This is a genomic window from Flavobacterium cauense R2A-7 (assembly GCF_000498475.1).
In the GTDB taxonomy this organism is placed as follows: Bacteria; Bacteroidota; Bacteroidia; order Flavobacteriales; family Flavobacteriaceae; genus Flavobacterium; species Flavobacterium cauense.
On the sequence record NZ_AVBI01000018.1, the window covers coordinates 57,672 to 138,815 of the forward strand.

Annotated in this window: 73 protein-coding genes, 2 tRNA genes and 1 pseudogene (1 of these 76 cut by a window edge); 46 read left to right on the forward strand and 30 right to left on the reverse strand. The window is 39.7% G+C overall.

The features are described from left to right. Positions 1–313 carry the 3' portion of a lipoprotein signal peptidase gene (locus tag FCR2A7T_RS09620; protein ID WP_023571093.1) on the forward strand. Its footprint begins 281 nt before the window's first position, so only the last 313 of its 594 coding nucleotides appear in the window; its start codon lies off the left edge, out of view; its stop codon occupies positions 311–313. A 50-nt stretch (positions 314–363) separates the two neighbouring features. Here the strand turns inward: FCR2A7T_RS09620 and FCR2A7T_RS09625 are convergent, their stop codons facing one another. The 4 genes from FCR2A7T_RS09625 to FCR2A7T_RS09640 all read right to left on the reverse strand — a co-directional run bounded on the left by FCR2A7T_RS09625 (position 364) and on the right by FCR2A7T_RS09640 (position 3,432). Further along, positions 364–558 carry a hypothetical protein gene (locus FCR2A7T_RS09625; protein ID WP_023571094.1) on the reverse strand — a complete coding sequence of 65 codons (195 nt, stop codon included), beginning with the start codon at positions 556–558 and terminating at the stop codon, positions 364–366. 32 nt (positions 559–590) lie between these two features. Beyond that, positions 591–1,163 carry a 5-formyltetrahydrofolate cyclo-ligase gene (locus FCR2A7T_RS09630; RefSeq protein ID WP_035118122.1) on the reverse strand — a complete coding sequence of 191 codons (573 nt, stop codon included), beginning with the start codon at positions 1,161–1,163 and terminating at the stop codon, positions 591–593. Then, positions 1,132–2,394, reverse strand: a complete 1,263-nt coding sequence (locus tag FCR2A7T_RS09635; RefSeq protein WP_023571096.1) for a pyridoxal phosphate-dependent decarboxylase family protein — start codon at positions 2,392–2,394, stop codon at positions 1,132–1,134. Before FCR2A7T_RS09635 ends, FCR2A7T_RS09630 begins: the two co-directional genes overlap by 32 nt. 66 nt (positions 2,395–2,460) lie before the next feature. Next, entirely contained in the window at positions 2,461–3,432 is a 972-nt protein-coding gene (locus FCR2A7T_RS09640; protein ID WP_023571097.1) for a succinylglutamate desuccinylase/aspartoacylase family protein, read from the reverse strand. Between the two features lie 119 nt (positions 3,433–3,551). Between FCR2A7T_RS09640 and uvrC the strand changes: the two genes are divergently transcribed. The 9 genes from uvrC to pgi all read left to right on the forward strand — a co-directional run bounded on the left by uvrC (position 3,552) and on the right by pgi (position 16,777). After that, positions 3,552–5,357 (forward strand): excinuclease ABC subunit UvrC, encoded by a 1,806-nt coding sequence (gene uvrC / locus FCR2A7T_RS09645; protein WP_023571098.1) that lies wholly within the window; start codon positions 3,552–3,554, stop codon positions 5,355–5,357. 1 nt (position 5,358) lies between these two features. Beyond that, entirely contained in the window at positions 5,359–7,566 is a 2,208-nt protein-coding gene (locus FCR2A7T_RS09650; protein ID WP_023571099.1) for a patatin-like phospholipase family protein, read from the forward strand. Between the two features lie 110 nt (positions 7,567–7,676). Beyond that, positions 7,677–9,128, forward strand: a complete 1,452-nt coding sequence (locus tag FCR2A7T_RS09655; protein WP_023571100.1) for an APC family permease — start codon at positions 7,677–7,679, stop codon at positions 9,126–9,128. 266 nt (positions 9,129–9,394) lie between these two features. Further along, entirely contained in the window at positions 9,395–10,552 is a 1,158-nt protein-coding gene (locus FCR2A7T_RS09660; protein WP_023571101.1) for a homogentisate 1,2-dioxygenase, read from the forward strand. Positions 10,553–10,724: 172 nt separating this feature from the next. Next, positions 10,725–11,888, forward strand: a complete 1,164-nt coding sequence (gene hppD / locus FCR2A7T_RS09665; protein ID WP_023571103.1) for a 4-hydroxyphenylpyruvate dioxygenase — start codon at positions 10,725–10,727, stop codon at positions 11,886–11,888. 298 nt (positions 11,889–12,186) lie between these two features. After that, positions 12,187–12,975 (forward strand): DUF3108 domain-containing protein, encoded by a 789-nt coding sequence (locus FCR2A7T_RS09670; protein ID WP_035118125.1) that lies wholly within the window; start codon positions 12,187–12,189, stop codon positions 12,973–12,975. Next, positions 12,975–13,901, forward strand: a complete 927-nt coding sequence (locus FCR2A7T_RS09675; protein ID WP_023571104.1) for a tryptophan 2,3-dioxygenase family protein — start codon at positions 12,975–12,977, stop codon at positions 13,899–13,901. Before FCR2A7T_RS09670 ends, FCR2A7T_RS09675 begins: the two co-directional genes overlap by 1 nt. Before the next feature lie 27 nt (positions 13,902–13,928). Continuing rightward, positions 13,929–15,164: a peptidoglycan DD-metalloendopeptidase family protein gene (locus FCR2A7T_RS09680; RefSeq protein ID WP_023571105.1), complete on the forward strand. Its 1,236-nt coding sequence runs from the start codon at positions 13,929–13,931 to the stop codon at positions 15,162–15,164. Next, on the forward strand, positions 15,164–16,777 hold the full coding sequence (pgi, locus tag FCR2A7T_RS09685; protein ID WP_035118134.1) for a glucose-6-phosphate isomerase: 1,614 nt from the start codon (positions 15,164–15,166) through the stop codon (positions 16,775–16,777). The genes FCR2A7T_RS09680 and pgi overlap by 1 nt, the downstream gene beginning before the upstream one ends. Before the next feature lie 151 nt (positions 16,778–16,928). On the opposite strand, the gene mfd is transcribed toward pgi, so the two are convergent. Together mfd and FCR2A7T_RS09695 are read right to left on the reverse strand one after the other, a co-directional pair. Then, positions 16,929–20,195 (reverse strand): transcription-repair coupling factor, encoded by a 3,267-nt coding sequence (gene mfd, locus FCR2A7T_RS09690; RefSeq protein ID WP_240471524.1) that lies wholly within the window; start codon positions 20,193–20,195, stop codon positions 16,929–16,931. A 114-nt stretch (positions 20,196–20,309) separates the two neighbouring features. Beyond that, a complete protein-coding gene (locus tag FCR2A7T_RS09695) occupies positions 20,310–20,906 on the reverse strand; it encodes a hypothetical protein (protein WP_023571108.1) in 597 nt (198 codons plus the stop codon). A gap of 166 nt (positions 20,907–21,072) precedes the next feature. Between FCR2A7T_RS09695 and FCR2A7T_RS09700 the strand changes: the two genes are divergently transcribed. Beyond that, complete coding sequence (locus FCR2A7T_RS09700) at positions 21,073–22,017, forward strand: L-threonine 3-dehydrogenase (protein WP_023571109.1); 945 nt, start codon at positions 21,073–21,075, stop codon at positions 22,015–22,017. 60 nt (positions 22,018–22,077) lie between these two features. Here FCR2A7T_RS09700 and FCR2A7T_RS09705 read toward each other — a convergent pair whose 3' ends face one another. From FCR2A7T_RS09705 to FCR2A7T_RS09740, 8 genes are all read right to left on the reverse strand, one after another. After that, positions 22,078–22,662, reverse strand: a complete 585-nt coding sequence (locus FCR2A7T_RS09705; RefSeq protein ID WP_023571110.1) for a hypothetical protein — start codon at positions 22,660–22,662, stop codon at positions 22,078–22,080. A gap of 18 nt (positions 22,663–22,680) precedes the next feature. After that, a complete protein-coding gene (locus FCR2A7T_RS09710; RefSeq protein WP_023571111.1) occupies positions 22,681–23,118 on the reverse strand; it encodes a hypothetical protein in 438 nt (145 codons plus the stop codon). A gap of 123 nt (positions 23,119–23,241) precedes the next feature. Beyond that, on the reverse strand, positions 23,242–23,745 hold the full coding sequence (locus FCR2A7T_RS09715) for a nuclear transport factor 2 family protein (protein WP_023571112.1): 504 nt from the start codon (positions 23,743–23,745) through the stop codon (positions 23,242–23,244). Positions 23,746–23,765: 20 nt separating this feature from the next. Then, positions 23,766–25,052: an NAD-dependent succinate-semialdehyde dehydrogenase gene (locus FCR2A7T_RS09720; RefSeq protein ID WP_023571113.1), complete on the reverse strand. Its 1,287-nt coding sequence runs from the start codon at positions 25,050–25,052 to the stop codon at positions 23,766–23,768. 120 nt (positions 25,053–25,172) lie between these two features. Further along, positions 25,173–25,364 carry a hypothetical protein gene (locus tag FCR2A7T_RS09725; RefSeq protein ID WP_035118138.1) on the reverse strand — a complete coding sequence of 64 codons (192 nt, stop codon included), beginning with the start codon at positions 25,362–25,364 and terminating at the stop codon, positions 25,173–25,175. Further along, positions 25,357–25,569 (reverse strand): YgaP family membrane protein, encoded by a 213-nt coding sequence (locus FCR2A7T_RS09730; RefSeq protein ID WP_023571114.1) that lies wholly within the window; start codon positions 25,567–25,569, stop codon positions 25,357–25,359. Before FCR2A7T_RS09730 ends, FCR2A7T_RS09725 begins: the two co-directional genes overlap by 8 nt. A gap of 48 nt (positions 25,570–25,617) precedes the next feature. Next, entirely contained in the window at positions 25,618–25,914 is a 297-nt protein-coding gene (gene trxA, locus FCR2A7T_RS09735; protein ID WP_023571115.1) for a thioredoxin, read from the reverse strand. Positions 25,915–25,916: 2 nt separating this feature from the next. Continuing rightward, positions 25,917–26,111, reverse strand: a complete 195-nt coding sequence (locus FCR2A7T_RS09740) for a hypothetical protein (protein ID WP_023571116.1) — start codon at positions 26,109–26,111, stop codon at positions 25,917–25,919. Between the two features lie 728 nt (positions 26,112–26,839). On the opposite strand from FCR2A7T_RS09740, the gene FCR2A7T_RS09745 reads away from it, so the two are divergent. Together FCR2A7T_RS09745 and FCR2A7T_RS09750 are read left to right on the forward strand one after the other, a co-directional pair. Further along, positions 26,840–27,487, forward strand: coding sequence for a hypothetical protein (locus tag FCR2A7T_RS09745; RefSeq protein ID WP_023571117.1), 648 nt, complete (start codon positions 26,840–26,842; stop codon positions 27,485–27,487). After that, on the forward strand, positions 27,477–27,749 hold the full coding sequence (locus FCR2A7T_RS09750; protein ID WP_035118140.1) for a hypothetical protein: 273 nt from the start codon (positions 27,477–27,479) through the stop codon (positions 27,747–27,749). The genes FCR2A7T_RS09745 and FCR2A7T_RS09750 overlap by 11 nt, the downstream gene beginning before the upstream one ends. Positions 27,750–27,759: 10 nt before the next feature. Here the strand turns inward: FCR2A7T_RS09750 and FCR2A7T_RS09755 are convergent, their stop codons facing one another. Both FCR2A7T_RS09755 and FCR2A7T_RS09760 read right to left on the reverse strand, forming a co-directional pair. Next, positions 27,760–28,347, reverse strand: coding sequence for a hypothetical protein (locus tag FCR2A7T_RS09755; protein WP_023571119.1), 588 nt, complete (start codon positions 28,345–28,347; stop codon positions 27,760–27,762). Between the two features lie 15 nt (positions 28,348–28,362). Further along, the gene (locus FCR2A7T_RS09760) at positions 28,363–28,830 is read right to left on the reverse strand and encodes a hypothetical protein (RefSeq protein WP_023571120.1); all 468 of its coding nucleotides are present in this window, start codon (positions 28,828–28,830) and stop codon (positions 28,363–28,365) included. Between the two features lie 103 nt (positions 28,831–28,933). On the opposite strand from FCR2A7T_RS09760, the gene FCR2A7T_RS09765 reads away from it, so the two are divergent. The 10 genes and pseudogenes from FCR2A7T_RS09765 to FCR2A7T_RS15025 all read left to right on the forward strand — a co-directional run bounded on the left by FCR2A7T_RS09765 (position 28,934) and on the right by FCR2A7T_RS15025 (position 38,137). After that, positions 28,934–29,188 (forward strand): helix-turn-helix domain-containing protein, encoded by a 255-nt coding sequence (locus FCR2A7T_RS09765; RefSeq protein ID WP_023571121.1) that lies wholly within the window; start codon positions 28,934–28,936, stop codon positions 29,186–29,188. 19 nt (positions 29,189–29,207) lie between these two features. Beyond that, a complete protein-coding gene (locus FCR2A7T_RS09770) occupies positions 29,208–29,531 on the forward strand; it encodes a hypothetical protein (RefSeq protein ID WP_035118143.1) in 324 nt (107 codons plus the stop codon). Between the two features lie 71 nt (positions 29,532–29,602). Next, positions 29,603–31,771: a TonB-dependent receptor gene (locus tag FCR2A7T_RS09775; RefSeq protein ID WP_023571122.1), complete on the forward strand. Its 2,169-nt coding sequence runs from the start codon at positions 29,603–29,605 to the stop codon at positions 31,769–31,771. A 4-nt stretch (positions 31,772–31,775) separates the two neighbouring features. Further along, positions 31,776–32,576, forward strand: coding sequence for a cation transporter (locus FCR2A7T_RS09780; RefSeq protein WP_035118183.1), 801 nt, complete (start codon positions 31,776–31,778; stop codon positions 32,574–32,576). Then, positions 32,566–32,904, forward strand: a pseudogene (locus tag FCR2A7T_RS15305) (MerC domain-containing protein); the annotation flags it as partial. The gene FCR2A7T_RS09780 and the pseudogene FCR2A7T_RS15305, both read left to right, overlap by 11 nt. 51 nt (positions 32,905–32,955) lie before the next feature. After that, complete coding sequence (locus FCR2A7T_RS15310) at positions 32,956–33,174, forward strand: GDCCVxC domain-containing (seleno)protein (protein ID WP_035118184.1); 219 nt, start codon at positions 32,956–32,958, stop codon at positions 33,172–33,174. 460 nt (positions 33,175–33,634) lie between these two features. Further along, entirely contained in the window at positions 33,635–35,086 is a 1,452-nt protein-coding gene (locus FCR2A7T_RS09790; protein WP_023571125.1) for a hypothetical protein, read from the forward strand. A gap of 128 nt (positions 35,087–35,214) precedes the next feature. After that, on the forward strand, positions 35,215–35,823 hold the full coding sequence (locus tag FCR2A7T_RS09795; RefSeq protein ID WP_023571126.1) for a recombinase family protein: 609 nt from the start codon (positions 35,215–35,217) through the stop codon (positions 35,821–35,823). A gap of 442 nt (positions 35,824–36,265) precedes the next feature. Then, the gene (locus FCR2A7T_RS09800; protein ID WP_035118145.1) at positions 36,266–36,589 is read left to right on the forward strand and encodes a recombinase family protein; all 324 of its coding nucleotides are present in this window, start codon (positions 36,266–36,268) and stop codon (positions 36,587–36,589) included. A 6-nt stretch (positions 36,590–36,595) separates the two neighbouring features. Then, on the forward strand, positions 36,596–38,137 hold the full coding sequence (locus FCR2A7T_RS15025) for a recombinase family protein (RefSeq protein ID WP_081709385.1): 1,542 nt from the start codon (positions 36,596–36,598) through the stop codon (positions 38,135–38,137). On the opposite strand, the gene FCR2A7T_RS09810 is transcribed toward FCR2A7T_RS15025, so the two are convergent. The 4 genes from FCR2A7T_RS09810 to FCR2A7T_RS09825 form a co-directional block, all read right to left on the reverse strand. Continuing rightward, a tRNA-Asn gene (locus tag FCR2A7T_RS09810) sits at positions 38,103–38,176 on the reverse strand. The genes FCR2A7T_RS15025 and FCR2A7T_RS09810 overlap by 35 nt on opposite strands. Before the next feature lie 71 nt (positions 38,177–38,247). Next, positions 38,248–38,321 (reverse strand) — tRNA-Asn (locus FCR2A7T_RS09815). Positions 38,322–38,393: 72 nt separating this feature from the next. Continuing rightward, positions 38,394–39,986: a site-2 protease family protein gene (locus FCR2A7T_RS14805; RefSeq protein WP_023571129.1), complete on the reverse strand. Its 1,593-nt coding sequence runs from the start codon at positions 39,984–39,986 to the stop codon at positions 38,394–38,396. A 76-nt stretch (positions 39,987–40,062) separates the two neighbouring features. Continuing rightward, positions 40,063–41,988: a M1 family aminopeptidase gene (locus tag FCR2A7T_RS09825; RefSeq protein WP_023571130.1), complete on the reverse strand. Its 1,926-nt coding sequence runs from the start codon at positions 41,986–41,988 to the stop codon at positions 40,063–40,065. 168 nt (positions 41,989–42,156) lie between these two features. Between FCR2A7T_RS09825 and serS the strand changes: the two genes are divergently transcribed. Together serS and FCR2A7T_RS09835 are read left to right on the forward strand one after the other, a co-directional pair. Further along, entirely contained in the window at positions 42,157–43,428 is a 1,272-nt protein-coding gene (serS, locus tag FCR2A7T_RS09830; RefSeq protein WP_023571131.1) for a serine--tRNA ligase, read from the forward strand. A gap of 99 nt (positions 43,429–43,527) precedes the next feature. Beyond that, on the forward strand, positions 43,528–44,013 hold the full coding sequence (locus FCR2A7T_RS09835) for a hypothetical protein (protein ID WP_023571132.1): 486 nt from the start codon (positions 43,528–43,530) through the stop codon (positions 44,011–44,013). Between the two features lie 49 nt (positions 44,014–44,062). On the opposite strand, the gene radA is transcribed toward FCR2A7T_RS09835, so the two are convergent. The 5 genes from radA to panC are packed head-to-tail and all read right to left on the reverse strand — an operon-like array spanning position 44,063 to position 48,902. After that, positions 44,063–45,424, reverse strand: coding sequence for a DNA repair protein RadA (radA, locus tag FCR2A7T_RS09840; RefSeq protein WP_035118150.1), 1,362 nt, complete (start codon positions 45,422–45,424; stop codon positions 44,063–44,065). Further along, the gene (locus FCR2A7T_RS09845) at positions 45,424–46,677 is read right to left on the reverse strand and encodes an alpha/beta hydrolase (RefSeq protein WP_023571134.1); all 1,254 of its coding nucleotides are present in this window, start codon (positions 46,675–46,677) and stop codon (positions 45,424–45,426) included. The genes radA and FCR2A7T_RS09845 overlap by 1 nt, the downstream gene beginning before the upstream one ends. Positions 46,678–46,723: 46 nt before the next feature. Beyond that, positions 46,724–47,686, reverse strand: coding sequence for a lysylphosphatidylglycerol synthase transmembrane domain-containing protein (locus FCR2A7T_RS09850; RefSeq protein WP_023571135.1), 963 nt, complete (start codon positions 47,684–47,686; stop codon positions 46,724–46,726). Positions 47,687–47,688: 2 nt separating this feature from the next. Beyond that, on the reverse strand, positions 47,689–48,039 hold the full coding sequence (gene panD, locus FCR2A7T_RS09855; protein WP_023571136.1) for an aspartate 1-decarboxylase: 351 nt from the start codon (positions 48,037–48,039) through the stop codon (positions 47,689–47,691). Positions 48,040–48,053: 14 nt separating this feature from the next. Continuing rightward, positions 48,054–48,902, reverse strand: coding sequence for a pantoate--beta-alanine ligase (gene panC, locus FCR2A7T_RS09860; protein ID WP_023571137.1), 849 nt, complete (start codon positions 48,900–48,902; stop codon positions 48,054–48,056). A 108-nt stretch (positions 48,903–49,010) separates the two neighbouring features. Between panC and FCR2A7T_RS09865 the strand changes: the two genes are divergently transcribed. From FCR2A7T_RS09865 to mgtE, 9 genes are all read left to right on the forward strand, one after another. Beyond that, positions 49,011–49,817: a glycogen/starch synthase gene (locus FCR2A7T_RS09865; RefSeq protein WP_023571138.1), complete on the forward strand. Its 807-nt coding sequence runs from the start codon at positions 49,011–49,013 to the stop codon at positions 49,815–49,817. Between the two features lie 18 nt (positions 49,818–49,835). Further along, positions 49,836–51,512, forward strand: a complete 1,677-nt coding sequence (locus FCR2A7T_RS09870; protein ID WP_023571139.1) for a DUF4270 domain-containing protein — start codon at positions 49,836–49,838, stop codon at positions 51,510–51,512. A gap of 3 nt (positions 51,513–51,515) precedes the next feature. Then, positions 51,516–53,363, forward strand: coding sequence for a glutamine--fructose-6-phosphate transaminase (isomerizing) (gene glmS / locus FCR2A7T_RS09875; protein WP_023571140.1), 1,848 nt, complete (start codon positions 51,516–51,518; stop codon positions 53,361–53,363). Between the two features lie 151 nt (positions 53,364–53,514). Continuing rightward, positions 53,515–55,026: a F0F1 ATP synthase subunit beta gene (gene atpD / locus FCR2A7T_RS09880; RefSeq protein ID WP_023571141.1), complete on the forward strand. Its 1,512-nt coding sequence runs from the start codon at positions 53,515–53,517 to the stop codon at positions 55,024–55,026. A 62-nt stretch (positions 55,027–55,088) separates the two neighbouring features. Then, complete coding sequence (locus FCR2A7T_RS09885) at positions 55,089–55,370, forward strand: F0F1 ATP synthase subunit epsilon (protein WP_023571142.1); 282 nt, start codon at positions 55,089–55,091, stop codon at positions 55,368–55,370. A 146-nt stretch (positions 55,371–55,516) separates the two neighbouring features. Continuing rightward, positions 55,517–57,295: a tetratricopeptide repeat protein gene (locus FCR2A7T_RS09890; protein WP_023571143.1), complete on the forward strand. Its 1,779-nt coding sequence runs from the start codon at positions 55,517–55,519 to the stop codon at positions 57,293–57,295. A gap of 83 nt (positions 57,296–57,378) precedes the next feature. Beyond that, entirely contained in the window at positions 57,379–57,690 is a 312-nt protein-coding gene (locus tag FCR2A7T_RS09895) for a DUF4286 family protein (RefSeq protein WP_023571144.1), read from the forward strand. A gap of 119 nt (positions 57,691–57,809) precedes the next feature. Beyond that, positions 57,810–58,589 carry a 16S rRNA (adenine(1518)-N(6)/adenine(1519)-N(6))-dimethyltransferase RsmA gene (rsmA, locus tag FCR2A7T_RS09900; RefSeq protein ID WP_023571145.1) on the forward strand — a complete coding sequence of 260 codons (780 nt, stop codon included), beginning with the start codon at positions 57,810–57,812 and terminating at the stop codon, positions 58,587–58,589. Next, on the forward strand, positions 58,579–59,931 hold the full coding sequence (gene mgtE, locus FCR2A7T_RS09905) for a magnesium transporter (RefSeq protein WP_035118153.1): 1,353 nt from the start codon (positions 58,579–58,581) through the stop codon (positions 59,929–59,931). Before rsmA ends, mgtE begins: the two co-directional genes overlap by 11 nt. Here mgtE and FCR2A7T_RS09910 read toward each other — a convergent pair. After that, positions 59,928–60,857: a magnesium transporter CorA family protein gene (locus tag FCR2A7T_RS09910; protein WP_023571147.1), complete on the reverse strand. Its 930-nt coding sequence runs from the start codon at positions 60,855–60,857 to the stop codon at positions 59,928–59,930. The two genes, mgtE and FCR2A7T_RS09910, sit on opposite strands and share 4 nt — an antisense overlap. A 236-nt stretch (positions 60,858–61,093) precedes the next feature. Here FCR2A7T_RS09910 and FCR2A7T_RS09915 point away from each other — a divergent pair, with 236 nt between their 5' ends. From FCR2A7T_RS09915 to FCR2A7T_RS09945, 7 genes are all read left to right on the forward strand, one after another. Continuing rightward, positions 61,094–62,044 carry a 2-hydroxyacid dehydrogenase gene (locus FCR2A7T_RS09915; RefSeq protein WP_023571148.1) on the forward strand — a complete coding sequence of 317 codons (951 nt, stop codon included), beginning with the start codon at positions 61,094–61,096 and terminating at the stop codon, positions 62,042–62,044. A 202-nt stretch (positions 62,045–62,246) separates the two neighbouring features. After that, positions 62,247–62,786 (forward strand): DUF2975 domain-containing protein, encoded by a 540-nt coding sequence (locus FCR2A7T_RS09920; RefSeq protein ID WP_023571149.1) that lies wholly within the window; start codon positions 62,247–62,249, stop codon positions 62,784–62,786. A 3-nt stretch (positions 62,787–62,789) separates the two neighbouring features. Next, the gene (locus FCR2A7T_RS09925) at positions 62,790–63,026 is read left to right on the forward strand and encodes a helix-turn-helix domain-containing protein (RefSeq protein ID WP_035118157.1); all 237 of its coding nucleotides are present in this window, start codon (positions 62,790–62,792) and stop codon (positions 63,024–63,026) included. Positions 63,027–63,087: 61 nt separating this feature from the next. Continuing rightward, complete coding sequence (locus tag FCR2A7T_RS09930; protein WP_035118159.1) at positions 63,088–63,585, forward strand: PH domain-containing protein; 498 nt, start codon at positions 63,088–63,090, stop codon at positions 63,583–63,585. Positions 63,586–63,765: 180 nt separating this feature from the next. Continuing rightward, entirely contained in the window at positions 63,766–64,167 is a 402-nt protein-coding gene (locus FCR2A7T_RS09935; RefSeq protein ID WP_035119079.1) for a hypothetical protein, read from the forward strand. A 1-nt stretch (position 64,168) separates the two neighbouring features. Further along, entirely contained in the window at positions 64,169–64,567 is a 399-nt protein-coding gene (locus FCR2A7T_RS09940) for a VOC family protein (RefSeq protein ID WP_023571154.1), read from the forward strand. Positions 64,568–64,596: 29 nt separating this feature from the next. After that, complete coding sequence (locus FCR2A7T_RS09945; protein ID WP_023571155.1) at positions 64,597–64,881, forward strand: TM2 domain-containing protein; 285 nt, start codon at positions 64,597–64,599, stop codon at positions 64,879–64,881. Between the two features lie 77 nt (positions 64,882–64,958). Here the strand turns inward: FCR2A7T_RS09945 and FCR2A7T_RS09950 are convergent, their stop codons facing one another. The 3 genes from FCR2A7T_RS09950 to FCR2A7T_RS09960 all read right to left on the reverse strand — a co-directional run bounded on the left by FCR2A7T_RS09950 (position 64,959) and on the right by FCR2A7T_RS09960 (position 74,086). Further along, on the reverse strand, positions 64,959–67,745 hold the full coding sequence (locus FCR2A7T_RS09950; protein ID WP_023571156.1) for a zinc-dependent metalloprotease: 2,787 nt from the start codon (positions 67,743–67,745) through the stop codon (positions 64,959–64,961). A 117-nt stretch (positions 67,746–67,862) separates the two neighbouring features. Beyond that, positions 67,863–70,646, reverse strand: coding sequence for a zinc-dependent metalloprotease (locus tag FCR2A7T_RS09955; RefSeq protein WP_035118163.1), 2,784 nt, complete (start codon positions 70,644–70,646; stop codon positions 67,863–67,865). Positions 70,647–70,762: 116 nt separating this feature from the next. Then, a complete protein-coding gene (locus FCR2A7T_RS09960; protein ID WP_052115193.1) occupies positions 70,763–74,086 on the reverse strand; it encodes a zinc-dependent metalloprotease in 3,324 nt (1,107 codons plus the stop codon). Between the two features lie 170 nt (positions 74,087–74,256). Here FCR2A7T_RS09960 and FCR2A7T_RS09965 point away from each other — a divergent pair, with 170 nt between their 5' ends. The 3 genes from FCR2A7T_RS09965 to FCR2A7T_RS09975 all read left to right on the forward strand — a co-directional run bounded on the left by FCR2A7T_RS09965 (position 74,257) and on the right by FCR2A7T_RS09975 (position 77,117). Next, positions 74,257–75,186 carry a bifunctional riboflavin kinase/FAD synthetase gene (locus FCR2A7T_RS09965; protein WP_035118194.1) on the forward strand — a complete coding sequence of 310 codons (930 nt, stop codon included), beginning with the start codon at positions 74,257–74,259 and terminating at the stop codon, positions 75,184–75,186. A gap of 4 nt (positions 75,187–75,190) precedes the next feature. Further along, positions 75,191–76,495 carry an HTTM domain-containing protein gene (locus FCR2A7T_RS09970; RefSeq protein WP_023571160.1) on the forward strand — a complete coding sequence of 435 codons (1,305 nt, stop codon included), beginning with the start codon at positions 75,191–75,193 and terminating at the stop codon, positions 76,493–76,495. A gap of 169 nt (positions 76,496–76,664) precedes the next feature. Continuing rightward, entirely contained in the window at positions 76,665–77,117 is a 453-nt protein-coding gene (locus FCR2A7T_RS09975; RefSeq protein WP_023571161.1) for a hypothetical protein, read from the forward strand. Here the strand turns inward: FCR2A7T_RS09975 and FCR2A7T_RS09980 are convergent. Further along, positions 77,114–77,872 (reverse strand): UDP-2,3-diacylglucosamine diphosphatase, encoded by a 759-nt coding sequence (locus tag FCR2A7T_RS09980; protein WP_023571162.1) that lies wholly within the window; start codon positions 77,870–77,872, stop codon positions 77,114–77,116. The two genes, FCR2A7T_RS09975 and FCR2A7T_RS09980, sit on opposite strands and share 4 nt — an antisense overlap. 621 nt (positions 77,873–78,493) lie before the next feature. On the opposite strand from FCR2A7T_RS09980, the gene FCR2A7T_RS09985 reads away from it, so the two are divergent. Both FCR2A7T_RS09985 and FCR2A7T_RS15130 read left to right on the forward strand, forming a co-directional pair. Beyond that, the gene (locus FCR2A7T_RS09985) at positions 78,494–78,769 is read left to right on the forward strand and encodes a hypothetical protein (protein WP_165551951.1); all 276 of its coding nucleotides are present in this window, start codon (positions 78,494–78,496) and stop codon (positions 78,767–78,769) included. A gap of 12 nt (positions 78,770–78,781) precedes the next feature. Continuing rightward, on the forward strand, positions 78,782–81,144 hold a 2,363-nt coding region (locus FCR2A7T_RS15130), incomplete at its 3' end, for a PKD domain-containing protein (protein WP_131494802.1).

An 81,144-nucleotide genomic window follows, 5' to 3' on the forward strand; every position in this document is an offset into this window, starting at 1 on the left:
TGCCGTGGCTTTAATCTTGGCCGGAGCGGTGGGAAATATTATTGATTCGGTGTTTTACGGACGGATTTTTAACGACAGTTATACGCAGGTAGCAACACTTTTTAGTGATGAGCCTTATGGGAAATGGTTCCACGGAAAGGTAGTGGATATGTTTTATTTCCCTATTTGGGAAGGGAACCTGCCGTCTTGGATGCCCATTTGGGGCGGAAACCATTTTACCTTCTTCAACGCTATTTTTAACGTTGCCGACGTAGCGATTTCAACCGGGGTAGGGATTTTGATTGTATTCAATAAAAAGGCTTTTGCAAAATAAGACTCTGAAGTAAAAACAAATAAAAAAAGACCACTTTATGTGGTCTTTTTTTATTTGTTATGTCCCGGAGCATGACGTCTGGCATTGCGGTCTCCGTGTATTTTTTTAGCTTGTCCCGGCGGAATGCGTTTGGCTTTTACAACCTTAGTATGGTGAACGTGTTTTACGGTACAATTGCTAAATCCAACTGTGATACCAATTGCAAAAAGCCCATAAACAATTCTTTTCGTAAGAACATTTTTCATAAATAAGTAGGTTTTCGTTTTTACGAATATACTTATTTAATATTGAATTCAAAAATGCCGTACGGAGTTACGCAGAAATCCAATTGTACATCTGTGTCGAGTACATCGGTTATGGCGTCTTCCGGATCAAAGTAGGAAAGTCCAACTTTAATCACATCCGTTTTGCATTGCGAAAGAAAAGCATCGTAAAAACCTTTTCCGTAACCCACGCGGTGTCCCGATTTATCATACGCCAAAAGTGGTACAAAAATCACATCAATTTTACTCGCGGGCACTTCTATGCCGTCAACTGGTTCGGGGATGCCGTAGTCATTGTTCATGATTCGGGTGCTGTCGGTCAAAAGGAAATGCGTCATTTTCCGGGTTTCAAAATCCGATTTCGAAATCAGGATTTCTTTGTCACGTCCGGCGAGAATCTGCAAAAGGAATTCGGTATTGATTTCTTTTTGTGCTTCTATCGGCAGGAATAAATGAAAATAGCGTTTGTCCCAAATCGGTAACGACAGGCAATTGTTGGCAATGGTCAGACTCAGGTCCTGAATTTCTTCAAAACGCAGTGCCTTTCTTTCTTTTTTATACTTGAGGCGCAGTTCGTTTTTCAGCATGAAGCGTACTTTTTAAATCGGCTATAAAAGTACTCAAATGATCTACTTCCACATGATCCATAATCACAATTTTATACCATTCGTTGGTTTCGTCGTGTTTTTGCGGGACCAAATCGTATTTCGCTTCCAATACGTGCGGAATGTATTTTGCTTCAACGGTTACGATATTCATGTTCGGGTCGCGGAAGTATTTAATGTTCATGGCATCGAATTGTTCGCACAACCAATCGGTACGCATTTGCAGTACGCGTATTTTTTCGCACCAGCCAAAGGGTCCATAAGTAAACAAAATCATCCAAACGGCCACGGCATTGGCGCCGCTTCTGCTGCCGCACAGGGTCAAATCCATGCCTTCCACATATTCGGCTTCTTTGGTAAGTACGTTTTCGATTAAGCCTTTACGACAGATGAAAACACCGGTTCCGTATGGCGCCTGCAACATCTTGTGGGCATCGATGGTAATGGAACTGATTTTCGGATTTTCGAAGTTAATCACCGAATCTTTGTTGCTGAACGGATACACAAAGCCACCATACGCTGCATCAATATGGAGCTGGTACTCTAATTGGTGTTTTTCCAAAAGGGAAATGTAATCGTCCGGATTGTCGATGGCGCCAAACATGGTTGTACCCATATTGGAAACCACAATAAAATATTTTTTTCCGTTGGTTTTCGCCGAAACAAGCAGGTTTTCCAGTGCCGCATTGTCCAATTCACGGGTGTCGAAGTGTACGGGTACCGAATAACGGTCCAACAGCAACAGGTTGGCGGCTTTCGGAATGGAATAATGGGTGTCTTCCGAAGCGATTATGGCAATTTCATCGGGTTTTGCCTGAAAATGATTCATGAAATAGTTACGGTACATCCAAATCGCCTGAATATTGGCTTCGGTACCGCCGGGTGCGATATACCCGTCATACGAATCGGCTTCAGCTTTAAAAATATCCACGGCCAAAACTTTAAGCACTTCGCGTTCCATTTCCTGGGTGCCGCTAAAGGCTTTTTCGGAAGAGCCGATGGTGTGGCAACCAATATGATTAGGATTGGCTACATAGGTTTGCAGGGTAGGCGCATCTTTTAAAAAAGGCGCGTCGCTGTTAAAGACTTTATTGTCGAGCTTAGAAGCCGGATAGCCCAAGGAGGCATCGTGCGCAAAATTCACATTTTCTTCCAGCGCTTTCTCAATGCGTTGCTGACGTTCTTTCTGGGTTAGTTTTTTCCAAGTTATCATATACCATCAAATTTGACTCAAAGCTAAGGGCTTCAAAACAAATAAAATATGATAATTGTTAGGTTTTTATTTTTCCAGTTCAGTCGAAATATGATAAATCGCATCACCCTGATACACAATCGGTGCTTCGTTCACGTTGATAACGTAACCGGAATTCGGCGCTTTCATTTTGTGTTCGATTTTCCCGTACGGATCGGATATGGTGGCCAAAAGCTGTCCTTTGTTGACATAACTTCCGATTTTGGTGTACCCGTGAAACATTCCCGAATAGCGGGCACGAATCCAAGCCGATTTTTCAATGTAAATGCTTTTTTCTTCGGGATGACTGGCTTTTTTTCGACTATTCAACATACCGAAATGTTCCAACACCCGTTTGGCGCCTTCGATGCCCTGTTGCGTAATGTCTTCGTTAATGTCGATGGATTTTCCGCCTTCAAACAACAGCATTTTCACACCCAGTTTGTCGCACGAATTCCGGAACGAACCGGAAATATTGTTGGAATACAAAGTGAATGGTGCGTGAAATATCTCTGCCAAATCCCGCAATTCCTGATTGTTGGGGGCGATTCGGATCTGAGCGGCATTAAAACGGGCCGCACCCCCAGCATGGAAGTCGATGGCATAATCCACGTGCGGAATAATTTCTTTCAGCAGATAATAGGCAAAACGACTGGCCAGCGAACCGGTTTTGCTTCCGGGAAAAACTCGGTTTAAATCGCGTCCATCGGGGAATTCGCGGGTCTGATTCACAAAACCGAAAACGTTAATAATTGGAATGCAGATAATCGTACCGGTTTTGGGTTTGTTGATTTTCTGAACGATAAGCTGTCGCACAATTTCCGTTCCGTTGATTTCATCGCCATGCAATCCCGCCGATAACAAAACGGTTGGACCGGGAAGTTTGGCGCGTTCCACAATGATGGGAATTTTGAGTTTGGTCATGGTGTGGAGTTTTGCAATTTCCATGTTGATGGTTTTGCTTTCTCCAGGCAGAATGTCTTCTTTCAGTATTCGTAAAACGTTATTTCGGTAGTTCATAGCAGGTTAAAACGCTAAAATAATAATAATTATGAGTTATGAGTTATAAATTATGCGAGGACTTCATTTGCGTGACAGGAATTTGTAACTTTGAAACTAGCTAAGAACAACTTCTCAACATGTCGCTTTCCGCTTTAGAACTCCAAATCCAAACCCTGCCCGATAGTCCGGGGGTGTATCAGTATTATGATAAAGAAGGAAAGATTCTTTACGTAGGAAAAGCCAAAAATCTCAAGAAAAGAGTCGCGTCGTATTTCAATAAAGTACACGATAACGCCAAGACGAACGTGTTGGTCAAAAAAATCGTTTCCATCAAACACATTGTTGTTCCTACCGAAACCGATGCGTTGCTACTGGAAAACAACCTGATAAAAAAACTGCAACCGCGCTATAATGTGTTGTTGCGCGATGATAAAACCTACCCTTGGATTTGCATCAAAAACGAACGGTTCCCGCGCATTTTTTCCACCCGGAAAATGATTAAAGACGGTTCGGAATATTTTGGGCCGTATACGAGTTTCAAGACCGTGCATACGATTTTGGATCTGATTAAAGAACTGTATCCGTTGCGCACCTGTAACTACGATTTAAGCAAGGCGAATATCGACAGCGGAAAATTTAAAGTGTGTCTGGAATACCATATCGGGAATTGTAAAGGACCTTGTGAAGGTTTCGAAACGATTACGAACTACGAAAAACAAGTGCAGGCGATTCGCGAAATTCTCAAAGGAAATTTTAAAGAGAGTTTAAAGGATTTCAAAAAGCTGATGGGTGAACTGGCGATGGAGATGAAGTTTGAAGAGGCCCAGAAAATCAAAGAAAAAATTGAAGTTTTAGAGAATTACCAGTCGCGTTCGACGATTTTAAATCCGAAGATTTCCAACATCGATGTCTTTTCAATCGTGTCAGATGAAAGTATGGCGTATGTGAATTTTCTTCAGATTTCGCACGGTGCGATTGTACGTTCGCATACGATGGAGCTCAAAAAGAAACTCGAAGAAACCGACGAAGAATTACTAGAGTTGGCGGTGGTGGAATTGCGTGAGCGTTTTCATCTGAATTCCAAAGAAATCATTTTACCTTTCGAACTCGATTTCGGCGAAAAAATAAAAGTGACCGTCCCTAAATTGGGGGATAAAAAACAGATACTCGACTTATCCGAACGCAACGCCAAATTTTACCGCATGGATCAGCTGAAACAGATCAAAATTGTGGATCCCGACCGTCATACGAACCGAATCATGGCACAAATGCAGAAAGATTTACGCCTTTCGGTAGAACCAAGACATATTGAGTGTTTTGATAACTCGAACATTCAGGGAACCAATCCGGTGTCGGCCTGTGTAGTGTTTAAAGACGGGAAACCGAGCAAGAAAGACTATCGTCATTTCAATATCAAAACCGTAGAAGGCCCGAACGACTTCGCTTCGATGGAAGAAGTGGTGTACCGCAGATACAAACGCTTGCTGGACGAAAATCAGCCGTTACCTCAGTTGATTATTATTGACGGGGGAAAAGGGCAGTTGTCATCAGCCTTAAAAAGTTTAGACGATTTAGGCCTGCGCGGAAAAGTAGCCATCATCGGAATCGCGAAACGACTGGAAGAATTGTTTTATCCGGGCGATTCGGTGCCGTTGTATCTGGATAAGAAATCGGAAACCCTGAAAATAATTCAGCAGTTGCGGAACGAAGCACACCGTTTCGGAATTACGTTTCACAGAGACAAACGCAGCAAGGCGGCGATTCAGACTTCGATTGAAACCATACCGGGCATCGGGGAAAAAACCATGATTGCATTAATAAAACATTTCAAATCCGTTAAAAGATTGTCAAAAGCGACCGAAAAAGAAATTTCTGACGTGGTAGGGCTTTCAAAAGCCAAAAAAATTGTCGAATTTTACAGTGAATCCAATCCAAAAACATAAAATGAAAAAACTTTTCCTGCTGATTTTAGTATGTAGCGTAGTTTTTTCCGCCTTTGCACAAGACCAAAAACGACCAAAAATCGGTGTGGTGTTGAGCGGTGGCGGTGCTAAAGGATTGGCGCATATCGGAGTATTAAAAGTGTTGGACGAGGCCGGAGTGAAGGTGGATTATATTGGCGGAACCAGTATGGGAGCCATTATCGGCGGGTTGTATGCTTCGGGTTATACGGCCAAACAATTGGATTCTATTTTCAGGGTGGTCGATGCCGATGCATTACTACAGGACTACATTCCGAGAACTTCTAAAAGTTTTTTCGAAAAACGAAACGACGAAGTATATGCTTTAACACTACCGTTCAATAAGTTTAAATTGGGGGTTCCTACGGCACTTTCTAAAGGAATGTACAATTACAATTTACTCAGCCGATTGACCAATCACGTGCGTCTGGTTCGTGATTTTGACAAACTTCCCATTCCGTTTGTGTGTATTGCAACCGATATTGAAAACGGCGAGAAAGTGGTGCTTAAAAGTGGTATTTTGCCCAAAGCAGTTTTAGCCAGTGGTGCCTTCCCGTCGCTTTATACGCCGGTAGAAATTGACGGGCGTTTGCTTATTGATGGTGGAGTAACGGATAATTATCCTATTGAAGAGGTAAAAAAAATGGGGGCCGACATTATTATCGGTGTAGATGTGCAGGAAGGGTTAAAAGACAGAAATAATTTGGGAGGCGCTTCGGGGGTTTTGGTGCAGATTACCAATTTCAACATGATTGAAAAAATGGAAGCCAAACGAAAAGCTACCGATATTTATATCAAACCCGACATCAAAGGATACTCGGTTATATCGTTTGATCTTGGTCAGGAAATCATTAAAAAGGGGGAAGAGGCTGCGTTCTCGGTATATGAGAAAATCGCTCAATTGGGTTCAACGGAAAAACCGGTTCGAAAGCACATACCGATGACGCAACTTTCAGATACGATTGATATCGATGATTTTAAAGTGAACGCGCTTAACAATTACACCCGCGCTTATGTATTAGGAAAGCTTCGATTCAAAAACAATTATAAAATTACATTTCAGAAACTAAGCGACGGTATCAGTAACCTAAGTTCTACACAGAATTTCAGCGCTATTTCATATTCGTTTGTAAAAAACGGACAGAGAGAAGGGCTTGTAATGGAATTGAAAGAAAACCCGGTGAAGCGCTACCTCAAGTTTGGGGTGCATTATGACGGATTGTATAAAAGTGCCGCATTGATTAATGTTACCCAAAAGAAAGTCTTTTTTAAAAATGACAATATTTCTTTGGATGTTATTTTGGGGGATAACTTCCGATACAATCTGAATTATTATTACGATAATGGGTTTTATTGGAGTTTTGGTGTCAATTCCCGCTACAATCAGTTCAACAGAAATATCGCTACCGATTTTAACAACGGTTTCGCTTTAGAAACGCTGGGGACCAATTCAATCAATATCAATTTTTCAGATTTTACCCAGCAGATTTTTGCCCAAACGGTTTTTGCCCAAAAGTTTCTTGTGGGGGGTGGAACCGAATGGAAGCATCTTAAAATTGAATCGGAAACCCTTGGTGATAGCGGTTCGGTTTTGGAAAACAGTAGTTATGCTTCTTTATACGGATACCTGAAGTTTGATTCGCAGGATAAGAATTATTTCGCCAAGAAGGGTTGGCATTTTTTCGGTGATTTTAAATCATTTGTCTATTCTTCCGATTATACCAATACTTTCGAACCTTTTTCTATTGCCAAAGCGGATATCGAGTTGGTACAGACTGTTTTTAAACGAATTGCGGTTAAAATTCAGTCGGAAGGCGGATTTGCCATCGGAGAACGTACCATTCCTTTTCATGACTTTGTATTGGGGGGTTACGGCTACAGCATGATTAATAATTTCCGCCATTTTTACGGGTATGATTTTTTAAGTATTTCCGGCGATAGTTATGTGAAAGGGGAAGTAGCGATGGATTACGAATTTTATAAAAAGAACCATTTTAATATCAGTGCCAATTTTGCCAACGTAGGCAATGCTATTTTTGAAGACGACCGTTGGATTTCGCGTCCGAAATACTCTGGTTATGCCTTGGGTTACGGTTTGGAAACGTTCGTAGGCCCGATAGAGCTGAAGCATACCTGGTCACCGGAAACCCGTAATCATTTTACCTGGATTAGCGTCGGATTCTGGTTTTAATGCCTCTAAAAACGTATAACTAAGGTTTTTATGTGTTAATTTACCTTTTTTTGTAGCAATGTTTCAAAAAAACTCTATTTTTGGGACTCAAAATTTTAACGAATTGTTTTATGTCTATATGGAGAGTTAAACCGGTTTCTGCTTTTGAAGCCGACATGAAAAAAAGTGAACTTAAGAAGGTTTTAGGGAAATGGAGCCTTACCGCAATTGGTATTGGAGCTATTATCGGAGGTGGAATTTTTGTTCTTACCGGAACCGGAGCTTATTATCACGCCGGACCAGCTTTGGCCATTTCGTTTATAATCGCGGGTATTGCCTGTGTGTTTGCAGCGCTGTGTTATTCTGAGTTTGCTTCTATTTTACCGGTTGAAGGTTCTGCTTATGCGTATGCTTACGGTACGATTGGTGAAGTTTTCGCCTGGATTATCGGATGGGGGCTGATTTTGGAATACGCCATGGGGTCCATGACCGTCGCCGTTTCCTGGTCAGGATATTTTAATAAACTCCTCAAAATGTTTGGAATAAAACTCCCCGAATGGCTTACTGCCGACCCGGGAAGTTACACCGGAGAAGGGTTTTCAATGAATTTACCGGCTTTTTTGATCGTTTTGTTGGTAATCTCTATTCTGATAAAAGGAACACAAAGTGCTGCGAAAGCGAATAACTTTATCGTAATTCTTAAAGTATCGGCTGTAATCTTTGTCATTATTGCGGGTGCTTTCTTTATCAATATCGACAACTGGACGCCGTTTATTCCGGATGCTACACAAATTGTGGAAAAGGAAACAACACACAATGCATACGGTGTGGGAGGGATTATTTCCGGAGCTGCGGCTATTTTCTTTGCTTATGTAGGTTTCGATGCGGTTTCCACACAGGCTGGTGAAGCGGTTAACCCGAAAAAAGATGTGCCATTCGCTATCATTACTTCGTTATTGGTTTGTACGATTCTTTATATTTTGGTTTCCTTAGTACTTACCGGTATGATGAGTTACCAGGATTTTAACCCGCTGGGGAAATATCCGGAAGCAATTAAAGCTCCTGTGGCCTATGCGTTTGATATTGCCGGACAAAGTTGGGCCGGATACATCATCACCATTGCAGCTACTGTTGGTTTGATTTCGGTATTAATGGTTATGATTATGGGACAATCTCGTATTTTCTTGGGGATGTCTAAAGACGGTTTGATTCCGCCGGTGTTTTCAAAAATCAATCCAACTACCGGAACTCCAAAAACCAATTTGATGATTTTGGGTACTGTAATTGCTACCGTAGCGGCATTCACTCCGATTAATAAATTAGCCGACATGACCAGTTTCGGAACGCTTTTCGCTTTTACGATGGTTTGTGTTGCTGTGTGGATTTTAAGAGTAAAACAACCTAATTTGGTGCGTACTTTCAAAGTGCCTGCCTTGCCGGTAATCGCTGTTTGCGGAATCCTTATCAATACTTATTTAATGATCAATCTGAGTAAAGAAGCGCAATTGCTTTCATTAGGCTGGTTGGTAGTTGGGGTATTTGTGTATTTCCTTTACGGTAAAAGAAAATCCAAACTGAATTAAATCTGTCAGATTGGTAAATAATCTTTTAAAAAGAGTATGATACTATAACAAAATCCCAAAAAGAACTTCTTTTTGGGATTTTTTATTTGCTGCATTTTCAATAAAATTTCCGATATTTGTAGTGTTATGAACAAATCCTGGATCGGTTTATTAGCGCACTTGAAGTTCCTCATCAAGAGAAATCCTGAATGAGCCATTTTCTTTTTGATTAATTGATAAAGTTCCTTGAACGGACTTTTGCACCATAACTTTAAACAAAAAAGAACATGCCATTTTATCATAAATTAGGAAAAATTCCGCATAAAAGACACATACAATTCCGTAAAGAAAACGGCGACTTGTATTACGAGCAATTGTTCGGGACCGTTGGTTTTGACGGAATGTATACCAACTCCTACCACGAACACCGTCCTACACAAGTAAAAGAAATCAGAAACCAATACAGTGTAGCGCCCAAAATTGCCAAAACCAATAACATTCAGTCCTACCGTTTACGAGGTTTTGAAGTAGCACCTCAGGATGATTTTCTGGAAAGCCGAAAAATCGTATTGACGAATTCCGATTGTCACATCGTATTGGCCGCACCAAGAAAATCCACGACCGATTATTTTTATAAAAATACCGATTCCGATGAGGTGATCTTCATCCACCGCGGTACCGGAAAATTAAGAACCATGTTGGGAAATCTTGATTTCAAATACGGAGATTATTTGGTGGTGCCACGAGGTATGATTTATAAAATTGATTTTGACACTGAAGACAACCGTTTGTTCATTGTCGAATCCCACGCGCCAGTATATACCCCAAAACAATACCGCAACTGGTTCGGACAACTTTTAGAGCATTCGCCTTTCTGTGAGCGCGATATCCGTCGTCCGGAAGAACTGGAAACCTACGACGAAAAAGGCGAATTCATCATCAAAGTAAAAAAGAAAGATGAAATTTTCGATCTGGTATACGCTACACATCCTTTCGACGTAGTAGGTTATGACGGCTACAATTATCCGTATGCGTTTTCCATTCACGATTTCGAACCGATTACCGGAAGAATTCACCTTCCGCCACCGATTCACCAAACCTTTGAAACGTCGGCCTTTGTGATTTGTTCGTTTGTACCGCGTTTGTATGATTACCACCCGCAATCCATTCCGGCACCTTACAACCACAGTAATATCGATGCCGATGAGGTATTGTACTATGTAGATGGTGATTTCATGAGCCGTAACGATATCGAAGCCGGTCACATTTCCTTACACCCTGCCGGAATTCCACACGGTCCGCACCCGGGCGCTGCCGAAAGAAGTATTGGTAAAAAAGATACACAGGAATTGGCCGTAATGGTCGATACGTTCAAGCCGCTAATGGTAACGGAAGAGGCTATGAATATCGCCGATGACAAATATTACCTGTCCTGGTTAGAGTAACATAAAAATAATTTGAAGCAATTCCCGCTATCCGCTCTATCTTTTTCCGGTGACTTCGAGAGCCTCAGCCACCGAAAAAAGGATGCCGCTGCTATCGGGGCTAGATAAAACAAAAAACACAACTCTGGTAACGTAAAGCAATTCTTTGGTTACCGACAAAAAATAAAACAATATGGCACAAGAAATAAAATCAGTAGAATACGGATTAGAAAAAATATTTGAAGGCGCACAGGATTTCCTTCCGCTTTTAGGAACCGATTACGTGGAGTTTTACGTTGGAAACGCAAAGCAAGCAGCGCATTTTTACAAAACGGCTTTCGGTTTTCAGTCTTTAGCTTATGCTGGTCTGGAAACAGGAGTAAAAGACCGCGCGTCTTATGTGTTGAAACAAGACAAGATCCGCTTGGTTTTAACCACGGCCTTGAACAGTGATTCGCCAATTGGAGAGCATGTTAAAAAACACGGAGACGGTGTTAAGGTAATAGCTCTTTGGGTTGAAGATGCTCGTTCTGCATTCGAAGAAACCACAAAACGTGGCGCAAAGCCTTATTTTGAACCAGTGGTTGAGAAAGATGATAATGGTGAAGTAGTGCGTGCAGGTATCTACGGTGCTTATGGTGAAACCGTATTTGTTTTTGTGGAGCGTAAAAATTATAACGGAATCTTTTTACCTGGTTACAGTGAATGGAAATCTGATTATAATCCGGAACCTGTTGGATTAAAATACATAGACCATATGGTTGGGAATACGGGTTGGAACAGAATGAATGAAGCTGTAAAATGGTTTGAAGACGTAATGGGATTTGTGAATTTCCTTTCCTTTGATGATAAACAAATTACTACAGAGTATTCTGCTTTGATGTCTAAGGTTATGTCTAACGGAAACGGAAGGATTAAATTCCCAATTAATGAGCCTGCTAACGGAAAAAAACGTTCTCAAATTGAAGAATATTTGGATTTCTATGAGGATGAAGGAGTGCAACACATTGCTGTAGCAACTGACGATATCCTTACAACGGTTGCCGAAATGCGCGCTCGCGGAATTGAGTTTTTAAGTACACCGCCACAAGCGTATTACGACGCCATCCCGGAACGTTTGAAAGATCACATGTCTAAATTTAAAGAAGATATCAACGAACTTCAGAAATTGGGCATCATGATAGATGCTGACGAAGAAGGCTACTTGTTGCAGATTTTTACCAAGCCGGTAGAAGACCGTCCGACACTTTTCTTCGAAATTATTCAGCGAATGGGGGCTCGTGGCTTCGGTGCGGGTAACTTTAAAGCGCTTTTTGAGTCGATTGAAAGAGAGCAACAATTGCGAGGAACGTTGTAAAAATTAGATTTTAATTATTGATAATTCAAAAAATAAGCCGTTAAAAACACAAAATTTGCTAAAAATGTGTTAAAGTTGATTTTTTGATTGCAATTTGATAATAAAACCAACTACATTTGCACTCGCAAAAATGAGGAAGTCATAACCCCTCATTGGAGCAAGTAAATTTTCATAATTTATAGTTTTTTGGTTGGTTAATAGCATAAAAACTCAGTCATTTGTTTGACTGAGTTTTTTTGTTTAGTACTTTTGGAATGAAAATTGTAATAATGGTTATAAATTCGATAAATTTAAACCAATGAAAAAATTTATAACACTGCTTTCGCTTTCCTTTTTACTGCTTTTTGCCGTTTCCTTTACGGTTGTTGATCAGGAAGATGCCTTCACCACGGGCGAATTTTTCAAATTCCGAATCCATTACGGACTTGTTAATGCGGGTTACGCTACATTGGAAGTAAAAGAGGCGGTTCGCAACAATAAAAAAGTACATCACGTTGTCGGGAAAGGCTACACCGTAGGGATGACTAAGTTTTTCTTCAAGGTTCAGGACGATTATCAGAGTATTTTCGACAAACAAACCGGTCAGCCGTACCAATATCTTCGAAAAATTGATGAAGGCGGTTATACCAAAAATCAGGAAGGTTTTTTTAATCAGACAAAAAATACCGTTCTTGTTAAAGACTATAAAAATAATACCGAAAAAACGTTTTCAGTAACCGAAAATGTTCAGGATATTGTATCTTCGTTTTATTATTTAAGGAACCATCCCAAAATAGACAAACTGGCTGTTGGTGAGTCCATTCTTATTGATATGTTTTTTGATGACGAGGTGTTTAAGTTCAAACTTAAATATCTTGGAAAAGAAGATATTGATACCAAATTCGGGGTAATTCCAACCCTGGTTTTCAGGCCTTATGTACAATCCGGACGTGTTTTTAAGGAACAGGAAAGTTTGACCGTTTGGATTTCCGATGATGATAATAAAATGCCCATACGTATAAAAGCCAGTCTGGCTGTCGGATCGCTGAAAGCCGACCTGGACGGTTTCAAAGGATTAAAGAACTCTTTTAAAGTTAAAGTGAAATAATGGAAATTACTCCTGAGATTAAAGATAGAATCAATCAGATTGATGAAAAATTTCAAGCCATCAATCAGAAAACAGAAACGCATTTAGAAGGCCTTTTGTGGTCAAAACCCATCACTTATTGGGATTATATTCAAACCGATGCTCTTTTAAACCTGCAAATTCAACGCACCACATTGCCCGATGAAATGGTGTTCATCATGTACCATCAGGTGAATGAGTTGTTGTTCAAAATGATTCTTTGGGAAATCCAACAGGTGTCGCACTGCGATAAACTTACCACCGAATTTTTCGCGGAACGGTTAATGCGTATCAGTCGTTATTTTGATATGCTTACCACCTCGTTCGATATTATGGGTGATGGTATGGAAGTGGAGCAGTACTTGAAATTCCGAAATACGTTAACACCGGCAAGCGGATTCCAAAGTGCACAATACCGTATGATTGAATTCGCCTCAACAGATTTAATCAACCTTATCGATCACCGTTTCAGAGCGACTATCGATAGAAATACACCTTACGAACACGCTTTCAATCACCTGTATTGGCAAGCCGCCGGAAAAGACTATCAAACGGGCGAGAAATCGTATTTGCTGCAGGAGTTCGAAAGAAAATATAAAAAAGAATTTTTAAGTCTGATGGAGGAGTACAACACCATCAATTTGTGGTGCAAATTCAAACAACTACCGGAAGCCGACCAACAAAATGCCGATTTGATTGCCGCCATGCGTCATTACGACAAAACGGTAAACATCACCTGGGTAATGGGCCATTACAACGCTGCGGTAAAATACATTGAGAGCGTTCCCGGAAACCACGAAGCGACCGGAGGAAGTGATTGGAAAAAATACATGCTGCCGAAATACCAGAGACGAATATTCTTTCCCGAACTTTGGAGTAAAGAAGAATTGGAAAAATGGGGAGAATAAAACAATAACCAACCAAAACCAACAAAATTGAGATACGTCACAATCATATTATTATCACTAATATTATTTGCTTGTAACAATAAAGAGGAAAAGGGAAGTGCCAAAAAAACCGCGGTTAAAAAAGAGAAAATTGTTGTCGAATTCGGGTTTCGATTAAATGATTTCAAAGTCGTTCACGATACCATCCAATCCGGAGACAGTTTCGGAAAAATATTAAGCGAACAAGGTTTTGATGCCGCCAAAGTGCACGAAATCAATGAAAAAGTGAAAGATTCTTTTGATGTTCGCAATATTCGAATCGGGAAGCCCTTTACCTTACTTCAAAATAAAGCAGCACCTAACGATTTAAAAGTGTTCATTTATCAACCCGATAAAATGAGCTATTATGTTGTGGATTTACGGGATTCCATTCCGGTGGTGTATAAAAAAGAACGACCAGTTGTTATAAAGCGAAGAACGATTGCTGCTGCCATTGATGGTTCGGTTTCCAGTACGTTAAGCCGTGAAGGGGTTTCGTCGGCACTGGCTCCGGAATTATCCAAAATCTACGCCTGGTCTATTGACTTCTTTAAGATTCAGAAAGGCGATAAATTTGCTATGATTATCAACGAAAAATACCTTGAAGGCGGTGAATATTTAGGCGTGGAAAGTGTGGAAGCTTCTTATTTTGAATACAAAGGCAAAAAGATTTACGCATTTCCGTTTAAACAGGACCCAAATTCCAAAAGAGTCGACTATTACGATGAAGAAGGGAAAGTGCTGAAAAACATGTTCCTGAAAGCGCCTCTGAAATTTGTAAATATCACGTCACGATTTACCCGCAGCCGTTTCCACCCGGTACAGTTAAAATGGAAAGCTCATAATGGTACGGATTACGCTGCACCCACCGGAACACCAATTATGACGACCGCTTCGGGAACCGTAGAACAAACAGGATATACAGGAGGGAACGGGAATTTCGTTAAGGTGAAACACAATGGAACCTATTCCACCCAGTACCTTCACATGTCGAAAATTTTGGTGCGTCGTGGGCAACACGTGCAACAGGGGCAAATTATTGGTAAGGTAGGAAGCACTGGTTTGGCTACCGGTCCGCATGTTTGTTACCGCTTCTGGAAAAACGGAATTCAGGTGGATCCGTTGCGCCAGAAATTGCCGAATTCGGAGCCGATGAATCCAAAATACAGAGCGCGTTTTATGGCAGAAATTGCACCGTTGAAAAAAGAATTGGACAGTGTTTCATTAGCTAATTTCGGAGAATAATGACGTTAGAAAATATAAATCCTACAGGAACTGTTGCCTGGCAAAAGCTGCGCGCCCATTTCGAAACCATCGCGCATACTCCAATGCAGAAACTGTTTACTGAAGATGGCGATAGAACCCGTAAATTTCATATACAGTGGAACGATTTTCTGTTGGATTATTCCAAAAACAGAATCACATCCGAAACAGTACAACTGCTTTTGGCATTGGCCGAAGAAGCACATCTTAAAGAAGCTATTCAGAACTATTTTTCTGGCGATAAAATTAATGTAACCGAAAACCGGGCGGTTCTTCATACGGCTTTGCGTTCTTCGGAAAAAAATATTTTGGTTGACGGGGCAAACATCCTAACCGAAGTTGAAGCCGTTCAATTAAAAATAAAATCCTTTGCCGAAGCGATTATTTCCGGAAACCGAAAAGGCTTTACGGGAAAAACGTTTACTGATGTGGTAAACATCGGTATTGGCGGTTCGGATTTGGGTCCGGATATGGCGGTAGAAGCCTTACAGTTTTATAAAAACCATTTGAATCTTCACTTTGTTTCCAATATTGATGGCGATCATGTGGCGGAAACCATCAAAAAATTAAACCCGGAAACAACACTATTTGTTGTGGTTTCCAAAACTTTTACCACGCAGGAAACGCTTTCTAACGCAATTACCCTCAAAAATTGGTTTTTGCAATCCGGTAAGGCGGAAGATGTGGCGAAACATTTTGTGGCCGTGTCCACGAATCTCGAAAAAGTAACCGAGTTTGGCATTACTTCCGAAAACACCTTCCCGATGTGGGACTGGGTGGGCGGTCGTTTTTCGATGTGGAGTGCCGTTGGTTTGTCTATAGCGTTGGCAGTAGGATACGATAATTTCAAAGCATTATTGGATGGTGCTGAGGAAATGGATCAGCATTTCAAAAACGAACCTTTCGAAAAAAATATCCCGATACTTTTAGCGTTGCTGAGTATTTGGTACAATAATTTCTTCGGATGTGAAACCGAAGCGGTAATCCCGTATTCACAATATCTTAAAAAACTGGCGCCGTATTTACAACAGGCGGTTATGGAAAGTAACGGAAAATGTGTCGACCGAAACGGAAATCCGGTAAAGTATCAAACCGGAAACATCCTTTGGGGTGAACCGGGTAGCAATGCGCAACACGCCTTTTTTCAATTAATCCATCAGGGCACCAAACTGATTCCGTGTGATTTTATTGGGTTTAAGGAATGTCTTCACGGCAATAAAGAACATCATGATAAACTGATGTCCAACTTCTTCGCTCAAACGGAAGCCTTGCTGATGGGCAAAACAGATTCGGAATTAACGGCTGAAGGCTCTAAAAATGCATTTTTAATGCCTTTTAAGACGTTTGAAGGCAATAAACCCACAAATACTTTACTGATTAAAAAACTGACGCCTAAAACGCTTGGTTCTTTAATTGCGATGTATGAACACAAAATTTTTGTACAAGGTGTGATTTGGAATATCTTCAGCTACGACCAATTCGGGGTGGAATACGGCAAACAGTTGGCGACCACAATCCTCGAGGAAATCCAAACCGGTACGGCAAAACCGCACGACAGTTCCACAACATTTTTGCTGCAAGAATTTTTAAAATAACATTGGCTGTAAGGTCTTAACAAATTGGTAAACATTTCCTGATGTTTACAATAAAATACTGCACCATTTTTGTGGTGACAAAGCTTTTAAGTAAGCATGTGTGTTATTTATTCAAAAACCTCCTTATCGTAAGACGAGGAGGTTTTCTGTTTTAAATTATTTCAATCAATTCCAGAGCACGCTTAATCGATTTTACATTTTCAAAAGTCAGCAGCAAACGCAATCCGTTTTTGGTTTCCTTCTCTTTCATTTTGCAGAGATTGCCGTTTTGCTGTACAAACTGCAATACTTTCATAAATTTCGCCGATTGGTAGAAATCCGATTGTTGATCGGAAACAAAATAACCAACCATTTTGCCTTGTTTCAATACCAGTTTTTCAATACCGATGTGGGTCGCTTTCCATTTGATGCGGATGCTGTTCAAAAGCGCCACGGCTTGTCTTGGCAGCGGTCCGAAACGATCAATCAGGTGTTGTTCGTATTGTTGTAAAGCTTCTTCGGTTTTAATCAGACTCAGTTCGTTGTACAGGTTCAGTCGTTCCGAAATGTTATTGATGTATTCGTCCGGGAACAACAATTCGAAATCCGTGTCAATCTGAATGTCTTTGACGTATTCCTTGGTTTCAATGTCGTTTTCTTCCGGATACAACTCCTTGAATTCGTTTTCTTTCAGTTCCTCAATAGCCTCGTTCATGATTTTCTGATAGGTGTCAAAACCGATGTCGTTGATAAAACCACTTTGTTCGCCACCTAATAAATCACCGGCGCCACGAATTTCCAAATCTTTCATCGCAATGTTGAAACCACTGCCCAATTCACTGAACTGTTCCAAGGCCTGAATGCGTTTGCGCGCTTCTTCGGTCATCGCTGAATAGGGCGGACAGATGAAATAGCAGAATGCTTTTTTATTACTACGTCCCACACGCCCGCGCATCTGATGCAAATCGGATAAGCCGAAATTATTAGCATTGTTGATGAAAATCGTATTGGCATTCGGCACATCCAAACCACTTTCGATGATGGTGGTCGCTACCAAAACGTCAAATTCGCCGTCCATGAAAGCCAACATCAGTTCTTCCAGTTTTTTACCGTCCATCTGACCATGACCTACGCCGACTTTAGCTCCGGGTACGAGACGCTGAATCATGCCCGCAATTTCCTTGATGTTTTCAATGCGGTTGTTGATGAAGTACACTTGTCCGCCGCGTTCAATCTCATAGGAAATGGCATCGCGAATGACTTCTTCGTTAAATCCGACCACTTGCGTTTCTATCGGATAACGGTTCGGGGGCGGCGTGGTAATTACCGATAAATCGCGTGCTGCCATTAACGAAAACTGTAAGGTTCTCGGAATCGGTGTTGCGGTTAAAGTCAGTGTATCAACGTTATGCGCGATGGTTTTCAGTTTGTCTTTTACGTTGACGCCGAATTTTTGTTCTTCATCCACAATCAACAAACCTAAATTTTTGAAAACCACATTTTTATTTACTAATTGATGGGTGCCAATCAAAATATCGAGTTTCCCTTCTTCAAGTTGTTTCAGGGTTTCCGCTTTTTGTTTCGCCGATCGGAAACGGTTAATATAACCTACGTTTACCGGCATGTCTTTCAAACGCTCGCGGAAGGTTTTGTAATGCTGAAACGCCAAAATGGTAGTCGGCACCAAAACGGCAACCTGTTTTCCGTTGTCAACCGCTTTGAAGGCGGCGCGAATAGCGACTTCCGTTTTTCCGAAACCTACGTCACCACATACTAAACGATCCATCGGACGGTCGTTTTCCATGTCGGTTTTCACTTCCTGCGTGGCTTTCGATTGGTCCGGCGTGTCTTCGTAGATGAACGACGATTCTAGTTCTGCCTGTAAGTAACTGTCGGGTGCAAACGCAAATCCTTTGTCTAAACGGCGCTTGGCGTATAGCTGAATTAAGTTAAAAGCAATGTGTTTAACCCTTGCTTTGGTTTTTTGTTTTAAGGTTTTCCAGGCGCTGGAACCTAATTTGTAAATCTTAGGTGGCGCGCCGTCTTTTCCGTTGTATTTGGAGATTTTATGCAGCGAGTGAATGCTTACATACACGATATCATTATCGGCATAGACCAATTTAATGGCTTCCTGTGTTTTACCTTCGACCTGAATTTTCTGTAAACCGCCAAATTTTCCAATCCCGTGATCGATGTGCGTCACATAATCGCCTACCGAAAGCGTGTTGAGTTCTTTCAGGGTAATGGTTTGCTTTTTCGAATACCCGTTTTTCAGGTTGAACTTGTGGTAACGTTCAAAAATCTGATGGTCTGTATAGCAGGCAATCTGATTTTCTTCGTCGATGAAACCTTGAAACAGCGGAAAAACAATGGTTTTGTATTGTTTGCGGATGTTTTCGTGATTCGCTTCGTCCAGACTTTCAAAAATATCATGAAAACGTTTTGCCTGTCCGTCATTGGAACAAAATAAATAGTTTTTGATGCCGTTAAAATGGTTGTCGTTCAGGTTGTTCAGCAGCAAATCAAACTGTTTGTTGAATGACGGTTGCGGCTGGATGTGAAATTCGAAGGTTTTTTCGGCGCGGAAAATCGGATGCTTGGACGCCAATTCGACCAAAGTAAAATCCAATGCTTTTTTTACAAAGGCTTGTTGGTTCAGAAACATCGCTTCCGGCGCGGCGTGCTGAATGTCTTTGGATAGTTTTTCAAAGGCTTCTGTGGCTTTTCCGAACAATTTGTCCAATTGCGACAATAGCAAATCGGTATTCTGAAGAAACAACACCGTTTGCGGATTAATATAGTCTAAGAAACTCTCGCGGTTTTCTTTGAGAAATTTATTTTCGACATTCGGAATGATACTGATTTTCTTCTGTTTTTCGATGGAAAGCTGGGTTTCCACATCAAAACTTCGGATGGTGTCAACTTCATTACCAAAAAATTCGATGCGGTACGGATTGTCATTGGAAAACGAAAAGACGTCGATAATTCCGCCACGCACGGAAAATTCACCCGGCTCGGAAACGAAATCCACGCGTTTAAAGTTGTATTCAAATAGTACTTCGTTAATGAAATCAATCGAAATGGAATCGCCTACTGCCACTTTCAGCGTGTTTTTGTCCAATTCTTTTCGGGTCACCACTTTTTCGAAAAGCGCATCGGGATAGGTAACAATAATAGCCGGTTTTTTGCGCGAATTGATGCGGTTGAGCACTTCGGCACGCAGTAAAATGTTGGCGTTGTCGGTTTCTTCAATCTGGTACGGACGACGGTAGGAACCCGGGTAAAACAATACATCCTGATCGTTAATCAGGTTTTCCAAATCGTTCAGGTAATACGCGGCTTCTTCCTTGTCCTGAAAAATCAGTAAAAATGGAAGTTCGTTTTTTCGGAAAAGGGCTTCGATAACAAACGACAAGGTCGAGCCGATTAATCCTTTCATTTGGATTTTCGATTCGCGTTTTTGCAATTGTTCCGCTATCTGATTGACTTTCGCCGATTTATGATAGGTGTTTTGAATATCGGTTTTCAAGATGGTGTACTGCGTTGCGGTGAATTATTCCTTTATTTGCGGCGCTTCCTGAAGTTCCCGTCGGGCATGACGCGCGGTGTCCAGTGCCTGAAGCATAATCGCTTCGCCTTCCTCTTTCGGAATTTCGCTTTTTACGATAATTTCATTCATCTGATTCTGTATGGAAATAACTTCTGTAGCTATATCCTGAATAATCGGGATGACTTTTTTGGTCGGAATGTATTCCAGTGAAATATAAGTGTCCAGCGATTTCAATTTGGTATTCAATGTCGAAATACGGCTTTTTACGGCAGGTTTGTCAAACATTGCCGGAATGCCGATGCTCAAGGAATCGGCTTTTGTGCTTAAGTTTTTGGCTTTCAGGCGGAAGGCATTCAGAGAACTTTTCGGTTTCTGCTGCAATTCCTGATTAAAAACGCGCCATCGCTGCCAATTGCTAATCTTAGCCTGTACTTTTGGGGCTACCGGCGGAATATTGAACTTCCAGTTTTGGTTGATAATGGCAAATACCGAATCGTTATGTTTGTTTGCTTTGTCACTGTCGGCCATTCGTTCGTCCTTGTCGTTACAGGAAAAAAGAAGAACGGACAGTAAAAGCAGCAGCGATGACTTGATGTTCATAGTTCGAGTTTAGAAAGCAAATTTACAAATGTTATTGTAAACTCCTTTTTTTGATAGGATTATGTTAACTAAAATTCTGTTTTTTGTGAATTGTGAATTTTCGGAATGAAAAGCGATTCGTAATTTTTGTCAAAACAGTATCTTTGTAAGCAACAAACGAACACAAATGAGCACGAAAATCTTAATCATTGGCGCTTGCGGACAGATTGGTACCGAACTCACGGCCAAGCTACGCGCCACTTACGGAGTGGATAATGTTGTCGCATCCGATATCCGAAAACTGGAAAATGACGTGGTGAAAAACGGAATTTTCGAAGTGGTGAATGCGTTGGATTACAATCAGATAGAACACCTTATTGAAAAATATCAAATTACCGACGTGTATCTGATGGCGGCATTGCTTTCGGCAACGGCGGAGAAAAACCCGGCATTCGCTTGGGATCTGAATATGAATTCGCTGTTTCACGTGCTTAATTTGGCGAAAGCAGGAAAAATTCAAAAGATTTTCTGGCCTTCGAGTATTGCGGTTTTCGGGCCTACAACGCCAAGAGACAATACCCCACAATATACGGTTATGGAACCTTCAACCGTGTACGGAATTTCAAAACAATCCGGAGAACGTTGGTGTGAATATTACAACAAGCAATATGGCGTAGATGTGCGAAGTATCCGTTATCCGGGACTGATTTCCTGGACGTCGCCTCCGGGTGGCGGTACTACGGATTATGCGGTGGATATTTATTATAAAGCGTTGGAAGATAAAAAATTCACGTGTTTTCTTTCCGAAAATACCGGTTTACCGATGATGTATATGGACGATGCTATTAAAGCAACCATCAGCATCATGCAGGCCCCGGCAGAGAAGATTAAAATCCGTTCGTCATACAATTTATCGGCGGTGAGTTTTACGCCGAAAGAGATAGCGGAATCGATTAAGAAACACATTCCGGAATTTACCATCGATTATGCACCCGATTTCCGTCAGGCGATTGCCGACAGCTGGCCGGCGAGTATCGACGATTCGTATGCAAGAACCGATTGGGGCTGGCAACACGATTTCGACATGGAACGCATGACCTCGGTAATGCTGGAAAATTTAGCCAAAAAATAAAGAAAATAAAAGAAACGCTACCTGTTCGGGTAGCGTTCTGCATTATAAACCAAACACAAATTATTGCACAATCGGAGCTCTCAACGACTCCAAAACCGCAACAACATCATTAATAATGGCTGTGTCAGTCACGCCGTTCAGTGCGGCTGCCGCGCCTACGTAGCCTATGAATTTGTCATAATTAGCATCCGTGGCAGTGGTTCCCATTCTTGGATTGGTAGCGGGATTGTGTGCATCCACCATGTTTAATCCTGTATAGGTGTTGGTAGCGCCCCCGCCGGTATTGGCCGAGAAGAAATCGGTTAAGTTGTCACTCAGTACAGCCACATTGGTGGTGTTTCCACCGGATACTTCCGCAACGATAGGTGCGAAATGAGCACCGAGATTCCCATCTGCCCCGGCAACGATATCCGCGACAATTAAAGTGATGGTGCTGTCTACCACTGAACGGTAACTCAAACGTCCTTGTTCGATCATCTGCCCCGGATTGTTAGGGTCGGCCACCATTGTCGTTCCGCCCAATTTCTGGTACAAGGTTCTTTCTGTGGGTGTCATTGCGGTGTCATCATTGTCATTACACGAGGTGAAACATACCGCTGTTCCGGAGAACAATACTAAAAGCGCGATTTTTGTTAGCTTTTTCATAAGAGTAGAGTTTATAGATTAATTAAAAATTCGTTGAATACCTCTGGAAAATTTATAGCTGAAACTGTTGGTGTTCATAACCGGGCATACTTTTTTTGACGCTGTTTCATTGGAAACCGTAAAACGTTCGGCTTTGTAATTGCCTTTCGCGATTAAGAGGTTGTAGATGTTTTCGGAGTTGTTAATGCGATTGTCATGGAAGTACACCAATACGCCGGTTTCCCTGTTCAGACGGTCGGTTTTTACCCCTGGAATCGATTTCAAATGACGGTGGATTTCTTTGGCTTTTAGCGAGTCGATAGGTTGTTTAAAGTCAATGCGGCTGATTTGCAGTGTGGCATTGTCGATTTGTACCGGTTTTGCGTTAGCGACATGGATTACCAGTACGATAAAAAGGATTGCGATAGTTCCCAGGACGCTTCCCGTAATCCATTTGACTGTTTTATTGATTTTCATATCCTGTTGTTTTTTGTGTTCGTTTAGTTATGTACGAGAAAAAAACAAGGTTGGTTTTGCCAGATTGAAAAAAAAAATACAGCGATAAAAAAAACCTGCTCGAAGGAACAGGTTTTGGGAGTGTTATTTTTTGAGTTTCTGAATCAGTGCCTCTTCGATAGGGGTTTTGATTTTAACGACTTCGTTAATGTTGTCGTTCGGAACTGTTGCTGAAAGTACGTAATGCTTGATCTTCCACACGCCTTTTTCCTTCACCATTACACCGGAGCCCTGACAGATTTTCATCCAGGTGTCCAATAGTTCGTTGAACCAAGCTACTTTGCCGGAAGCATCAAAATAGATGTTGCGGTTTAAGGGTTTGAAATTCCATGCAGCGCCTTTATCAAAATACGGCTTGGCGAAGTCCTGAAATTGTTTTTTGTTCCAGTTTTCGGTAGCATCTGTTCCGATGAAGATGGATTCGTCCGACATGGCGCCGAAATAGTTGTTGAAATTTCCTTCGGCAGCGGCTTTATGCCAATTGTCCAATACTGTAGTGATGGCTTTTTTGTCGGATTGGTGTTTTTGTGCCGAGATTTTGCCGGAAATCAGCGTTAAAGTTGTAAGCAGTAAAAATAGTTTTCTCATACGAATTGAATTCTGTTAAATTATTTATTGATGACGACGGTTTTGATATTGACAAATTCCTTGATGCCTTCTTCCGACAATTCGCGTCCGTATCCGGATTTCTTGATGCCGCCAAAGGGAAGTCGCGGATCGGATTTGATCATTTCATTAATGAATACGGCACCTTCGTGAAATTCATTGATGCGGTTTTTGATGTAGTGGATGTCTTCCGTGAAGATGGAAACGCCCAAGCCAAAATCGGATTGGTTGCTAATTTCGATGGCATCATTCAACGTGTCAAACGCCACTAAAGCCGCCACTGGGCCGAACGTTTCCTCTTTGAAAACCGGCATTTCGGAAGTAACGTTAATCAATATCGTGGGTTCGTAGAAAGCACCTTTTCGTTTGCCGCCTAAAATAACATTAGCGCCCATGGAAATGGATTGGTTGATTTGTTTTTCCAGTTCTTCGGCTAAATCGAGACGGGCGAGGGGTCCGATTTGCGTTTCGGTATTCATCGGGTCACCCGCGATGAGTTGGCTTACGGCCTGTTTGTATTTTTCGGTAAAAGTGTCAAAAATAGAATGCTGAATTAGAAACCGTTTGGCGGCGATACAGCTTTGTCCTGCATTTTGCATGCGTGCGTTAACAGCCACAGCCACAGCTTTGTCAATATTAGCGTCTTCACAAACGATAAAGGCATTGCTGCCGCCGAGTTCCAGTAAAGATTTTTTCAGGTGTTTTCCAGCTTGAGCGGCTACGGCACTTCCGGCGGCTTCACTTCCGGTGAGGGAAACAGCCTTGATTTCAGGATGGGCAATCACTTCGGCTACTTTGTCACTGGTTATGTGTAGGTTTTGATATATGCCGATAGGAAAGTCACTTTCGATAAACAACGCTTCGATACTTTCTGCCGATTGCGTTACATTACTCGCATGTTTGACTAATACGACATTTCCGGCAAGGATGGACGGAATTGTAAAACGAAATACTTGCCAAAACGGAAAATTCCAAGGCATGACTCCCAAAAGAACACCTAAAGGTTCGTAGGTTACGTAACTTTCGTAGGCTTCGGTTTTAATGGGTTTGGGTTGCAGTAAGGTTACGGCATTTTCGCAATAGTAGTCGCAAAGAACTCCGCATTTGTCGACTTCAGCAAGGGATTGTGTGATGGGTTTACCCATTTCCTGAGTGATGAGCGTTGCATAATGAATCCGGTGCTCATGAAGTACTTTTTTAAGGTTTTGCACATGGGCAATGCGTTCATTGATGGGTTTGGCTTTCCAATACCCAAAGGCTTCCTGAGCAGTATTTATTTTTGTTTGCATGACTGTGCCGTTGTGAAAGGTAAAGTTACGGTTTTTGTGTGGAAAATGCTGCAGGATTGTTTTTTGATAGTGTGAACCCCTGCATTGAGCAAAGGATATAGTGTTCGATTTGTAAAAGTGTTATTTTTTCTTCTTTGTATCAAACATTGAAAACAGGAGCCCACCCATAACGCTTCCGTAGAGCGTACTGTTTACGGGACTCGAAGTAATGGCACACGAGCCTTCACATCCAAAATACAGGAAATAAAAATACCCTCCCGCTGCGCCTAAGACGCCTCCGGCTAACCAAAACAATAAGGTTTTTTTATTCATTTTTTGGTTTCTCGTTAGTATTGATGCCCAGAGCGGTGTATAAAGGACAAAAGTTGATAAAGCTCGTAAGCAGAAGAATTATGCCTGCACCCAAGGCGATATAACCTAAGGTTCCTGTTAAGGTTTCAGTGGCAACCAATACTGCTAAAACAATCGCGATTCCGATACGGATAAATCTGTCGCGTTTTCCCATGTTTGCTTTCATAATTATTGTTGTTTAATGGTTTTGTTTTGATTCTTCTGCTAAGAGTGGTTAGCTATATTGTTTTATAACGCTAATCAAATCGCTTTTCGAAAGTAGGCCCGACTGTCGCCACAATTGTTTTCCGTTTTTAAACAGGAGCAGGGTTGGGACGCCGCGCACCTGAAATTGTGCCGCAACGGCCGGATTTTTATCGACATCAATTTTTAGTATCGAGATGCTGTCGCCCAATTCGTCTTTGACTTGCTTGAGGATTGGGGAGAGTGTCTGACAGGGTCCGCACCAGGTAGCGAAAAAATCCACCAGTACGGGTTGGTCTTTGTTTATTATTTCTGAAAAATTACTCATGATTATTTATTTCTTTTTTGGGGTACTGCACAGCCTCTTGGGCCACATCCGAAATTAAAGATGGCCTGTACGAGGAAAAAAGCCGCAAAAGCCATGAAAAACCATTCGCGGGTGCGAATAGCTTCGTATCCTAAAAGCAGGGCTAATGCCAATCGAAAATAGCGCATGAAATGCCAGTTTTTAAAAAATGAGTTCATTGTAAGTTTTTAATTATTCACGTAAAGTTACGAAATATGATTGCAAGAAGTGTAACCGATGTTACTTTGGGTGTAATGATGCGAATAAGAAAGTGAAAAGATGATAGAAAAGAAGAAAATGTGATGGGGTTTGTCCTGCGGTTGTGCTGTTGAAATGTTTCTAAATAAAAAAAGAGCAACACTTTCGTATTGCTCTTTCTGCTCCCGAAAGTATTGAATTCTCGAACCTATTTAAGCGTGATTTAGAGAGACTTTATCATTTCTATGTTGACTTTGTTGATGCGTAATTTTTAAGCCTTGAAATGGTGAGAATCCGTATTAAAACTATGCTTTAAGCTTTGTTTAGGTGTTGTTTTGTGTAAGTGGTTCTCACCTCAACATTACAGACTATCCACCTCCTCTCCCTACTGCTAAAAATTATAAAGTCTTTATTTATAGGAGTTTTGACTAACATTACCCTGGTCTTCAATGGAGATTTTTAAGTATGTCAGTAGGCTAAACTCAAATTCCTAAATAAATCTTGGTTATAAAAATCCGAGATAATTTATAGGTGTCTCATTTTGAAACACTAAGAAACAGTAGAGATTGAAAAATATTTTGATGAAACTATCCCAAAATGCTACACTTTTCAAAAAAGTATAGTATTTAATTATAAAGGTGCTTGATTAATCCTCTTGTATGGACTTCTTGTATCTACAGAATAACAAAAAGATAAATAGTAATGGAAAATGAATTATTATGATGAAAAAGAATTTACAACAAAAACAAAAATCAGTAGAAGTAAATTATACAGATTTTACAAAAAAAATGAAGAATTAAAAACAGAAACTAAGCTACAGGGTAAAAGACTTTATCCAGAAAATCACTTAAAATATTTCAGTAGTGAAATTATGTTTGATGAGAATAAGTTGCTACAATTAGAAAATCAATCAATGAGGAATCTTATTGATTGTTTAGTAGATAAAGACAGTTTGCAATACAGATTATGGCAAATGGAGTGGGATTTCTTTTTTACAGTAGCGTATAAGACCGATAGAAACAAAAAATCTTGTTTTAGGCAAATTAATGCAGTTTTCGAGGAAATACTTTGTAAGTATGGAGATAAAACAGAAATACGATTGTTTTTTACTACTGAACCATTTACTAATAGAGTTGGTTTTCATAATCATTTCGTATTGTATGTAGGTGATGTAAAGCTACATCAAGAAATTGTTGTGCTGATTCAGAATTATTTTAGCTATGATAAGACTGATGTTAAGAAATACGATAGATATAAAGCAGGCTTGTTTTATGCTTCGAAAGAGGGTTTAGTAAACGAAGACTGGGACATCTTAGGAAATAATTTAGGAAAAGAAAAGTTTAACAATGAAAATTAAAGTAACGAAAGAGCAATTCTATCTTTTATTAGTCAATTTCAATATTTTAGGAGATAAAGAGCTTGCTATACAAATGAATGGAACAACATTTAATAAAATAGTTGAGAGTAAAAAGAGTGGTGGTAATTTATACAAGGTAAAAATATGGGTGGGTGCTATCCCCTCTGAAATTATTGTTTCAGCGGGGAATAGTGCTACCGCTATTTTATTAGCAAAAAAGATGTTTCCTAATGCACGGGTTACTTCAATAAATAAAATGTGATGTGGTACTTTTAATCTCCAGACGGAACAATTATTGTTAATTTCTCTTTGATTACCAATTTTCCATATTGCTCAATTTCAATTTCGATTTGAAAAGGATAATCTGGAATCTGTATTGGTGTTAGCTTCATTTTTACTTGAGTTCTGTTATAATTTTTGGAAGTCCAATCCTGTATATAAGCATCAAAATACACAAATTCACCATTTGTAGAAACTTTCATATTACCAAAATAGGTATCAGCACCAGCTTGAGCATGAACCTTGAGATAACCATCTTCATTTAGACGTGATATTCTTGGGTATTGTGCTCCATTTGGAGAGCTAAACTCATAATCGCTTAATACTTTTATTATATCGCTTCCAAATAATTTTCTACTGCAAGCTGTATAATTGCCTCCTGTATAATTTGTTTCATTAAAACCGAATGGAGTTCCCTCTAAAGATTTGTAATCTTCATCGGTTGTTAGTTGCTCTTCTTCTGTTTTCTGCTTAGAGGATGTGATGTTTGGAGTTTCTGTGGCGACATCATTTTTTTCTTTTAGATTGTTGCATGAAACAAATAGCGTTAAGCAACTTATAATTGTAATAATTTTTTTCATTTTTGTAATTGTAAATTATTCATTTCTATAGACCAAAGCTCCTTCCTCAGGTGGTGAGGTAATAGTGCCTTCTTCACATGATACCCAAAATGTATAAGTACAATCAGGACAATCTTTACTTAGACTTGAAAGCACAACTAATCCTTTAGCATCTTCAATTTTGTAGGACTTCCATTTTAAGTCCCTTGTACCTGAATAACTGCCTCCGTCTGATGTAAATGATACATATGCTTCTCTATAACTAAAGGTTTTTCCGATTAGATATTGCAATACGTCTTCATCTGTTTTAAAGCAATTTTCAGAAGTAGTGACATCGGTGTTTTCTTCATGGTTTTTTTCTGAATCAGGATTTGGCCCCTGCTTTACTTCAGCGGCAATGGTGTCTTTTGAGTTTGATACTGGCTCAGAACTTATTTCATTTTTAGCTTTTGAGCATGAAATGATTAGTAGCATACACAATGCTGATTTTGCTATTTTTTTCATAGAATTTAATAACGATTTAGGCTTCAAATATATAAAAATTCTATTTTATAGTGTACTTTATTAAGGAGTACCGTAAAAAATACATTATAAAGAGATTTGAGGTATGAAAAATTCAGCCGAAAATCCAAAAGAACCAGAGTATGAAGTTATCGCTTCACGCTTAAAAGAACTTAGAAAACAGAAAGGGTATTCTAACTATGAACACATTGCTTTTGAATTGGGAATGAGCAGGAGTGCGTATTGGCGGTTGGAAACAGGAGTAAACTTTGAAATGAAAACTTTGATAAAAATCTGTAAACTTCTCAACGTTACTTTAGAAGAATTTTTTAAAGGTATTGATGTTCCAACTACAAAATAGTTTTTAGTAAATTTACCACATGAAAGTAATGGTTAGCATATTATCATTTATTGTTGTGGTCCTTTCTATAGTGCCATGCTATGCTTATCATGGAGATACTAAAAATAAAATTGAAACTCAGCATGAGGAAAACTCTGGAAAATGTGATGACGATTGCGATGGTAATTGTTCTCCGTTTTATTCATGTGGTACATGTACAGGTTTTATTTCTGAAGTGATAGTATCGTTTAAAATTCATAAAGTTCTTGTACATGAAGATACTTCAATGCAACCTTACTCCTACAAGAATCCTATTTATTCTGCCTTTTTTTGTAGTATCTGGCAACCGCCAAAAATAGTTTAATGTTTTTTAGTTATTTACACTAATGGTTAGCCATTAGCATAAAATTATACATAAACATTAAGCAATTAATCATGCAAAAATATTTTTTTATAATCATGGCAATGTTTGTTGTCGAGGGTGCTCAAGCACAAAACAGTTTTAAGGCAATTGTCAAAAACAATGACACTAAAGAGCCAATAATAGGTGTATCAGTGGTTGTTGAAGGCTCAAACAATATTTCGGTGTCTGATGACAACGGTCTGATATTAATTACCAACATTCCAGATGGTGAACATACAATCACTTTTTCTTCGATTGGTTACAAAAAGAAAACTGAAGTATTCACTTTTCCAATCGCTAACGAAGACACTTTAGAGATTTTTTTAGAATCTGAAGCAGAAGAAATAGAGGAAATAACTATTACCTCAACGAGAAGTACCAGAACAATAAAGGACATTCCTACAAGGGTTGAGTTTATTGCTGGTGAAGAATTGGAAGAAAAAGGAAATATGAAACCTGGGGATATTAGAATGCTACTCAACGAAAGTACGGGTATTCAAACACAACAAACCTCAGCAATATCAGCCAATTCATCTATTCGCATACAGGGACTTGACGGGAGATATACACAAATCCTAAAAGATGGGTTTCCTTTATATTCAGGTGCTTCAAGTGGATTAGGTCTTTTACAAACCCCGCCACTGGATTTAAAACAAGTTGAAATTATCAAAGGTTCTGCTTCAACATTGTACGGTGGTGGTGCAATTGCTGGATTAGTAAACCTGATTTCAAAAACCCCGTCAGAAGAAAGGGAATTACGTTTCCACATCAACGGAACATCAGCATTAGGGCTTGACGTTAACGGATTCTATTCACAAAAATTTGATAAAGTTGGTCTAACACTGTTTGCTTCACACAATAGAAATGCACCTTATGACCCAGCAGATATTAAATTAACAGCTATACCTAAATTTGAGAGATTCAATATTAATCCGAAGCTATTTGTATATTTCAACAGCAAAACCAAGCTTGATTTTGGGCTAAATACTGCATTTGAAAATCGTATTGGTGGAAACATTGATTACATTAAAAACAATGTCAACACAGGGGCTTATTTTGAAAAAAATGATACTCGTAGGATTAGCACCCAACTAACTTTTACGCATCAGTTGAATGAGAATGAGCGTTTGACTTTTCGCAATAGTTTAAATAATTTCAATCGTGTAATTTCCATTCCAAATTATGAGTTTGACGGTGTACAGAACAGTACGTTTTCAGAATTCACATATTCTCGCAATGGGGAAACTTCAGATTGGGTTACGGGAGCAAATCTTTGGTCGGATAACTTTACTGAAAGACAAATCACTACATTTCCTCTACGTGATTACAATCAAATTACCTTCGGTGTATTTGTTCAAAACTCCTTAAAGGCTAAAGAATGGTTACACATTGAAACTGGTTTAAGAGGAGATTATATTGCTGATTATGGTTTTGCATTATTGCCGAAAGCATCGGTATTGTTTAAGGTTTCGGAAAAATTATCGTCACGAATTGGTGGTGGACTTGGTTATAAAACGCCAACGATATTCACAGACGAAAGTGAAAGAATTCAATATCAAAATGTTCTGCCAATTGACAATAATTTTAACAGTCTAGAAAAAAGCTACGGAACTAACTTTGATGTTAATTACAAAACTAATATTACAGATGAAATTTCGTTTAGCATCAATCAAATGTTTTTCTATACCTATATTAATAACCCACTAATACTAACACCGCTTTCAAACGGAACATTCCAATTTGTTAATATTGATGGGCATATTGACACGAAAGGTACTGAAACGAATATTAAATTAGGTTATGAGGACTTCAAATTATTTGTTGGATATACTTATACAGATGCTCAGATTGACCAGAACGGTATCAAATCCCAAAACCCACTTACAGCAAAACACCGTCTTAATAATGTTTTGATGTACGAGGTTGAAGATAAATGGAAAGTTGGATTGGAAGCTTATTATTATAGCCCGCAAAAATTAAGTGATGGTTCTACAGGAAAAAATTATTGGATTTGCGGTGTGATGATTGAAAAACTGTGGGAGCATTTTTCAATTTATACCAACTTTGAGAATCTTACCGATACAAGACAAACAAGGTTTGGTAGCATCTATACTGGAACGATTGACAATCCTGTTTTCAAGGACATTTACGCTCCACTAGACGGGTTTGTTATCAATGCGGGAATTAAGATTAAATTGTAACGATATGAATAAGAGTATTTACAAAATAGCAAAGATGGATTGTCCCAGTGAGGAACAATTGATACGGCTTAAACTAAATGGTATCGAACAAATACAACAGCTTAATTTCGATATTCCAAATAGAAAACTGGAAGTGTTTCATTCGGGTGATACGAACTTGATAACAGATAAAATTAACAGTTTAAATCTTGATAGTAGTTTAGAGAAAACCGAAATCACCTCTGAGAGTATTAAACAATCGGACGACACACAACAAAGAAAGCTTCTTTGGCAAGTGTTAGGAATCAATGCTTTTTTCTTTGCGTTAGAAATGGTTACAGGATTTGTTTCCAACTCAATGGGACTTGTTGCAGACAGTTTAGACATGTTAGCTGATAGCATCGTTTACGCTCTTGCTTTGTTTGCTGTTGGTGGTGCAATGGCAAGAAAAAACAACATTGCAAAAATGAGCGGGTATTTTCAATTACTGTTGGCAATATTGGGTTTTATTGAAGTACTAAGAAGATTTTTAGGCTTTACCGAAGTACCAGCGTTTCAAACCATGATAATAATTTCGTTGCTTGCGCTTGTTGGAAATGTTATATGTTTGTATCTGTTACAGAAATCCAAAAGTAAAGAAGCTCATATGCAGGCAAGCATGATTTTCACCTCGAACGATGTAGTTGTAAACATTGGAGTGATTGTTGCTGGTATGTTAGTTTATTTCACCAATTCAAAAATTCCTGATTTGGTTATTGGTGTTTTGGTTTTCGCTGTTGTAGGCAAAGGTGCTTTAAGAATTTTAAAATTATCAAATGAAAAATAATTTAACTAACAATATTGACAAACTTGGAACAGTCGGGCTGTTTCTGACAGCTATTTTTTCGCCTTGTTGTTTTCCCCTTTTTGCATTTGGGGCTTCAGCTCTTGGGTTGGGAAGTTTTGAGTTATTTGGAGGTTGGACAATGTGGATTTTCCAAGCAATGGTTTTGGTTTCAATCATTGGGCTTTTTGTTTCTTACCGCAAGCACCGATGCACTTATCCTTTATTGGTTGGAATCCCAAGTGCACTTTTAATATTTTACGGTTATTATTTTGCTAACGATGGCACCTATTTCATTTATGCTGGAATGTTTGGGTTGTTTATAAGTACGGCTATAAATTACTATCGAAACAAACTTCACGGAAATTGTGACACCTGCACAATTTATAACGGTAAAAAAGTTGAATTGGAATCAACTATTACTTGCCCGAAATGTGGTCATAAAAAAACGGAAATGATGCCTACCAATGCGTGTGAGTTTTTCTATGAATGTGAAAATTGTAAAACGAGATTACGACCATTAGAAGGTGATTGCTGTGTGTATTGCAGTTATGGAACTGTAAAATGTCCACCAATTCAAGCTGGTGAGAATTGTTGTTGATTAGTATAAAACAATAAAACCTCTGACGATCGTCAGAGGTTTTATTGTTTTTATTTCATTTGTAACCACCCACCTTAAGAACGAGATTGAAAGTAGTATAGAAAATATTGCACATTTGTAGGGGTCCATAAAACTAAAACAAATGAAATTAAAGTATTTATGACTTGAATAATCAGAATGATAGTGCGTATATGACGTCCCATTTGAAATGATTGAAGATTTTAAGAGCTACAAACGGCAAATAAGTAAAAAGGGTTAAACCTTTAGTAAAAATCTGTAAACTTCTAAACATTACTTTGGAAGATTTTTTTAAAAGGATTGATGTACCAACAAAAAAACAATTATAGGAAAGTGATAGTGTGAGTAAAGTCTCCTGATAGTGAAGAAGTTGTGTATAATTAAATCAAAATCATCCTTATAGCCACACAGTTATATTTTAAATTTGCTTAAAACAGAAGCAATGATTCGAGTATATTTAGATTGGAATGTGTTTAGCAGACTGGAACATAATGATGAGGCCTATAAAAGACTTACTGAGATATTGTCAGATGAATCAAAATATATCTTGCCTTATTCTCCCGCACATCTTAAGGACTTATATCGAAGCTACAAGAAAGTAGGCATGGAAGGAATTGAAGGGCATCTCGAGAAAATTCAAAAATATTCCAAGTCGCTATTCATTGTCTATACAATCAAACACGTTTTGGAATTCCAATTTCTGGATTCAAAGGAATCAATGAAGCAACATGCCGAAGCATATGATGAGCACGAAGATTTTGATTTTAATGTTGATAAAATGATGGAAGCATTAGAGCCATTCTCATCGATGTTAGATTCTTTGTTTAAAATTCAATTGCCAAATTTCACTGCGAAGCAAACAGATGATGAAAAAGTTAATAAGGAAATTGCAAATACAAGAAGTTCTGAACTTGTGAAACGTCTTATGGGGACTGAAGAAACAATTTCCATGAAGGACATGATGCAGAACCTTATGACAATGTCAAGTACACTGTACGAAGATGATAGCTATTCAGAATGGCGTGAGGGATTTCAACAGGATATAAAGGTTAGTGGCAGAATCAAAGATAAGCGATTCAATCCTATGGAAACACTGGACGAAAATGCACAAAAATTACAGAAAAAGGACTTTATGGAACTTTTTGAAAGTATGCTTATCGGAGAAGATAAAAAGAGTTTCTTTAATAAAATAATTGCGCTTGTCAGACAATTGGACTTTCATGGATTTTATCCTGACAAGATTGAAAAAGGTCACCATTTAGACAATGTTGAGACAGACTATGAACATATCGCCTATGCTACAAGTTGTGATATTTTCATTGTAAATGACAATAAAACTAAAGCAAAGGCTGCTCTTGCCTACGAGCTTCTAAAATTGAATGTGCGAGTAGTTACTCCAAAAGAATATGTGGAGTTTATTGAGAAAAATTCAGCAGAAATTGAAAATGGACAGCATTTGGTTGACTATCTATTTTGGATTCCAACCACAGAGCCTACTTTAGAAATCAATGGTAGGAATGCTCATTATATTCCATCATTTGTTTTAAATTATTTTAACATGGCCTCTTATCCGATTGATAATCCAAAATCGATTATCTTACAAAAGATGGATACTCCGAACCGTGTCGGAATCTTTGTGAAAGAAATTGAAGCTATTAAAGAAAAACTCATTTCATTTTATGGAACTCAACTTAAGGAATTCGGTAATGTCGGTGAAGACACATACCTCATAGCTTGGCTAACAGACGAACTGGTCTTAATCAAACTTCAACTTTCTGAGGGTAATTTCACCCTCGAAGTATCTCAATGCAAGAAAATGACAAGGTATGAAAAATTCATTGCAAGCGGAAAATCTATAATTGGTAAAGTATCTCAAATAATGAGATTCAGATGAGATTGTATAAAATTAACCCATGCTTGAAAATAGCACACTTATTTTGACTAATAACCTGGTTTTCAGGCGTATAATTTTGCCAGTCTAAAAATATACACTACATTTGTCATGTAATCAAAATATAAGCCATGGCAAAAGTAAAATACGTTAGAGTTTCTACAACAGAACAAAACACAGGTCGTCAAGAAACAAACTCCAAAGAATTTTCAAAAGTTTATATTGATAAGGTTTCGGGTTCTGTTAAGTTTTCGGAACGTAAAGAAGCAAGTAAACTGATTTCAGATATTGAAAGCGGGATTATTAAAGAAATACACATAAATTCCATAGATAGATTAGGGAGGTCAATTATTGACATTTTGACAATGATTGAGTTTTTCAATGAAAAATCAGTAAAAGTTTTTGTTGAAAATATTGGAATGTATTCGCTTATTGATGGAAAACCTAACCCAAGTTTCAAAATGATTGTATCGGTACTTGGCAACGTTGCGGAAATGGAGCGTAATAATATGCTAGAGCGACAAAAGCAGGGAATCGAGTTGGCAAAAGCTAAAGGAACGTATAAAGGGCGTTTATACGGAACAAGAATGAATGACGATGAAGTTCTAGTTAAATATAAAGCTGTTGTTAAAGAACTCAAAAATGGCGAATCACTCCGAAGAGCTGCTAAAATAGGAAGTTGTTCGCTTGGGACAGCTCAGAAAATACAAAGAATATTACAGGAAAAAGAAGTGGCATAAAACCACTTTTTTTCTTTTTTCACTGATAGCCAGTATTTTGTGAAAGTAAAAACTTGCAACTTGTTTCTTTAATTAGTATCTTTGCTTATATTGGATTAATTACTGGATGTAATAATCTTTTTTACTTCAACTGAAGTAATTTCTTTCAAGAGGAAAGGTACTCCTCACATATCAAAATCACATAATTAAAAAATTACCGAGTAAACCTGGGCTGGAATTTCTATGCCTAAATTTTAGGTGTTAATTTTTGTGATGAGAATCATCTCCCGACATGAAAAAATGAGAAAGTCGGATGGGGTACAATGTTAACGAATAGTGAGTGCAAGAAAATTTTAAACAAAAATGAAAATTTATACAATGACGAAGAAGTGGAGTTGTTAAAAGAAACGCTTTACAGATTGGTTGAAATAACAGAAAAAAGTAAAACTAAAAAATAAGAAATATGAAGAACGCAGTAATTTATACAAGAGTAAGTACAGACGAACAAAGCAATACAAGTTTAACTCTTCGTAACCAAGAAGAGGAATTAAGAAAACATTGTGAATCAAAAGGTTTTAATGTGGTAGGTCATTTTCAAGATGATTGTTCAGCGAAAACTTTTAATAGACCAGAATGGAGAAAATTAGAAGAATTTGTGAAAAATAGTGAAAATGTTGGTTTGATTCTTATTACAAATTGGGATAGGTTTAGTAGAGATGTCAATCAAGGATATAAAATCATTAGTCAGATGTCAAACAGAGGCATTGAAATAAAATCAATAAAATAAGAAAACATGAAGAACGTAATAATTTATACAAGAGTAAGTACAGATGAGCAAGCTGAAAAAGGTTTTAGTTTAGGGCATCAAGAAGAGTCATTAAGAAGATATTGTGAGTTAAAAGGTTATAATGTAGTAAGTCATTTTCAGGATGATTTTTCAGCAAAAACTTTTGATAGACCTGAATGGAAAAACCTTGAGAAATTTGTAAAAAACAATAAAAATGTTGACTTAATACTTTTTACAAAGTGGGATAGGTTTAGCAGAAATGCCAACCAAGCGCATTTGGTTATTCGTCAAATGTCTAACAATGGTATTGAAGTCAATTCGATGGAGCAACCATTGGATTTAAGTAATCCTGATAACAAGGTTATGTTAGCAATGTATCTGATATTGCCTGAAGTTGAAAATGATAAAATCTCACTTAGGACAATTGATGGTATGAGGAGAGCTATGAAGGAAGGGTGTTTTCTCAATAGAATACCTTATGGTTTTGACAGAGCAAGAATCGATAAGAAAGCTACGTTAACTCGTAATTCAGATGCGTTGATTGTGGAGAAAGCATTTAAAGAAGTTGTCAAAGGGATTGAGCCAGTTGAAACAATCAGAAAAAGATTAAAAAATGATTATGGTTGTAAATTAGGAAAACAACAATTTTACAATATGCTTAAAAATGTAGTCTACAAAGGCTACATTCTAATAAAAGAATACAAAAAAGAAGAAGAGCAAATGGTTATTGGTATACATAAGCCAATTGTTTCGGAACAGCTTTTTGATAAGGTACAAGAAGTGTTAACTGGACGAAAGCGTAATGCTAAACTTCCATCAGTTGACAATGAAGAATTTCCTCTGAGAAAAAATATTGTTTGTCCAGTTTGTGGAAAACAAATAACAGGGAGTAAAAGTAAAGGTAATGGTGGTTACTATTTCTATTATCATTGTTCCTCAAAATGCAAAGTAAGGTATAGACGAGATGAAGTTCATTTTGTCATAAAGGATATGCTAAGTCAAATTGCAATTAATCCAAACCTTAAAAACTTATTTAAAGCCGTTTTGGAGGATTATATTAATTCGAACAATAAAGAAGATATGATAAGGCTAAACAAGTTAGAAATCGAGCTAAAAACCATTGAAAGCATGATTGAAAAAGCGGAAGATAAGCTTGTGAATGATGAATTCACCAAGCAGCAGTTTGATAATGCAGTAAACAGATACAATGCAAGGAAGAAAGAGTGTGAAAATAGTATTTTAGATTTAATGACGAAAAAGGACGAATCTAAAAAATATGTCAATAAATCGTTGGATTTGATTTGCAATTTAGAAAATGTGTTCAACCGCTTATCTGGTGAGGCTCAAGCGAGTTTTTTAAGGGTGATTTACCCTGAAAATTTGGTTATCGAAAATGGAAGTTTTCGAACCAATTCTGAGAACAAAGTAATTGAGCTTTTAACCCGTAAACAAAGGGATTCCGAAAGTATGGAAATGAAAAAAGCCACTCCGAAGAATGGCTTTTCCAATTTAGCTCCCCCTCTTGGGCTCGAACCAAGGACCCTCTGATTAACAGTCAGATGCTCTAACCAACTGAGCTAAGGAGGAAACTGTATTTTTATGTATAGAACGTTTTAAAGATATAAAAAGCCACTCTTGCGAATGGCTTTTGTTTTTTGCTCCCCCTCTTGGGCTCGAACCAAGGACCCTCTGATTAACAGTCAGATGCTCTAACCAACTGAGCTAAGGAGGAAGGTGTGTTACCTTTAATGCGGTGCAAATATAAGCTGAAATTTTATACTCGCAAATAAAAATTTAAAAAATTTTATAAAAGTTTGTCGACGATTAGCTGATAAATGTCCTTTCCGAAGGTTAATGCCATTAAGGTCAGTAAGATAATCATTCCGGCGGTTTGCACGTGACCCATCGCTTTTTCACTTAAAGTTTTACCGGTAACCATTTCGGCAATGGTAAATAAGGCATGTCCGCCGTCTAATCCCGGAATCGGCAGCAGGTTCATGAACGCCAAACCAATAGAGAATAAGGCGGTGAAATTCCAGATAAATTCCCAATTCCAGCTGTCCGGTAAAGCACGGGCAATACCCACAGGGCTTTTTACGTGTTTGTATGCTTCGGTTTTTGGGCGTAAGATCAGTTTGAATTGTTTTACATTGTAAACCAATAATTGCCATGATTCTTTTACTGCTTCGCTAAAGGCATTTCCAAGACTTAACTTGTTGTTGATTTCGTAGCTTGGTTGTTTTTTCGATTGCAATCCGAAGCCCAATTTGCCGTTTTTGTTGACATGCGCTTTCAGTGCCATCGCTTTAGCTTCTCTCAATACGTTTAATGTTACGTCTTTATCGGCTTGTTTTTTTAATTCGGTTTTGAATTCGAAAAACTGCTTGAAGGTTTGATTGTTAAAGCCTAAAAGCACATCATTTTTCTGTAAGCCTGCTTTTTCTGCTTCAGAACCGGAGGACACTTCGTTAACGTAGGAATCGCTCATTTCTAAAGAAGGCCCGAAAAATATGGTGTCGCCAAATCCTATTTTACCGTCTTTATCAACCGCTACAGCAATTGTGGTGGGAACATTATTTCTTATGATGTTGAGTTGAACGGTTTTGTTTTTGTGGTTTTTCAGTTCGTCTGATAATTCGTCGAAATAGGTAAACGACTTACTTTCAACACCTGTTAAAATATCTCCGGCGGTAAAAACAGCCGTTTTGTTTTTAACCGGTGTTACGCTGTCAATGATAACTTGCGATAATAAGTTTCGGGCACCAACGAAATCTCTTCCTTCTTTGCCTAAAATTTCTGCTTTATTGGCATCGGTTAAAACCAACGTTTTCTTTTCGCCGTTTCTTTCGATTTCGATGTTATCGCCTAAAAGGGCATCTAAAACCATACGATTGAATCGTGGTTGGTGAACGCCGTCTACGGAGAGGATTTTGTCGCCGTTTCGGAAACCAACGTTAATTCCGGTTTCGCCGAAAGAAAGTCCGTTCTCCTGAAGTTTTTCTGTGGAAACGTATTTTTGACCGTAGGTAGTGTATACCACGGTGTAAATGAACCATGCCAGTAAGATGTTTACAATAATTCCGCCTAACATGATGATTAGACGTTGCCAGGCCGGCTTGGATCGGAATTCCCAAGGCTGTGGTTCCTGTTTCATCTGTTCCATGTCCATACTCTCATCGACCATTCCGGATAACTTTACATAGCCTCCGATGGGTAGCCATCCGATGCCCCATTCGGTATCACCTATTTTTTTCTTCAGTAAAGCGAAGCCGGCATCCATAAACAGATAGAATTTTTCGACTCTTACTTTGAACATTCTGGCCGTGATGTAATGACCGAATTCGTGAAGAATTACCAATACAGATAATATGAAGAGGATTTGACCTAATTGTATCATTTTGAACAGTGAATTTTATTATAAACGACAAAAGTAAGGTTTTCACCTTACTTTTTATCATGTTATTTCGGTTTGCCTATTTTTTTATAAAATTTTTATGAATTACCCCTTCCGAGGTTGTAATCTTTACAATATGAAGCCCATTTGACAAAAGGTTTACGTTAAATTCGGTTTGATTTTCCGTCGCAACCAATTGCCCTAGCGTATTGTAAACTTCAGCCTTTTCCAATTGAATATTTGTTGGCAACTGAATTGTGATACGGTCATTGGCCGGATTCGGATACAGGCTGATGATCTGATCCAATTCAAAGGAAGCGTTTCCTAAATTGGCAGTGCTGTTTTTAGAGATTATGTGTTTGTTCGGGTCGAAAAGAATTCCGGTTGGGGTAAACGGAGCCGTTACGGTAAATTGTTGTCCGTTTGTAGTGTTGTCTAAAACCACATCGTAAGTAAGTCCTCCTGCACCGGTAATGCGAATGGGTACCGGAACCTCAAAAAACGGAACGGAAACGTGCGAACTGGTTTGATTAATTGTAATCCTAACCTGATTGCCTCCTAATGTTTGTGCGTTAATCGTATAGGTTGGAAAACCCTGCATATAGACCCAGTCGTTAAAAAATTCGGTCAGGTTCACTCCTGAAACCGCTTCCATGTGGGCTTTAAACTGTGGGGTTGTGGCATAACCATACGCTAGTGCGGGGTCGTTCAGATAATTTCTTAGTCCTTGAAAAAAGTTTGTGTCTCCTAACTTATGACGCAGCATATGGGTTACCATGGATCCTTTATCATAGGATAAACGAGAGCTGAAAATAGTGTTTACATTCAAGGCCTGAGCGTCGGTCAGGTATAAGTTTCCTCCATTTTGGGAGGTAATATTGTTGATTTTTCCGTTTTTCCAAAGTACAAAGTTGGGTGCGCCATCAAAGTTTTCGACTACTATGCCCGACATGTATTCGGTAATTCCTTCGTTAAGCCAAATGTCTTTCCAGGTGCCGCAGGTCACTTTGTCGCCAAACCATTGATGTGCCATTTCGTGGGCAATCAGGCTTCTGCTGAAGTTGTACATAAAGGAAACCGTAGTGTGTTCCATTCCGCCACCCCAGCCAAATTGGGCATGTCCGTATTTTTCATTTCGGAACGGATAGGGGCCAATTAGTGATTCATATAAATTCAGAATCAACGGAGTCTGGTCTATTTGGGTTCTTGTTGAAGCCGTGTTGTTTTCGGCATAAATATAATTTACCACAGGGTAAAAAGGACTGGCTACGGTCCCTAAACCTGCCTGTTGGTTGTAAATCTGATAATTGGTTACGGCCATGCAAATCAGGTAGGCTGGAATCGGGTAGCCGTGATGAAAATGCGTGGTTTTGTTACCGCCGTTAATTACTTGTGACTGCTCCAAACCGTTAGAAACACTCACGTAAGTTGACGGAGCGGTAATGTATACATCAATACTGTCTACTTTGTCGTTTAAGTCCTGCTTACACGGCCACCAGTCTCTCGCTCCAAAAGGTTCCGAAAGGGTGAATAAAACAGGGGTGCCACTGTGAGTACTTGTGGTAAAAGCCTGTTCTCCGGTTGCCGGTTCGCCGGAATAGGTTATTTTTACCGAAGTGGAATTTCCGGTGGTTAATGTAGTAGGAAGGGTAATTACAAGTTCATTGTTGGTGTTTTGTATAAAACTAAGATTGGTTGCGCCTTGGGTTACACTGCTTACGGTTAACTGGTTGGTTAAGTCAAATGTTACCGATGTCATATCGGATAAGGCTGTGAAATTTGTGGTTACAACCCCCGAGATGTTATATACTGCTGGATCTACGGTAAATTCCAACTTGTGATAAGTAACATTATAGTTTTGGGTGTTTGGGTTGACTCTGAAATTCATCGTTTTTGAAGCTGATTTCATTTCTGCTTCAATCATGCGATGGTACTCTTCGTCGTGAGTCTGTGAAAAACCGGTATAGGTTGCGAGTAATGCAAAAAGTAGGGCAAACTTTTTCATAATCTTTAAAAATTTTCCCAAATGTAATAATTATTTTAACATAGAATATTTTTTTAAGTGTTTTTATAACAATTCGGTTTTGTGTGTTTTAGGGCAAACAAGTTTGTTTTTTACTACAGATGTAATCAAACAATTCCTTAAATTTGCTCACTTTAAAAAATATAACGTATGTTACAGATCGCTTTTATCAGAGAAAACCAGGAAAAAGTCATTCAGGCATTGGCAAAACGAAATTTGGATGCCAAAGACATGATTGAAACCGTTGTGGCATTGGACGAAAAACGCCGTGCAACCCAAGTGGAATTGGATACTATTTTAGCGGAATCGAACAAGTTGTCGAAAGACATTGGCGAACTGATGAAAAGTGGTGAAAAAGCCAAAGCCGAAATTTTAAAGGAAAAATCAACCCAATTGCGTGAGAAAGGAAAGGAACTTACGGAAGCCTTAAATGTGGTTTCGGAAGAACTTACACAGGAATTATACAAATTGCCAAATACTCCGGCCGATATCGTTCCGCAGGGAAAATCTGCCGATGATAACGTGAACGTTTTTCAGGAAGGCGATATTCCGGTTCTGCACGAAGGAGCATTGCCGCATTGGGATCTGATTAAGAAATACGATATCATTGATTTCGAATTGGGTACGAAAATCACCGCACCGGGTTTCCCTGTTTATAAAGGAAAAGGAGCAAAATTACAACGTGCCTTAATTTCTTATTTTTTAGATAAAAACACCGATGCCGGGTATCAGGAATTCCAGGTGCCGCATTTGGTTAACGAAGCTTCAGGGTACGGAACCGGGCAGTTGCCGGACAAAGAAGGACAGATGTATCACGATGCCAAAGACGATTTGTACCTGATTCCAACCGCAGAAGTTCCGGTAACAAATATCTACAGAGATGTAATTTTACAGGAAAGTGAATTGCCTGTTATGGCAACGGGTTATACACCTTGTTTCCGAAGAGAAGCGGGTTCTTGGGGAGCACACGTGCGCGGATTGAACCGTTTACATCAGTTTGATAAAGTGGAAATCGTGCGTATTGAACACCCGGATAAATCGCATGAAGCGTTAGACGGTATGGTGGAACACGTGAAAGACATCATGCGTGAATTAGGTTTGCCGTTCCGTATTTTGCGTTTGTGTGGTGGTGATATGGGATTTGCATCTGCATTAACCTATGATTTCGAAGTATTCTCTACGGCTCAGGACCGTTGGTTGGAAATTTCTTCGGTATCGAATTTCGAAACCTTCCAGGCCAACCGATTGAAATTGCGTTTTAAAGGAAAAGACGGGAAAACCCAATTGGCACATACCCTAAACGGAAGTTCCCTGGCGTTACCACGTGTATTGGCCGGAATTCTGGAAAATTACCAAACACCGGAAGGAATCGTTATTCCGGAAGTGTTGCGTAAATACACCGGGTTCGATATTATTAATTAATTGAAACCATTATATATAAAAGCAGACTGTACGGTCTGCTTTTTTTATACTAAAAAAGGTTGTTTTACGTTTCCCTAAAATAATTTTAAAATCTTTTTTATGCGATTATTTATACTTTTTTGTTTTGTGGCATTTTCCAATTTTATGGTGGCGCAGCACAAGGCGATGACTTTTAACGAGGCAAAATTGCAGGGAAATGCGCCGGAAAAACTGGATACCTTATACAAAGGAGCTATTCATACGGAAACCATTCCGGGCGTTTTTAAAACAGAAGCAGAGCAGGAACAATTGATTGTGGCTTACACACAATTATTGCAGGATTTAGGAGCTTTTCTAAAGAAAAACAATTTTGTATGGGAACATCCTACCCGTTGTTTTAACCGGATTTACATCAACAAAAACGGTACGATCGACTATTTCCTGTACAACTTCTACGTGAATAAAGAAAAACCCGAAACCAACCTGTCGGAGGCTAAAATTGCGGAGTTTGACCGATTGCTGAATGCATTTGTGAAAGATTATCGTTTTTCGGTTACGGCGAATGAGAATTTTGCGCAATGCAGTCCGGTAACGTATAGGAATTAATAAAAAGAGCAGGTTAATAATTAATACCTGCTCTTTTTATTTGAATGTTTTACCCAAACAATTCGCCAACCACATCCTCGATTTTTGCAACCATTCTGATGTCAATCAACGTGTTTTTGAGCGCAATCTTATTGTATTTGGATACGAATATTGTTGAGAATCCTAATTTTTCCGCTTCTTGTATGCGTTGTTCCACGCGGTTTACGGGACGGATTTCTCCCGAAAGGCCCACTTCTCCTGCAAAACAGTAATTCTTGCCTACCGAAATATCTTCATTGGAAGATAAAATCGCAGCGACTACAGCCAAATCAATCGCCGGATCGTCTACGGAAATGCCTCCGGTAACATTTAAAAAAACATCTTTGGAGCCCAAATGAAAACCGGCTCGTTTTTCCAATACGGCTAAAATCATGTTCAGGCGTTTGGCGTTGTATCCTGTGGTGCTGCGTTGCGGTGTGCCGTAAACAGCAGTAGAAACCAAAGCCTGTATCTCGATCATTAACGGACGCATGCCTTCTAAAGTAGACGCAATTGCGGTTCCGGAAAGTTCTTCGTCTTTGTGTGAAATCAGAATTTCGGACGGATTCGTTACTTCCCGTAAACCGGAGCCTTGCATTTCGTAAATACCCAGTTCGGCTGTAGAACCGAAACGGTTTTTGAGGGAGCGCAGGATTCTGTACACGTGATTGCGGTCGCCTTCAAACTGTAAAACAGTGTCGACCATGTGTTCGAGAATCTTCGGACCGGCAATGTTGCCATCCTTGGTAATGTGTCCGATTAAAATTACCGGCACATTGGTTTCTTTGGCATATTTAATCAGCTCGGCCGTGCATTCACGGATTTGTGAAATGCTGCCGGGTGACGATTCGATATAGTCCGTATGCAGGGTTTGAATGGAGTCGATAATCACGATTTCGGGTTCCATTTCTTCAATCTGACGGAAGATGTTCTGGGTTTTGGTTTCGGTTAAAATATAACAATTGTCACCGTTGGGTGTAATCCGTTCGGCACGCATTTTTATCTGTTTCTGACTTTCCTCTCCTGAAACATATAACGTTTTATAAGGCAGTTGTAACGAAATCTGTAGCAAAAGCGTACTTTTTCCAATTCCGGGTTCGCCCCCTAAAAGCGTTAACGAACCCGGAACCAATCCGCCGCCCAAAACCCGGTTCAGCTCACCGTCAGTGGTGTCTAACCGGATTTCTTCGGCCGAATCAATTTCGTTTATTTTTAAGGGTTTTGCCGCTTTTTTTACCAAAGAAGTTTCGGTTTTCCAAGCGGTTTTTTCCTCTTTCTGTATGACTTCTTCAACAATGGTATTCCATTCTTTGCAGGCGTTGCATTGGCCTTGCCATTTGGCAAACTGAGTGCCGCAACTCTGACAAAAAAAGGCAGTTTTTATTTTAGACATTATTGTGGTTTCGGTTCTTCTTTTGGAGTTTCGGCAGGCGTTTCAGCAGGCGTTTCCACTGGTGCTTCCTCGGTTTCTTCTCTGTTTTTCTTGTTGCGCTCTTTTCCTTTTTTCAACTGTCCTTTAATGGCGTCGGCGCGTTCCAGCATCATGTCTTTGGTAAGGTCGCGAATTGGTGTCAACCCGAAAGCACTCATAAAGGCTTTTTGCGCTTTGGCCGGTTCGCCGGTGTTGTCGTAAAACATCGCTTTGTGGTATTCGCTCAACATCGTTTTAGGATAGTTTTTCTTTGCCAATTCCGAAAGTGTCATGAAATCCTCGTAATTTTTGTTTTTCATAATTGCCGCTTCAATGGCTTTGAAATCCGTTAAACGAATTTTAGGCATGAATCCTAATTTCTTTTGGATGTTGGTGTATTTATCTACAAGATACTGGGTGTGACCTTTGTCTAATTTCGCCAGTTTTTCCTGAAATTCATTCATGGAAATCGGTTGATAACCATCGAAAATAGCTGAAATTGCATTGTTGATGGCATTCGGTACCAATGAATAATGAGAGGTGTTTTTAAAATCATCGAAACCGGATTTAACAAAATCGGATTTAATCGCTTTAATGCCATCGTCTAAGAGTTTGATACGATCGTGCATCGGTTTCAGGTCGCCATCGGCAGTAGCCAGATAAAAGAAAATCGGTTTTTGGGCAATTTTAAGACGATCTGGGATTCTGGTTTCCATTTCGGCAGGCAATTCCGGGCTCAAACACAAATAAGCATTGAAAACCGGGTTGTCTTTGTACAGGTACGCATTTAAAAAACCGGCAGTCAGGTCGTGACCGGCAATCAAACGGTACGGGGCAACACGGTATTTTTTCTCTATATAAGGTAATAATTCAATTCCGATGAATTCGAAGAATTTCGCACCTTGCTCTGCCGGAAGACCGTTTTCGTCAAATTGCGAATCGTATTCGCGTTCGTTGGCTTTGTTTTGGTTGATTCCCACGATGATTACTTCCGGAAGATCGTCCCAATACGCGCCGTATTTCATGGTTCCCATTACAGGATCCAATAAGTATTCGCTGTCCAGAACCACAAAAACCGGATACTTTTTGTCTTTTGCCGATTCATACGAAGGAGGAAGGATGATGCTGATGTCTCGCACAGCGCCTAATTTTTGAGATTCAAAGGGTTCGTCAATGCGTTGTGCAAAAACAGAACTGGATATAAATGCAAGTAACAGAAGTAATTTCGATGTCATAATTTACTTAATTAAGCTGTTGAAAATAGAACAGCAATATAGTAAATTATTTTTTGCGATTGAGTATCGGTAAAAGTAAAAAAGCAAGTCCGCCTAAAAGTACGACCAAAGCGGTTTGCGAAGTCCATAAAATCCAACCGAAAGTAGTTCCTGCGGTTTCAGGAATATTGTATAATACTAAAATTTGAGCAATCATTAACGGGAATGCGCCAAAGCCACCGTTAGTGAATGTTACCGCCAAACTGCCTACCACAAAAGCGGTTACGATAACCCCAAAACCAATACCGCTGGTTTCCGGTAGTGCAAAAACGGCGGTGTAAAAAGTGAGGACATAGGAAATCCAAATTACAGCGGTATGTGCTAAAAACGGAACGCGGTTGGGCATTTTGAACGTACTCAGTAATCCTTCGATTAATCCTGAGATTTTTTCTTTGATGAATAAAATCGGTTTCCAGGAGGAGTAAATAAAGAGCAAAACCACAACGATAAAGCCAAACAATCCGATAAAACCAAGGTACATCAGTTTTTCCACCGGTATGGTGGCGGTAAGGAACGATTTTAACTGGTCGAATTGTAAAATCAGTGCGGTTAAGATGAATCCGATTAGGATAAACAGGTCGATTACCCTTTCGGCAATAATGGTTCCGAATGCTTTGTCGAAAGGAATGTCGTTGTATTTTTTCAGCACCAAAGCGCGGGATACTTCCCCCGAGCGCGGTACGGTGTAATTCATCAGGTATCCGATGCAAACGGCTGAAAAATTATTCCGGAATTGCGAAAAATAGCCCATGTGTTCCAGGCTATAGCGCCATCGGTAGCCCCTTGAAGCCAGACTGATGATGGAGAAAACGGAAGAAATAGCAATAAAACCGTAATTGGCATTTTGAAAATAGCCTTTCATTTCCGCCAGCTGTTGGTCGGTGAACTTATTGTAGGTGTAAAAAACCAAAAAAACTCCCAACAAAAGTGGGAGTCCGATGCTTAATGCTTTTTTGATTTTTTCGTTCAAAACTATTTCAGTGAATTGTCGTGTTCGTTAGGGAAAACCAATGCGGGTTTGAAGTTTTTCGCTTCTTCGCAAGTTAGGATTCCGTAAGCAATAATGATGATAATGTCACCTTTATGAACTTTTCGAGCTGCCGGCCCGTTCAGGGTGATTTCGCCACTGTTTCGGGGTCCGGTAATAGCATACGTTTCCAATCGTTCCCCATTATTAAGGTTTACGATGGAGACTTTTTCGCCTTCATAAATGTTGGAAGCTTCCATTAAAGCTTCGTCAATGGTAATACTACCGATGTAGTTTAAATCGGCTCCAGTCACCTTAACGCGGTGAATCTTGGATTTAACAACGTGAATTTGCATGGTGCAAAGTTATATCAATTTAGTGAAATATTATCTATTAATCTGATGTTGTTTATGAAAATTGCGATGAACCCGCGGTATTTTTTGCTTTTGCTTTTTCTGATGCAGGACAATAGCGTTGCTTCGTCGGCAATTTCAAAATATTCCAATTGAAAATTCGGATGTTTTTTGAAGGTGTTTTCTACAAAAGCAATCACTTCTTTTGCCGAATGATTTTCGAATTTCGATTTGGCTTCCTTTAAGGTTTTGTAGATAAGGGCAGCTTCGTTTCGTGCGTCGGCGGAAAGGCGTTCGTTTCGGGAACTCATCGCCAGCCCGTTGGCTTCGCGGTGAATCGGACAACCGTGAATCGTTACCGTAAGATTGTGTTTCTGAACCATTTTTTTTACAATCTGCAACTGCTGAAAGTCTTTTTCTCCAAAATAGGCATTGGTGGGCTGAACGATTTCAAACAGTTTTTTTACGATAGTGCCCACGCCGTCGAAATGGCCGGGACGGTGAGCGCCCTCCATCTGGAATTCCAGTCCGTCGTAATCGAATGCGGTGGATTTGGTGTTGCCTTCGTAAATATCTTCTACTGAGGGAGCATACACGATTATGTCTTTGGAAACGGTTTTGATTTTTTCTACATCGCGTTCCAGGGTCCGCGGGTAATTGGTTAGGTCTTCGGCATTGTTAAATTGCGTCGGATTTACAAAAATACTCACCACCGTAATCGCGTTGTTTTTTATGGATTCTTTCAGGAGCGACAGGTGTCCCTGGTGCAAAGCGCCCATGGTGGGTACAAAGCCGATTTTGGTTTTTTGGGTACGTATGGCGGCCAAATGTGCCGTTAAATCAGACTTTTTATTGAAGATGAACATTTTCTTCGGGTTTAAATTGACTGCAAACTTACTATTTTGTTAAATAACTGCATAAATTTTTGTAATTTTGCCTGTTTTTTGTACCCAATTTTTAAAAATAAAATACAAATGGAGGATAAGAGGATATTGTATGTATCATCCGAAGTAGTGCCGTACTTAGCTGAAAATGAGGTTTCTTTAATGTCGTATGACGTGCCGAAAATGATTAATGATCAGGGCGGCCAAATACGCATTTTTATGCCAAGGTACGGAAATATTAATGAGCGCAGACATCAGTTGCATGAGGTGATTCGGTTGTCGGGAATGAATTTGGTGGTGAATGATATGGACATGCCTTTGATTATTAAAGTGGCTTCCATTCCGAAAGAGCGTATTCAGGTTTACTTCATCGATAACGACGAATATTTCAAACGCAAGGCGACTTTTACCGATGAGGAAGGGGTTTTGTATCCGGATAACGATGAACGCGCCATTTTCTTCGCGAAAGGAGTAGTGGAAACCGTAAAAAAACTGAATTGGGTGCCGGATATTATTCACGTGCACGGATGGATGGCAGCAATGCTTCCGGTATACATGAAGCATTTCTATAAAAATGAAGCGCTTTTTGCCGACACTAAAATTGTAACTTCGGTGTACAGTCAGTCTTTTGACGGTACTTTAGATCCCGAAATGCTTAAGAAGGTGACTTTTGACAATGTTCCTGAAACGGCGGTTAGCGATTTGGCTGTTCCGAATTTCGAAAACATTATGAAAACTTCCATCATGCATTCGGATGCAGTTATTATTGCATCGGAAGAGGTGTCTCCAAGTTTAACAAAATTTATAGAAACATCAAATAAACCTTTTTTACCTTTCGTCCCGAAAGAAAAATTTGCGGAAGTATATACGAATTTCTACAAAACGCAGGTTTTATAATAAATTGATAAAAAGAATATGAATAAAATTTCATTGGTTAAGAAGTTGCTGCTGTTGTCTTCGATAGTTTTTTTTGCTTCTTGTGACAAAGAATTCAATACCATCGGTTCGGAAATTGTTGGGGATGATTATTTTAATTTTACCAAAACGGAACTTCCGATTACTGCAAGTAACTTTGCTACAGGGCCGGTACAAACCAATAATCTGACTTTAAATTCACTTGGGACTTATCATAACCCGGCTTTTGGAACCACTACGGCGCATTTTGTGACACAGGCTGAATTGCCTTTTTCAAATGTTACCGTTAATACAAATCCTGTAATTGATTCGGTTTGGGTGTATGTGCCGTTTTTTAGCACGCAAACGGATACGGATGCGGATGGAATTCGCCAGTTTGAGTTGGATTCCGTTTATAAAAATAACGTCGATAAGTTTAAGCTGAAAGTATATGAAAACGGGTATTATTTAGGAAATTACAACCCGGATAATGAAAATGGAGTACAGCGTTTTTATTCGAATGATAAAGGTTTGATAGAGAGTAATCTCATAGGAGCTGATCCTTCTGGAAATGCAGTTCCGAGCGGACCTTATCTGAATAATTCCACAAATCTTTCTGAGAATGAAGAGTTTTTCTTTAACAATGAGGAAAGAATTATATACAAAACCAATGGAGCCGGTGATTATGTGAATGCTTCCGGTGAGGTTTTGGCCGATCAGGGCGATGTGTCGCTACGGGTTATTAAAGAGCGTTTCGCACCCGGAATTTGGTTGAACCTTAATAAAAAGTATTTCGAAAATAAAATTCTAAAGGCAGGGGCTCAAAATTTATCCAATAACAATGCTTTTAAGTCGCATTTCAGGGGCTTGTATTTTCAGGCACAGGCCATTAATGCCACAGATGGCGCGATGGCTTTGTTGGATTTTTCAAAAGGCTATATTAAGATGACCTACAAGATGGATTCTTCTACGGATGATGATAATGATCCGACTACCCCAACAGCTACAAGACTTAAGCGTAATTTAACATTGAGATTGGGGGGGAATACCGTTAATTTCTTCGATACCGATTATACGTTGCCTTCGGATCCATTAAATCAAAAGCTTTATTTAAAAGGTGGTAACGGATCGGCAGCTTATATTGATTTATTTGATACAAGTATAGATGCCAATAATAATCAGGTACCCGATGCGTTAGACGAATTGAGAGCTAACAATTGGTTGATTAATGAGGCGAATCTTACCTTTTATATCGATCAGGCTGCGATGAGTCTGACAGGACAATTAGAGCCTAATCGTATTTATTTGTATGATTATAATAATAAAAAACCGCTCGTTGATTTTTATGCTGACGGTTCCACCAATGGATCTGTTCCCAAATTCAACAAAAGAGGGTTTGGAGGGATTATCGAAAAAAGTGCCGATGGGAAAGGACTTAAGTATAAAATCAGAATTACAGAATATCTGAAAAGTTGTATTAAGAACGATTCAACCAATTTCAGATTGGGGTTGGTGGTAACGGAGAATATAAATACTATTACTAATGCCTACATGAGACCGCCGGCTGGGCAGCAACCCACAAGAGTTGTGCCGCTTTCTTCGGTTATCAATCCGTTGGGGACTATTTTGCATAGTCCGAACAGTACGGATTCGAATAAAAGACTTAAATTAGAGATTTACTATACAAAACCTGACTAAATTATGTGTGGAATTGTTGGATATATAGGTTACAGAGAGGCTTATCCTGTAATTATTAAAGGATTGAAAAGACTGGAATACCGTGGGTACGACAGTGCTGGTTTGGTTTTGTGCGAAGAAGGAAAATTTAAACTTTCCAAAACAAAGGGAAAAGTTTCCGACCTTGAAGCCAGAGCTGAAAAAGAAATTTCATTAACCGGAACCATGGGTATGGGACATACGCGTTGGGCTACTCACGGAGTGCCGAATGACGTGAATTCTCATCCTCATTTTTCGAATTCCGGAGAATTGGTGATTATTCATAACGGAATCATCGAAAATTATGAGCCACTAAAGAAAGAGTTGATTAATCGTGGCTATACTTTTAAGTCGGATACCGATACAGAAGTGTTGGTGAATCTGATTGAGGAAATCCAGAAGAAAGACAATCTTAAATTAGGGAAAGCGGTTCAGGTGGCACTTAATCAGGTGGTTGGTGCTTATGCTATTGCAGTGATGGATACCAAAAAACCCGATGAAATCGTGGTAGCCCGTTTGGGAAGTCCGTTGGCCATCGGAATCGGGGAAGGGGAATATTTTATTGCTTCCGACGCTTCACCTTTTATTGAATATACTACCAATGCGATTTATCTTGAAGATGAGGAGATGGCGATTGTACGTTTGAATAAACCGATGAAAGTTCGTAAAATCAAAGATGATTCGTTAGTAGATCCTTATATTCAACAGTTACAGATGAATCTGGAACAGATCGAAAAAGGTGGTTACGATCACTTTATGCTGAAAGAGATTTACGAACAGCCAAGTGTGATTAAAGATACCTACAGAGGGCGTTTGCATGCCAACAAAGGTATGATTCAAATGGCTGGTGTAGAAGATAATATCGACAAATTTACCAACGCGAATCGAATTTTAATTGTGGCTTGCGGAACATCATGGCATGCCGGTTTGGTTGCGGAGTATATTTTTGAAGAATTTTCGCGAATTCCTGTTGAAGTGGAATATGCGTCTGAATTCCGTTACCGTAATCCAATTATTTATCCGGACGATGTGGTAATCGCTATCTCGCAATCAGGAGAAACTGCGGATACTTTAGCGGCAATTAAGCTGGCAAAAGAAAAAGGAGCGTTTGTTTTTGGGGTATGTAACGTGGTGGGTTCGTCTATTTCGCGTGAGACACATGCCGGAGCCTACACACATGCCGGTCCGGAAATCGGAGTGGCGTCTACAAAAGCGTTTACCACACAAATTACGGTATTGACGATGATGGCATTGCGTTTGGCTAAAGCAAAAGGCACTATGAACACGTCGGATTACCAACGTTATTTGCTGGAGCTGGAACTGATTCCGGAAAAAGTGGAAGAAGCATTGCAAACCAATGAAGTGGCAAAAATGATTGCTTCCATATACAAAAGCGCACCCAATTGCTTGTATTTAGGGCGAGGGTATAATTTCCCGGTAGCTTTAGAAGGAGCATTGAAATTAAAAGAGATATCCTATATTCATGCAGAAGGTTATCCGGCTGCAGAAATGAAGCACGGACCGATTGCTTTAATCGACGAACACATGCCAATTGTGGTCATTGCGCCAAAGCAAAATCATTACGATAAGGTAGTAAGTAATATACAGGAAATCAAAGCACGAAGCGGGAAAATCATTGCCGTGGTAACTAAAGGCGATACGCAGGTACGTGCATTGGCCGACCATGTAATTGAAATTCCGGATACGGCAGAAGCACTAACACCTTTGCTGACCACAATACCGTTACAGTTGTTGTCTTATCATATTGCGGTCATGCGCGAATGTAATGTCGATCAGCCGAGAAACCTTGCAAAATCGGTTACTGTAGAATAATATTCAAAGCGGATTTTTAGCGATCCGCTTTTTTATTGCAAAAAATTCAAAAATTAATTTTCATTTTTAGCATATAAAAAACTATCTTTGCGCTCTGAAAAAAGAGGTTTTTTCAAGAAACGTAAATAGCTGTTTAATAAATACATAAGCAATGTCTAAAGTTACAGGAAAAGTTGCACAGATTATCGGGCCGGTAGTTGACGTGGTTTTTAACACGCAAAATGCCGAACTTCCAAAGATTTATGATTCATTAGAAATCATTAAAAAAGATGGTTCAAAATTAGTACTTGAAGTGCAGTCTCACATTGGTGAAGATACAGTTCGTACAATTTCCATGGATTCAACGGATGGTTTAAGTAGAGGTACTGAAGTGCTTTCAACTGGTAACCCAATCCAAATGCCAATCGGAAAAGATATTTATGGCCGTTTGTTTAATGTTATCGGAGACGCTATTGATGGTCTTGGAGATTTGCCAAAAGAAGGTGAGAATGGTTTGCCAATTCACCGTCAGGCTCCAAAATTCGAAGATTTATCAACTTCATCAGAAGTTTTATTCACAGGGATTAAAGTAATCGATTTGATTGAGCCTTACGCAAAAGGAGGTAAAATTGGATTATTCGGTGGTGCCGGTGTAGGTAAAACAGTATTGATTCAGGAGTTGATCAACAATATTGCAAAAGGTCACGGTGGTCTTTCTGTATTCGCAGGAGTAGGAGAAAGAACACGTGAAGGAAATGACTTGCTTCGTGAGATGTTAGAGTCAGGAATTATCAAATATGGTGACGATTTCATGCACTCTATGGAAAATGGAGGATGGGATTTGGCTAAAGTAGATAAAATGGGTATGAGAGAGTCGAAAGCGACTTTCGTATTCGGTCAGATGAATGAGCCGCCAGGAGCACGTGCTCGTGTGGCATTATCAGGTCTTTCTATCGCTGAATATTTCCGTGATGGAGCTGGTGAAGGACAAGGGAAAGACGTACTTTTCTTCGTAGACAACATCTTCCGTTTTACACAAGCAGGTTCTGAGGTGTCGGCACTTTTAGGTCGTATGCCATCTGCGGTAGGTTACCAACCAACATTAGCAACGGAAATGGGTGCGATGCAAGAGCGTATCACATCAACAAAAACAGGATCTATTACTTCAGTACAGGCGGTTTACGTACCTGCGGATGACTTAACAGACCCGGCACCGGCAACTACGTTTGCTCACTTAGATGCTACAACGGTATTGTCTCGTAAAATTGCTGAGTTAGGTATTTACCCTGCGGTAGATCCATTGGATTCTACTTCTCGTATCTTAACCCCGCAAATTTTAGGTGCAGATCACTACAACTGTGCGCAAAGAGTAAAAGAGATTTTACAGAAATACAAACAATTACAGGATATTATCGCGATCTTAGGTATGGAAGAGTTGTCTGAAGATGACAAGTTAGCTGTATCAAGAGCACGTCGTGTACAACGTTTCTTGTCTCAGCCGTTCCACGTAGCAGAGCAGTTTACAGGTATTCCGGGTGTATTGGTTGATATTAAAGATACTATCAAAGGATTTAACATGATTATCGACGGTGAGTTAGACCACTTACCTGAGGCAGCGTTCAACTTGAAAGGTACCATCGAAGATGTTATCGAAGCGGGACAAAAAATGTTAGCTGAAGCGTAAATCAATGGATAATTGACAATGGATAATTGTCAATTGTTAATTATCAATTATCAATTAGAAACATGATTTTAGAAATAGTATCACCAGAAGCCACATTATTCAAAGGAGAAGTTACCTCGGTAGCGGTTCCCGGAGTAGACGGCGAGTTCCAGATGTTAAACAACCACGCGCCAATTGTGTCGTTGTTAGGGAAAGGAAACGTAAAAATTGTAGGTTCGGGTTTAAAAATCGCAAAGGAGTTTGCTGATAAATTCAACAAAGTGAACGAACAGACATTTTGGTTGCCAATCGAATCGGGAACAATCGAAATGAATGACAATAAAATAATTGTTTTAGCCGACTAAGACAATTAAAATACAAGGAAAAAGTCCCGAGAAATCGGGACTTTTTTTATAATACAAATCCATACAAATGACCTTGGCTGTAAATTAACAACGTAATGTACGTCAATTACAAATTCAATGTTTAAATTTATAGCTTAATTGTGCCAATGAAAAAAGTCTTTTTCCATCTGCTGTTCCTTTTCTCGCTAACCGTTTTTTCGCAAAACGAACAGTTGGCGCAGAATTATTTTGACCGCGGCGAATTCGAAAAAGCCATTGTGGTCTACGAAGATGTAATCAAAGCACAGCCTTATAATTATGTGGCTTTTCAAAAAGCAGTTGCTTGTTATCAGCAGTTAAAGCAGTACGATAAGGCCGAAAAGCTCATTCAAAGCCGCATTGATAAATTAAAACAGGACAATTTATATGTAGAACTGGGTTACAATTATCAGTTGCAGAAAATGCAGGATAAGGCCGAAAAGAATTATAAAATCGCGTTAGACAAAATCAGGGAAAATCCTAATAATGTTTATGGGGTTGCCAATACTTTCGAACAAAAAGTACTCGTTGAAAAAGCCATTCAGGCTTATGAATTAGGGAAATCCCTCAATCCCAATTTTAATTTCGACTACCAGTTGGCTTTATTGCAGGGGCAAATGGGGAATATGGAACTGATGACTGATAAATTGCTTGATTTTGCCTTTTCCAATCCGATGAACCTCCCGATGGTGCAGAATCAGCTTACCCGATTCATGACCGAAGAATCTAATGAGGTTTTCAACAGCTATCTGAAAAAAGCATTGCTGATTCGTACTCAAAAAACACAGGATGTTTTCTGGAACCAGTTTTTAAGCTGGTATTTTGTACAACAAAAAGAATACGGAAAAGCGTTTATTCAGGAAAAAGCCATTTTTAAACGCAATCCCGAAAATTTTTATAACATCATCAATCTCGCGCAATTGGCAGTTCAGGAAGGTGAAGTGGAAACCGCTACGGAAATACTCAACTTCATTCTGCAAAACACACAGGATTTGGAATTGCAGATGGAAGCCCATTACCAATTGGTTTCGATGGAAATTGACAAAGCTTCTGCGAAAGTCTACCCAGCAATCCGTCAAAAACTGGAACTGTTGCTGAAACAGTACGGGATATCGCCTTATTCGTTGCACCTGCAAATCCTTTCGGCTCATTTTAATGCCTTTCAGCTGAAACAATTCGACGCAGCGAAAGCCATTTTAAACAACGCGTTGGCATTGCCCTTGAACAATTACCAAAAAGCGGAAGTGAAGGACGAACTGGCCGATATTTTACTGTTGGATGAAAAATTCAATCAGGCGATAATTTTTTATGCGCAAATCGAAGATGATTTAAAAAATGATGAAATCGGACATCAGGCGAGTCTGAAAATGGCCAAAGCCAGTTACTTTAAAGGCGATTTCGAATGGGCTCAGAAACAGTTTAAAGTGTTGAAGTCATCGTCTTCCCAACTGATTGCCAACGATGCGCTGGAATTGTTTCTGCTGATTAGCGACAATACCGTGGAAGATAGTACGCAAGTCGCTTTAAAAAAATTCGCAAGAGCCGATTTTTTGATGTACCAGCACAAAAATCCGGAAGCCTTAAGTCAGTTTAAAATGATTTTGGAGCAACACAAGGGGCAAGGTATCGAAGACGAAACGCTGTTGAGAGTCGGAAAATTGTATGAAAGACAAAATGATTTTCAACAGGCTTTAAATTTCTACCAGCAAATCCTCGACAACCACAAGGAGAGTATCTATACCGATGAAGCTTTGTTTTTCTCGGCAGAGATTTATCGAAAGCAACTGTCGGATGTCGAAAAAGCCAAAGCCTTATATGAAAAAGTGCTCTTCAGTCATCAGGACAGTATTTATTTCGTCGAGGCAAGGACCTATTACCGTAAATTGCGGGGCGATACGAATTTGTAGTTGAGAAGGGAATAGGAAATAGGAAATTGGGATAAGAGATAAGGGTTGAAGAAACCAAATAACAAATACACAAATAATCAAAGATGATAATCTACAACGTAACCATCAACATACACGAAAGCGTTCACGACCAATGGATGCAATGGATGCAGGAAAAACACATCAACGACGTGCTGGCCACCGGAAAATTCACTGCGGCACGCATGGTGAAAGTGTTGGTGGAAGAAGAAATGGGCGGGGTAACCTATTCCATTCAGTATACCACCGATTCCAAAGAAACCCTGGAGCGGTATTATCAAGAAGATGCGCCAAGACTTCGCGAGGAAGGATTGCAACTTTTTGGCGATAAAATGCTGGCGTTTCGTACGGAACTGGAATTGATATCGGATCATTAGATTGCTGGACAGTAAGATTGTTAGCTATTTTAAATGTTTTGATTTTTTTTAGCAAATCCAATAATCTGTCCTTCTATTAGTCCAACAATCCATTAATCTAACAATCCAACAATCTGAATATGGATAAAGTAACAGCAAAAAAGCACCTCGGGCAACACTTCCTAAACGATGAGAGTATTGCCAAAAACATAGCCGATACCCTGACCTTGCAAGGTTATAAAAACGTATTGGAAATCGGTCCTGGAATGGGTGTGCTTACTAAATATTTATTGGAAAAACCCATCGATACCTACGTGATTGAAATCGATACCGAATCGGTGGCCTATCTCGATGCACATTATCCGAAACTGCACGGAAAAATCATTTCGAAAGATTTTCTGAAATACAACATTAAGGAAGTTTTCAACAGTGAACCGTTTGCCATCATTGGGAATTTCCCCTACAATATTTCCACACAAATTGTTTTCCGAACCTTAGAATTGCGCGATCAGATTCCGGAATTTTCGGGTATGTTTCAAAAAGAAGTGGCCGAACGCATCTGTTCCAAAAAAGGAAGCAAGGTTTACGGGATTTTATCGGTGCTGGCACAGGCTTTTTACGAGGTGGAATACCTGTTTACGGTAGATGAACATGTCTTTACCCCGCCACCAAAAGTGAAATCGGGCGTGATGCGTATGATCCGTAAAGAAGATTACAAATTACCCTGCGACGAGAAATTACTGTTTAACGTAGTGAAAACGGCCTTCAACCAACGCAGAAAAACCATGCGTAACAGCTTAAAATCGATGAATCTGTCGGATAAGTTACGAGAAGATAGTATCTTTGACCTCCGTCCGGAGCAACTTTCCGTGGAACAATTTATCGAACTGACCCAAAAAATAGGAGCCGATGGAGTTTAAAATCAGCAAAGACCTAATTCAACAATTAGAGCAACTTATTCAAAGCAAGAGCGACCAGCAACTGGAAGCCCTGCTAAATGACTTGCACCACGCTGATATTGCCGAAATCCTGGACGAATTGGATTTCGACGAAGCTACCTATATTTTTAAAGTACTCGATTCCGAAAAAACGGCCGAAATTCTACTCGAATTAGAAGACGATTTAAGGGAAAACATCTTACGCCGACTCTCCGCTAAGGAAATTGCAGAAGAGTTGGACGAATTGGATACCGATGACGCGGCCGACATTATTGCCGAACTACCACAGTCTAAAATGGAAGCGGTTATCTCCGAGCTGGAAGACGTTGAACACGCCAAAGACATTGTTGATTTGTTGCGTTACGACGAAGACACCGCCGGGGGTTTGATGGGAAAAGAGTTGGTGAAAGTCAACGAAAACTGGAACGTACTCACCTGCGTGAAAGAAATGCGCCATCAGGCCGAAAACGTTACCCGCGTACATTCGATTTACGTGGTGGACGACGAAGACCGCTTGAAAGGCCGACTTTCCCTGAAAGATTTACTGACGACCTCTACCAAAACGCCTATCAGTGAGGTGTACATCAAAAAAGTAGATTATGTAAAAGTAGATACGCCCGATGTGGAAGTGGCCCGTATCATGCAGAAATACGACTTGGAAGCCATTCCGGTAGTAGATGAAATGGGACGTTTGGTGGGCCGCATCACCATTGATGATATTATCGACGTAATCAAGGAAGAAGCCGATCAGGATTACCAGTTGGCAGCCGGTATCTCGCAAGACGTGGAGGCGGATGACAGCATCTTGGAACTCACCCGCGCGCGCTTGCCGTGGTTGGTTTTGGCGCTTTTCGGAGGTTTTATCAGTGTACGGGTGCTGAATATTTTCGAACCGGCCATGGAATCTCATAAAGCCTTGTTCTTTTTTACCCCGCTAATTGCAGCTATGGGTGGAAATGTTGGCGTACAATCCTCGGCGATTATCGTACAGGGTTTGGCCAACAACGCCATAACCGGAAGCATCGTACAACGTTTGTTAAAAGAATTATCACTTAGTTTGCTTAACGGACTCATTTTATCGGCAATTCTTTTTGCCGGAAGTTATTTTTTATTGGGATATGAAATCCATATCGGCGTTACCGTAACCATAGCCTTGTTGTCGGTAATTATTATCGCCTCACTTAACGGTACTTTTATTCCAATCATTCTGAACAAATACGGTATTGACCCCGCTTTGGCAACAGGGCCTTTCATCACAACCACCAACGACATTCTCGGGATATTGATTTATTTCTCTATCGCAAGAGTCATTCTGGGTTTTTAAAACAGATTTTTCTTTTTAAAAAGCACCGCTCCGATTACCGAAAATACTCCTGAAAATAAAATCACAATCCAAAGTCCGTTTGGGTTGTTCTCCAATGCATTCGGCACATTCATACCATACAAACTGGCAATTAATGTCGGAATCATCAGTATGATTGAAACCGAAGTGAGCCGTTTCATGATTACGTTAAGGTTGTTGGAAATTACCGAAGCATACGCATCCATCATTCCGGTGAGGATGTTACTGTAAATATTGGACATTTCCTGTGCCTGTTTCAATTCGATGTCTACATCCTCGAGCAAATCCGGATCAAAATGCGTTCTTTCACTTTTGATGTTTTTGATGCGGTGAAACAAAACATCGTTCCCTTTTATGGATGTGATGAAGAATACCAGGCATTTTTCCAATTGCAGCAAAGCTTGTAATTCTTCGTTTTTGATGGATCTTTCCAAATTGTCTTCCGCCAGTTTAATACGCTGATTGATCTGCTTGAGGTATTTTAAAAACCAGATGCTGGAAGATAGCAAAAGTTTCAGTACCAAATCGAAGTGATTCTTGATAAGGATGTTTTTGCGTTGGGTGTAGGCAACAAAATCGCCAATCATTTCCGTGGAATGGAAACAAACCGACACGAAAATGTCTTCTTTAAAAATGATTCCCAATGGTACTGTGGTAAACGGAAGCTTGGAATCATTGTTTTTATAAGGGATTCTCAGAATAATCAACTGCCATCGGTTTTCTTCTTCGATACGTGGACGTTCATCGATATCTTCAATATCATTGTAAAAGGCTTCGGGAATCTGCAGTTCGTTCAGTAAGAAATTACGGTCGTCAGCAGTTGGGTTTTCAATTGCAATCCAGCAATTTTCGATTTGGTTGTCAGTGGCTACCAACCCTGAAAGACCATTTTTGTAAAAGTTTTTCATGCTTTACGCTTCATTGTTTGTCGAATAAAGCGCAAGATGCGGGGTCTTTATTCGGGATTATTTATTTTCCTTTGGTAACTGTCCATATCGTTTTAATGATAATTTTTGGCAAAAGTAAGTCTAAACGGTTAAAGTAAGTCTTAAGATTTGTATAAATTCCGATAGTCTGTTAGAGCTGTTTTAAGTTATCTGCATTTAAATCAATTTTGTACTTTTGAAAAAACACAGACTGTAACTTGAAACCACAAGAAATTAAAATCCTTCACATCGACAGCAACCATCCGTTGTTGTGGGAACAATTACAACAAGCCGGATTTCAGAACGAAGAAGATTTCAAATCCTCTAAGCATGAAATTGAAGCTAAAATTCACGACTATCACGGGATTGTCATCCGTAGCCGGTTTAAAATCGACAAAACGTTTCTGGACAAAGCCACGAAGCTGCAATTTATCGCGCGGGTAGGTGCCGGACTCGAAAGTATTGATTGCGACTATGCCGAAAGTAAAGGAGTTGCCCTGATCGCTGCTCCCGAAGGCAATCGTAATGCGGTAGGCGAACATGCACTCGGGATGCTGTTGTCCCTTTTCAATAATTTAAATAAAGCCGATAAAGAGGTGCGCAGTGGGCATTGGAACCGTGAAAGCAACCGCGGCCACGAACTCGACGGAAAAACCGTGGGCATCATAGGATATGGAAATATGGGGAAATCGTTTGCGAAGAAACTCCGCGGTTTCGATGTGGAAGTGTTGTGTTACGATATTGTAAGCGATTTGGGCGACGAAAATGCGCGTCAGGTGTCTTTGGGTGAATTTCAGGAGAAAGTCGATGTGGTGAGTCTGCATACGCCCTGGACGCCGGAAACCGACAAAATGATCAACGCCGATTTTATCAACGCCTTTGCCAAGCCGTTTTGGTTTATCAATACCGCCAGAGGCAACAGTGTGGTTACCGCCGATTTGGTTGCGGCACTTCAATCGAAAAAAATACTGGGTGCCGGACTCGACGTGTTGGAATACGAAAAACTTTCGTTCGAACACTTGTTTGAGGATGAAAAACCACCTGCATTCGAATATTTACTGCAGGCAGACAATGTACTGTTGACCCCGCACATCGCAGGCTGGACCGTAGAAAGCAAAATCAAGTTGGCGCAAACCATCGTCGATAAGATAGTGCAATTGTATCGTTAAACGGAGAGTGGTTTTTGTGTTTTGATTTTTGAATTTCTTTTTGCTGTCATTTGTGCATTTCCATCGTTGTAATAAAGAATTGTAGGTTAGCTTCAAGACGGTTATTCTGTTTGTTCGATAAATATTTTTTAAATAAAGTTATATTTTTATTGTTTATCGATAAATAATAATTATTTTTGATGTGTCAAATTTAATTTTAGGAATGATGTCAACAACAAACAATTTCGTATTTAAAGGGTTACATATTGTGGCTTGGCTTATTTTTGTCGGCTTGAGCATTGAGGCAGGAGGCGTAATCGTAAACTTTTTTTTCAGTCTGTTCAAACCTGAATTTGTTCAAAATCTTTATCAGAAATTAGACTTAAGTGAAATGTACCGCGACAATAGGTTTGCTTTTTTTGGAACGTATAGTTTTATTCTGATTATTTCAATTTTAAAAGCCGGGCTCTTTTACTTGGTTGTCATGCTAATGCATAAAATGGATTTGTCGAAACCGTTTGACGCATATGTTGCCAGACAAATTTCCAAGATCGGTTATTTCACGCTTTCAATTGGTTTGCTGAGTTATAGTGCCCGAGCGTTTGTTGGGAATTTAAACCGACACGGTTTTATTACCGATAATTTAAATCAATTTTGGGCCGACAGTCAGGCGTTTATTTTGATGGGAGCCGTAATTTATATTATCGCAACCATTTTCAAAAAAGGAGTGGCAATACAAGACGAAAATGATTTAACCGTATAAGTGATGGCAATAGTAGTGAATTTAGACGTTGTAATGGCTAAACGAAAAATGTCTCTCAATGAGCTTTCGGATAAAGTCGGATTGACCTTGTCAAATCTGTCCATATTGAAGACCGGAAAGGCAAAAGCAATCAGATTTAGTACTTTGGAAACAATTTGCGAGGTGTTAGAATGCCAACCGGGCGATATTTTGGAATATGTTAGTGATGAAAAACCAGCAACGAACCGCTTTGTTGATTAAGTAAAGTATTGTTTATTTTTGATACACGATTGTTGAAGGCGAAATATATAATAAGTGTAGTATGGTATTTAAAGCACCCTTAGACATCACCGCAAAACTCATGACCGCAAGCATTACGTTGTTGTTTGTAATGATAGTTGTCGGACCGAGATTACTTGGAAAAACCGGCGACACTGAAATTCAGATAGGAGTGCTGCTGTTTTTGATGGTGGTTTACGGAATTACGTACGCATTTAGTCCATTGTCTTACGAAGTAAACGAAACGGATTTAATTATCAAAAGGCCATTTCGGAATGTTGTCATTCCTCTTCGTCAGATTAAAAACGTTTTTAGGATTGAGCAAGGCAAATTAACTTGGTCCATCCGAACATTTGGGGTGGGTGGTTTGTTCGGGTATTTCGGGCAGTTTTGGAATAAAGAATTCGGGAACATGACCTGGTATGTCACCCGAAGAAACAAAACGGTGATGGTGATTACCCAAAACAATAAAAAAATTGTACTGTCGCCTGAGGATGCTGAACAATTCGTGGCAATGTTTTCTCAAACAGGCTCACGCTAAATGAAGTTCTTCTGTTTTTTTAAAGCTTTAAAGGGTGTCTTAAGGCTTTTTTTGTTTACAGGTATAAAAGAGGTGTTGCGTGTTGGTTCTTTGTTGTATCGGCGTAAAAATGTGGTTTAAAGAAACGTCTTGTAAAAACAATGAATATTGTAGTATATTTATAAAACCAAAAACTATTTTATGAATAAAATCAGCTACTATCTCATGGTATTTGTGGGCGTGCTAACCTGTCTGCAATTTATCCCCCATGCTTTTATGGGTTATCCTGCTATTTTGGAGCACATTCAAAAAGGAGAAATTCAGGAAGTCGCCGCACCCGGAATGCAAATCATTTGGCTGTATTCGTCCATTATGATGCTGCTTACCGGAATCTGGATGCTGTTCCTGTCCAAGCCGATAAAAGAAGGCGACAATAAAGCACGACTTCAGGGGCTGTTCCTTTCTTTAGGACTTATCGCTTTCGGCTTAATCTGCAATTACATCACCGGCGAGATTGTAAATCACCTTTTCTTTTTTATGATTGAAGGGGTGTTGCTGTTGCTGGCGACTACTATTTTCTTTAAAATTAAATCCAACGAATAATATGAGCAATAAAGACATTAAGAGGGTTACAGGATTGGGAGGTTTTTTCTTCAAATGCGATGATCCTAGCGCAACCAGAGAGTGGTATAAAAATCATTTAGGAATCCCTGTAAACGACTACGGCTGGACATTTAAATGGAAAGATGAAAACGGGAAAGACGGTTCGACACAATGGTCGCCATTTTCGACCGAAACCAAGTATTTTGAACCGAGTCAGAAACAATTCATGATGAATTTCCGGGTAGATAATCTCGAGCTGCTTCTAGAAGTTTTAAAGAAAGAAGGCGTTACGGTTGTCGGGGAAATGGAATCGTATGACTACGGAAATTTTGGATGGATTTTAGATCCTGAAGGCAATAAAATAGAGCTTTGGGAGCCTAAAGACGAATCGATTTTATAAAAAAAGCGAGACTTAATAATTAAAAAAATATGGAAGTTACCAGACCAAAAGAAGATTGGAACAAACCACAGCCACCCCAAGAGGAAAATAAGAAACTTGCCTGTGGTATTTTAGCCATATTGGTAGGCCCTTTGGGGATTCATAAGTTTCACCTTGGTTATACTACGGAAGGTTTTATCACTTTAGTGCTTACGGTTTTTACCTGCGGAGCTATAACGTATCTTATGGGAATCATTGAAGGAATTATTTATTTAACCAAAACTGATCGGGAATTTTACGAAACTTATCAGGTCAATAAGCGACCTTGGTTTTAATAAATTATCCGGTTATGATATAAAAGAAAAGCGCCTTTAAGGCGCTTTTACTTTTTATGGTTAAAGATTACTTCTAATTATTCGATAACGATTTTCTTAGTTTCTCTTCGGTCACCATCTTGAACCGTTACCAGGTAAATTCCGGATTGAACTCCGTTTAATTTTACATTTTGGTTGAAAGTTCCCGTGTTTTGATATTCTTTTTCCAATACCAAACGACCTCTTAAATCGTGTACACCAATTTTAATTTCGTTAGACGAATTTGAGGTAAACTGTACGTTAAAGTTACCGTTGTTCGGGTTAGGGTAGATTGTGAAATCCTGTAAACCGAAGCTGTCAGTCGCAAGTGTAACCACTGTGTCGGTATGACATAAGGTTAAAGTTGCGCTTGTGATGGTGTTAGTTGTAACTGTACTTTTTGCAGCAAGTCTCCATGTTCCGGCAGAGTTCATTCCGTCTAAAGAAGATAAAGCGCTTTGTGGGATGTAGTTTGCTCCTGTGGCAGTAGCATTACAGTCGAAAGCGATACCTTCGTCATCAAAAATGGCGTCAAGATTTGCTTTAGTATTATTACATCCAGATGTTGGTCCGTCGAAAACAGGAACGTCTACTACACCAGATCCTGGTTTTACCAATCCGAAAGAAACTTGGTTGGTTCTTGCAGCAGTACAAACTACTCTGAAGTTAGCGTCAGAAATTGTGTAGCTGTCAGTAATCGCTGGTATAGTGTATCCTGTCCATCCTGTAGCCATTGCTTGAGCAGGGCTGAAAGTTCTTGTGTAATCGGTACAAGTAGTAGTGGTGGTTACTGTATAGCCAATTGCAATATTTTTAACGTTTACGTTAAAGAAAATGTTTCCTGAAGCTTTCACCATAACTCTACAGAAAGGCGCAGCAATGTTTGGTACCGTGATGGTTTGCGAACCGTCATTTGGAGTGTTCGCAACTAATACAGTTGAGAAAGTAGCACCATTGTCCGTGGATAATAAGATGTCTACATTCGCTCCACCTGCACTTGTGTTGGTGCTGTTAACAGCCCATGTGATGGTTTGTGTAGAACCTTGGTTCCATGAAATTCCGTCAGTATTTTGAGAAGTAACCGTTAACGGTCCTCTTGTAGCGTCAACAGTAACTACCATGTTTCCGTAGTTCGTTTGACCAACTTTAATTGGTGCTGTAGCACTGTATGGTACATTATCTCTAACGGTTAAACGGAAATTTAAAGTTCTAGCAACAGAGCTTAAGGCTTCTGAAGCTACTTCTAATCCCGGTGTAGCTGTTAAACCACTTAAAATGGTTGACATCGTAGGGAAGTATCTTACTGGTGATGCAGTCGGAGCAAAAGATCTCCAGTTTGGACCTGAAGCTTTCGTTGCTGAAGCACCACTGTTTGCTCCCGTTTGACCGGAAACGTCATCGTATTGTTCCCAGCTGTAAGTTAATGCGTCTCCGGCATTTGCGTCAGTAGCCGCTCCGGTTAACATAAACGGTGTGCTTTTTGGAATGGTGTAGTTGGTAAGGGCAGAAACAACCGGAGTTGCGTTGTTTGCTGTAATAGAAGTTGTAACCGGACAAGTTTTACCTGCTAAGTTAGTTTGAATTTGATCAATAGTTGCTGCGTGATAAGCATCGATAGAGTGCGGTACGAAATCATACGAAGTAATTCCGGCATACCCCATAATGGTTACTCCAGAACCTACTTCCATGTTAACTCCAGAACCTTCACTTGCGTGAGAGAAAGTGTGGTTTCCACCCAATTGGTGACCTACTTCGTGTACTACATAATCAATATCGAAGTTGTCTCCCATAGGGATTCCGTCGCCTGGAGAAGTAAATCCACTCCCTTTGTTTTTGTCTGTTGTACTTGCCGTGTCATTCACACAAACACAACCGATACAACCTGCATTTCCTCCACCTCCGGAAGCTCCGAAAAGATGCCCGATGTCATAAGCGGCATTGTTGGCTGCCAATGAAGTTGCAGGACCTGTAAGGCTTGAACTTAATGTGTTTTGCAATTCGGCATTCCATGCTCCTCCAGAACCAGTAGCGGCTGCAGAATATGGGTCAGTAGCAGGGTCGTAGTAAATTACATTTGTAGATTGTGCTACTAAATTAAGATGAAGCGCTAAATCTTTTTCATAAACACCGTTACAACGTGTTAATGTATTGTTTATAGCGGCTAGTACTAATCCAACCTGGGCAGAACTTGTTGCTCCAAAATAGTTTGAATATTCAGCGGTAACGGATTGTGCTAAACGCATTGTTTTTAACTGGGATGCACTTGATTTTCCAGCTGCATTTTTTGCCTGAGGAGTAATTCCGTCAAACATTACTTTGTCTTCTGTAGAACATGCCCATGGTAAACTGCTTTTGTCTCTTTGTGATTTGAAAACAGCGTAAATTGTGTGATCTGCCGAGTAAGGCTCGATAAATTCATTCGGTTTGTCTGTTCTGAAAACCATAGTTTGAATACCCTGTGGAGAAATACTCAACTTAAGAGTTGCATATTTATCGGTAATTCCTTTTCCGGAATAGGCTCTGATTTCCGGGAATTGTGCTTGTAAGTCGGCTTCGAAATTAGAAGCTTCGTACATTTCAAATTGCTCTAAACCACCATCCGCGTTGGGTAATGTGATGATGACTTTTTGATTTGCAATTTGAGTGGAAAACAACGTTTGTCTGATGTTGCTTAAGTTTAGTTCGTATAAGTCGAACTTTTTTGGGAAAGTAAGACGCGCAACCCCTTTGTCGGTTGTGATCTTACTGCTTTCTCCTTTGTGGGCTGACCAAAACTTGTCACTTTGTGAATATCCTGCAGACATCACAAATGCAGCTAAGGTTGCAAATAGTAGATTTTTTTTCATTATAGTTAATGTTAAGTTTGTGTCAAATTTATGATTTTTTTGTAAGATTCCAAATTTCAGAGCGTTAAATAAAAAAAGGCGTCAAACATGACGCCTTTTTCTTGAATTATTCTTGAATTATCGAATAGAGATTTTCTTAACTTCTTTTCTTTCACCATCCTGAACAGTTACCATGTAAACGCCGGATTGAACATTGTTAAGTTGAACATTTTGGTTGAAAACGCCTGAATTCTGATATTCTTTTTCAAAAACCAATCGGCCTCTCATGTCGTGAACACCAATTTTAACTGTGTTTCCGGAGTTTGAAGTAAAATGTACATTGAAGTTACCGTTGTTTGGATTCGGATACAATGTGAAATCTTCCAAGCCGAAATTTTCAGTCGATAAAGTAATCGTTTGTGAACAAATTTCGATACCCCAAGTGTCTACAGTTCCCGTATCTCCAGTATAATTGTCGTATACTCTGAAGGTCCAAGTTCCGTTTGGATTTTGTCCGTTAAAAGCAGATAAGGCTGCTCCCGGTGCAACGGTTTGTAATGTTGCGGCACCAGCAGTACAATTGATTGCGGCACCACCATCTGAAAATTTCAGATTCACTGTTCCGTTAGTAGCTCCACAACTTCTGTTGAATAATTTCACAAAAGTGGTTGGATTAGCCGGGCTGCTGATATCGGTTTGAACATCAGAAAGGTAAGTATGCGTGATTTTGTTGAAAACGTTTACAGTTCCAATATTCGTTGTAGTTGGCACGTTAATGGTTCTTGTAGTGTAATTTCCAGGTGCTTGATCTACAAACGGTAATGGAGTACTGTCTGTATAGGTATTACAAGTATTGGTTACAGTATAACCGATAGCGAAATCTTTTGAATTCACATTGAAGAAAATGTTTCCGGAAGCTTTTACCATAATTCTACAGAATGGAGCAGCGATATTTGGAACCGTAATAGTCTGAGAACCGTCATTTGGTGTGCCGGCAACTAAAACGGTTGGGAAAGTCTGACCGCCGTCTGTTGAAAGTAAAATATCCACATTCGCACCACCGGTACTTGTATTGGTGCTGTTAACAGCCCATGTAATGGTTTGTGTAGAACCCTGATTCCATGAAATTCCCGTAGTTCCCTGAGAAGTAACAGTTAACGGACCTCTTGTGGCGTCAATTGTTACCACCATGTCGTCGAAATTAGTTTGTGCTACTTTAACAGGTGCTGTAGCACTGAAAGCTGCGTTATCTCTAACTGTAAGTCTGAAGTTAAGTGTTCTTGCAACCGAACTAAGAGCTTCCACAGTGATGTCTGTGCCTGCTGTTGTAGTTTGATTCGCCAAAATAGAACTTAGAGTTGGGAAATATCTGGAAGGTGAAGCGGTAGGGCTGTAGTTTCTCCAGTTAGGTCCTGTTGTCTTAGTAGCAGAAGCAGCACTGGCGGCACCAGTTTGTGCCGCTGCATCGTTGTCGTATTGTTCCCAGCTGTAGGTAAGAGCATCGCCTGCATTTGCATCGGTTGCAGATCCTGTAAGTTTAAACGGTGTGCTTTTTGGGATTGTGTAATCCGATCCTGCGTTAGCTACTGGAGTAGCATTGTTTGCAGTAATAGAAGTGGTAACCGGGCAGGTTTTGCCTGCTAAATTTGCTTGGATTTGTGCAATTGAAGCAGCATGATAGTATTCAATGGAATGCGGAGCGATATCTTGTGATGTAATTCCGGCATATCCCATAATGGTAACTCCTGAACCTACTTCCATATTAACTCCTGAACCCTCGTTGCTCATGGAGAACGTGTGGTTTCCTCCTAATTGGTGACCTACTTCGTGTACTACATAGTCAATATCGAAGTTGTCTCCTTGTGGTATAGCGTCAGCCGGAGAAGTAAAACCACTACCTTTACGGGTATCGGTAGTACTTGCGGTGTCGTCAACACATACACAACCGATACATCCTGCATTACCACCGCCACCATCAGCACCAAATAAGTGTCCAATATCGTAAGCGGCATTGTTGGCTGCTAAAGAAGTTGCGGGTCCTGTAAGACTTGAGCTCAACGTGTTTTGTAATTCGGCATTCCAAGCTCCTCCAGCCCCCGTTCCGGAAGCTGAGTAAGGGTCTGTTGCGGGATTGTAATAAATTACATTCGTTGATTGTGCTACAAGGTTTAAATGCAAGCCCAAATCTTTTTCATAAACACCGTTACAACGTGTTAAGGTGTTGTTGAAAGCTGCTAGGACTAATCCAACCTGTGCAGCACTTGTAGCGCCAAAATAATTTGCGTATTCTGCAGTACAAGATTGCGCCAAACGCATAGTCTTTAATTGTCCTGCGCTGGATTTGTTTGTTGTTTGTTGTGTTTTGTTGGAAATACCAGCAAACATTTCTTTGTCTTCAACAGAACATGTCCAAGGTAATTTTCCTTTTTCTCTTTGAGATCTGAATACGGCATAAGTTCTGTGATCCTGAGAATATGGTTCGATGAATTCATTGGCTTTACCGGTTCTGAAAACCATGGTTTGGATACCCTGAGGAGAAATACTCAACTTTAAAGTAGCGTATTTATCAGTTATACCTTTTCCGGAATAGGCTCTGATTTCCGGGAATTGTGCCTGTAAATCGGCTTCAAAATTCGAAGCTTCATACATTTCGAATTGCTCCAAGCCTCCGTCTGCATTTGGTAAAGTAATGATTACTTTGTTAAATGAGGTGCTGTTTTGCATTGAAAACAAGGCTTGTCTTAAGTTGCTTAAGTTAAGATCATACAAGTCGAATTGCTTCGGGAAAGAAAGACGGGCAACTCCTTTGTCAGTCGTAATTTTGCCACTATCTCCTTTGAAAGCAGACCAGAACTTGTCGCTTTGCGAATGTCCAATGGATGTCGCGAAAACTGCTAAGGTTAATAGTAATGTTTTTTTCATTTTAATAAGGTTAGTTTTTTTCAAAATTACATTTTATTTTAATATTTTAATAAATTTTAGTGAAATAAACAAAAAAAGCACCCGCAAGGGTGCTTTTCTCTTCCTTGAATAAGGAATTATTTTACAATTATACGTTTTGTTGATTTGTTGTCACCATCCTGAACAGTTACCAAATAGGTTCCTGCCTGAACAGTATTCAATTGCAGGTTTTGGATGAAAGTACCTGTATTTTGATATGATTTCTCAAAAATAACTCTTCCACTGATGTCGTGAACATTGATTTTAATGTCATTTCCGGAATTCGATTCCAACTGAACTGTGAAATTACCGTTGTTAGGGTTAGGGTAGATCACAAAGTCTTTCAGGATGCTTTCCTCTGTTCCGGCTGTTTGCACAGTACAGATGTTCAGACTCCAGCTGTTTATTGTTCCTCCGTCTTGGTTGAATCCGTCAAAAATTCTTAGGGTCCATGTTCCGGTAGAACTTTGTCCGTTTAGAGCTGATAATAATTGCGATGATTTTACAGTTCCTGTAATACCAGGGTTCGTTCCACAAACTACATTGGCTCCTGAATCGTCAAAAGTAGCAACGATATTTTGAATATCGGCACTAGTACAAGGTTGTACAAATAACTGAACCTGAGTTCCTGAAGGGCTGATTAGAGTCGCTGTTAAATCGTTAATCCAAGTATGCGTGATGTTCATAGTAACGTTTACATCACCAATTGTTCCTCCACTTGGAATATTTAAAGTAGAGTTAACCGTTGCGTTTGCTGTCGTAGGAATGGTTAAAGGTACATTGGTAGAAGCAGTTGTGCCACAAGAAATTACACCGGTAGTGAATTTGTTGGCTGAACTGTAAGTGCCGCTACAAGAAGAATTTTTAGGAAGAATTCTCCAGTAATAATTCGTTGCCTGAGATAATCCAGATACCGTGTAGCTTGTTGAAGTAGTGTTTCCAGAGCTGATAATGCTTGTGAAAGCAAGGTCTGTTGCCACCTGAACGTCGTAAGAAGTAGCATTGGCATTGGCAGCCCAAGTTAAATTTACACTCAATCCTTGTCCAACCGCATTGTTTGCTGGGCTGGTTAATGACATTGCGCCAAAGTTAGAATTGAATAATTCGAAATAATAAGGAACTGTTTTTGTAGTTGCTCCAGAAGTAGCCGTTACAATGATATTATAAACACCTGCCGTACTTGCAGCAGTATTACTGATGGTCATGGTTACTGTTCCGTTTGTGCCGCTCATTGACGTTGGTGAGAAAGCTACTGTTGAACCGGCAGGGTTTCCTGCGGCGCTGAATGTTGTAGTACCGCTGAATCCGCCTAAAGCTTTATAGTCGATGGTGTAGCTAACGTTTGTTCCCTGACAAGCCGATTTGTTTTGTTCTCCAGCTACACCGTTGTAAGCTACTGCGAAAGTAGAAGCCGGTGCGGCAATTGTAAAGTTGGTATTCGAGATGTCATAGAAAATATGGTTGTTACCTTTTACCATGATACGGTTTGTTGTTCCTGTATTATTAGGTACAGTAATCGTTTCTGATCCGTCGTTTGGAACTTTGCTGGCCAATTGGATTGGATAAGTCAATCCGCCGTCAGTGGACAAGAAAATGTCAACATAGTTACAGTTTACACCGTTGGCAGTAGTTCCTGCAACTGCCCAAGTAACGGTTTGGTTAGTACCTACCGCCCAAGATACAGCTGTATTCGGAGCGTTTACGGTAAAAGGTCCGGCAGTTCCGTTAACGGTAACTACCATATTGTCGTAGCTTGTTTGCCCTACTTTAATAGGAGCTGTAGCGCTGTAAGGTACGTTGTCTCTTACGGTTAATCTAAAATTCAATGTTCTGGCAACAGAACTTAATGCTTCTACATTAATACCGTCATTTCCCGTACCTGCAGTAGTTTGACTGTTTGCAATAACCGTAGATAAAAGCGGCATGTATCGGGAAGGTGAGCTTGTTGGGCTCCAGCTTCTCCAGTTTGGTCCGATGGTTTTTGTGGCACTGGCAACACTACTTGCGCCGGTTTGATTTCCGCAATCGTCAAATTGTTCCCAACAATAGGTCAACGCATCTCCAGCATTTGCATCTGTCGCGGAACCCGTAAGGATGAAAGGAGTGCTTTTTGGAATGGTGTAGTCTGCCCCTGCATTAGCTACCGGAGTAGCATTGTTTCCTGCTAACGAAGTGGTAACCGGACAAGTTTTTCCAGCCAGATTGTTTTGGATCTGCATGATAGAAGCAGCGTGGAAAATATCAATCGAGTGTGGTGCAATATCCTGTGAAGTAATTCCGGCATACCCCATAATGGTTACTCCTGAACCTACTTCCATGTTTACGCCTGAGCCTTCACTGCTGTTAGAGAAAGTGTGATTTCCTCCTAATTGGTGTCCTACTTCATGTGCTACATAGTCAATATCAAAATTATCTCCCATTGGGATACCGTCTGCCGGTGATGTGATTCCGGAACCTTTGCTGCCGTTTACACAGACACATCCGATACATCCTGCGTTACCACCACCACCGGAAGCACCAAACATGTGACCGATGTCGTAGTTGGCTTCGCCGATATTGTTGGTAAGAGCTGTTTGTAATTGAGCATTCCACTGGCTTAAATTCGTGGAATATGGATCGGAAGTAGGGTTGCAGTAAATAACGTTGGTTGTAGTTGCGATAAGATTTAAGTGTAAAGCCAAATCTTTTTCGTAAACTCCGTTACAACGGGTTAAAGTCGCGTTGAAAGCCGCTAAAACAATGGCTTTGTCTGCTGCGGTTCCTGCGGTTGAAGCACCGAAATAAGCCGCATATTCACCGTTACAAGACTGTGCCAGACGCATCGTTTTTAATTCTCCGGCGTCAGATTTTTGTGTAGACGGAAGTTGTTTGTTAACGTCTGAAAACATAGCTCTGTCGTCTGTGGAACAAGTCCAAGGCAACTGTCCTTTGTCTCTTTGTGAGTTGTAAACAGCGTATACTTTGCCATCTGCAGAATACGGTTCCATGAATTCATTTTCCTTGTCGGTTCTGAAAACCATTGTTTGGATTCCCTGTGGCGAAATGCTTAATTTTAAAGTAGCATATTTGTCGGTAATTCCTTTTCCGGAAAACGCTCTGATTTGTGGAAATTGTGCTTGTAAATCCGGTTCGAAATTGGAAGCTTCATACATTTCAAATTGTTCCAATACCCCTTTAACATTGGGTAATGAGATAATTACACTTTGTCTGGACGAGTTGCCCACAACGGAAAACAAAGCCTGTCTTATAGGATCGATGTTCAAATCGTATAAATCAAACTTTTTGGGGAATGAAAGTCTCTTGACATTCTTTGAAGCAACGACTTTTTGGCCGGTATTGGGCTTCCAAGCCTTCTCAGTTTGTGCCTGGACGGAGGAAAAAGCCAGAAAAGACACAAACGAAAATAGTAGAATTCGTTTCATTTTTTTATTAGTTTTTTGGTTAGTTTGTCAAAAATACATTAAATTTTTATTTTTTTGGTAAAAATGTAACATTTTTCATTTTTAACAAACTGAAGGTCAATTGCTAAAAACAATTGCAGATCTTTTTTGAAATATGAATGCAATGGTTACCTTTGCGCAAACCATTACGATTGAAAATATTCTCATCCATACAGGAATTCAGTGCAACATCCGGAACTGTGGTTACGCTTGGTACTTTTGACGGGGTGCACGTGGGACATCGGCAGATCCTGCACAAACTGATTGCTGCTTCAAAAGTTTTGAAGTGTGAAAGTTTGGTGTTGACTTTTTTCCCCCATCCGCGTATGGTCCTGCAACAGGATGTTCAGATAAAACTGCTCAACACCATTGATGAAAAATCATTTCTGTTGGAGGAAATCGGAATTGACAATTTGGTAATCCATCCTTTTGATGCGGCATTTTCAAAACTTACCGCAGAAGAATTTGTAAAAAACATCCTCGTCGACAAATTTAATGTCAAGAAAATCATTATCGGGTACGATCATCGTTTCGGAATCAACCGTACCGCTAACATTGACGATCTTATTCGTTTCGGCGAACAGTATGGTTTTGAAGTGGAACAGATTTCGGCTCAGGAAATTGATGCAGTTTCGGTCAGTTCCACCAAAATACGAAATTCATTAGATGCCGGAAACGTTGCCTTAGCCAATCAGTATCTTGGATATTCCTATTTTTTCTCAGGAATCGTAACCGAAGGAAAAAAACTCGGCAGAACCATCGGATTTCCGACCGCAAACATTCAAATCGACCAACCTTATAAATTAATCCCAAAAAATGGGGTGTATATTGTTTCGGCGGTTATCGACCACGTTACAGTGTACGGGATGATGAATATAGGTGTCAATCCTACGGTAGGCGGCACGGATAAAAGTATAGAAATTCATTTTTTCGATTTCAATCAGGATTTGTATTCCCGTTCGGTAACGGTTAGCGTACATGAAAAAATAAGGGAGGAGCAGAAGTTTCCTTCCGTAGAAGCGTTGAAACAACAATTGGAAAAAGACAAACAAACGTCGTTACACTATTTTACAACATTGTAATTTGATGACCTACAAATTATTCCGGCCCATTGATAACGCTCCGTTAATTCTTTTCCGGATTTTTTTCGGATTCCTTTTTGCCTGCGAGACTTTTGGGGCCATTTTTACAGGATGGGTCCGAAATAATTTTGTGATTCCCGAATTTACTTTTTCACATATTGGTATGGAATGGCTGCAACCGCTTCCGGGATATGGCATGTATTTTTATTTTGGAATCATGGGCTGTTTGTCCTTTTTGGTTATGATAGGGTACAAATACCGGTTCAGCCTGGGGATGCTTGGGGTGCTTTGGGCTGGCGCCTATTTCATGCAGAAAACCTCTTACAACAACCACTATTATCTGTTACTGCTGGTTTGTATCCTTATGTTTTTTTTGCCCGCTAATGCGTATGCTTCCGTAGATGCAAAGCAACATCCTGAAATTCAACAGCTCAGTATGCCGGCTTGGTGTTCGTATGTGATGATTTTTCAGATTACTATCGTATATTTTTATGCCACGGTTGCTAAATTTTATCCGGATTGGCTTGACGGGACTTATACCCGATTGCTTTTTACCGGAATCACCGGTTATCCTTCGATGCATAAGGTGTTTACCAACAGTTCGTTTCATATTTTTATCGCTTATGCCGGAATTTTTTTCGATGGATTGATTGTCCCATTATTGCTGTGGAAAAGAACCCGTACGTTGGCTGTCCTTTTTTCTTTGGTGTTCCATCTTTTTAATTCTTTTTTTCTTAAAATTGGAGTATTTCCCTATTTTGCGTTAAGTTATTCGGTTTTCTTTTATCCGCCGGAAACCATACGGTCCTTTTTTTTCAAACAAAAACCTTTTTTTGAAAACCAGTCGTACCTCACTTACGGCAAAACAGTGTTGTATTGGTTTTTTATTCCCTATTTTATTGTTCAGTTGGTTTTACCGCTTCGGCATTGGTTTATAAAAGGAGATGTTTTATGGACCGAAGAAGGACATCGGTTGAGTTGGCGGATGATGCTTCGGCAACGCAACGGGGTTATCCGCTTTAAAATTATGGATAAACAGACTAACGAACCGTTGTATTATCCGGTAGAACGACATTTAACCACTACGCAGTTGGAAGCCCTCTCCAACAAACCGGATATAATTTGGCAGATGGCGCAACGCATTAAAGAACATTATCTTCTGGAAAACAAAGAAGTGCGTGTTTATGTGGACTGTAAGGTTTCGATTAACGGGCGTCCTATGAGGTTATTTATAAATCCAGCAACGGATTTGGCCAATGCCGATTGGAATTATTTCTGGCACAACGATTGGATTTTACTCTCTGAATGATTTTGAAAGTAAGTATATTTTCAGTATAAAATATTAATTATTAGTGCTTTAGGAATTTTATTGAAAAACATTTTATAAATTTGTGATACGTCTCACACTTAGAACAGTGAATCAAGTTTTGCTGCAAATTTGTTTTTAAAATCTTTTTTAACTCCTAAATTAGTATGCTATGTTTAAGTCAAGAGAATTCATAAACGGGTTTATCATTTTTCTGGGAATCGGGATTTATTTCCTTTTAATGGAATTTTTAGGGTTTTCAGACGTTTTTTTTCTGAGAATTCTGAATGTGTTCATTATCGTATACGGAATTAATAGAACCCTCAAGGCAAATGTCTATGACGGTCATAACGATTATCTTTTCAATCTTACTTCGGGCGCTTTGACCGCTTTTGTGGGGGTTATTTTAAGTATCATTGCACTCAACATTTATATTCATATCAGAGGAGGCGAAGCGTACATCAAAACCCTTTCCGAGGCGTTCCTTTTTGGCGGAAGCCCATCGGTGTATCAATATTGTGCAGGATTGCTTTTTGAAGGATTGGCCTCTTCGGCGATAGCGGCGTTTACGTTAATGCAATATTGGAAAGGCAAAACCGTACGCAATGGTCATTTAACCCATTAGTGATTGAATTTTTTCAGTTCGAAAGTCGTTCCGTCGAATACACCATAGGAAAAATAGCCTATCCAATCTCCAAGATTAAAATAATGGGATTCTTCTTTTAATAAAATTTCAAGAGGCAGATGCCTGTGTCCAAAAATGAAATAATCATAGTGCTTGCTTTCTAGTTTCTTTTGGGCATATTGGTAAAGCCATTCGTTTTCTTTTCCTAAAAATTTAACATCTTCCGCTCCAGAAATCAATTTGTTTTTTACCGAAAGATATTGGGCCAATTTTACACCGATATCCGGATGCAACCATCGGAAAAGCCATTTTGAGAACGGATTGGTAAATACCTTTTTCATTCTTTTATACCCCACATCGCCGGGACCTAATCCGTCGCCGTGACCAATGAAAAACTCTTTGCCGCTTATGGTGAAGTGTTTGGGTTTGTGGTACACCGGAATGTTCAGTTCCTTTTCGAAATAGTCATACATCCATAAGTCATGATTTCCTACGAAAAAGAAAATGGGAATGCCGCTGTCGCGCAGTTCGGCGAGTTTTCCTAATACCCTTACAAAACCTTTCGGAACTACAGATTTATACTCAAACCAAAAATCAAATAAATCCCCCAACAAAAACAAAGCATCAGCATCCTGCTTGATGTAATCGAGCCATGCTACAAATTTTTGTTCTCTGGGAAAGCTTAATTCTGCTGTGGGTGCTCCAAAATGCTGATCGGATGCGAAATATACTTTTTTAGCTTCGGGAAGTTTCATACATGAAAAATGTGAATTCAAAGATATGAAATGTAAATTACTTTTGGATTGGCATTCGTTCAAAGTATGATTTTTACGATAAAGACTCGCATTATTGCATTTATGAGCTCATTTCTGACAAATTAAAATTTTAAAAGAAAGTATTTTAGTGTTAAAATTTATATTTTCCTTTCTTTTTTTATTGAAACGTGGTAAAAAACAGAGATGAGTTGTTGTATTTTATCGATTTTTTTTGCATATAGTCGAATTTTTAACGAAAAACATGTTTATTAAGGGTTTGCTTTAAAAAAAATTTGAAGATGTGTTAAAATTTATCATTTTTGTTAAAATTTAGTTTTTTTTAAGAATTGTTTTAGTGTTGTTAATTAATATTTTTAAAGGACTATGAAGCAACTTTACTTTTGTTTACTTAACGTTTTGACGTTCTAATGGACATGCGGCCAGCAAAGTCCCATCAAGATGTTACTGCACTCTTGAAAAATCATCATTTTTTTTTTGCCTTTATTAAGGAAGTCACTAAAACTGTGGTACTTCCCTCTTTTTATTGCCTTTTGTGAAATGAAATCAACCATTTAATTCCTATTTATAATGAAAAAAATGTTTTTGCTCTTTTGCTTTTTTATGTTGTCACTGTCCGTTTTTGGTCAGGACACCGTTAAAAACAACAATGTGACTATTGCCGAAAAGTTGAAAAAATATGAAGGAACTTTTCAGATTCAGGTTAAAAATCCCCGACTTAAACCGGCAATACCTTATAATATTGACGAACTGATTGAGGCCAACCGAAAAGAAACAGAGGTTACCTATGTGCAATTGGGTACTGCAGTACGACTGATGGTTTTGCCGAAAAATGAAATCGGAAAGCAAACCAAAATTGATATTTTTTCAACCTACTAGAGTTATATTGTTATGAGAAAAATCTACTTATTGTTTTTAATGCTTCTTTCCATTGGTGCAATGGCGCAAGTGCCTTCAAACGATGCTTGTAGTAATGCTTTGGCTGTTGCGCTTCCGGCCTCCGGGAGTGTTTGTTTTAATTCATCCAATATCAATGCGACCAGTAACGGAAGTATAACGTGTGATACGGCCGGCCCCGGTAAAGAAGTTTGGTATACGTTTATCGCCACCAATTCGAACAACAGCGTGACGGTTACGCCAAATGGGGCTTCGCCAATTTCAAACGTTGTAGTCACTTTAATGACCGGTGGTTGTGGAGCAGGAACCTACGATATGTGTAATTCCGGAACAGGATCGAATCCGGTTACGAGTACTGTGGGATTAGTGCCCGGTACCCAAGTTTGGGTTTCTGTGGAATCTAACGGAGGAGGAACCGGAGATTTTCAGGTATGTATCAATTCGACTCCGCCAAGTTCCAGTCCGGGCGATGGTTGTGCAAGTGCTTCAAATGTTTGTGATAAATCAAGCATCAGTTATCCCGATCTTACAGGATTTACTGCTAGTGGTGTTCAGCCTGCCTGTTTCGCTGCGGCTGTTAGAAAAGACGTTTGGATTAAATTTACCGTTGGGGTTACCGGAACGTTAGAATTTTTGGGAACGCCAATTGCTGCAGATGAGTACGACTGGGCGTTGTATGATGTAACTTCGGGATGTTTGGGAACCTTAGTGTCCTGTAATTATAACTATGCTTCGGCCGGACCGTTCAGTTGCGGTATTCCGGGATCTACTTTCGGAATGTTAACCACAACTACGGGACAACCCTGTGCGGCGGAGTTTAACGCACCAATTACGGTTACCGCCGGAAGAACCTACGCTCTGTTAATCGATAATTACAGTCAGACAAATTCCGGTTTTACGCTGGATTGGGGAGGAACCTTTCAGATGGGTACCACGGCAAGTTTTACTGCAACCCCGCAATCTTCGTGTTCTGTTCCGTTGGTTGTGACGATTACAAATAATTCGGTTGGAGCCTCAACCTATCAGTGGAATTTTGGTGATGGTTCTACCTCTACTAGTCCGAATCCCGGAACCCATACCTATACGAGTACCGGGGATTATCTGATATCACTTGTCGTAACCGGAAACGGATGTACCAGTGTTATGTCAAAAAGAATAAATTTAAATACCGGTCCGGTTATTGCCGTGACACCGGCCTCACAAACCATTTGTCCCGGTGATAGTGTCAATTTAAATGGGGTGTTGTCTCTTGGAACACCTTATAACGATCGATTGTTTACCAATAATGTCAATACTGCGATTCCAAATAATAACGCAGCAGGTTTAACCAATGCGCTTACGACTTCGGGAATGCTTAATACAACATTAACGACAGGGTCTGTTCAATCAATTTGTTTCACGATTAACCATAGTGATCACAGTGATATTGGAAGAGGGCCAACTCCAACTGCGGTACAAGTTACGGTTAACGGAAATACCTATAATTTCACACCGCTTCCTTTGCCGGCTGTAAGTGGTACCGCAACCTATTGTTTCCCGCAAGCCGTTTTAAATGCTATTAATGCAGCTGGGGGCAATGCAAACACTACGTGGACTTTAAAAGTGGCCGACAATCGCGGTGGTGGAGGTGGAACAGGAAGCTTGGTTTCTTGGGAAGTCGTTTTGAGAGATTTTAATAGTATTACGGGTTATTCGTGGAGTCCAACGACCAATATGGCGAATTCAACTACGTTGACACCTACGGTAACTCCTGTAAGTAGTACTACTTATGTTTTGTCGGCTACAGATTTATTCGGTTGTTCAACTTCTTTAAGTGTGCCGATTACCGTTAATGCTGGAATAACACCAACTTTTACGGCTGTAGCACCGATTTGCTCAGGTGGAACCTTGTCCGCTTTACCTACAACATCCAACAATGGGGTTACGGGAACCTGGTCGCCGGCATTGAATAATACTGCTACTACGGTTTACACGTTTAACCCAACCGCAGGTCAGTGTGCTAGTACGGTAACGATGACCATTACGGTAAATCCAAATGTAACACCAACCTTTACAGCGGTTGCTCCAATTTGTTCGGGAGCTGCATTATCGGCTTTGCCAACAACATCCAATAATAGTATTATTGGAACCTGGTCACCGGCTTTAAACAATACGGCTACCACAGTTTACACGTTTACCCCAACAGCGGGTCAGTGTGCTACCACTACAACAATGACTATTACGGTAAACCCGAATGTGACACCAACCTTTACAGCGGTAGCGCCAATTTGCTCTGGAGCTGCATTATCAGCTTTGCCAACAACATCCAATAATGGTATTACTGGAACCTGGTCACCGGCTTTAAACAATACGGCTAC

Coding starts and splice junctions, on each gene's coding strand:
- FCR2A7T_RS09625 (WP_023571094.1), bottom strand. CDS start 558: ATGAAAAATGTTCTTACGAAAAGAATTGTTTATGGGCTTTTTGCAATT.
- FCR2A7T_RS09630 (WP_035118122.1), bottom strand. CDS start 1,163: ATGCTGAAAAACGAACTGCGCCTCAAGTATAAAAAAGAAAGAAAGGCA.
- FCR2A7T_RS09635 (WP_023571096.1), bottom strand. CDS start 2,394: ATGATAACTTGGAAAAAACTAACCCAGAAAGAACGTCAGCAACGCATT.
- FCR2A7T_RS09640 (WP_023571097.1), bottom strand. CDS start 3,432: ATGAACTACCGAAATAACGTTTTACGAATACTGAAAGAAGACATTCTG.
- uvrC (WP_023571098.1), top strand. CDS start 3,552: ATGTCGCTTTCCGCTTTAGAACTCCAAATCCAAACCCTGCCCGATAGT.
- FCR2A7T_RS09650 (WP_023571099.1), top strand. CDS start 5,359: ATGAAAAAACTTTTCCTGCTGATTTTAGTATGTAGCGTAGTTTTTTCC.
- FCR2A7T_RS09655 (WP_023571100.1), top strand. CDS start 7,677: ATGTCTATATGGAGAGTTAAACCGGTTTCTGCTTTTGAAGCCGACATG.
- FCR2A7T_RS09660 (WP_023571101.1), top strand. CDS start 9,395: ATGCCATTTTATCATAAATTAGGAAAAATTCCGCATAAAAGACACATA.
- hppD (WP_023571103.1), top strand. CDS start 10,725: ATGGCACAAGAAATAAAATCAGTAGAATACGGATTAGAAAAAATATTT.
- FCR2A7T_RS09670 (WP_035118125.1), top strand. CDS start 12,187: ATGAAAAAATTTATAACACTGCTTTCGCTTTCCTTTTTACTGCTTTTT.
- FCR2A7T_RS09675 (WP_023571104.1), top strand. CDS start 12,975: ATGGAAATTACTCCTGAGATTAAAGATAGAATCAATCAGATTGATGAA.
- pgi (WP_035118134.1), top strand. CDS start 15,164: ATGACGTTAGAAAATATAAATCCTACAGGAACTGTTGCCTGGCAAAAG.
- mfd (WP_240471524.1), bottom strand. CDS start 20,195: ATGAAAGGATTAATCGGCTCGACCTTGTCGTTTGTTATCGAAGCCCTT.
- FCR2A7T_RS09695 (WP_023571108.1), bottom strand. CDS start 20,906: ATGAACATCAAGTCATCGCTGCTGCTTTTACTGTCCGTTCTTCTTTTT.
- FCR2A7T_RS09700 (WP_023571109.1), top strand. CDS start 21,073: ATGAGCACGAAAATCTTAATCATTGGCGCTTGCGGACAGATTGGTACC.
- FCR2A7T_RS09705 (WP_023571110.1), bottom strand. CDS start 22,662: ATGAAAAAGCTAACAAAAATCGCGCTTTTAGTATTGTTCTCCGGAACA.
- FCR2A7T_RS09710 (WP_023571111.1), bottom strand. CDS start 23,118: ATGAAAATCAATAAAACAGTCAAATGGATTACGGGAAGCGTCCTGGGA.
- FCR2A7T_RS09715 (WP_023571112.1), bottom strand. CDS start 23,745: ATGAGAAAACTATTTTTACTGCTTACAACTTTAACGCTGATTTCCGGC.
- FCR2A7T_RS09720 (WP_023571113.1), bottom strand. CDS start 25,052: ATGCAAACAAAAATAAATACTGCTCAGGAAGCCTTTGGGTATTGGAAA.
- FCR2A7T_RS09725 (WP_035118138.1), bottom strand. CDS start 25,364: ATGAATAAAAAAACCTTATTGTTTTGGTTAGCCGGAGGCGTCTTAGGC.
- FCR2A7T_RS09730 (WP_023571114.1), bottom strand. CDS start 25,569: ATGAAAGCAAACATGGGAAAACGCGACAGATTTATCCGTATCGGAATC.
- trxA (WP_023571115.1), bottom strand. CDS start 25,914: ATGAGTAATTTTTCAGAAATAATAAACAAAGACCAACCCGTACTGGTG.
- FCR2A7T_RS09740 (WP_023571116.1), bottom strand. CDS start 26,111: ATGAACTCATTTTTTAAAAACTGGCATTTCATGCGCTATTTTCGATTG.
- FCR2A7T_RS09745 (WP_023571117.1), top strand. CDS start 26,840: ATGAATTATTATGATGAAAAAGAATTTACAACAAAAACAAAAATCAGT.
- FCR2A7T_RS09750 (WP_035118140.1), top strand. CDS start 27,477: ATGAAAATTAAAGTAACGAAAGAGCAATTCTATCTTTTATTAGTCAAT.
- FCR2A7T_RS09755 (WP_023571119.1), bottom strand. CDS start 28,347: ATGAAAAAAATTATTACAATTATAAGTTGCTTAACGCTATTTGTTTCA.
- FCR2A7T_RS09760 (WP_023571120.1), bottom strand. CDS start 28,830: ATGAAAAAAATAGCAAAATCAGCATTGTGTATGCTACTAATCATTTCA.
- FCR2A7T_RS09765 (WP_023571121.1), top strand. CDS start 28,934: ATGAAAAATTCAGCCGAAAATCCAAAAGAACCAGAGTATGAAGTTATC.
- FCR2A7T_RS09770 (WP_035118143.1), top strand. CDS start 29,208: ATGAAAGTAATGGTTAGCATATTATCATTTATTGTTGTGGTCCTTTCT.
- FCR2A7T_RS09775 (WP_023571122.1), top strand. CDS start 29,603: ATGCAAAAATATTTTTTTATAATCATGGCAATGTTTGTTGTCGAGGGT.
- FCR2A7T_RS09780 (WP_035118183.1), top strand. CDS start 31,776: ATGAATAAGAGTATTTACAAAATAGCAAAGATGGATTGTCCCAGTGAG.
- FCR2A7T_RS09790 (WP_023571125.1), top strand. CDS start 33,635: ATGATTCGAGTATATTTAGATTGGAATGTGTTTAGCAGACTGGAACAT.
- FCR2A7T_RS09795 (WP_023571126.1), top strand. CDS start 35,215: ATGGCAAAAGTAAAATACGTTAGAGTTTCTACAACAGAACAAAACACA.
- FCR2A7T_RS09800 (WP_035118145.1), top strand. CDS start 36,266: ATGAAGAACGCAGTAATTTATACAAGAGTAAGTACAGACGAACAAAGC.
- FCR2A7T_RS15025 (WP_081709385.1), top strand. CDS start 36,596: ATGAAGAACGTAATAATTTATACAAGAGTAAGTACAGATGAGCAAGCT.
- FCR2A7T_RS14805 (WP_023571129.1), bottom strand. CDS start 39,986: ATGATACAATTAGGTCAAATCCTCTTCATATTATCTGTATTGGTAATT.
- FCR2A7T_RS09825 (WP_023571130.1), bottom strand. CDS start 41,988: ATGAAAAAGTTTGCCCTACTTTTTGCATTACTCGCAACCTATACCGGT.
- serS (WP_023571131.1), top strand. CDS start 42,157: ATGTTACAGATCGCTTTTATCAGAGAAAACCAGGAAAAAGTCATTCAG.
- FCR2A7T_RS09835 (WP_023571132.1), top strand. CDS start 43,528: ATGCGATTATTTATACTTTTTTGTTTTGTGGCATTTTCCAATTTTATG.
- radA (WP_035118150.1), bottom strand. CDS start 45,424: ATGTCTAAAATAAAAACTGCCTTTTTTTGTCAGAGTTGCGGCACTCAG.
- FCR2A7T_RS09845 (WP_023571134.1), bottom strand. CDS start 46,677: ATGACATCGAAATTACTTCTGTTACTTGCATTTATATCCAGTTCTGTT.
- panD (WP_023571136.1), bottom strand. CDS start 48,039: ATGCAAATTCACGTTGTTAAATCCAAGATTCACCGCGTTAAGGTGACT.
- panC (WP_023571137.1), bottom strand. CDS start 48,902: ATGTTCATCTTCAATAAAAAGTCTGATTTAACGGCACATTTGGCCGCC.
- FCR2A7T_RS09865 (WP_023571138.1), top strand. CDS start 49,011: ATGGAGGATAAGAGGATATTGTATGTATCATCCGAAGTAGTGCCGTAC.
- FCR2A7T_RS09870 (WP_023571139.1), top strand. CDS start 49,836: ATGAATAAAATTTCATTGGTTAAGAAGTTGCTGCTGTTGTCTTCGATA.
- glmS (WP_023571140.1), top strand. CDS start 51,516: ATGTGTGGAATTGTTGGATATATAGGTTACAGAGAGGCTTATCCTGTA.
- atpD (WP_023571141.1), top strand. CDS start 53,515: ATGTCTAAAGTTACAGGAAAAGTTGCACAGATTATCGGGCCGGTAGTT.
- FCR2A7T_RS09885 (WP_023571142.1), top strand. CDS start 55,089: ATGATTTTAGAAATAGTATCACCAGAAGCCACATTATTCAAAGGAGAA.
- FCR2A7T_RS09890 (WP_023571143.1), top strand. CDS start 55,517: ATGAAAAAAGTCTTTTTCCATCTGCTGTTCCTTTTCTCGCTAACCGTT.
- FCR2A7T_RS09895 (WP_023571144.1), top strand. CDS start 57,379: ATGATAATCTACAACGTAACCATCAACATACACGAAAGCGTTCACGAC.
- rsmA (WP_023571145.1), top strand. CDS start 57,810: ATGGATAAAGTAACAGCAAAAAAGCACCTCGGGCAACACTTCCTAAAC.
- mgtE (WP_035118153.1), top strand. CDS start 58,579: ATGGAGTTTAAAATCAGCAAAGACCTAATTCAACAATTAGAGCAACTT.
- FCR2A7T_RS09910 (WP_023571147.1), bottom strand. CDS start 60,857: ATGAAAAACTTTTACAAAAATGGTCTTTCAGGGTTGGTAGCCACTGAC.
- FCR2A7T_RS09920 (WP_023571149.1), top strand. CDS start 62,247: ATGATGTCAACAACAAACAATTTCGTATTTAAAGGGTTACATATTGTG.
- FCR2A7T_RS09925 (WP_035118157.1), top strand. CDS start 62,790: ATGGCAATAGTAGTGAATTTAGACGTTGTAATGGCTAAACGAAAAATG.
- FCR2A7T_RS09930 (WP_035118159.1), top strand. CDS start 63,088: ATGGTATTTAAAGCACCCTTAGACATCACCGCAAAACTCATGACCGCA.
- FCR2A7T_RS09935 (WP_035119079.1), top strand. CDS start 63,766: ATGAATAAAATCAGCTACTATCTCATGGTATTTGTGGGCGTGCTAACC.
- FCR2A7T_RS09940 (WP_023571154.1), top strand. CDS start 64,169: ATGAGCAATAAAGACATTAAGAGGGTTACAGGATTGGGAGGTTTTTTC.
- FCR2A7T_RS09945 (WP_023571155.1), top strand. CDS start 64,597: ATGGAAGTTACCAGACCAAAAGAAGATTGGAACAAACCACAGCCACCC.
- FCR2A7T_RS09950 (WP_023571156.1), bottom strand. CDS start 67,745: ATGAAAAAAAATCTACTATTTGCAACCTTAGCTGCATTTGTGATGTCT.
- FCR2A7T_RS09955 (WP_035118163.1), bottom strand. CDS start 70,646: ATGAAAAAAACATTACTATTAACCTTAGCAGTTTTCGCGACATCCATT.
- FCR2A7T_RS09960 (WP_052115193.1), bottom strand. CDS start 74,086: ATGAAACGAATTCTACTATTTTCGTTTGTGTCTTTTCTGGCTTTTTCC.
- FCR2A7T_RS09970 (WP_023571160.1), top strand. CDS start 75,191: ATGACCTACAAATTATTCCGGCCCATTGATAACGCTCCGTTAATTCTT.
- FCR2A7T_RS09975 (WP_023571161.1), top strand. CDS start 76,665: ATGTTTAAGTCAAGAGAATTCATAAACGGGTTTATCATTTTTCTGGGA.
- FCR2A7T_RS09980 (WP_023571162.1), bottom strand. CDS start 77,872: ATGAAACTTCCCGAAGCTAAAAAAGTATATTTCGCATCCGATCAGCAT.
- FCR2A7T_RS09985 (WP_165551951.1), top strand. CDS start 78,494: ATGTTGTCACTGTCCGTTTTTGGTCAGGACACCGTTAAAAACAACAAT.